General features: G+C 76.4%; 122 protein-coding genes, 1 tRNA gene, 3 pseudogenes and 1 riboswitch (2 of these 127 running past the window's edge). Of the genes and pseudogenes, 62 read left to right on the top strand and 64 right to left on the bottom strand.

Features of this window, described 5'->3' with window-relative positions; translation table 11 throughout:
* Positions 1-335: the beginning of a phosphatase PAP2 family protein gene (locus BM414_RS02175; RefSeq protein WP_175551376.1), read on the bottom strand. Its footprint begins 730 nt before the window's first position; the window shows 335 of its 1,065 coding nt (coding positions 1-335); the start codon lies at positions 333-335; the stop codon falls past the left edge of the window.
* A 135-nt stretch (positions 336-470) separates the two neighbouring features.
* Between BM414_RS02175 and BM414_RS02170 the strand changes: the two genes are divergently transcribed.
* Both BM414_RS02170 and BM414_RS02165 read left to right on the top strand, forming a co-directional pair.
* Positions 471-1,985: a hypothetical protein gene (locus BM414_RS02170; protein WP_093577764.1), complete on the top strand. Its 1,515-nt coding sequence runs from the start codon at positions 471-473 to the stop codon at positions 1,983-1,985.
* Entirely contained in the window at positions 1,982-2,572 is a 591-nt protein-coding gene (locus BM414_RS02165; RefSeq protein WP_093577763.1) for a CDP-alcohol phosphatidyltransferase family protein, read from the top strand. The genes BM414_RS02170 and BM414_RS02165 overlap by 4 nt, the downstream gene beginning before the upstream one ends.
* A gap of 36 nt (positions 2,573-2,608) precedes the next feature.
* Here the strand turns inward: BM414_RS02165 and BM414_RS02160 are convergent, their stop codons facing one another.
* Positions 2,609-4,135 carry a hypothetical protein gene (locus BM414_RS02160; RefSeq protein ID WP_093577762.1) on the bottom strand — a complete coding sequence of 509 codons (1,527 nt, stop codon included), beginning with the start codon at positions 4,133-4,135 and terminating at the stop codon, positions 2,609-2,611.
* A gap of 104 nt (positions 4,136-4,239) precedes the next feature.
* Here BM414_RS02160 and BM414_RS02155 point away from each other — a divergent pair, with 104 nt between their 5' ends.
* The 3 genes from BM414_RS02155 to dprE2 are packed head-to-tail and all read left to right on the top strand — an operon-like array spanning position 4,240 to position 6,739.
* Positions 4,240-4,611, top strand: coding sequence for a DUF2784 domain-containing protein (locus tag BM414_RS02155; RefSeq protein ID WP_139245693.1), 372 nt, complete (start codon positions 4,240-4,242; stop codon positions 4,609-4,611).
* A gap of 35 nt (positions 4,612-4,646) precedes the next feature.
* Positions 4,647-5,987, top strand: coding sequence for a decaprenylphosphoryl-beta-D-ribose oxidase (gene dprE1, locus BM414_RS02150; protein ID WP_093577760.1), 1,341 nt, complete (start codon positions 4,647-4,649; stop codon positions 5,985-5,987).
* Entirely contained in the window at positions 5,987-6,739 is a 753-nt protein-coding gene (dprE2, locus tag BM414_RS02145; RefSeq protein ID WP_245784407.1) for a decaprenylphospho-beta-D-erythro-pentofuranosid-2-ulose 2-reductase, read from the top strand. Before dprE1 ends, dprE2 begins: the two co-directional genes overlap by 1 nt.
* Positions 6,740-6,767: 28 nt before the next feature.
* On the opposite strand, the gene BM414_RS02140 is transcribed toward dprE2, so the two are convergent.
* From BM414_RS02140 to tmk, 8 genes are all read right to left on the bottom strand, one after another.
* A complete protein-coding gene (locus BM414_RS02140; RefSeq protein WP_093577758.1) occupies positions 6,768-7,634 on the bottom strand; it encodes a decaprenyl-phosphate phosphoribosyltransferase in 867 nt (288 codons plus the stop codon).
* Positions 7,631-8,134 (bottom strand): phosphatase PAP2 family protein, encoded by a 504-nt coding sequence (locus BM414_RS02135; RefSeq protein WP_093577757.1) that lies wholly within the window; start codon positions 8,132-8,134, stop codon positions 7,631-7,633. The genes BM414_RS02140 and BM414_RS02135 overlap by 4 nt, the downstream gene beginning before the upstream one ends.
* A 203-nt stretch (positions 8,135-8,337) precedes the next feature.
* Positions 8,338-9,501 (bottom strand): hypothetical protein, encoded by a 1,164-nt coding sequence (locus BM414_RS02130; protein ID WP_093577756.1) that lies wholly within the window; start codon positions 9,499-9,501, stop codon positions 8,338-8,340.
* A gap of 84 nt (positions 9,502-9,585) precedes the next feature.
* Positions 9,586-9,996, bottom strand: coding sequence for a VOC family protein (locus BM414_RS02125; RefSeq protein ID WP_139245692.1), 411 nt, complete (start codon positions 9,994-9,996; stop codon positions 9,586-9,588).
* 5 nt (positions 9,997-10,001) lie between these two features.
* Entirely contained in the window at positions 10,002-10,448 is a 447-nt protein-coding gene (locus BM414_RS02120; protein ID WP_245784406.1) for a helix-turn-helix transcriptional regulator, read from the bottom strand.
* A gap of 60 nt (positions 10,449-10,508) precedes the next feature.
* Positions 10,509-10,581, bottom strand: a tRNA-Thr gene (locus BM414_RS02115).
* A 57-nt stretch (positions 10,582-10,638) separates the two neighbouring features.
* Positions 10,639-11,820 carry a DNA polymerase III subunit delta' gene (locus BM414_RS02110; RefSeq protein ID WP_093577753.1) on the bottom strand — a complete coding sequence of 394 codons (1,182 nt, stop codon included), beginning with the start codon at positions 11,818-11,820 and terminating at the stop codon, positions 10,639-10,641.
* The gene (tmk, locus tag BM414_RS02105; RefSeq protein WP_245784405.1) at positions 11,817-12,455 is read right to left on the bottom strand and encodes a dTMP kinase; all 639 of its coding nucleotides are present in this window, start codon (positions 12,453-12,455) and stop codon (positions 11,817-11,819) included. Before tmk ends, BM414_RS02110 begins: the two co-directional genes overlap by 4 nt.
* A 108-nt stretch (positions 12,456-12,563) precedes the next feature.
* On the opposite strand from tmk, the gene BM414_RS02100 reads away from it, so the two are divergent.
* Genes BM414_RS02100 through BM414_RS02090 form a run of 3 tightly spaced genes read left to right on the top strand, consistent with a single transcriptional unit; the run spans position 12,564 to position 14,168 of the window.
* Positions 12,564-13,367, top strand: coding sequence for a trans-aconitate 2-methyltransferase (locus BM414_RS02100; protein ID WP_093577752.1), 804 nt, complete (start codon positions 12,564-12,566; stop codon positions 13,365-13,367).
* Positions 13,368-13,419: 52 nt separating this feature from the next.
* On the top strand, positions 13,420-13,851 hold the full coding sequence (locus BM414_RS02095) for a hypothetical protein (protein ID WP_093577751.1): 432 nt from the start codon (positions 13,420-13,422) through the stop codon (positions 13,849-13,851).
* Positions 13,848-14,168 carry a winged helix-turn-helix domain-containing protein gene (locus BM414_RS02090; RefSeq protein ID WP_245784404.1) on the top strand — a complete coding sequence of 107 codons (321 nt, stop codon included), beginning with the start codon at positions 13,848-13,850 and terminating at the stop codon, positions 14,166-14,168. The genes BM414_RS02095 and BM414_RS02090 overlap by 4 nt, the downstream gene beginning before the upstream one ends.
* On the opposite strand, the gene BM414_RS02085 is transcribed toward BM414_RS02090, so the two are convergent.
* From BM414_RS02085 to BM414_RS02065, 5 genes are all read right to left on the bottom strand, one after another.
* On the bottom strand, positions 14,155-14,916 hold the full coding sequence (locus tag BM414_RS02085) for a class I SAM-dependent methyltransferase (protein WP_217644476.1): 762 nt from the start codon (positions 14,914-14,916) through the stop codon (positions 14,155-14,157). The two genes, BM414_RS02090 and BM414_RS02085, sit on opposite strands and share 14 nt — an antisense overlap.
* Positions 14,917-14,923: 7 nt before the next feature.
* A complete protein-coding gene (gene topA / locus BM414_RS02080) occupies positions 14,924-17,860 on the bottom strand; it encodes a type I DNA topoisomerase (protein WP_093577750.1) in 2,937 nt (978 codons plus the stop codon).
* 199 nt (positions 17,861-18,059) lie between these two features.
* Complete coding sequence (locus BM414_RS02075; protein WP_093577749.1) at positions 18,060-19,625, bottom strand: alpha/beta hydrolase; 1,566 nt, start codon at positions 19,623-19,625, stop codon at positions 18,060-18,062.
* On the bottom strand, positions 19,622-19,945 hold the full coding sequence (locus BM414_RS02070) for a hypothetical protein (RefSeq protein WP_093577748.1): 324 nt from the start codon (positions 19,943-19,945) through the stop codon (positions 19,622-19,624). Before BM414_RS02070 ends, BM414_RS02075 begins: the two co-directional genes overlap by 4 nt.
* A 163-nt stretch (positions 19,946-20,108) precedes the next feature.
* Complete coding sequence (locus BM414_RS02065; protein WP_093577747.1) at positions 20,109-22,364, bottom strand: sodium-translocating pyrophosphatase; 2,256 nt, start codon at positions 22,362-22,364, stop codon at positions 20,109-20,111.
* Positions 22,365-22,564: 200 nt separating this feature from the next.
* Here BM414_RS02065 and BM414_RS02060 point away from each other — a divergent pair, with 200 nt between their 5' ends.
* Positions 22,565-25,243 (top strand): DEAD/DEAH box helicase, encoded by a 2,679-nt coding sequence (locus tag BM414_RS02060; protein ID WP_245784403.1) that lies wholly within the window; start codon positions 22,565-22,567, stop codon positions 25,241-25,243.
* 27 nt (positions 25,244-25,270) lie between these two features.
* Here BM414_RS02060 and BM414_RS31700 read toward each other — a convergent pair.
* The 3 genes and pseudogenes from BM414_RS31700 to BM414_RS30540 form a co-directional block, all read right to left on the bottom strand.
* A pseudogene (locus tag BM414_RS31700) lies at positions 25,271-25,621 on the bottom strand (Rv3654c family TadE-like protein); the annotation flags it as partial.
* On the bottom strand, positions 25,618-25,950 hold the full coding sequence (locus BM414_RS02050; protein ID WP_093577746.1) for a TadE family type IV pilus minor pilin: 333 nt from the start codon (positions 25,948-25,950) through the stop codon (positions 25,618-25,620). The gene BM414_RS02050 and the pseudogene BM414_RS31700, both read right to left, overlap by 4 nt.
* A gap of 44 nt (positions 25,951-25,994) precedes the next feature.
* The gene (locus BM414_RS30540) at positions 25,995-26,291 is read right to left on the bottom strand and encodes a DUF4244 domain-containing protein (protein WP_245784402.1); all 297 of its coding nucleotides are present in this window, start codon (positions 26,289-26,291) and stop codon (positions 25,995-25,997) included.
* 221 nt (positions 26,292-26,512) lie between these two features.
* Here BM414_RS30540 and BM414_RS02040 point away from each other — a divergent pair, with 221 nt between their 5' ends.
* The 9 genes from BM414_RS02040 (at position 26,513) to BM414_RS02010 (ending at position 34,274) form a co-directional block, all read left to right on the top strand.
* The gene (locus tag BM414_RS02040; protein WP_245784401.1) at positions 26,513-27,925 is read left to right on the top strand and encodes a glycosyltransferase family 2 protein; all 1,413 of its coding nucleotides are present in this window, start codon (positions 26,513-26,515) and stop codon (positions 27,923-27,925) included.
* The gene (locus BM414_RS31260) at positions 27,922-29,118 is read left to right on the top strand and encodes an exosortase/archaeosortase family protein (protein WP_175551375.1); all 1,197 of its coding nucleotides are present in this window, start codon (positions 27,922-27,924) and stop codon (positions 29,116-29,118) included. Before BM414_RS02040 ends, BM414_RS31260 begins: the two co-directional genes overlap by 4 nt.
* A complete protein-coding gene (locus BM414_RS02030) occupies positions 29,115-30,179 on the top strand; it encodes an ATP-grasp domain-containing protein (protein ID WP_093577743.1) in 1,065 nt (354 codons plus the stop codon). The genes BM414_RS31260 and BM414_RS02030 overlap by 4 nt, the downstream gene beginning before the upstream one ends.
* Positions 30,176-31,327 carry a non-hydrolyzing UDP-N-acetylglucosamine 2-epimerase gene (gene wecB / locus BM414_RS02025; RefSeq protein ID WP_093577742.1) on the top strand — a complete coding sequence of 384 codons (1,152 nt, stop codon included), beginning with the start codon at positions 30,176-30,178 and terminating at the stop codon, positions 31,325-31,327. Before BM414_RS02030 ends, wecB begins: the two co-directional genes overlap by 4 nt.
* Positions 31,324-32,061 carry an HAD family hydrolase gene (locus BM414_RS02020; protein WP_093577892.1) on the top strand — a complete coding sequence of 246 codons (738 nt, stop codon included), beginning with the start codon at positions 31,324-31,326 and terminating at the stop codon, positions 32,059-32,061. Before wecB ends, BM414_RS02020 begins: the two co-directional genes overlap by 4 nt.
* Before the next feature lie 113 nt (positions 32,062-32,174).
* Positions 32,175-32,375 carry a hypothetical protein gene (locus BM414_RS28215; RefSeq protein ID WP_139245691.1) on the top strand — a complete coding sequence of 67 codons (201 nt, stop codon included), beginning with the start codon at positions 32,175-32,177 and terminating at the stop codon, positions 32,373-32,375.
* 188 nt (positions 32,376-32,563) lie between these two features.
* On the top strand, positions 32,564-32,716 hold the full coding sequence (locus BM414_RS29015; protein ID WP_175551374.1) for a hypothetical protein: 153 nt from the start codon (positions 32,564-32,566) through the stop codon (positions 32,714-32,716).
* Between the two features lie 145 nt (positions 32,717-32,861).
* Positions 32,862-33,410 carry a hypothetical protein gene (locus tag BM414_RS02015; protein ID WP_139245690.1) on the top strand — a complete coding sequence of 183 codons (549 nt, stop codon included), beginning with the start codon at positions 32,862-32,864 and terminating at the stop codon, positions 33,408-33,410.
* A gap of 129 nt (positions 33,411-33,539) precedes the next feature.
* The gene (locus BM414_RS02010; protein WP_093577740.1) at positions 33,540-34,274 is read left to right on the top strand and encodes a PIG-L deacetylase family protein; all 735 of its coding nucleotides are present in this window, start codon (positions 33,540-33,542) and stop codon (positions 34,272-34,274) included.
* A 23-nt stretch (positions 34,275-34,297) separates the two neighbouring features.
* Here BM414_RS02010 and BM414_RS02005 read toward each other — a convergent pair whose 3' ends face one another.
* Genes BM414_RS02005 through ssd form a run of 5 tightly spaced genes read right to left on the bottom strand, consistent with a single transcriptional unit; the run spans position 34,298 to position 38,019 of the window.
* Positions 34,298-35,011: a type II secretion system F family protein gene (locus BM414_RS02005; RefSeq protein WP_245784400.1), complete on the bottom strand. Its 714-nt coding sequence runs from the start codon at positions 35,009-35,011 to the stop codon at positions 34,298-34,300.
* On the bottom strand, positions 35,008-35,805 hold the full coding sequence (locus BM414_RS02000; RefSeq protein WP_093577739.1) for a type II secretion system F family protein: 798 nt from the start codon (positions 35,803-35,805) through the stop codon (positions 35,008-35,010). Before BM414_RS02000 ends, BM414_RS02005 begins: the two co-directional genes overlap by 4 nt.
* Positions 35,802-36,941, bottom strand: coding sequence for a TadA family conjugal transfer-associated ATPase (locus tag BM414_RS01995; protein ID WP_093577738.1), 1,140 nt, complete (start codon positions 36,939-36,941; stop codon positions 35,802-35,804). The genes BM414_RS02000 and BM414_RS01995 overlap by 4 nt, the downstream gene beginning before the upstream one ends.
* Positions 36,938-37,177 carry a hypothetical protein gene (locus tag BM414_RS30530; protein WP_245784399.1) on the bottom strand — a complete coding sequence of 80 codons (240 nt, stop codon included), beginning with the start codon at positions 37,175-37,177 and terminating at the stop codon, positions 36,938-36,940. Before BM414_RS30530 ends, BM414_RS01995 begins: the two co-directional genes overlap by 4 nt.
* The gene (gene ssd, locus BM414_RS01990; protein WP_245784398.1) at positions 37,177-38,019 is read right to left on the bottom strand and encodes a septum site-determining protein Ssd; all 843 of its coding nucleotides are present in this window, start codon (positions 38,017-38,019) and stop codon (positions 37,177-37,179) included. Before ssd ends, BM414_RS30530 begins: the two co-directional genes overlap by 1 nt.
* Positions 38,020-38,145: 126 nt before the next feature.
* Here ssd and BM414_RS01985 point away from each other — a divergent pair, with 126 nt between their 5' ends.
* Positions 38,146-39,018 (top strand): HAD family hydrolase, encoded by an 873-nt coding sequence (locus tag BM414_RS01985; protein ID WP_093577737.1) that lies wholly within the window; start codon positions 38,146-38,148, stop codon positions 39,016-39,018.
* 53 nt (positions 39,019-39,071) lie between these two features.
* On the opposite strand, the gene BM414_RS01980 is transcribed toward BM414_RS01985, so the two are convergent.
* Positions 39,072-40,061: an aldo/keto reductase gene (locus BM414_RS01980; RefSeq protein ID WP_093577736.1), complete on the bottom strand. Its 990-nt coding sequence runs from the start codon at positions 40,059-40,061 to the stop codon at positions 39,072-39,074.
* 45 nt (positions 40,062-40,106) lie between these two features.
* A complete protein-coding gene (locus tag BM414_RS01975) occupies positions 40,107-40,904 on the bottom strand; it encodes a Fic family protein (protein WP_093577735.1) in 798 nt (265 codons plus the stop codon).
* A gap of 65 nt (positions 40,905-40,969) precedes the next feature.
* Here BM414_RS01975 and BM414_RS01970 point away from each other — a divergent pair, with 65 nt between their 5' ends.
* From BM414_RS01970 to BM414_RS01960, 3 genes are read left to right on the top strand one after another with little or no spacing between them, the layout of a single operon-like run.
* Positions 40,970-41,533: a histidine phosphatase family protein gene (locus tag BM414_RS01970; protein ID WP_093577734.1), complete on the top strand. Its 564-nt coding sequence runs from the start codon at positions 40,970-40,972 to the stop codon at positions 41,531-41,533.
* The gene (gene cobU / locus BM414_RS01965; RefSeq protein WP_093577733.1) at positions 41,530-42,051 is read left to right on the top strand and encodes a bifunctional adenosylcobinamide kinase/adenosylcobinamide-phosphate guanylyltransferase; all 522 of its coding nucleotides are present in this window, start codon (positions 41,530-41,532) and stop codon (positions 42,049-42,051) included. The genes BM414_RS01970 and cobU overlap by 4 nt, the downstream gene beginning before the upstream one ends.
* A complete protein-coding gene (locus tag BM414_RS01960; RefSeq protein ID WP_093577732.1) occupies positions 42,048-42,827 on the top strand; it encodes an adenosylcobinamide-GDP ribazoletransferase in 780 nt (259 codons plus the stop codon). The genes cobU and BM414_RS01960 overlap by 4 nt, the downstream gene beginning before the upstream one ends.
* 62 nt (positions 42,828-42,889) lie before the next feature.
* Here BM414_RS01960 and BM414_RS30525 read toward each other — a convergent pair whose 3' ends face one another.
* The 4 genes from BM414_RS30525 to BM414_RS29010 all read right to left on the bottom strand — a co-directional run bounded on the left by BM414_RS30525 (position 42,890) and on the right by BM414_RS29010 (position 47,768).
* Positions 42,890-43,048 (bottom strand): hypothetical protein, encoded by a 159-nt coding sequence (locus tag BM414_RS30525; RefSeq protein WP_245784397.1) that lies wholly within the window; start codon positions 43,046-43,048, stop codon positions 42,890-42,892.
* Between the two features lie 201 nt (positions 43,049-43,249).
* Positions 43,250-46,879, bottom strand: a complete 3,630-nt coding sequence (cobN, locus tag BM414_RS01950; RefSeq protein ID WP_093577730.1) for a cobaltochelatase subunit CobN — start codon at positions 46,877-46,879, stop codon at positions 43,250-43,252.
* Between the two features lie 64 nt (positions 46,880-46,943).
* Entirely contained in the window at positions 46,944-47,354 is a 411-nt protein-coding gene (locus BM414_RS01945; protein ID WP_217644475.1) for a YunG family protein, read from the bottom strand.
* Between the two features lie 48 nt (positions 47,355-47,402).
* A complete protein-coding gene (locus tag BM414_RS29010) occupies positions 47,403-47,768 on the bottom strand; it encodes a hypothetical protein (RefSeq protein ID WP_093577728.1) in 366 nt (121 codons plus the stop codon).
* Between the two features lie 357 nt (positions 47,769-48,125).
* Here BM414_RS29010 and BM414_RS30520 point away from each other — a divergent pair, with 357 nt between their 5' ends.
* A complete protein-coding gene (locus BM414_RS30520; RefSeq protein WP_139245689.1) occupies positions 48,126-48,365 on the top strand; it encodes a hypothetical protein in 240 nt (79 codons plus the stop codon).
* Entirely contained in the window at positions 48,362-48,730 is a 369-nt protein-coding gene (locus tag BM414_RS30515; RefSeq protein WP_139245688.1) for a nitroreductase/quinone reductase family protein, read from the top strand. The genes BM414_RS30520 and BM414_RS30515 overlap by 4 nt, the downstream gene beginning before the upstream one ends.
* Here the strand turns inward: BM414_RS30515 and BM414_RS01930 are convergent.
* Both BM414_RS01930 and BM414_RS01925 read right to left on the bottom strand, forming a co-directional pair.
* Positions 48,709-50,577 (bottom strand): ABC transporter ATP-binding protein, encoded by a 1,869-nt coding sequence (locus BM414_RS01930; protein ID WP_217644496.1) that lies wholly within the window; start codon positions 50,575-50,577, stop codon positions 48,709-48,711. The genes BM414_RS30515 and BM414_RS01930 overlap by 22 nt on opposite strands.
* 71 nt (positions 50,578-50,648) lie before the next feature.
* Positions 50,649-50,993 (bottom strand): tetratricopeptide repeat protein, encoded by a 345-nt coding sequence (locus BM414_RS01925; protein ID WP_245784396.1) that lies wholly within the window; start codon positions 50,991-50,993, stop codon positions 50,649-50,651.
* Positions 50,994-51,161: 168 nt separating this feature from the next.
* Between BM414_RS01925 and BM414_RS01920 the strand changes: the two genes are divergently transcribed.
* The 3 genes and pseudogenes from BM414_RS01920 to cobG all read left to right on the top strand — a co-directional run bounded on the left by BM414_RS01920 (position 51,162) and on the right by cobG (position 54,155).
* Positions 51,162-52,031, top strand: a complete 870-nt coding sequence (locus BM414_RS01920) for a DUF4383 domain-containing protein (protein ID WP_245784395.1) — start codon at positions 51,162-51,164, stop codon at positions 52,029-52,031.
* 24 nt (positions 52,032-52,055) lie between these two features.
* A pseudogene (locus BM414_RS01915) lies at positions 52,056-52,996 on the top strand (pyridoxal-phosphate dependent enzyme).
* A gap of 13 nt (positions 52,997-53,009) precedes the next feature.
* Complete coding sequence (gene cobG / locus BM414_RS01910; protein ID WP_093577725.1) at positions 53,010-54,155, top strand: precorrin-3B synthase; 1,146 nt, start codon at positions 53,010-53,012, stop codon at positions 54,153-54,155.
* A gap of 6 nt (positions 54,156-54,161) precedes the next feature.
* On the opposite strand, the gene BM414_RS01905 is transcribed toward cobG, so the two are convergent.
* Positions 54,162-55,340 carry a glucose-1-phosphate adenylyltransferase family protein gene (locus tag BM414_RS01905; RefSeq protein ID WP_093577724.1) on the bottom strand — a complete coding sequence of 393 codons (1,179 nt, stop codon included), beginning with the start codon at positions 55,338-55,340 and terminating at the stop codon, positions 54,162-54,164.
* A gap of 86 nt (positions 55,341-55,426) precedes the next feature.
* Between BM414_RS01905 and BM414_RS01900 the strand changes: the two genes are divergently transcribed.
* The 4 genes from BM414_RS01900 (at position 55,427) to BM414_RS01885 (ending at position 60,372) form a co-directional block, all read left to right on the top strand.
* Positions 55,427-56,047 (top strand): precorrin-8X methylmutase, encoded by a 621-nt coding sequence (locus tag BM414_RS01900; RefSeq protein ID WP_093577723.1) that lies wholly within the window; start codon positions 55,427-55,429, stop codon positions 56,045-56,047.
* Positions 56,044-57,540 (top strand): precorrin-2 C(20)-methyltransferase, encoded by a 1,497-nt coding sequence (locus tag BM414_RS01895; protein ID WP_093577722.1) that lies wholly within the window; start codon positions 56,044-56,046, stop codon positions 57,538-57,540. Before BM414_RS01900 ends, BM414_RS01895 begins: the two co-directional genes overlap by 4 nt.
* Positions 57,541-57,589: 49 nt before the next feature.
* The gene (locus BM414_RS01890) at positions 57,590-58,813 is read left to right on the top strand and encodes an MFS transporter (RefSeq protein ID WP_093577721.1); all 1,224 of its coding nucleotides are present in this window, start codon (positions 57,590-57,592) and stop codon (positions 58,811-58,813) included.
* Positions 58,814-59,157: 344 nt separating this feature from the next.
* A complete protein-coding gene (locus tag BM414_RS01885; protein WP_245784394.1) occupies positions 59,158-60,372 on the top strand; it encodes an HNH endonuclease signature motif containing protein in 1,215 nt (404 codons plus the stop codon).
* Between the two features lie 50 nt (positions 60,373-60,422).
* Here the strand turns inward: BM414_RS01885 and BM414_RS30510 are convergent, their stop codons facing one another.
* The 5 genes and pseudogenes from BM414_RS30510 to BM414_RS01865 form a co-directional block, all read right to left on the bottom strand.
* Positions 60,423-60,668: a hypothetical protein gene (locus BM414_RS30510; RefSeq protein WP_245784424.1), complete on the bottom strand. Its 246-nt coding sequence runs from the start codon at positions 60,666-60,668 to the stop codon at positions 60,423-60,425.
* A gap of 5 nt (positions 60,669-60,673) precedes the next feature.
* Positions 60,674-60,817 (bottom strand): annotated as a pseudogene (locus tag BM414_RS30505) (flavodoxin); the annotation flags it as partial.
* Between the two features lie 92 nt (positions 60,818-60,909).
* Positions 60,910-62,493 (bottom strand): YfjP family GTPase, encoded by a 1,584-nt coding sequence (locus BM414_RS01875; protein WP_093577720.1) that lies wholly within the window; start codon positions 62,491-62,493, stop codon positions 60,910-60,912.
* Positions 62,490-64,187 carry a P-loop NTPase family protein gene (locus BM414_RS01870; protein WP_093577719.1) on the bottom strand — a complete coding sequence of 566 codons (1,698 nt, stop codon included), beginning with the start codon at positions 64,185-64,187 and terminating at the stop codon, positions 62,490-62,492. The genes BM414_RS01875 and BM414_RS01870 overlap by 4 nt, the downstream gene beginning before the upstream one ends.
* A 29-nt stretch (positions 64,188-64,216) precedes the next feature.
* Positions 64,217-64,909: an HAD hydrolase-like protein gene (locus BM414_RS01865; protein WP_245784393.1), complete on the bottom strand. Its 693-nt coding sequence runs from the start codon at positions 64,907-64,909 to the stop codon at positions 64,217-64,219.
* Positions 64,910-65,022: 113 nt separating this feature from the next.
* Between BM414_RS01865 and BM414_RS01860 the strand changes: the two genes are divergently transcribed.
* Positions 65,023-65,667 (top strand): hypothetical protein, encoded by a 645-nt coding sequence (locus tag BM414_RS01860; protein WP_093577717.1) that lies wholly within the window; start codon positions 65,023-65,025, stop codon positions 65,665-65,667.
* A gap of 322 nt (positions 65,668-65,989) precedes the next feature.
* Here the strand turns inward: BM414_RS01860 and BM414_RS01855 are convergent, their stop codons facing one another.
* The 6 genes from BM414_RS01855 to BM414_RS01835 are packed head-to-tail and all read right to left on the bottom strand — an operon-like array spanning position 65,990 to position 70,017.
* Positions 65,990-67,096 carry an ABC transporter substrate-binding protein gene (locus BM414_RS01855; protein ID WP_217644474.1) on the bottom strand — a complete coding sequence of 369 codons (1,107 nt, stop codon included), beginning with the start codon at positions 67,094-67,096 and terminating at the stop codon, positions 65,990-65,992.
* An 8-nt stretch (positions 67,097-67,104) separates the two neighbouring features.
* The gene (locus tag BM414_RS31255; RefSeq protein WP_217644473.1) at positions 67,105-67,608 is read right to left on the bottom strand and encodes an ABC transporter substrate-binding protein; all 504 of its coding nucleotides are present in this window, start codon (positions 67,606-67,608) and stop codon (positions 67,105-67,107) included.
* A 27-nt stretch (positions 67,609-67,635) separates the two neighbouring features.
* The gene (locus BM414_RS01850) at positions 67,636-68,007 is read right to left on the bottom strand and encodes a VOC family protein (RefSeq protein WP_093577716.1); all 372 of its coding nucleotides are present in this window, start codon (positions 68,005-68,007) and stop codon (positions 67,636-67,638) included.
* 39 nt (positions 68,008-68,046) lie between these two features.
* Positions 68,047-68,688 carry a LysE family translocator gene (locus BM414_RS01845; protein WP_217644471.1) on the bottom strand — a complete coding sequence of 214 codons (642 nt, stop codon included), beginning with the start codon at positions 68,686-68,688 and terminating at the stop codon, positions 68,047-68,049.
* A 60-nt stretch (positions 68,689-68,748) separates the two neighbouring features.
* On the bottom strand, positions 68,749-69,231 hold the full coding sequence (locus tag BM414_RS01840; protein WP_245784422.1) for an FBP domain-containing protein: 483 nt from the start codon (positions 69,229-69,231) through the stop codon (positions 68,749-68,751).
* Positions 69,232-69,282: 51 nt separating this feature from the next.
* Entirely contained in the window at positions 69,283-70,017 is a 735-nt protein-coding gene (locus BM414_RS01835) for a cobalt-precorrin-6A reductase (RefSeq protein WP_175551373.1), read from the bottom strand.
* Positions 70,018-70,043: 26 nt separating this feature from the next.
* Here BM414_RS01835 and BM414_RS01830 point away from each other — a divergent pair, with 26 nt between their 5' ends.
* Complete coding sequence (locus BM414_RS01830) at positions 70,044-71,126, top strand: cobalt-precorrin-5B (C(1))-methyltransferase (RefSeq protein ID WP_093577714.1); 1,083 nt, start codon at positions 70,044-70,046, stop codon at positions 71,124-71,126.
* On the opposite strand, the gene cobM is transcribed toward BM414_RS01830, so the two are convergent.
* The 3 genes from cobM to def form a co-directional block, all read right to left on the bottom strand.
* Positions 71,123-71,866: a precorrin-4 C(11)-methyltransferase gene (gene cobM / locus BM414_RS01825; protein ID WP_093577713.1), complete on the bottom strand. Its 744-nt coding sequence runs from the start codon at positions 71,864-71,866 to the stop codon at positions 71,123-71,125. The two genes, BM414_RS01830 and cobM, sit on opposite strands and share 4 nt — an antisense overlap.
* A gap of 133 nt (positions 71,867-71,999) precedes the next feature.
* Positions 72,000-73,244, bottom strand: coding sequence for a precorrin-6y C5,15-methyltransferase (decarboxylating) subunit CbiE (cbiE, locus tag BM414_RS01820; protein WP_093577712.1), 1,245 nt, complete (start codon positions 73,242-73,244; stop codon positions 72,000-72,002).
* On the bottom strand, positions 73,241-73,798 hold the full coding sequence (gene def / locus BM414_RS01815; RefSeq protein ID WP_093577711.1) for a peptide deformylase: 558 nt from the start codon (positions 73,796-73,798) through the stop codon (positions 73,241-73,243). Before def ends, cbiE begins: the two co-directional genes overlap by 4 nt.
* A 73-nt stretch (positions 73,799-73,871) precedes the next feature.
* Here def and BM414_RS01810 point away from each other — a divergent pair, with 73 nt between their 5' ends.
* The 5 genes from BM414_RS01810 (at position 73,872) to BM414_RS01790 (ending at position 79,698) form a co-directional block, all read left to right on the top strand.
* A complete protein-coding gene (locus BM414_RS01810; protein ID WP_245784392.1) occupies positions 73,872-74,801 on the top strand; it encodes a cobalamin biosynthesis protein in 930 nt (309 codons plus the stop codon).
* Between the two features lie 262 nt (positions 74,802-75,063).
* A complete protein-coding gene (locus BM414_RS01805; RefSeq protein ID WP_093577886.1) occupies positions 75,064-76,509 on the top strand; it encodes an aminotransferase-like domain-containing protein in 1,446 nt (481 codons plus the stop codon).
* A gap of 170 nt (positions 76,510-76,679) precedes the next feature.
* On the top strand, positions 76,680-77,393 hold the full coding sequence (locus BM414_RS01800) for an ANTAR domain-containing response regulator (RefSeq protein ID WP_139245687.1): 714 nt from the start codon (positions 76,680-76,682) through the stop codon (positions 77,391-77,393).
* Between the two features lie 86 nt (positions 77,394-77,479).
* Positions 77,480-78,145, top strand: a complete 666-nt coding sequence (locus BM414_RS01795) for a lysophospholipid acyltransferase family protein (RefSeq protein ID WP_093577708.1) — start codon at positions 77,480-77,482, stop codon at positions 78,143-78,145.
* A gap of 47 nt (positions 78,146-78,192) precedes the next feature.
* Positions 78,193-79,698, top strand: coding sequence for a cobyric acid synthase (locus BM414_RS01790; protein ID WP_093577707.1), 1,506 nt, complete (start codon positions 78,193-78,195; stop codon positions 79,696-79,698).
* Here the strand turns inward: BM414_RS01790 and BM414_RS01785 are convergent.
* Positions 79,685-80,083: an acyl-CoA thioesterase gene (locus tag BM414_RS01785; protein WP_093577706.1), complete on the bottom strand. Its 399-nt coding sequence runs from the start codon at positions 80,081-80,083 to the stop codon at positions 79,685-79,687. The two genes, BM414_RS01790 and BM414_RS01785, sit on opposite strands and share 14 nt — an antisense overlap.
* Positions 80,084-80,118: 35 nt before the next feature.
* Here BM414_RS01785 and BM414_RS01780 point away from each other — a divergent pair, with 35 nt between their 5' ends.
* Together BM414_RS01780 and BM414_RS01775 are read left to right on the top strand one after the other, a co-directional pair.
* The gene (locus tag BM414_RS01780) at positions 80,119-80,724 is read left to right on the top strand and encodes an MSMEG_1061 family FMN-dependent PPOX-type flavoprotein (protein ID WP_093577885.1); all 606 of its coding nucleotides are present in this window, start codon (positions 80,119-80,121) and stop codon (positions 80,722-80,724) included.
* Positions 80,725-80,755: 31 nt separating this feature from the next.
* Positions 80,756-81,181 (top strand): VOC family protein, encoded by a 426-nt coding sequence (locus BM414_RS01775; protein WP_093577705.1) that lies wholly within the window; start codon positions 80,756-80,758, stop codon positions 81,179-81,181.
* A 23-nt stretch (positions 81,182-81,204) separates the two neighbouring features.
* On the opposite strand, the gene BM414_RS01770 is transcribed toward BM414_RS01775, so the two are convergent.
* Positions 81,205-81,399 (bottom strand): hypothetical protein, encoded by a 195-nt coding sequence (locus BM414_RS01770; RefSeq protein WP_093577704.1) that lies wholly within the window; start codon positions 81,397-81,399, stop codon positions 81,205-81,207.
* A gap of 158 nt (positions 81,400-81,557) precedes the next feature.
* On the opposite strand from BM414_RS01770, the gene BM414_RS01765 reads away from it, so the two are divergent.
* Positions 81,558-82,088 (top strand): type II toxin-antitoxin system PemK/MazF family toxin, encoded by a 531-nt coding sequence (locus BM414_RS01765; RefSeq protein WP_093577703.1) that lies wholly within the window; start codon positions 81,558-81,560, stop codon positions 82,086-82,088.
* Between the two features lie 4 nt (positions 82,089-82,092).
* Here the strand turns inward: BM414_RS01765 and BM414_RS01760 are convergent, their stop codons facing one another.
* The 6 genes from BM414_RS01760 to BM414_RS01735 form a co-directional block, all read right to left on the bottom strand.
* On the bottom strand, positions 82,093-82,530 hold the full coding sequence (locus tag BM414_RS01760) for a hypothetical protein (RefSeq protein WP_093577702.1): 438 nt from the start codon (positions 82,528-82,530) through the stop codon (positions 82,093-82,095).
* A 69-nt stretch (positions 82,531-82,599) separates the two neighbouring features.
* Positions 82,600-82,857, bottom strand: a complete 258-nt coding sequence (locus tag BM414_RS01755; protein ID WP_093577701.1) for a hypothetical protein — start codon at positions 82,855-82,857, stop codon at positions 82,600-82,602.
* Positions 82,858-82,942: 85 nt separating this feature from the next.
* Positions 82,943-84,004 carry an AbrB family transcriptional regulator gene (locus BM414_RS01750; protein ID WP_093577700.1) on the bottom strand — a complete coding sequence of 354 codons (1,062 nt, stop codon included), beginning with the start codon at positions 84,002-84,004 and terminating at the stop codon, positions 82,943-82,945.
* Positions 84,005-84,007: 3 nt separating this feature from the next.
* Positions 84,008-84,301, bottom strand: coding sequence for a transcriptional regulator (locus BM414_RS01745; RefSeq protein WP_093577699.1), 294 nt, complete (start codon positions 84,299-84,301; stop codon positions 84,008-84,010).
* Positions 84,298-84,756: a hypothetical protein gene (locus tag BM414_RS01740; RefSeq protein ID WP_093577698.1), complete on the bottom strand. Its 459-nt coding sequence runs from the start codon at positions 84,754-84,756 to the stop codon at positions 84,298-84,300. Before BM414_RS01740 ends, BM414_RS01745 begins: the two co-directional genes overlap by 4 nt.
* Positions 84,753-85,214 (bottom strand): hypothetical protein, encoded by a 462-nt coding sequence (locus tag BM414_RS01735; protein ID WP_093577697.1) that lies wholly within the window; start codon positions 85,212-85,214, stop codon positions 84,753-84,755. The genes BM414_RS01740 and BM414_RS01735 overlap by 4 nt, the downstream gene beginning before the upstream one ends.
* A gap of 106 nt (positions 85,215-85,320) precedes the next feature.
* Positions 85,321-85,389, top strand: a riboswitch (cobalamin riboswitch).
* Between the two features lie 58 nt (positions 85,390-85,447).
* Between BM414_RS01735 and BM414_RS01730 the strand changes: the two genes are divergently transcribed.
* From BM414_RS01730 to BM414_RS01665, 14 genes are all read left to right on the top strand, one after another.
* Positions 85,448-87,463, top strand: a complete 2,016-nt coding sequence (locus BM414_RS01730; protein WP_093577696.1) for a putative cobaltochelatase — start codon at positions 85,448-85,450, stop codon at positions 87,461-87,463.
* Between the two features lies 1 nt (position 87,464).
* Positions 87,465-88,079 carry a cob(I)yrinic acid a,c-diamide adenosyltransferase gene (cobO, locus tag BM414_RS01725; protein WP_093577695.1) on the top strand — a complete coding sequence of 205 codons (615 nt, stop codon included), beginning with the start codon at positions 87,465-87,467 and terminating at the stop codon, positions 88,077-88,079.
* Positions 88,080-88,095: 16 nt separating this feature from the next.
* A complete protein-coding gene (locus BM414_RS01720; protein WP_093577694.1) occupies positions 88,096-89,490 on the top strand; it encodes a cobyrinic acid a,c-diamide synthase CobB in 1,395 nt (464 codons plus the stop codon).
* Entirely contained in the window at positions 89,477-90,184 is a 708-nt protein-coding gene (locus BM414_RS01715; RefSeq protein ID WP_093577693.1) for an energy-coupling factor ABC transporter permease, read from the top strand. Before BM414_RS01720 ends, BM414_RS01715 begins: the two co-directional genes overlap by 14 nt.
* A complete protein-coding gene (locus tag BM414_RS01710; RefSeq protein ID WP_093577692.1) occupies positions 90,181-90,489 on the top strand; it encodes an energy-coupling factor ABC transporter substrate-binding protein in 309 nt (102 codons plus the stop codon). The genes BM414_RS01715 and BM414_RS01710 overlap by 4 nt, the downstream gene beginning before the upstream one ends.
* A complete protein-coding gene (gene cbiQ, locus BM414_RS01705; protein WP_093577691.1) occupies positions 90,486-91,220 on the top strand; it encodes a cobalt ECF transporter T component CbiQ in 735 nt (244 codons plus the stop codon). Before BM414_RS01710 ends, cbiQ begins: the two co-directional genes overlap by 4 nt.
* On the top strand, positions 91,217-92,068 hold the full coding sequence (locus BM414_RS01700) for an energy-coupling factor ABC transporter ATP-binding protein (RefSeq protein WP_093577690.1): 852 nt from the start codon (positions 91,217-91,219) through the stop codon (positions 92,066-92,068). The genes cbiQ and BM414_RS01700 overlap by 4 nt, the downstream gene beginning before the upstream one ends.
* The gene (locus BM414_RS01695; RefSeq protein ID WP_245784391.1) at positions 92,059-92,406 is read left to right on the top strand and encodes a cobalamin biosynthesis protein; all 348 of its coding nucleotides are present in this window, start codon (positions 92,059-92,061) and stop codon (positions 92,404-92,406) included. The genes BM414_RS01700 and BM414_RS01695 overlap by 10 nt, the downstream gene beginning before the upstream one ends.
* Positions 92,403-93,485, top strand: a complete 1,083-nt coding sequence (gene cobC, locus BM414_RS01690; RefSeq protein ID WP_093577689.1) for an Rv2231c family histidinol phosphate aminotransferase CobC — start codon at positions 92,403-92,405, stop codon at positions 93,483-93,485. The genes BM414_RS01695 and cobC overlap by 4 nt, the downstream gene beginning before the upstream one ends.
* Positions 93,413-94,744 carry a uroporphyrinogen-III C-methyltransferase gene (gene cobA, locus BM414_RS01685; protein WP_245784390.1) on the top strand — a complete coding sequence of 444 codons (1,332 nt, stop codon included), beginning with the start codon at positions 93,413-93,415 and terminating at the stop codon, positions 94,742-94,744. Before cobC ends, cobA begins: the two co-directional genes overlap by 73 nt.
* On the top strand, positions 94,741-95,448 hold the full coding sequence (locus BM414_RS01680; protein ID WP_217644469.1) for an SGNH/GDSL hydrolase family protein: 708 nt from the start codon (positions 94,741-94,743) through the stop codon (positions 95,446-95,448). Before cobA ends, BM414_RS01680 begins: the two co-directional genes overlap by 4 nt.
* A gap of 66 nt (positions 95,449-95,514) precedes the next feature.
* On the top strand, positions 95,515-96,450 hold the full coding sequence (locus BM414_RS01675) for an ABC transporter ATP-binding protein (protein ID WP_245784389.1): 936 nt from the start codon (positions 95,515-95,517) through the stop codon (positions 96,448-96,450).
* Entirely contained in the window at positions 96,447-97,304 is an 858-nt protein-coding gene (locus BM414_RS01670) for an ABC transporter permease (protein WP_093577688.1), read from the top strand. Before BM414_RS01675 ends, BM414_RS01670 begins: the two co-directional genes overlap by 4 nt.
* Entirely contained in the window at positions 97,301-97,576 is a 276-nt protein-coding gene (locus BM414_RS01665) for a helix-turn-helix transcriptional regulator (protein WP_093577880.1), read from the top strand. The genes BM414_RS01670 and BM414_RS01665 overlap by 4 nt, the downstream gene beginning before the upstream one ends.
* 13 nt (positions 97,577-97,589) lie before the next feature.
* On the opposite strand, the gene ygiD is transcribed toward BM414_RS01665, so the two are convergent.
* Entirely contained in the window at positions 97,590-98,441 is an 852-nt protein-coding gene (gene ygiD / locus BM414_RS01660; RefSeq protein ID WP_217644467.1) for a 4,5-DOPA-extradiol-dioxygenase, read from the bottom strand.
* Positions 98,442-98,525: 84 nt separating this feature from the next.
* Positions 98,526-98,993 carry a redox-sensitive transcriptional activator SoxR gene (gene soxR, locus BM414_RS01655; protein WP_093577687.1) on the bottom strand — a complete coding sequence of 156 codons (468 nt, stop codon included), beginning with the start codon at positions 98,991-98,993 and terminating at the stop codon, positions 98,526-98,528.
* 46 nt (positions 98,994-99,039) lie between these two features.
* On the opposite strand from soxR, the gene BM414_RS01650 reads away from it, so the two are divergent.
* Together BM414_RS01650 and BM414_RS01645 are read left to right on the top strand one after the other, a co-directional pair.
* Positions 99,040-99,735, top strand: coding sequence for an SDR family NAD(P)-dependent oxidoreductase (locus BM414_RS01650; RefSeq protein WP_093577686.1), 696 nt, complete (start codon positions 99,040-99,042; stop codon positions 99,733-99,735).
* On the top strand, positions 99,732-100,769 hold the full coding sequence (locus tag BM414_RS01645) for an S-adenosylmethionine:tRNA ribosyltransferase-isomerase (protein ID WP_093577685.1): 1,038 nt from the start codon (positions 99,732-99,734) through the stop codon (positions 100,767-100,769). The genes BM414_RS01650 and BM414_RS01645 overlap by 4 nt, the downstream gene beginning before the upstream one ends.
* Positions 100,770-100,798: 29 nt before the next feature.
* Here the strand turns inward: BM414_RS01645 and BM414_RS01640 are convergent, their stop codons facing one another.
* Positions 100,799-101,506: a (2Fe-2S)-binding protein gene (locus tag BM414_RS01640; protein ID WP_245784388.1), complete on the bottom strand. Its 708-nt coding sequence runs from the start codon at positions 101,504-101,506 to the stop codon at positions 100,799-100,801.
* Between the two features lie 124 nt (positions 101,507-101,630).
* On the opposite strand from BM414_RS01640, the gene acs reads away from it, so the two are divergent.
* The 3 genes from acs to BM414_RS01625 all read left to right on the top strand — a co-directional run bounded on the left by acs (position 101,631) and on the right by BM414_RS01625 (position 105,169).
* Positions 101,631-103,583, top strand: coding sequence for an acetate--CoA ligase (acs, locus tag BM414_RS01635; RefSeq protein WP_093577683.1), 1,953 nt, complete (start codon positions 101,631-101,633; stop codon positions 103,581-103,583).
* 141 nt (positions 103,584-103,724) lie between these two features.
* On the top strand, positions 103,725-104,228 hold the full coding sequence (locus BM414_RS01630; RefSeq protein ID WP_093577682.1) for a phage holin family protein: 504 nt from the start codon (positions 103,725-103,727) through the stop codon (positions 104,226-104,228).
* Entirely contained in the window at positions 104,225-105,169 is a 945-nt protein-coding gene (locus BM414_RS01625) for an alpha/beta fold hydrolase (RefSeq protein WP_093577681.1), read from the top strand. Before BM414_RS01630 ends, BM414_RS01625 begins: the two co-directional genes overlap by 4 nt.
* Positions 105,170-105,259: 90 nt before the next feature.
* Here BM414_RS01625 and BM414_RS01620 read toward each other — a convergent pair whose 3' ends face one another.
* From BM414_RS01620 to nth, 5 genes are read right to left on the bottom strand one after another with little or no spacing between them, the layout of a single operon-like run.
* Positions 105,260-106,441, bottom strand: coding sequence for a MarP family serine protease (locus BM414_RS01620; protein WP_093577680.1), 1,182 nt, complete (start codon positions 106,439-106,441; stop codon positions 105,260-105,262).
* 3 nt (positions 106,442-106,444) lie between these two features.
* Complete coding sequence (locus tag BM414_RS01615; protein WP_093577878.1) at positions 106,445-106,900, bottom strand: plastocyanin/azurin family copper-binding protein; 456 nt, start codon at positions 106,898-106,900, stop codon at positions 106,445-106,447.
* A 10-nt stretch (positions 106,901-106,910) separates the two neighbouring features.
* Positions 106,911-107,681: an NUDIX hydrolase gene (locus BM414_RS01610; RefSeq protein ID WP_245784386.1), complete on the bottom strand. Its 771-nt coding sequence runs from the start codon at positions 107,679-107,681 to the stop codon at positions 106,911-106,913.
* A complete protein-coding gene (locus tag BM414_RS01605) occupies positions 107,678-108,262 on the bottom strand; it encodes a TlpA family protein disulfide reductase (RefSeq protein WP_093577679.1) in 585 nt (194 codons plus the stop codon). The genes BM414_RS01610 and BM414_RS01605 overlap by 4 nt, the downstream gene beginning before the upstream one ends.
* Positions 108,259-109,041: an endonuclease III gene (nth, locus tag BM414_RS01600; protein WP_245784385.1), complete on the bottom strand. Its 783-nt coding sequence runs from the start codon at positions 109,039-109,041 to the stop codon at positions 108,259-108,261. Before nth ends, BM414_RS01605 begins: the two co-directional genes overlap by 4 nt.
* A 90-nt stretch (positions 109,042-109,131) precedes the next feature.
* Here nth and BM414_RS01595 point away from each other — a divergent pair, with 90 nt between their 5' ends.
* The gene (locus tag BM414_RS01595; protein ID WP_093577876.1) at positions 109,132-109,371 is read left to right on the top strand and encodes a hypothetical protein; all 240 of its coding nucleotides are present in this window, start codon (positions 109,132-109,134) and stop codon (positions 109,369-109,371) included.
* A gap of 163 nt (positions 109,372-109,534) precedes the next feature.
* The gene (locus BM414_RS01590; RefSeq protein WP_093577677.1) at positions 109,535-110,209 is read left to right on the top strand and encodes a Crp/Fnr family transcriptional regulator; all 675 of its coding nucleotides are present in this window, start codon (positions 109,535-109,537) and stop codon (positions 110,207-110,209) included.
* Between the two features lie 260 nt (positions 110,210-110,469).
* On the opposite strand, the gene BM414_RS01585 is transcribed toward BM414_RS01590, so the two are convergent.
* Positions 110,470-111,261, bottom strand: a complete 792-nt coding sequence (locus BM414_RS01585) for an NUDIX hydrolase (protein ID WP_093577676.1) — start codon at positions 111,259-111,261, stop codon at positions 110,470-110,472.
* Positions 111,258-111,348, bottom strand: the 3' portion of a protein-coding gene (locus BM414_RS01580) for a RidA family protein (RefSeq protein ID WP_093577675.1). 389 nt of this gene lie beyond the right edge of the window; the window shows 91 of its 480 coding nt (coding positions 390-480); the start codon falls outside the window, past its right edge; the stop codon is at positions 111,258-111,260. Before BM414_RS01580 ends, BM414_RS01585 begins: the two co-directional genes overlap by 4 nt.

Below are 111,348 nucleotides of genomic sequence, written 5' to 3'. Positions count from 1 at the left end.
AGGCCAGGCCGGAGGAGGGGCAGGTAGTTCTTGAGGTTCCGGTAGGCGACGTACGTGACGTAGAAGGCCGCGAGCCCGACCAGGACCGGACGGAGCCGGCGCCAGGGCCAGCGGTCGCGAGCGACGCCGAGGACCTCCTCCGGAACCGCCCTGGGTGAGCGGGCGCGCACCAGGGCGCGGGGCAGCACGTCGACCGCGAGCAGCAGCGCCGCGATCAACGGCAGCCGCACGTAGGTCGGGCCGAGGAACCCGTCCGGGTCGCGCAGCGGCAGACCCAGGACCACGGCGCAGACGACGGCCACGGCACCCGTGACGAGCGCGACGGCGACGGCCATGCCGTAGGCGTGGCGGTCGCGAGGTCCACGGGCGGCGGGTTGGTCCATACGCGACTATCTTCTCTGAATCGTCGGCCAGCACACGTCGTCGTCCGAATCGCCTTCTGCGTTCGAAGCCGCCCGAAACGGAGCGCTGTGGGGACGGTCAGTCTACCGGTCGAGGAGATCTCGTCACCTCGCCCACACCCCCGCCGCTGGTGGCCGGGCCCCGGCTGGGCCGTCGTCGGACTCTCCGCGGTCGTCCACCTGGCGCTGTGCTGGCTCTTCCGGGGCTTTCTGACCGACGACGCCTGGATCTCGGTCCGGTACGCGGAGAACCTCGCGGTCGGCGAGGGGTTCGTATGGAACCCGGGAGGCCCTCGCGTCGAGGGCTTCAGCAACCCGCTGCTCGTCGCCGTGGAGGCGCTGGCCTCGTGGGCCGGCTGGTCCGCTCCCGGGGCGGCCCGCCTCCTGGGCGTGGCGGGCGGCCTCGCCTGCGTGGTGCTCGTCTACGTCGCGGGCCGCCGCGTCGTGGGTGAGTCCGCGGCCCGGATCGCCTCGGTGCTGACCGCCTGCAGCGCGCCGTTCGCCCTGTGGGCCGTCGGCGGCCTGGAGACGCTGCTGGTGGCCTTCGCCGTCACCGCGGGCACGCTCGAGGTCGCCCGACGGGACGGCGGCAGGGTCCTGCGCGCCGCCGCGGCGTTCGCCGTGCTGCCGTGGCTGCGCCCGGAGGGCCTCGCCGTTGCGGCGGCCGTGGTGGCGCTCGGCGAGGTCCCGGGCCTCTTCCGGGCGGCGACGCGCCGGCGCGCGTGGCGACGTGCCCTGCTGCTCGGGGGCATCCCGCTCGGCTCGCAGATCGCGCTCGAGGCCGTCCGGCTCGGGATCTACGGGCACCTGCTCCCCAACTCGGTGCTCTACAAGTCCGGCGCCGGCGACGGGTTCACCGTGCTCGGCAAGTTCCTCGACCAGGCCCTGCTGCCGACGGTGCTGGCGGCGGTCGGTGCACTGATCCTGACCGGCAGGGCGCGACTCCTCGCGGTCCCGGCGCTCGTCTACGGGCTGGGGTCCATCGGCACGCTGGACAGCGCCAACGCCTACAGCCGGTTCTTCATGCCGGTCTGGCCCCTGGTCGCGCTGCTGACGGCGGTCGTCGTCGGGTACGGCGTCACGGCCCTCGCCCGGCGCCGCCGCACGGTGAGCGCCGCCGCACTGGTCGTCGTCGCCGCCCTCCTGGTGCTGGCGCTCCCTCCCGGCGACGTCCGGAGCGTGCACGCCATGCAGGAGCGGTACACCGACTGCAGGGTCGGCGCCCGGGAGTCGGCCGTCGACTGGCTGCTGGCGACGCCGCCGGACACGTCGTTCGCCATCTCCGACGCCGGCCTGGTGCCGGCCCGCGCCGGGGGGCGGCTCGTCATCGACGACTTCTTCCTCAACGAGCCGCTGATCCAGGAGACCGGCCGGATCCCGTTCCGCGAGCGGGCGGACCTCGTGCACGACCGCGACCCGGACGTCCTCGTGCTCGCGAGCCGGGACGACAGCCGGTTCGTCGGCTACTACCCGACCGAGCAGGCGATCCACGACCACCCGGACATGGCGGAGTACCGCCTCGCCCACGTGGCAGCCGGGCAGGGCGCCTCCTGCCGGTACCACCTCATGGTGTTCCAGCGATGACCAACGAGATGTGGACGCTGCCCAACGCCCTCACCGGACTGCGCCTGCTCGCCGTGCCGGTCCTCGGCTCGGTGCTGGTCGTCTCGGGAGACACCTCCAGGGGCCGGTGGATCGCCCTCGCCCTGTTCGTTGCTGCATCCCTCACCGACGTCGCGGACGGCTGGCTCGCACGGCGGCGGAACCAGTGCACCGACTTCGGCGCCCTCGTCGACCCGATCGCCGACAAGGCCCTGATCGCCACGACGCTGATCTGCATGTCCGCCCGCGACCTCGTCCCCTGGTGGGCGACCGTGCTGGTCCTCACCCGCGAGGCGGCTGTCACGGTCCTGCGACTTGCGGTCCTGCACCACGGTGTCATCCCAGCGAGCCGCGGCGGCAAGGCGAAGACGGCAGCGCAGACCTCGCTGATCGTGCTCGCGCTGGCGGCGCCCTGGTGGACGGAGGTCCTGGCGGCCGTGGTGATGGCGACCGTCGTCTGGACGGTGGTCACCGGCCTGGACTACGGCGTGAAGGCAGCGGCGCTGACCCGGGCCCGACCTCCTTCCCTGCAGCCGGCGGCGGTCCCCGGACGGCAGGTGCCCCGCTGACCGCCGTCCGGCCGCGGACGGAGGATCACGGGCTCGTCAGCAGGGCGGTGGTGGCGCCAGCTCCCGGGTGAGATCCGCACGCAGCCACACCCGGTAGCCGCAGATCTCGGCGACGACCCGGTAGCGCTGGTGCAGGAGGTCCCGCAGCCGCGACCCCTCGTCGATGCCCCAGGCGTTCAGCCCGTTGACCTGGACGACCCACGACGGCGCATCGGGCCCCGCCAGGGTGGCCCGCAGCCGGGTCTGTCCGGGGTCGAGCGTGCGCATCGCCGCGCTCCACAGGTGGGGGTACGACGACGGCATGTCCGCCGTCTCCAGGACGGAGGGCAGGCCGTACGCCACGAAGCCCGTGTCGCTCGCCGCCTTCGAGTCGGCCAGCCACTCGCCGGTCCGCTGGCTGGACCAGGCCGACGGGACGGTGGCGTGGACCACGCCCGAGACCAGGGTGCCGACGAGAGCGGCGGCTGCGACCAGCCTGCAGCAGGCCCGCATCCAAGCGCCGGGGCGGGAGACCGACGGAGCCAGCGCGCCGGCGGAGAGGACTGCCGCCGGCGCGAGTTGCAGCAGGTAGGGGGGCCAGTAGGCGCCACCCGACGCGATGCCCACGAGCCCGAACACGAGGAGCAGGGTGACGACCCTCGCGTCGACCGACCGCTGCCGCGGGCCGCGGCGCGCGGTGAGGAGCCAGGTGATCACGATCGGCAGGAGGCCAGTGACCGAGCCCAGGACGAGCAGCAACCCCGCCCTGCGGATCGAGTCGTCGGGACTGGTCGACCACAGGGCGTCGAACGCGACACCACGGGAACCGACGAGGTCGTGCCATGCGTCGGCCGGCTCGATCCGGGCGACCGTCAGCCACAGCCAGGACAGTGCACCCGGGAGCAGCGCGCCGAGGAGGCCCCCGCCTCCGACGAGGAGGGCGCGGCGGCGGTCGGCGCCCTGGCACCACCACCCCCACAGCACCAGGCCCGCGAGGAGGAGCAGGCCCTCCAGCAGGCTCTGCTTGACCAGCGGTGCGGCTGCGCCGGCCGCGCCGGCGGCGACGGCCCACCCGAACCGGCGCGTGGCGGAGTCGGCGTTCCATGCGGACAGAGCCAGCGCGAGCGCCGCCATCACGAACGCCGCCCCGAACAGCTCGCCGTCCGCCTGCTCCGCCGCCAGCGCCGGAGAGCACATGATCCCGGCGGCCACCACGGCGGCCCATCGCCCGCCGGCCGGGCCTGCCAGCAACGTGCCCGCGCGCCAGCCGGCGAGGACGAACAGCAGGACGAACGGGATCGCGAGGACGCGGATCGCCTGGTCCCACTCCGTGAGCGACGCGACCTCGAAGAGCAGCATCAGCAGCGGCGGCCGGTCGACGAAGTAGTCGCCGTACAGGAACTCCCCGCCGGTGTGCCACTGCCGCGCCACCAGCAGGTAGCCGCCCTCGTCGTTCCGCAGCGGCCTCAGCACGTACGTCGCGCGGACGAGCACCACCACCAGGCAGAGCGGGACGAGGAACCGCCGGGTCGAGGTCCGGGGGGAGGGGACGGGCTCGAGGTCCCGGGCCGCAGGCGAGGCCACGCCTCATTCAACCGCGGACGCCGTGCCGCGACGCCCCGCACCGCCCACCGCCCCGCCCGTCGCAGACCCGGTGCGGCAGGTCACCCGGGTCCTATGCTCCCCACGTGGCGAGCGGGCTGGCTGTGGTGGCCGCGGTGGTGGTCGCCACCGTGCACATGGGCTTCCTGACCTACATCGTGTTCGGCGGGTTCCTGGCGCTGCGCAGGCTGGCCTGGCTGTGGCCGAGCGTCGCGTCGACCCTCTACGCGGCCTACGTGACGCTGGCTGACTTCACGTGTCCCCTCACCACTCTGGAGAAGTGGCTGCTCGAGGTCGGCGGCAGGGTGCCGTACGAGGGCAGCTTCATCGCGCACTACCTGCACGACGTCCTCTACCCGGCGCATTACGAGACGGCGGCCTGGCTGACCTCGACGGGCATCGCCCTCGTGTCCTACGCCGTCGTGCTCACACGGTGGCGGCGTTCCCTGGTCGTCTGACGAGCGGATCGCGGCGGTCTCACTACGCTGGTCTGATGAGGGCGCTCGCCGGGTGGGGACGTACGGCGCCCTCGATGGCCGACGTCCGCATGGCGGGCGAGGACGAGCAGCTGGCCCGGGCGGTGGCCGCGGCCACGGGTCGTGGGGTCATCGCCCGCGGCCTCGGCCGTTCCTATGGCGACCCCGCTCAGAACGGCGGCGGCGTCGTGCTCGACATGACGTCGCGTGCCCGGATCCTGTCGGTGGACGTCCCCAGCGGACGCGTGCTGGTCGAGGCGGGTGCGTCTCTGGACCAGCTGATGCAGCAACTGCTCCCCATGGGCCTCATGGTCCCGGTGTCACCCGGCACGCGTCAGGTCACGGTGGGCGGAGCCGTCGCCGCCGACATCCACGGCAAGAACCACCACGTGGCGGGCAGCTTCTGCGACCACGTCGAGTCCCTGGATCTGCTGACCGCCGACGGCGAGGTCCGCCGGGTCTCACGCGAGTCGGATGCGCAGCTGTTCTGGGCGACGGCCGGCGGCATGGGACTGACCGGGGTCGTCCTGCGGGTGGTGCTGCGGATGTCCCCCGTGGACAGCGCCCACTACGTCGTCGACACCGAGCGGGCGCGCGACCTGGACGACCTCATGGCGCGCCTGGAGGCCGACGACCACCGGTACACCCACTCGGTCGCGTGGATCGACTGTCTCGCCGGCGGGAGGGCGCTGGGCCGGTCGGTGATCACCCGTGGCCGCTCGGCACGTGTGGAGGAGCTTCCGCGGCGCCTGCAGCAGGCGCCGCTGTCCTTCCGGCCGAACACCCGGCTGACGGTCCCCGACGTCTTCCCGCCGCGCGTGCTCAACGGCCTGACGGTGCGCGCCTTCAACGAGCTGTGGTTCCGCAAGGCGCCGCGCAGGGTCCGCCGGGACGTGCAGGGTCTGAGCCAGTTCTTCCACCCCCTCGACGCCCTGCGGGACTGGAACAGGGTCTACGGGCCGCGCGGCTTCGTGCAGTACCAGTTCGTGGTGCCGTTCGGCGAGGAGCAGGCGCTGAGAACCATCGTGCGGCGGCTGTCGGACGCCGGGACCGCCTCCTTCCTGGCCGTGCTCAAGCGCTTCGGCAGCGGCAACGAGGGGCTGCTGTCCTTTCCTGCGCCTGGCTGGACGCTCGCCCTCGACATCCCCTTGGCCGGCGGTCTCGGGGAGTTCCTGGACGACCTGGACCGCAGCGTCCTGGACGCCGGGGGCCGGCTCTACCTCGCGAAGGACTCGCGGGCCACGGCCCGGACGGTCCACGCCATGTACCCCGGCGCGGAGGAGTTCCGAGAGGTGCGTGACAGGGTGGACCCGAACCGCCACTTCCGCTCCGACCTGGCCAGGAGGCTCGACCTGTGATGGACGCCGTCGGGAACGTGCAGCGGGTCCTGCTGCTCGGTGGCACGTCCGACATCGGGCTCGCGGTCCTGCGCGAGCTGGCCGGCGGCCGCCCGGTCCGCGCCGTGCTCGCCGGCCGCCCGGGCGACCGCCTCGACGCCGCCGCGAGCGACCTGCGCGCCGCCGGCCACGACGTCACCGTGCTGCCGTTCGACGCCGAGGACGTCGCGTCCCACCCGCGCGTGATCGAGCAGGCCTTCGCCCACGGCGACGTCGACGTGGCCGTGGTCGCCTTCGGGGTGCTGGGGGACCAGGAGCAGGCGTGGCAGGAGCACCGGGCGGCGGTGCGGCTGGCTCAGGTGAACGTCACGGCGGCCGTCTCGGTCGGGGTCGAGCTGGCGCGGCACCTGTCCGCCCAGGGACGGGGATCGGTCATCGCCCTCAGCAGCGTCGCGGGTCAGCGTCCGCGGCGGTCCAACTTCGTCTACGGAGCGACGAAGTCCGGGATGGACGACTTCTTCACCGGCCTGCGAGAGGCCCTCCGGCCGGCAGGGGTCTCCGTGCTCGTCGTCCGCCCCGGGTTCGTCCGGACCAGGATGACCGAGGGGCTGCCGGCCGCCCCACTCGCCGTCGACGCGGACGCCGTCGCGCGGACAGTCGCCCGGGCCTGGCGCGCGGGCCGGGAGGTCGTGTACGCACCTGCCGCGCTGCGGCTGGTGATGGTCGTGCTGCGGCTGCTGCCGGCACCGCTGTTCCGGCGACTCCCCGTCTGACGAGGCTCGACCGGCGCGTGCGGTGGGCTCAGGTGTAGACGGCCGCCGCGAGTGTCGTGACCCAGATCCCGCCGAGCAGGAGCAGGATGCGGTCCCGGACCACCATCCGGTCGGGCGCCTCCGCGACACCGGCGTCGACGTCGACGGCGAAGCGCAGGACCGCCAGCACGAACGGGATCAGGGACACCACGGGCCACGTCGAGTCGGCGCCCTCCCCCACCTCGAACGCCCACAGTGAGTAGGTCACGACCACGGCGGTGCCCGACATCGTCCAGACGAAGCGCAGGTAGCTGGCGGTGTAGCGCTCGAGTACCTGGCGAACGGGCTCCCCGGTGCGCTCGCCGAGACGGATCTCGGCGTAGCGCTTGCCGGCCGCCATGAACAGCGACCCGAAGGCCGCGGTCATGAGGAACCACTGGGACAGCGGGATGCCCGTGGCGACCCCACCCGCCAACGCGCGGAGCAGGAAACCGCTGGCGACGCTCGCCAGTTCGAGCACCGGCTCGTGCTTGAGCCCCAGGCAGTAGGCGATCTGGATGGCCTCGTAGACGGCGATCACGAGGACCAGTTCGGGTCGCGCGGCCAGCGCCACGAGCAGGGCAGCGCCGAGCAGCAGCACCGCCAGGACGGTCGCCGTGTCCGGCGAGAGCTCACCGGACGCGATCGGCCGCCCCCGCTTGACCGGGTGCGCGCGGTCGGCGTCGACGTCGAGGACGTCGTTCAGGACGTAGATGCCCGACGCCGCGACGCAGAAGGCGGCGAAGGCGATCGCGGCCCCGGCCACCGCCGACCAGCTCAGCAGCTGCCCGGCGGGCAGCAGCGGGGCCAGGACGAGGACGTTCTTGGTCCACTGTTGCGGCCGCGTGACCCGTGCGACGGCGACGAGTGAGCTCACCGTGCACCCCGCCGGTGACCGATCGGTGCCAGCGCTGCCACGGCGCTGCCGAGCGCGATGCCCGACGCGACGTCCGAGGGGTAGTGCACGCCCAACCCGAGCCGGGACCACGCCATGGCCACCGGCAGGACGGCGGTCAGTCGCGTTCCCACCAAGCGCCCGTACAGGATCGCGGCGGTCGTGGTCGACGCAGCGTGGCTGGAGGGGAAGCTCCACCGGCTCGGCACCGCCACGTGGGCGCCCAGGGACGGGTGTGTGGGGCGGACGCGACGGACCACGCGCTTGAGGACCACGCTGCTGCCGTGCGACGCCAGGACGGCCACGACCGCCTGCACCCAGTGCTGCCGGCCTCGGACGTCCACTGCCGCACCGACCAGACCGGCGGCGATCCAGGCGGCGGCGTGCTCGCCTGCCCGGTCGAGGAGCGTCGCTGCCTGCAGGGTCCGGGGCCCGATCGTCCACCGCTGCACGGCGAGCACCATCCACGTCTCCCCGGACATGTGTCCGTGTTCCTCCTGGGGTCGTGCGGAGCGATGTGGCCGTGGAGCGATCGCAGTGCCCGTCACGTTCACCGTATGGCGGTACCACCGTCGGCGCCCGCCGACCGGTGGCCGGGACCGCACCCCCGTGGTCGCCACCGCCAGGTCGCAGCAGACGGGACCGGCGACTCCAGTCGGTGCAGGAGGGGCGTGCCGAGCTGACCTCAGGGCCGCAAGGGCGGTGCCCGGTCGACCCGCAGTGGACCCCAGGGGTGGACCCTGGGGTCCCGGAACGCAACACCGGCGACCGCCAACGCCACCGCAGCAGCGATCGCCGCCACGGACACCGGCTCGGGAGGTCCGGTCGGCTCGACGAGGACGACGGTGGAGACCAGGCCCGTGAGCGCCAGTCCCCACCAGCGGCGGAAGTCGACTCCCGCCGCGGACAGGGCAGTGGCGACCAGGGCGTGGGCGCTGGCCGCCAGACGGTACCGGCCGTCGGCACCGGCGCCGAGCAGTTTCCCGATGACGTCTGCGGTGACCGTGTAGAGCCCAGCCCACAGGCCGAGGGACAGCCCCACCGCCGTCGGCCGGAAGAGCCGGAAGAACGCCAGGTTCTCGACGAAGCCACGATCCACGGCGCTGAGCGAGTCCCCCATGGCGCCGGGCGGTTCCGCTCCCGCGCGGGCCGCCTCCGCCCGCGCGGCGGCCACGGCGTCCCGCGGCGCCGGCACGAGGAGGCTGGCACCGGCCACGAGCGCACCGGGCCCCAGGACGCCTCCGAGGATCCACCGTCGTGCCGTCTGGCTCGCCCCGTGCCTGTCGGCGAGACGGCGGACGGCGGCGATCGCCGTGGGCGTCAGCACGGCGAGCAGGAACTCCTCACTCGCCACCGCAGCGGTGACGGCTCCGGCTAGCAGGGCAGCGCCCATCGGCAGCGGCAGCGGCAGCCAGAGCGCCCGACCGGTTGACATCAGCGCCAGCACCAGCACGCCGACGGCGTCGTACCGACCGGCGTCACGCAGGAGGAGGCCGCACGTCAGCGGGGAGGAGAGCAGGAGTCCGGCCGCCACCGTGCGCGGCACCTCCCCCGGCGCGCGGAGGGCCGCCTCCACCGCCACGGGCACGACCGAGAGGGCTGATGCGCGCGCCAGGCCCATCGCCGTCCGCTCCACCTGGGAGTACGTGGGCGCTCCCCCTGCGACCCGTCTCAGAACCTCGCCCGGCAGTCCGCGGCGCACGAACCCGGAGCGGTAGTCCAGCCAGTAGCCAGATGCCTTGTACCCCGTCACCGGCCGGTCGAGGGCGTTCCGGACGGTCGGCCGGAGGAGTCCGGCGACGAGCCTCGTGCGGCGTCCGACCGTGCCACCGAGCCGGGCGACCGTCACCGGGCGCAGCGTACGGCGAGACGTCGGTGAGGGCCCGTCGGACCGTGGTGTCCGACAGAGGGTGACCGGTGCCGGCCGGACGGCTCAGTGCAGCTCCTGGATGCGGACCATGTTGCCGGCGGGGTCCCGGAAGGCGCAGTCACGCACCCCGTAGGGCTGCTGGGTCGGCTCCTGGACGACCTCGGCGTCGCCGGCCTGCAGCCGCTCGAAGACGCCGTCGAGGTCCTCGGTGGCGAGGACGACGGAGGCGTAGGTGCCCTTCGCCATCATCTCGGTGATGGTGCGGCGCTCGTCGTCGGTGATCCCCGGGTCGGCGCCCGGCGGGTGCAGGACGATGGCCGTCCCCGCTCCGCCGGGGGGCCCGACCGTGAGCCAGCGCATCCCGTCGTACCCGACGTCGTTGCGGAGCTCGAAGCCGAGGATGTCCCGGTAGAAGGCCAGGGCGGCGTCGGGGTCGTCCTGCGGGAGGAAGGTGTAGTGGATGGTGAGGTCCATGGCGATCACGCTAGGGACGGCTCGCCGGCCGGCGCTTCTCGATTCCTGACCGGTCGGGTGACCTGCTTGGCCACGCACGCCGGGATGCCCACCGTGGCCTCCGCCGCCAGTCGCCGGTAGGTGCTCGGCGGCATCCCGACCAGCTCGGTGAAGCGGGTGCTGAAGGTGCCCAGCGACGAGCAGCCGACCGCGAAGCACACCTCGGTGACGCTGAGGTCGCCCCGCCGCAGCAGCGCCATCGCCCGCTCGATGCGCCGGGTCATCAGGTAGCTGTAGGGCGACTCGCCGTAGGCCTGCCGGAACGCGCGGCTGAGGTAGCCGGCCGACACGTGCACGCCGCGGGCGAGCGCCTCGACGTCGAGCGGCTGGGCGTACTCCCGGTCGATCCGGTCGCGCACGCGACGCAGCCGCGCGAGGTCGCGGCGGCGCTGCTCGGCCGAGCTGCTGGGCACCCGCGGATCGTGCCACGGGCCGGCCACGTTCCCGGAGGACCGGGACGCGGGCGGGAGGAGAGCCGCCTGTCGGAATCGAACCGACGACCTTCTCATTACGAGTGAGATGCTCTACCGACTGAGCTAAGGCGGCGGGCGTGCGGGCAACAGCCTACGACACCGCCGTCCGCGGCCCGCGTGGACCCGGGGGTCAGGTCGCCGGCAACCGGAGCGCCACGGTGAGCGCCTCCACCGCGATCTGCGGCTTCACGTTCAGCTCCAGCGCGGTCCGGCAGGCCAGCACCGCGTCGATCCGGCGCAGCGCCCCCTCGGCACCGATCCGCCGGGCCAGCTCCTCGGCGTCGGCCCGCCGGTCGGGGTGCGACAGCACCGGGGCCTGCTCCCCCGCCGAGGCCAGCACCAGCGCGTCCCGGTAGAGCCCGGCGAGGTCGACCAGCGCCCGGTCCAGCGAGTCGCGGCCCAGCCGGGTGGCCCGGCTCTTCTGCCGCTTCTCCAGGTCCTTGAGGACGCCCGCGCCGCCCCGGCTGGCGGCGACGCCGGGCCCGCGCGCGCCGACGCCGAGGCTGGTCTTGACCGCCTCGGTCTCCGCGCCGTCGAGGACGGCGGTGGTCCGGTCGGACTCCTCCTTCGCCGAGCTGACCAGGTCGTCCGCCGCGTTCAGGCAGGCGGCCAGCGAGACCAGGGACAACGGGACGTCCAGCACGGCCTTGCGGGCCAGCCGGGCACCCTCGTCGCGGGCCAGGTGCCGCGCGCGCCCGACGTGCCCACCGGCCGCGGCCGCCGCCCACGCCGCCAGCGCCGGGTCGATCCCGTCGCGGCGCACCAGCACGTCGGCGACGGCGTCGACCGGCGGCGTCCGCAGGCCCACCACGCGGCAGCGCGAGCGGATGGTGACCGGCACGTCGTCGGGGTGCAGGCTCGGCGCGCAGAGCAGGAAGACCGTCCGCGGCGGCGGCTCCTCGATCATCTTCAGCACGGCGTTGGACGCCTGCTCGGTCATGCGGTCGGCGTCCTCGACCACCACGACCTGCCAGCGGCCCTGCGACGGCGCCCGGCCGGCCAGGCGCACGAGCTCGCGGGCCTCCACGACGCCGATCGACAACCCCTCGGGGACGACGGTCGCGACGTCGGCGTGGCTGCCGGCGAGCACGGTCCGGCACTGGTGACAGGTGCCGTCACCGCCGGCGGGGCACTGCAGGGCGGCGGCGAAGGCGCGCGCGGCCACCGAGCGGCCCGACCCGGGCGGCCCGGTGAACAGCCAGGCGTGGGTCATCGCCGCGGCGTCGGCGACGGCGGCCCGCAGCTCCGCGACGACCGCGGGCTGGCCGATGACCTGCGCCCAGACGCCGTGGGCGGCGACCGGCGCGCTCACGCGACCCGCCCGGGCAGGAGGGCGGCGACCCGCTCGCGGACGGCGTCGGCGAGGTCGTCGGAGGGGCGCTGCGCGTCGAGCACGAGGTAGCGCGCGGGCTCGGCGGCGGCGAGGGCGCGGAAGGTGGCGCGCACCCGCTCGTGGAACTCCAGCGACTCCGACTCCAGCCGGTCGGCGGCGGCGCGGCCACGGGCGCGGGCGAGGCCGGCCTCGGGCGGCAGGTCGAGCAGCACGGTCAGGTCGGGCAGCAGCCCGCCGGTGGCCCAGTGCGACAGCCGCCGGACCTCCTCGAGGGCGAGCGCGCGCCCGGCGCCCTGGTAGGCCAGCGAGCTGTCCACGAAGCGGTCGGTGACCACCACCTCGCCGGCGTCCAGCGCGGGCCGCACGACCGTGTCGACGTGGTGGGCGCGGTCGGCGGCGTAGAGCAGCGCCTCGGCGCGCGGTGAGAGGCCGGCGGTGGCCGGGTCGAGCAGCAGCGCGCGGATGCGGGCGCCGGGCGGGGTGCCGCCGGGCTCGTGCGTGACCCGCGCGGGCACCTCGACCAGTCCCAGCCAGTCGAACAGCCGGTGCACCTGGGTGGACTTGCCGGCTCCCTCCCCGCCCTCGAAGGCGACGAACAGGCCGCGGCCGGGCACGCGGGCGGAGGCGTCGATCGGGGGCTCCCGGGGGTGCTCGAGGAGGTGGTGAGGGCCGGTCCACGGTACCGGCGGGGGACGACGCCCCCGCGGTCCTACGGTCGGCGGGTGACCGCCGCTCCCGACCCCGCCGCATGGGACCCCGCCGCGTACCTCCGCCACGCCGGTGAGCGGGCGCGCCCCTTCGCCGACCTGGTGGCCCGCGTGGACGCCGCGGAGCCCCGCGAGGTAGTCGACCTGGGCTGCGGCACCGGGGAGACGACCGCCGCCCTCGCCCGGCGCTGGCCCGGCGCCCGGGTCACCGGCGTCGACTCCTCGCCGGAGATGCTGGCGGCCGCGGAGGCGCACGCCGTGCCCGGGCGGCTGGGGTTCGTCCGCGGTGACGTGCGCGACTGGCGGCCCGGCCGCCCGGTCGACGTCGTCGTCACCAACGCCGTCCTGCACTGGGTGCCCGGGCACGCGGACCTGCTGGCGCGGTGGGCCGGAGCGCTGGCGCCGGGCGGCTGGCTCGCCCTGCAGGTGCCCGGCAACCACGGCGCCCCGACCCACCGGCTGCTCGCCGGGCTGTGCACCTCGCCGCGCTGGGCAGGCCGGCTGTCGGCGGCCGCTCCCCCGCCGGACCCGGTGCTCGTCCCGGCCGGCTATCTCGACGTCCTCACGGCGGCGGGGCTGTCCGCCGACGTCTGGGAGACCACCTACCTGCACGTGCTGCACGGTCCCGACCCGGTGCTGTCCTGGGTGCGCAGCACGGTGCTGCGGCCGGTGCTGGCGCTGCTGGACGACGACGCGGCCGACTTCACCGCCGAGTACGCCGCGGCGCTGCGGGAGGCCTATCCGGCGCGGGCAGACGGGACCACCGTGCTGCCGTTCCGCCGGGTGTTCGCCGTCGGACAGCGGCCGGAAGCTAATTGACTACCTGGAAAGTACTTGCCACCCTGTCGTGCATCCGACCGAGGAGGCAGCCATGACCGCTCCCACCCCCGAGTACGCCGCCGCGCTGCTGGCCGAGGCCGACGCCGCCCGTGCGCGGGTCCGCGGCGGCGCCAGCCCGGCCGCGTCGGCGTTCCTCGTGACGCTGGGCTGCGCCAGCGCCGGCTTCTTCCTCGCCCAGCCACTGGCCGGCAGCGAGCGCGGCGTCGGCGCCGCGGCGACGGTGTTCACCTTCGCCGTCCTGGGTGCCGCGGCGGCCCTGCTCAGCGGCCGCGGCACGACGAGGGCGGGCTTCTCTCCCCGGTTCGCGCTCGCGATGGGCGTCTGGGGAGCGGTGCTCGCGATCGGGCTCGCGGTGGGGCTGACCGTGCCGGGGCTGGCCTACGACTGGTCGTGGTGGGCTCCGCTGGCGGTCGCCGTCGCGGCGCCCTGCCTGGTCGGGGCCTGGCGGGAGCGGCCGCGGTGAGTGCCGCCGAGCACCCGCGGCACGCCCTCGACGACGTCATCCACGCGCCGGTGCGCTTCTCGGTGATGGCGACCCTCGCCGCGGCCGAGGAGGCTGAGTTCGGCTTCGTCCGCGACGGCGTGCAGGTCAGCGACTCGGTGCTGTCGAAGACGGTGACCGCTCTGGAGCGGGCCGGCTACGTCGAGGTCCGCAAGGGCTACGTGGGCAAGCGGCCGCGGACCTGGCTGCGGCTGTCCGAACCCGGCCGGCGGGCCTTCGACGCGCACGTGGCGGCGCTGCGGGCCATCGCGGAGGGCCGGGCGCTCAGCGCGGGGTGAGCCGGTGGGCGTCGGTGCGGTAGGGCAGGTCCAGGACGTCGCGGCCGCGGGTGTGCGGATGGGCGGCCAGCAGGTCGCGGATGCCGCCGAGGAAGGCGGCACGGGCGTCGGCGGTCATCGTCGCCACGTAGCTGCGGGTGCCGATGCCGCCCACCACCTGCTCGGGCGTCATCCGCTGGACGATCTCCGACCGCGCCGTGGCGACGTCGGCGGGCAGCGCCGCGGCGATCCGCGCGACCACGCCCTGGTCGGCCTCGTGGCCCCGTGCCTCCGCGGCGAGGGCGGCACCCAGCGCGGCCACCCACGGGACGGTCTCGTCGCGGACGTTCCACACCAGCCCGACGACGCCGCCGGGCCGCAGCACGCGGCGCAGCTCCGCCGCGGCCGGCTCCGGGTCGAACCAGTGCGCGGCCTGGCCGGCGACGACGGCGTCGACGCTGCCGTCGGGCAGCGGGATGGCCTCCGCCCCGCCGACGTCGGTGGGGACACCGGGGTGCCGGGCGGACAGCTGGCCGAGCATCTCCGCCGACGGGTCGACGGCGATCACCTCGTGACCGGCGGCGACGAGGACGTCGGTGAGCAGGCCGGTGCCGGCGCCGAGGTCGAGCACGCGGCGCGGCCGGTCGCCGAGCAGGAACGCCACCACATCGGGCGGGTAGCCCGGCCGCAGCGCGGCGTAGTCGGCCGCGACCGACCCGAACGACGTGCGCCGCTGGTCCCAGTCGGCGGGATCGATCGTGCCGGTCACGGCCGCGTCAGCTCGCTGGGACGGCGTCGGCCGAGGCGGCCTTCTTCGCGGTGGTCCTCGGGGCCGTGGTCTTCGTGGCCGTCTTCGTGGCCGTCTTCGTGGCCGTCGTCTTCTTCGCCGCCGTCTTCTTCGCCGCCGTCTTCTTCGCCGCCGTCTTCTTCGCCGCGGTCGGCTTCTTCGCCGCCGGCGTCGTCTTCTTGGCCGCCTTCTTCTTGGTGGCCGCGGGCCGGCTGCGGCGGTCGGCCAGCAGCTCGGCGGCGCGGTCCAGCGAGATGGTCTCGACCTCGTCGCCCTTGCGCAGGCTGGCGTTGGTCTCGCCGTCGGTGACGTAGGGGCCGAAGCGGCCCTCGCGGACGGTGACCTGACCCTGGGTCACCGGATCGGGGCCGAGCTCCTTGAGCGGAGCCGCCGCAGCCCGGCGGCCGCGCTGCTTGGGCTGGGCGAAGATCGCCAGCGCCTCGTCGAGGGTGACGGTGAACAGCCGGTCCTCGCTCTCCAGCGAGCGCGAGTCGGTGCCCTTCTTGATGTAGGGCCCGTACCGGCCGTTGAGCGCCTGGATCTCCTCGCCGTCGGGGGCGGCGCCGACGGTGCGGGGCAGGGTGAGCAGCTGCAGCGCCTGCTCCAGGGTCACCGTCTCCGGCGACATGGACGAGAACAGGCTGGCCGTGCGGGGGCTCTCCTTGCTGCCCTCGGGCACGACGGTGGTGACGTAGGGGCCGTAGCGGCCGGCCTTCACCACGACCGGGTGGCCGGTCCCGGGGTCGGTGCCGAGCTCCCGGTCGCCCGAGGGGGCGGTGAGCAGCTCGGCGACCCGGTCGGCGGTCAGCTCGTCGGGCGCGAGGTCCTCGGGGATGCTCACGCGCGCGCCGTCGTCGCCGCCAGCCTGCAGGTAGGGGCCGTAGCGGCCGACCCGCACGACCACCGGCTCCCCGTTCGGCCCGGTCGCGCGCAGCGGGATGGAGTTGACGCCGCGGGCGTCGATCTCCTCGAGCTCGTGGCCGATGACCGACTTGAGCCCACCGGAGGCCGCGATGCCGCCGGCGTGCCGGCCCTCGCCGCCGAAGTAGAACTCCGTCAGCCAGTCGACCCGGCCCAGCTCGCCGCTGGCGATCTCGTCGAGCTCGCTCTCCAGCGAGGCGGTGAAGTCGTAGTCGACGAGCGCGGCGAAGTGCTGCTCGAGCAGGTTCACCACGGCGAACGCGACGAACGAGGGCACCAGCGCGGAGCCCTTCTTCCACACGTACCCGCGGTCCTGGATCGTCTGCATGATCGACGCGTAGGTCGACGGGCGGCCGATGCCGAGCTCCTCGAGCCGGGCGACCAGGCTCGGCTCGGTGTAGCGCGACGGCGGGCTCGTGGTGTGGCCCTTGGGCTCGAGCTCGCGGGTGTCGAGCTGCTGGCCGCGCTCGACCCGGGGCAGCCGCCGCTCGGCGTCGTCGCTGCCGTGGTCGTCGTCGGTCCCGGTGCTCTCGTCGCGGGACTCGACGTAGGCGCGCAGGAAGCCCGGGAAGGTGATGGTGCGGCCGCTGGCGGTGAACTCGACCCGCTCGTCGGTGGTGCTGCGGCCGGCCAGCCGGATGCTGACGGTCTGCCCGACGGCGTCGGCCATCTGCGAGGCCACGGTGCGCTGCCAGATCAGCTCGTAGAGGCGGAACTCGTCGCGGGCGAGCTGGCCGGCGAGCTGGCCGGGCGTCCGGAAGGAGTCACCGGCGGGGCGGATCGCCTCGTGCGCCTCCTGCGCGCCCTTGGCCTTCTTGCTGTAGCGCCGCGCCTCGGCGGGCACGTAGGCGTCGCCGTAGAGCTCGCGGGCCTGGGTGCGGGCGGCGTTGATCGCCTCGTTGGAGAGGTTCGTCGAGTCGGTCCGCATGTAGGTGATGTGGCCGTTCTCGTACAGCCGCTGGGCCACCCGCATGACCTGCGCCGAGGACCAGCCGAGCTTGCGACCGGCCTCCATCTGCAGCGTCGACGTGGTGAACGGCGCGTACGGACGGCGCCGGTAGGGCTTCTCGTCGACCCGGCTGACGCTGACCTGGCGGCCCTCGAGGCGGGCGGCCAGCCCGCGGGCACCGGCCTCGTCGAGGTGGACGACGTCGCCGGTGACCCGGCCGGTGGCGGGGTCGAAGTCGCGACCGGTGGCCACGCGGCTGTCGTCGACGCTGACCAGCCGGGCGCGCAGCGTCGTCGGCTCGCCCGCGTCGGCACCCGTGCGGCCGGGGACGGCGAAGACGCCGTCGAGGGACCAGTAGTCGGCGGCGGTGAACGCCATCCGCTCGCGCTCGCGCTCCACCACGATGCGGGTGGCCACCGACTGCACGCGGCCGGCCGAGAGCTTGGGCAGGACCTTCTTCCACAGGACCGGGCTGACCTCGTAGCCGTAGAGCCGGTCGAGGATGCGGCGGGTCTCCTGCGCGTCGACCAGCGCGGTGTCGAGCTCGCGGGGGTTGGCCACGGCGCGGGCGATGGCCTCCGGGGTGATCTCGTGGAAGACCATCCGGCGGACGGGGACCCGCGGCTTGAGCGTGTCGACCAGGTGCCAGGCGATGGCCTCGCCCTCGCGGTCCTCGTCCGTGGCGAGGTAGACCTCGCTGGCGTCCTTGACCAGCTGCTTGAGCCGGCTCACCTGCTGCCTGCGGTCGGGGCTGACCACGTACAACGGCTCGAAGGAGTTGTCGACGTCGACGCCGAGCCGGGCCCACGAGGCGCCCTTGTGCTCGGCCGGGACGTCGGCGGCGTTGCGCGGGAGGTCGCGGATGTGGCCGACGCTGGCCTCCACGACGTAGCCGTTGCCCAGGTAGCCGGCGATCTTCCCGGCCTTGGTGGGCGACTCCACGATGACCAGCGGACGACCACCCCCGGCAGCGGCCCCCCGGCGGCGAGCAGGCGTGCTCGTACCACCGGCGGTCTTGTCGGCGGGCTGGCCGTTCTTCGTGGTCTTCGTGGGCACGGTGCTCCTGTCGGTGGTGCTGGTCGCGGCAACGCGGTGCGCGGTCTCGTCGTCACGCGGTGCGCCCCCTCGGCGGGCCACGGTAGGCCACGACTGCGGAACGCGACCGGCTGGCGACCCCGCGCGGGCGCGCCGTCACCGCGTCCAACGGTGCAGCGGCGCGACTGTTCCCTCCCTCTCCGTGCAGGTCCCGGCCTGCTCAGCCCGGTTCCCGCGTCCCGGCCACCACCTCCCCGATGGCGGCCAGGGTCGGGTGGCGGGCGCTGTGGTACTCGGCGTGCTGGGTGTGCCACTCGGTCGGCAGGGCCGTCGAGCCGAAGGACTCCTCCCAAGTGCTGAAGCCGAACCACCCGAGCCAGGAGACGGGGTCGAAGGGCGACGTCGCGTCGTAGACCTCGTCGGCCTCCAGGTCGGCAGCCCGGTCCTCCTCGATCCCCGGGCTCCCGAGCAGCACGACGGCGTCGGTGTCCAGCCGACCCGGCAGGTCGCCGGCCTCGTCGACGACCACGGTGCCGTAGCTGTGCCCCACCACGGTCACCCGGGGGTCGGCGGGGCGTACGGGATCCGCCGCCCGGGACGCCGCCAGGCCCGCCAGGTCACCGGCCAGCGCCGCACCACCCTGCGCGGCCACGTCCCGGCCGGCCGCCCGCCACAGACCCGGTCCCGCCGGCGGCCGGTAGCCGAGCCAGGCGACGGTCGCGACCGTCGCGGCCGGCGCGGCCTCCCGGGCGGCCTCCGCGACCGCCCGCGCGTCGACCCCCAGGTCGTCGACGTCGTCGACGCCGTTGCCGACGCCGGGCACCAGCACCCCGACGTCCTCGGCGGTGTCGAGGTCGCCGTAGACGACGGCCACGAGGGAGTCGTCGGCGTCGAACGACCACAGCTGGACCGGGCGGCCGGCGGCCTCCTCGTGGCCCAGCTCCGCCGCCACGGCCACCGCCGTCCCGTACCCCGCCGAGGACGGGTCCTCCAGCGCACGCTCGAGCAGCAGCCGGTTGGCCCGGTCACGCGCCCAGGCGGGCAGGCCGTCCAGGCTGCCGACGAGCACCGGCTGCGACGAGGTCAGGTACGACCGGGCCGGCTCGGACAACCCGGCCCACCAGGCGGCGACGGACTCCGGCGACGTCCCCGTCACGGGCAGGCACGCGGGCTGCCAGACGCCGCCGAGGGCGACGGCGGCCGCGAGCCCGGCGTAGTCCGGGGGCGCCGCACCCCTGGTGACGCCGACGGAGCCCAGTGGCGTGGCCGAGTCGGCGGCGGCGGAGGCGGCGCGGGCGGCGGCACGGAGTGCGTCGGCCGCGAGCCCGGCGACCCGCTCGGCCGCGGCCGCCTGCGCGGCGATCGCCTCGTAGTGGTCGGCCAGCGCCTCGGGTGTCGCGCCGGCGGCCGGTGCCGCCGCCGCGGGGACCACGACGCCGCCGGCCTCGTCCACGGTCACCCCGAGGGCCGCCGCCTCGGCGAGCGCCTGCTCGGCCAGGTCCTGGGCGGTGCGGGCATCCCGGGCGGTGTCCTCCAACCGGTCCAGCGACGTGCCGAGGGCGCCGGTCACCGCCGTCACGACGCCCGACACCTCGCCCAGGGCGCGCGCCGCGGCCTGGGCGGCGTCGCCGGACCAGCACTCGGCGTCGTGCAGGACGCGCGCCACCGCCTCCATCCGCGCCCGCCACGGCGGCAGCCGCTCGGTGACCGCCTCGAGCGTGTAGACCGCGCCGTCGAACAGGGCGACGTCCCAGGCGGCGACCGCGGTCAGGCCCGGGGCGCTCACCGGGTGCCCATGGGCGGCGCCGTCCGGGCGGCCAGCAGCCGGTCGGAGAGGGCGGCGTCGGCCAGCCGGTAGGACAGCACCGCGCCGAGCAGGGCGACGGACGCCGCCTGCGCCCCCGCGACCAGGTCGGCGACGAGCACCGCCCACAGCTGCCCGGTGGCGCCGGCCTGCTCGGACACCTCGCCGGGCGCGGCCGTCGCCAGCGACACGGCGGTGGAGCCGCACAGGTCGGCGTCCCCGGACAGCTCGGTGGCCAGCGCAGCGAGCTCCTCGCCCAGCGCCTGGACGGCGTCGAGCTGGATGGCGATCGGTACGGACAACGGCCCTCCCGGCGTCGGCGCCGGACCACGGTGGTCCGGCGCCGCGGACGCTAGGGCGGGGCTGCGCCCGGACCCGTCCCGTCGTCCACAGCCGGCCGGCCGTCCACAACCACCGCCGCGGGCCCCCGCCCGGCCGGGCCGGGCGGAGGCTCGCGGGGTGGGCTCAGGTGGCGGAGGACGTGAGCGTGTCCGACGGCTCCTCGCTGGCGCCGCCGACGACGACCGAGCGGCGCTTGGACACGATCACTGCACCGATGACCACCAGCGCCGCGGCGCCCGCGATGAGCAGCCGCACCGTGGTGTTGGCGTCCTCGCCGACCGAGAGGCCGACGACCGCCGGCGCGATGAGCAGCGCGACCAGGTTCATCACCTTGAGCAGCGGGTTGATCGCGGGGCCGGCGGTGTCCTTGAACGGGTCGCCGACGGTGTCGCCGATGACGGTCGCCGCGTGCGCCTCGCTGCCCTTCCCGCCGTAGGCGCCGTCCTCCACCATCTTCTTCGCGTTGTCCCAGGCGCCGCCGGAGTTGGCGAGGAACACGGCCATGAGCGTGCCGGTGGCGATGGCGCCGACGAGGTAGGCCGCCAGCGGGCCGAAGCCGAGCCCGAAGCCGACGGCGACCGGCGCGAGGACCGCGAGCAGGCCGGGGGTGGCCAGCTCCCGCAGCGAGTCCTTGGTGCAGATGTCGACGACGGCGGAGTAGTCGGGCCGCTCGCTGTAGTCCATGATCCCGGGCCGCGTGCGGAACTGTTCGCGGACCTCGAACACGACCCGCCCTGCGGCGCGGGAGACGGCGCTGATGGCCAGGCCGGAGAAGAGGAAGACGACCGCGGCGCCGATGATCGCGCCGACGACGTTGTCCGGTTCGACCAGGCTGAACGACTGCGCCAGGTCGACGTCGCCGAGCGCGGTGCGGACCTGCTCGTTGTACGACCCGAACAGCGCCGTCGCGGCCAGGACGGCGGTCGCGATGGCGATGCCCTTGGTGATCGCCTTGGTCGTGTTGCCGACGGCGTCGAGGTCGGTGAGGACGCGGGCGCCCTCCTCGTCGATGTCACCGGACATCTCCGCGATGCCCTGCGCGTTGTCGCTGACCGGCCCGAAGGTGTCCATGGAGACGATGACGCCGGCGGTGGTGAGCAGCCCGCAGCCGGCGAGGGCGACCGCGTAGAGCGCGGCGCCGCCACCGACGAGGAAGGCGCCGTAGACCGCGCCGCCGATGAGCAGGGCGGCGTAGACCGCCGACTCCAGGCCCAGCGAGATGCCCGAGAGGACGACGGTCGCCGCCCCCGTGAGCGAGCTGCGGCCGATGTCGCGGACGGGCTTGCGCGAGGTCTCGGTGAAGTAGCCGGTGAGCTGCTGGATGGCGGCGGCCAGGACGATGCCGATGAGGACGGACACGAAGCCGAGGACCTGCGGGTTGACCACGGAGTCGGGGACGTCGGCCACGCCCGGCAGCACGGTGAAGGCCGCGACGACGACGAGCACGAGCGAGACCACCGCGGAGGTGAAGAAGCCGCGGTTGATCGGCGCCAGCCCGCTGGAGTCGTTCTTGCCGGGGTTGCTGGCGAGGATGCCGACGACGGAGGCGAGCACGCCGATGGCGGCCACGACGATCGGGAAGACCATGCCGTCCGCGCCGAAGAAGACCTGCCCCAGGATCAGCGCGGCGACCAGGGTGACGGCGTAGGACTCGAAGAGGTCCGCGGCCATCCCGGCGCAGTCGCCCACGTTGTCGCCCACGTTGTCGGCGATGGTGGCGGCGTTGCGCGGGTCGTCCTCGGGGATGCCGGCCTCGACCTTGCCGACGAGGTCGGCGCCGACGTCTGCGGCCTTGGTGAAGATGCCCCCGCCGACGCGCATGAACATGGCCAGCAGGGCGCCGCCGAAGGCGAAGCCCTCGAGGACGACCGGCGCGGTCTCGTCGAAGAGCAGCAGCGCCAGCGAGGCGCCGAACAGGCCCAGGCCGACGGTGATCATCCCGCAGACCCCGCCGGTCCGGTACGCGATGCGGAAGGCCGGCCGGTAGCCGCCGGACTGGGCTGCGGCCGCGACCCGGACGTTGCCGCGCGTGGCCAGCGTCATGCCGATGAAGCCGACGGCTGCGGAGAACAGCGCGCCGACGAGGAAGAAGACGGCCCGGGCCAGGCGCGTGCCCCAGCCGCCCTCGGACACCGGGAGGACCAGCAGGAGCAGGAAGACGATGACGGCGAAGACCGCGAGGGTGCGGAACTGCCGCCGCAGGTAGGCCCCGGCGCCCTCCTGCACCGCCTGGGCGATCTCGCGCATGCGGGGGGTGCCCTGGTCGGTGGCCAGGACGGCGCGCACGAGGGACCAGGCGAAGACGAGCGCGGCCAGCGAGACGACGAGGGCTGCCGTCACGAGGACGACGTCCCCGCCGGAGAGATCATTGTCCGGCATCAGTACCTCCGAGCGGTCGGATACCGCCGGGCGGCTCGCGTCCCCGGTCGGCGGAGAGCACGTCGGCGAGCGGACCGCCCGGGGACGCCGCGCCACTGTAAGCGAGATCACACCCCGCGTCTGCCCCTTCGGCCGAACCGCTCGGTGCAGGGCCGGCGACGGTCGGGCAGCGGGTTGCCCCCGGATGTGACAGTGGTGGGGTGACCACGCTCCACCCGGTCCGGCCGGCTGCTCCCCCATCCGGCCGCGAGGGGTCATCGGGGGGTGACGCGTCCCGGGAGGCGCGGGCGGGCGGCGCCCCGGCCGTCCACGGGTCGGCCGCCGCGCACGGGTCGGCCGCGGTGTCCCCGGGCAACGTGCCGCCCGGGGCGGAGCTCCTCGAGGACCTGCTGGCCGGCACCGCCGAGGAGGAGTCCCCGGTCACCCACGTGCACCGGCTGGCGGTGCGCCAGAGCCGGACGCTGCCCTGGCCGGAGTGGGTGGACCCGGCGCTGCGCGAGCGACTGGTCGAGCAGGGCGTGCGCGAGCCGTGGCGGCACCAGGTCGAGGCCGCCCAGCTCGCCCACGACGGCACCTCGGTCGTGGTGGCCACGGGCACCGCGTCGGGCAAGTCGCTGGCCTACCAGCTGTCGGCGCTCACCCGCCTCGTGGAGGACCCGCGCGCCTGCGTCCTCTACCTCGCCCCGACCAAGGCCCTGGCACGCGACCAGCTGGCCTCGGTGGCCGCCCTCGCCGATCCGTCGGTGCGGCCGGCGGCCTACGACGGCGACACCCCCGCCGAGGAGCGCGACTGGGTGCGCCGCCACTCGCGGTGGATCGTCACCAACCCGGACATGCTGCACCGCGGTGTGCTGCCGGCCCACCAGCGCTGGTCGTCGACCCTGCGCCGGCTGGCCTACGTCGTCATCGACGAGTGCCACGCCTATCGCGGGGTGTTCGGCTCCCACGTCGGGCACGTGCTGCGGCGGCTGCGCCGCATCTGCCGCCGCTACGGGGCCGACCCGGTGTTCGTCCTGGCCTCGGCGACCGTGGCCGAGCCGGCCGCGGCGGCGACCCGGCTGGTCGGGGCGCCGGTCGTCGCCGTCACCGACGACGGTTCGCCGCGCCCGGGTGCCACCTTCGCGCTGTGGGAACCCCCGCTGACGGAGCACACCGGCGAGCACGGTGCGCCGCTGCGCCGGTCAGCGGCCGCGGACACCGCCGGACTGCTGGCCGACCTGGTCGAGCGCGGCGCCCGCACGCTGGCGTTCGTCCGGTCGCGGCGCAGCGCGGAGACGGTGGCCGAGCAGGCCCGCCGGCTGCTGGCCGACCGCGGCCGCAGCGACCTCACCCGGCGGGTCGACTCCTACCGCGGCGGCTACCTGCCCGAGGAGCGCCGCGAGCTCGAGCGCGCGCTGTCCGCGGGTGACCTGCTCGGCGTGGCCACCACCAACGCCCTCGAGCTCGGCATCGACATCGCCGGCCTCGACGCCGTGGTGCTCGCCGGTTACCCGGGCACGCTGGCCTCCCTCTGGCAGCAGGCCGGCCGCGCCGGGCGCGCCCAGCGCGAGTCCCTCGTCGTCTTCGTGGCCCGGGACGACCCGCTGGACCACTACCTGGCCCACCACCCGCGCGCGGTGTTCGGCCGGCCGGTCGAGGCCACCGTCACCGACCCCGCCAACCCCTACGTCCTCGGCCCGCAGCTGTGCTCGGCGGCCGCCGAGCTCCCGCTGACCCCGGAGGACCTGCCCGACTTCGGCGGCCCGGTGGCCGAGGCCCGGCTCGAGGAGCTCGTCGCCGCCGGGGACCTGCGGCGGCGCCCGGCCGGCTGGTACTGGGCCGGCCGCGGGCGACCCGACGTTGACATCCGCGGCAGCGGCGGCGAGCCCGTGGCGATCATCGAGGGCGACACCGGCCGGCTGCTGGGCACCGTCGACGGCGGGGCGGCGCACTCGACCGTGCACGCCGGCGCGCTCTACGTGCACCGCGGCGAGACCTTCGTCGTCGACGAGTTCGACCCCGAGGACGCCTGCGCGGTCGTGCACGCCGAGAGCCCGGAGTGGACCACCGTGGCCCGCGACGTCACCGACCTGTCCATCGTGACCATCGAGCGGACCCGCCGGCTGGGGACGGTCACCGCACACACCGGCGTCGTCGACGTCACCAACCAGGTCGTGGCCTACCAGCGGCGGCGGGCCGGCACCGGCGAGGTGCTCGCGGAGTTCCCCCTGGACCTCCCGCCGCGCCAGCTGCGCACCCGCGCGGTCTGGCTGACCCTCGACGCCGACGCGGTGGCCCGCGCGGACGTCGACGACCTGGCGCTGCCCGGCTCGCTGCACGCGGCCGAGCACGCCTCGATCGGGATCCTGCCGCTGCTGGCCACCTGCGACCGCTGGGACCTCGGCGGGCTGTCGACCGCGCTGCACCCCGACACCGGCACCGCGACGGTGTTCGTCTACGACGGGCACCCGGGCGGCGCGGGCTTCTCCGAGCGCGGGTACGCGGCGCTGCGGCGGTGGGTGCGGGCCACCCGGGCCACCGTGTCCAGCTGCGAGTGCGAGAGCGGCTGCCCCTCCTGCGTGCAGTCGCCGAAGTGCGGCAACGGCAACGACCCGCTGGACAAGGCCGGCGCGGTGCGCGTGCTCGACGTCGTCCTCGACGAGCTGGCCACGGCCGAGGACGCGGCCGGGCACGGGGCCGGGGACACCGACGACGGTGGGGACGACGGCGAGGACGTCCCGACCCACGTCATGCCGACCGGTCCGGTCCGGGGCCTGCTGCGGCGGCCCGGCGTCGGCCGGCCGGCCGGCCCGGAGGAGGACGTCGGCGGGGACCCGCCCACCCCGGATGCTCCCGCCGACGCGGGCGGCGGGCACGTCGAGGACGACCTGGTCTTCTGAGGCTTCCGGCGGAACCGGCCCGGCGCGGGCGAGGGCCTCGGCCCGGCGGGTGCCCAGCGGACCGAGCGGGACGGTGACGGCCACCCGCACGTCGACGACCGCGCCCTCACCGACCGTGCAGTCGGTGAGGGTGGCGCCGTTGGCCGCCGCGACCTGCGCGGCGGCCGGGCACGCGGCGGGGTCGCCGGTGGCGGCCCGCGCCGCGGCGGCGAGGGCGGCGAGGTCGGCGGCGGACCCGGCGCGGTGGCGGGCGACGGCCGCCGCGCCGACCAGGACCGCCGCCAGCCCGACGACCGCGAGCACGCCGGCCAGGGCCACCGTCCAGACCGTCGCCGACCCGCGCTCGGCCGCCGCTCCCCGGAGCCCGCGCGTCCTCATCCCGGGACCGCTCCCGGCTCCAGACGCGCGACCGCACTCGCCCCGACCGCGACGGCCGGCCCGACGCCCAGGGGCGGCACCCGCGCGCTGACGGTGACCCGCACCTCCTCCCCCGCGACGGCGACCGCGGTCACCGCCCCCTCGGGAGCCGTCCGCGCCGCCAGCGCTCGGACCTGCGCCGCGTCCTCGCCGCGGGCCGCCGCGCGGGCGCCCTCCCGCGCAGCGTCCACGCAGCGCAGGTGGGCACCGACCACCACGACGGCGGAGACGACGGCCGCGAGCACCAGCAGCAGGACCGGCAGCACGACGGCGGTCTCGGCGGTGACCATCCCGGCCTCCCCCCGGTCGGCCGGCTCCCGGGCTCGCCGCGCGGTCAGGACAGGACCCCGAGCGCGGAGTCGACGAGATCGCCCAGCGCGGTGACGACCGAGCCGCCGGTCACCACCCGGTAGAGGACGGCGGCGAAGGCGCACGCCGCCACCGTCCCGACGGCGTACTCCGCGGTGCTCATGCCCGCCTCGGCGGTGGCGCGGACCCGCGCCCACCGGCCGCTCAGCCGGCCGGATCGCCCAGCGGACGGGGCGCCCGTGGTCGGGGCCTCGGCGGTCGGGTGTTCGGCGGTCGGGTGGTCGGCGGTCGGGTGGTCGGCGGTCACGGGGTCGGCGGTCACGGGGTCCTCCTCGGGTCGGACGGCCCCGGACGCGGGGCACGCCCCGACCCTCGCCGTCGCGAGCCGCCGGCCCGGCGTCCGCGGGTCGGCTGTGGACAGCGGGCGCCCTGTGGACGGCGGCGCGCCAGCTGTCGGCCCTTCCGCTTCAGCTGGGCGCCTCAGGTGCCGTATCAGCCATGTGGTGGCGCGGCCGCACCACCGGCACGTCGGGAGGAGGACCCGTGGCACATCCCGACCGCCCCGAGGGCCGGCCGCTCGTGCTCGTCGGCTACGCCGTCGCCTTCGCGGGCGCCGCCGTCCTGTTCGGCTTCGACCGCACGCTGGGTGTCGTCGCCGGTGCGCTCAACGTGGTGTTCGGCATCTACTTCTGCCGGCACCTCGCCTTCGCCGTCGCCGCCGCCCGCTGGGCCGAGCGCGACCTGGTGGCCGCCGACGTCGGGCTGGACAGCTACACACCGACGGTCGCCGTCCTCGTCGGATGCAAGGACGAGGAACTCGTCGTCGACGGGATGGTCGCGGCGCTGCTGGCGCTGGACTACCCGGCCGACCGGCTCACCCTCGTCGTCGTCGACGACGGCTCGGCCGACGCGACCGGCGCCAAGCTCGACGCCTGGGCCGTCCGCGACCCGCGGCTGCGTGTGCTGCACCGGCCACCGGGAGCCGGCGGGGGCAAGTCCGGCGCGCTCAACGAGGCGCTGGCCCTCGTCGAGTCCGAGATCGTGCTGGTCTTCGACGCCGACCACGAGCCCGAGCCGTCGGCGCTGCGCCGGCTGGTGCGGCACTTCCGCGACCCCGTCGTCGCCGCGGTCATGGGCCGCTGCGTCATCCGCAACGGCCAGGACTCCTCCATGGCCAGCACGGTCTTCGTCGACTACCTGTCCGGCTACCTCGTCAACGAGTACGGCCGGCAGGCGCTGTTCGAGCTGCCCGCCTACGGCGGCGCCAACTGCGCCGTCCGGGCCTCCACGCTGCGCGCGCTCGGCGGGTGGAACCCCGAGACGGTCACCGAGGACACCGACCTGACCCTGCGCATCCTGCTGATGGGCCAGTGGGTGCGCTACGACGTCTCGGCCATCGACTTCGAGGAGGCGGTGGTCAGCGCGCAGCGGTTCTGGAAGCAGCGCTACCGCTGGGCCCGCGGTCACCAGAAGTGCCTGCGCGACTACTGGCGTCCGCTCATGCGCTCGCCGCACCTCTCCCTGCTGGAGAAGGTGGAGACGACGCTGTTCCTCGGCGTCTACCACGTGCCGGTGCTCAGCGGACTGGGCCTGCTGCTCACCGTCCTGCGGGCGCTGGGCGTCGGCGACCTGCCGGTGATCGGGCTGCTACCGCTGTCGATGCTGTTGTTTATCGGCCCGCTCGCCGAGCTGTGCGTCGGCCTGCTGGTCGGCCGTGTGGAGCGTCGTTCGGCCTGGCGGCTGCTGGGCTTCCTGCCGGCCTTCGCCCTGTCGATCTGGATCACCTCGCGCGCCTACCTCGACGGGATGCTCGGCCGGCCCTACAGCTGGGTGAAGACCACGCGCTCGGGCGCCACCTCGACGGTCCTGGCCCCCGCCGTCCCCGCCCCCGCACCCGCCGCGACCGAGCCCGCCGCGCGGCCCCCCTCCTTCGCACTCCCCGGGGAGGACCGGTGACCACCGCACCCGCCGTCGGGCGGCGACGGCTCTCCCGCGGGACGACGCAGCGGCTGCTGCCGGTCGTGCTCGACCTCGCGCTGGTCGGGGTGATCTGCATCGTCGGCTTCGCCACGCTGTCCGGGCCGCTGCAGGTCCTCGATGCCCGTGGCGTCGCCCTTGTGCTCGGCTGGATCGACCCGGCGTGGTCCTCGGGCGTGCTGCCCGGCCACATCCTGTTGTTCCGCGGCGACGACGAGATCATCGACGCGGTCGTCACGGCGTCGTGCTCGTCGATCCTGTCCGTCCTGGGCCTGGTCGCCCTGACCGCGGTCATCCTGCGCGGGCGAAAGCTGCACGCGCTCGGCGGCCTGGCGGTCGCGATCGTCGCCGTCGTCGTGCTCAACCACGGCCGGCTGCTGCTGTCGGCCCTGGCCGGTCTGCACTGGGGTGAGGGCGCCCTGGTCCTCTTCCACGACTGGGTCGGCACCGTCTGGAACCTGGTCGCCACGCTCCTCGGCTTCCTGGTCATGGTGTGGATCACCCTCCCGGCCGCCGAGCGGGCCGAGCAGGACGTCGAGGGCCGGCACACCGCCCGCCGTCCCGACAGCTGGGCGCGGCCGGGGCTGGGCTACCGCACCGTGGCGGCCGAGGAGACCGGGCTCCGCCGCCGGCGGACGACGGTGACCGGGCTGCTGCACCGCCACGTCCTGCCCCGTCGGCTCTCCGCCTGGCTGGCCGCCCGCCGCGAGGCCGCCCGCGTCGACTACCGGCTGGGGCACGTGCCGGCCTACCGGCGGGTCGAGCGGGTCCGCGAGCTGGCCGCCGACGGCCTCGGCGCGCACAGCGCCTCGCTCGTCGCCGTGGCCACCTACGAGACCGACCCGGTCGTCCTCGACGCCCTCGCCGACGCCGTCGCCGCCCGCCAGTGGGAGCCGGTGACCGACCACCGGGTGACCGCCCTGCGGCTGTGGGCGCGCGGCTGGCTGCTGGCGCGGCCCACGGCCGGCACCTCCTCCCCGGTGCCCGACAGCGCCGCCGTCGACGACGGCGCCCCGGTCGCGGTGGCCCGGATCCCGGTGCCGCCGGCGACGCCGGCCGCCGGGACCACACCGCCCCCGCCGGACCGCCGCCCGCACGCCGCCGGGTCCCCGGGCCCGGCCAGCTTCGCCCGCCCGTCCACTCCCCCGCACCCCCCGGAGACGCCCCGGTGACCTCGACCCTGCCGAGCCGGACGACCTCGCCCGTCCCTCCGCTGCCCGACGAGCGGGACCGCCCCGGCCGGCCCGCAGTGCTCGTCACCGGCGCCGGTGGCCCGGCCGGCGTCGCCGTCGTCCGCCGGCTGACCGCGCTGGGTCACCGCGTCGTCGGGGTGGACGCCGACGCGACCGCGGCCGGCGCGGCGCTGGCCACCGTCGGCGCGGTCGTCCCGCGCGCCGACCACGTCCGCTTCGTCGACGCCCTCCTGGCGCTGGCCACCGCGCACGGCGCCGACGCCCTCATCGGCACCGTCGCCGAGGAGCTGCCCGCCCTCGCCGCGGGCGCCGACCGGCTCGCCGCGGCCGGTGTGGCCACCTGGCTGCCCGACCCGGCCGCCGTCGAGGTGTGCTGTGACAAGGCCGCCTTCGCCCGCGCCCTGCGCACCGCCGGTGTGCCGCACCCCGCGACCACCGACACCCCCGCCGGCCTCGTTACCGTCCCCGGCCCCTGGGTCGTCAAGCCCCGCGCCGGCCGGGGCAGCCGCGGCGTGCGCCTGCTGGACTCCCGCGCCGACGTCGTCGAGGCGATGCACGCCGACCCCGCGCTCATCACCCAGACCCGGCTGTCGGGCCGCGAGTTCACCGCTGACGCCCTCGTCGGCCGCGACGGCGAGCTGGTCACCGTCGTCCCGCGCTGGCGCGACGACACCCGCGCCGGCATCTCGGTGAAGGGCACCACCTTCGACTCGGCCGAGGTGACCACGGTCGTGGCCGCCGCGCTCGAGGCGGTGCAGCTCACCGGCCCGGCCAACGTGCAGGGGTTCGTGGCCGACGACGGCCGGGCGACCGTCGTCGAGGTCAACCCGCGTTTCTCCGGCGGGCTGCCGCTGACCCTGGCCGCGGGCGCCGACGTCGTCAGCGCGTACCTGACCGGCATCCGCGACCGGCGTGCCGTCCTCCCCCACCTGTGGTTCACCCCGGGGGTGCGGATGAGCCGCTACTTCGCCGAGACCTACACGGCCGACGACGGCAGTGCGGTGGCCGACCCCTGCGCCGCCACGGCGGTGCGGGCGTGAGCCGCGCGCGGCACGTCCTCGTCCCCTTCGGCACCCGGCCGGAGGTCGTGAAGCTCGCCCCGGTGGTCACGGCGCTGATCGCGGCGGGGCACCGGGTCGACGTCGTCGACACCGGCCAGCACACCGACCCGGACCTGTCCACACGCCTGCAGGAGACGCTCGGGCTGGCGCCCACGTGCCGGTTCAGCCTGCCCACCGACGACCCGGCCGCGCGGTACGGGGCGCTGCACGCCGACGCGGCGCGCGCCGTGGCGCGGTTCCGGCCCGACCTGGTGCTGGCCCTGGGCGACACGAACACCGTCCCCGCCTACGCGCTGGCCGCCCGCGGCGCCGGCGTGCCGTTCGCGCACCTGGAGGCCGGCCTGCGCAGCCTCAACCCGCGCAGCGTCGAGGAGGTCAACCGGCGGGTGGCCGCGGCGGTCGCCGCGCTGCACCTGGCGCCCACCCGGCGGGCCGCGGCGTTCCTCGTCGCCGAGGGCGTGCCCGCCGAGCGGGTGTTCGTCGTCGGCAACCCGGTGGTCGACACGCTCGTGGCCCGGGGCGTCCGGCCGGTGCCGGTGGCGCAGCGGCGCGGCGTGCTGGTGACCGCGCACCGCCCGACCAACGTCGACGACCCCGTGCGGCTCAAGCGGCTGGTCGGCGTCGTCCGGGCGCTGGCCGACGAGGTCGGGCCGGTCACCTTCCCGGTGCACCCGCGCACCGCGGCGCGGCTCGCGGCCACCGGCCTGGACGCCGAGCTCGAGCACCCGGCGATCACGCTGACCGGCCCGGTCGGCTACGACTCGCTGCTGGCCTCGCTCGCCTCGGCGCGGCTCGCGGTCACCGACTCCGGGGGGATCCAGGAGGAGGCGGCGTTCCTGGGCGTCCCCGTCGTCGTCCTGCGCGGCTCGACGCCCCGGTGGGAGGGCGTGGAGGCCGGCACGACGACCCTGGCCGGGCTCGCCGACGACTCCGCCGCCGACGCCGTCCTCGCCGCCGCCGCCCGGCACACCAGCGCGGAGGGGCAGGCCCGCGCGGCCGCCCTCCCCTGTCCCTACGGCGACGGCACGACCGGCCCGCAGGTGGCCGCGCTGCTCGCCGACGCGGCGACCGACGCGCTGCTGGCCATCACGGAGCCCGACTTCACCGACGGCCGGTTGCCGTGGTGACGGCGGCGCCGACCTGGGACGGCCTCCCGCCGCTGGCGGTGGTGGTCGACCTCGACGACACGCTGTACCCACAGGCGGCCTACCTGGCCGGCGCCGCGGCCGACGTGGGCGCGGCCGCCACGGAAGCGGGCCTGGACGGCCCAGCGGTGCACGCCGCGCTCGTCCGGGAGCTGGCGGCCGGCTCCGACCGCGGCGGCACGATCGACCGCGCGCTGCTGGCCGCGGGCGTGCCGGCCGGCGACCTGCCGATCCTGGTGCCGCCGCTGGTCGCCGCGTTCACCGCTCACGTGCCGGCGTCGCTCCCGACCTACCCGGGTGTCCCGGAGGCGTTGGCGGCGCTCGGCGCGGTCGTGCCGGTGGGCTGCCTGACCGACGGCAACCCGGTGATCCAGGACGCCAAGCTCGCCGCAACGGGCCTGCTCCCGCTGCTGTCCGAGGTGCTGGTCACCGACACGCTCGGCGGCCGGGCGTCCCGCAAGCCGGCTCCGGAGGGGCTGCGGGTGCTGGCCGCTCGGCTCGGTGTGCCTGCCGACCGGGTGCTGGTCATCGGTGACCGGCCGGGCAAGGACGTCGCGGTCGCGGCCGCGGTGGGCGCCCGGGCGATCCGCGTGCGGCGGGGCGAGTACTCCTCGGCCGTCGACGACCCGGCCGCCTGGGCGGTCACCGGGGACCTCCCCTCCGCCGCGGCCCTGGCGCTGGCCGTCCTGAGAGCCCCGGTGGCCGTCGCCGGCTGACCACCCGGCTCCCTCCGCGGGTGACCCCCGGTCCCTGTCGCCTGCACCCGCCGCCCGGCCCGTCCGATGGCCCCACGGTGGGGCCGGCGGAGGCCCCGGTCAGAGGGGTCCACATGGCAGGCGACGCGGGACGGCGGGGGCCGCGCGGGACACGTCTCGCGGTGGTGGCCACGGTCGCCCTCGCCGTGGTCCTCTGCACGCCCTGGCCGGCGAGCGCGCACTACGGCTGGGTGCGGCCGCTGGTCACCTGCGTGACGCCGGTCCAGGACGGCTACTGGACGGCGGCCTTCGGCTACACGAACACGACGTCGTAGGCGTTCTCGGTGGCCCGCGGGAGCAACAACGACATGACCCCGGACCGGTTCGACGGTCAGCAGGTCACGCGCTTCTCGTCGGGGACCCGGCAGGCCGCGTTCTCCGTGCGTGTCCCGTCCTCGGTGTCGGCCGTGCAGTGGCAGGTCCTCGGGATGTACGGGATCGCGCGCCGGGACAGCAGCCCGCGGTGCCCGCCTCGACGCCGCTGCCGGCCGACGGCAACGGCCTCGGCATGGTCATCGCGCTGGTCGCCTCGGGCGCGGTCGCGGGCGGGTCGGCGTGGGTCGCGCGGCGGCGCCGCGATCCCGCGCAGGTCACCGCCGCGGCGTCGGCGACCTGAGCCGCCCGCGCAGGACGTCGCGGGGCCGCCGCCGGGGCCCCTCCTCCGGGTGACGGCCCGCGCGCCCGCCTCCACCCGTCCCCCGGACCGGCCGATGGCCCTCCGGTGGGCGAGGTGCGCCCCACCGGACGAGAGGAGGCCTGGCATGGCAGGCAGCACGCGGCGGGCACGACCGTCGCTGAGGACGCGGCTGGCGGTGACCGCCGGGATCGGCGCCGCGGTGGTGCTCGCGACGCCGGGGCCGGCGATGGCCACCGGCGACCCGCTCACCCCGACGGTGACCTGCGTCCAGCAGGCCCCGAACGGCTCCTGGACGGCGGTCTTCGGCTACACGAACACGTCGTCGTCGGCCCTCACCGTGCGCCGGGGCGGCGACAACGACTTCGACCCCGACCGCTTCAACGGTCCCCAGATCGAGACCTTCCGGCCGGGGGCGTACCAGGGCGCCTTCTCGGTGAGCGTCCCGTCGGGGTACTCGAGCATCCAGTGGGAGCTCGGAGACCGGCGCGTCACCGCCTACCGCGACCGCAGCACCCCCTGCCCCGCCTCCACCGAGTTGCCGGCCGACGGCAACGGCCTGGGCATCGTGATCGCGCTGGCCGCCTCGGGGGCCGTCGCGGGGGGCTCCATGTGGCTCGCCCAGCGCCGAACGCAGCACCGCGCGGCGCTCGCTGCGGCCGCCACCGCGGACTGAAACGTCGTGCACGACCGGTCCTCCCCCCATCGAGGGGGGTGCCGGTCGCCGGGGTGGAGCGGGCGGCCGCGGCCGCCGATGGGAGGACGACAGGCGGGACCACCGCCCCGGACGGACGGGACAGCGGCCATGGACGGCGCAGGCACGCGGAGCACGGGACGCAGCGTCCTGGCCATCGGGGCGCACCCCGACGACATCGAGCTGGGCTGCGGGGGCGCCCTGCTGGCGCACGTGGCGGCCGGCGACACGGTGACGATGCTGGTGATGACCGGCGGCGAGAACGGCCCCGGCGACGACGCACAGGGCATCGGCCGGCGCGCCGAGCAGGAGCGGGCGGCGGGCGTCATCGGCGCCACGGTGGTGTGGGGCGGGCTGCGCGACTGCGAGGTCGTGGCCGACTCCGCCGCCATCCGCCGCGTCGAGCAGGTCCTGCAGGCCACGGCCGCCGACCTCGTGTACGTGCACGCTCCCGACGACAGCCACCAGGACCACCGCGCCGTCGCCGCGGCCACGCTGGGCGCGGCCCGCCGCCTGCCGCGGGTGCTGCACTACCAGAGCCCCTCGACGCTGACCTTCGCGCCGACCGTCTACGTCGACGTGACCGCCCACCTCAGCGGCAAGCTGGCCGCCCTGGCCGCGCACGCCTCGCAGGTGGAGCGCTCGGCGATGGTGGAGCCCGACGCGATCGTGGCCTCCGCCCGCCACTGGGGCGCGCAGGCGCGGATCGGTTACGCCGAGGCCTTCCAGCCCACGCGCATGGTGCTCGACCTCGCCCCCGCCGCCCGGTCCGTGCCCGCGTCGGTCCCGGCCGCGTGGTCCTTGGTGCCGGCGCACACCGCGTCGATGCCGGTCCGCGTCCGCTGACCCCTCCCGCCTGACACGGGTCGTCACCCGAAGACCTGGCCCGCGATGCCGATGACCATCGGCGCGATCCCGAGGCACACGAAGGCCGGCAGGAAGCACAGACCCAGCGGGGCCAGCACCCAGACGCCGGCCCGGCGCACCCCCGCCTCGGCGCGGCTGCGGGCCGCGGCCCGTGCCTCCGCCGCGAGGCCGCGCAGCAGCGGCACCGCCGCCGCTCCCGACTCCCCCGCCCGGACCAGGACCCGGCCCAGCCCGGCCAGCTCCGGCGGCGTGTCGTGCCAGGCCGTGCGGGGCGCCGCGCCCAGCCGCAGCCGGCCGGCGACGGCGGCCAGCGCGTCCCCCAGCGGCCCGGGCAGCGCGGTCGCGACGGCGGTCAGCGCGCCGCCCACGGTCAGCCCGGCGGCGAGGCAGACACCCAGCAGGTCACACGCCACCGGCAGCTCCGCGGCCAGGTGACCGGCGGCCGGCTCGTCGCGGGGGACCCGCCGCAGCCACCGGTCGGCGAGCACCGCCACCCCGGCTCCGAGCGCCACCCCGGTCTCGCCGCCGACGAGCAGCGCCGCGCCCAGGCCGGCGAGGACCGGCAGCACCGGGCGCCGGGCCGGCCCGGCCGCCCCGGCCCTGCGAAGCGTCCGCGGCATGCCCGCCGCGTGCAGCCGGGCGCTGCGGCGCCCGCCCGGGGACGGCCACGCCAGCAGCGCACCGGCGACCGCCAGCAGCGCTCCGGCCTGCGTCACCGCAGCGCCCGGCGGACCAGCCGCGCCGACCAGGCCAGCCCGGCGGCCTCCAGGGCCACCCCGGCCACGAGGAGCACCTGGCCGACGACGGTCGTGGTGAGCACCGCCCACGGACGGGCGCCGATGCCGCCGCCCATCGCCAGCGCCAGCAGCGGCAGCCCGGCCAGCAGCGCGGCGCTCGCCCGCGGGCCGGCGGTCGCCGAGCGCAGCTCGTCGCGCTGACGCCGGCGAGCGCGCAGGTCGTCCTCCACCGCGCCGGCGACGGCGGCGAGCGAGCACCCCGTGCGGTTGCTGAGCCGCACGGCCGCCGCGAGCCGCTCGTGCGCCCGGCCGAGCTCCGACGACGCCTCCGCCGGGACCGCCTCCGGGGCGCGCAGGGCACGAGCGAGTTCCCGCGCCGCTCCGGGATCGGGGACGACCGCCACGGCTGACGCGGTGGCCGCCTCCAGCGGCCGGCCGCTGCGGAGCTCGGCGGCCAGCGCGGCGAGGGCATCGGCGAGGACCTCGAGCGACTCCTCCTCCCGGTGACCCTCGCGCTGCCGGAGCACGGCACGGGCCGCTCCCGCTGCGACCGCCCCCGCGAGGACGGCCACCAGCAGCGGACCGGCCAGCGCGCCCGCGACCATCCCTGCTGCCCCGGCCAGGACCGGCCAGGCGGCCGGGGTGCCGGCCGCGGACCACGCTGCGGCCGCCCGCGGTCCGCCCGCGAGCCGCCGCAGTCGCTCCCGCCGCCGGGATGCCGCGCCGGGCCAGGCGAGCAGCGCGAGGGCGCCGGCCACCAGCGCCGCGGTCACGCCGGACCGCCGTCGAGCAGGCCGGCCAGCCGGTCCGCGCCCGGACACGGGCCTCCGTCGGCCCGCCAGCCGGCGTCCACGGCGACCAGGTCGCCGTCGCGGCGCACCACGCCGACCTCGGCCACCTGCCGGCCCTCCGGAGTGCGCCGGAGGTGGACGACGGCGGCGAGCGCGGCCGCGGCCTGGCTGTGCACGGCCCGCCGGTCCAGGCCCGCGGCCACGCCCAGCGCCTCCAGCCGCGCCGGTACCTCGGCCGGCCGGTTGGCGTGCAGGGTGCCGCAGCCGCCGTCGTGCCCGGTGTTCAGCGCGGCCAGCAGGTCGGTGACCTCCGCGCCGCGCACCTCCCCCACGACGAGCCGGTCGGGCCGCATCCGCAGCGCCTGGCGCACCAGGTCGCGCAGCGTCACCTGGCCGGCGCCCTCCACGTTGGGCGGCCGGGTGAGCAGCCGGACCACGTGCGGGTGCGCCGGGGTGAGCTCCGGCGCGTCCTCGCAGAGCACCATCCGCTCGCCCGGCGGCACCTCCCCGAGCAGCGCCGACAGCAGCGTCGTCTTGCCCGACCCGGTGCCGCCGGTGACCAGGAAGGCCAGCCGCCGGCGCACGACCGCCCGCAGCAGAGCCTCCGAGTCCCCAGGCAGCGTCCCGCGCGCGGCGAGGTCGGCCAGGTCCAGCGCGCACCGGCGCAGCACCCGCAGCGACAGGCAGGTGCCCCCGCCCGACACCGGGGGCAGCACCGCGTGCAGCCGCGTGCCGTCGGGCAGGCCGGCGTCGACCCACGGCGCGGCGTCGTCGAGCCGGTGGCCGGCGCTGGCGGCCAGCCGCACCGCCAGGCGGCGGACGGCGTCCTCGTCGGGGAAGCGCACGTCCGCGGGCTCCAGGCCGGTCCCCCGGTCCACCCACACCTCGCCGGGGCCGTTGACCAGCACGTCGGTGACGCCGGGCGCTCTCAGCAGCGGCTCGAGCGGCCCGGCGCCGGCCAGCTCGGACACCGCGTCGCGCACCGCCTCGAGGACGTCGGTCTCCCCGAGCAGGCCGGCCTCCTCCCGCACGAGGGCCGCGACCGCAGCCCGGCTCGGCGGCCCGGACTCCAGCGCCAGCCGGGCGCGCACCCGCTCGACCAGCGGCAGGCCGCTCACGCCGCGCGCTCCGGCCGGGCGAGTTCTCCGAGCAGAAGCCGGGTCACCGCGCCCAGCGGGCTGCGCGGCGCCACCGCGGGCGGCTCACCGCGCTCGCCGCGGGACGGGGCGCCGCGGTCGTGCCCCAGCTCGGCGAGCACCGTGGACCCGGTCACGGCGGCGACCTCCGCGGCCGACAGGCCGCCGGGCACGGTGCGCACCACCAGCCGGGCCGCCGACCAGGGACCCGCGGCCATCAGGGAGCGCGCGGCCGAGGCAGCCCGCAGCCGGCGGGCACGACCAGCAGGGCGAGGTCGGCCTCGGCGAGCACCGCCTCGGCCGCGGGGTCGGGCCCGGCGCCCCGCGGCAGGTCGACCACCACGGCCAGTCCGCACCCGCGCGCGGCCTCGACGACCACCGCGAGAGCCTCGGCGGCCACCGGCGCCGGCTCGTCGCGCGCGGCGGCCAGCACGTGCACGCCGGCGGCCTCGGGCAGGGCCGCGAGCAGCGCGTCCCCGGCCAGCCTCCCGCGCACACCGGCCAGCGCCGGCCAGCGCAGGCCCTTGGCGTCCTCGGCACCGAGCAGCAGGTCGAGCCCGCCGCCCCACGGGTCGGCGTCGAGGAGCAGGACGCCCTCGCCGCGGGCCGCGGTGGCGACGGCGAGGGCGGTGGCCAGCGTGCTCGCACCCGCTCCGCCGCAGGCGCCCCCGACGACGGCGAGCCAGCCGCGGTCCACCGGGGAGCGCACCGCCTCACCCGCGCGGGCGGCCAGCCACGCCTCGTCGTCGGGCAGGACGGCGACCCGCTCGGCACCCAGCTCGACCGCCGCGGCCCACGCCGGTGCCGGGACCGCTCCCGCCGCGACCACGACCACGCCCGGGCGCCGCGGCAGCGCGCGGACCGGCGCGGCGCCGAGGACGTCGGCGCCGAGGAGCACCAGCCCGGCCTCGCGGTGCGCGCGGCGCAGCGCCGGACCGCCGGTGGCGACCTCCGCCTCCGTGCCGGCGGCGGCCAGGACGCGCAGGACGTCGTCGAGCAGGTCCTCGTCGGCGCTGACGACCAGCGGGCGGGACGGCGGGGGGACGGGAGGCGGAAGCACGCGCCGAGCCCAGCGCACCGCCGAGGCACCCGGTCCGCGCGGCGGCGGCCTGTGGATGACCCGGAGGGGTGTGGACGGCGTGCGGGGACCCGTCACCCCCCCGCCGTGCCCTTACAGTCGTGAGCTGTGACCCGCGCCGCGGCGTTCTTCGACCTGGACAAGACGGTCATCGCCAAGTCCAGCACCCTGGCCTTCGGCCGCCCCTTCTTCGCGGGCGGGCTGATCAACCGCCGCGCCGTGCTCAAGGGCGCATACGCGCAGTTCGTCTTCTCCCTCGCCGGCGCCGACGCCACGCAGATGGAGCGGATGCGGGCGCAGATCACCGACATGGCGACCGGCTGGGACGTCGCGACGGTGCACGAGATCGTCTCCGAGGCGCTGCACGAGGTCGTCGACCCGCTGGTCTACGCCGAGGCCGCCGACCTCATCGAGTTCCACCGGGCGGCGGGGCGGGAGATCGTCATCGTCTCCAGCAGCGGCGCGGAGATGGTCGAGCCGATCGGCGAGATGCTCGGCGCCGACCGGGTGGTGGCCACCCGCATGGTGACCGCCGACGGCCACTACACCGGCGAGATCGCGTTCTACGCCTACGGGGAGAACAAGGCCGAGGCGATGCGGCAGGTCGCCGCCGAGAGCGGCTACGACCTGGCCGACTGCTACGCCTACAGCGACTCGGTCACCGACCTGCCGATGCTCTCGGCGGTCGGGCACCCGACGGCGGTCAACCCCGACCGGGCGCTGCGCAAGGCGGCCGCCGAGCGCGGCTGGCCGGTGCTGGAGTTCACCCGGCCGGTGTCGATGCGCTCGCGCTTCGCCGTGCCGCCGGCCCCGGTGGTCACCGGTGCCGCGATGGGCGTGGGCGCGGCGGTCGCCGGGCTGGCCTGGTACGCGCGGCGGCGGGCGCTGCGCGCGGTGGCCGCTGCGGCGTCCACGGCGGCTGCCACCACCGCACCGGTCGCGGTCACGGCCGCCGGCCGGTGGCGGCACCGGGGCGCCTGAGGCCCCGGCCGCACGCCGGCCGCTCGGACCCCCGCCACTCGGACGCCCGCCCCTCAGACCCCGAGCCGCTCCCGCACACCGTCGAGCCGTTCGCGCACGCCGTCGGCCAGCGTGCGGACGGCCGACACCGGCGTGAACGCCCGCGCCGCCGAGGTCAGCGCCTGCTGCTCGTCCGGCCGCAGGTCGATGTCGCCGGCAGCGGCGTTGGCCTCCATCTGCTCCACGGTGGAGGCGCCCGGGATGACCACCACCTGCGGCAGCGAGACCAGCCAGGCCAGCGCGATCGCCCCCGGCCGGACCCCGTGCGCGTCGGCGACCTCCCGCAGGACGTCGAGCAGCGGCTGGACCCGGCGCAGGTTCTCCGTGCCGAACAGCGGGTTGGCCGCGCGCACCCCGCCGGGCCGGTTGCCGACGTCGTAGCGGCCGCCGAGCAGTCCCTGCGCCAGCGGGCTGTAGGCGATGACGATCCGTCCCTCGCGCTCGGCGAAGGGCACGAGGTCCTCGAGCGCCCCGGGCCGGGCCAGCGAGAACTGCACCTGGTTGCTCAGCACCGGCCTGCCCAGTGCCGCGTCAGCCGCGCGCCAGCGGGCCAGCGAGTAGTTCGAGACGCCTGCGGCGCCGATGCGGTCTTCGTCGAGCAGCTGCCGCAGCCCCGGCATGATCACGCTGTCGGGGACGACCGGGTTGGGCTGGTGCACCTGGTAGAGCGGGATCCTCTGTAGCCCGAGCCGCTTGGCACTGCTCTCCAGCCGGGACCGGACCACCGGCGGGAACGGCGCGACCGGGAAGATCTTCGAGGCGACGACGACCTCGGTGCGCTCCTCGCCCAGTGCCTCGCCGAGGATCCGCTCGCTGCGCCCGAAGCCGTAGACCTCGGCGGTGTCGAACAGCGTGACGCCGAGGTCGCGGGCGCGGCGGACGATGTCGCGCGCGGCACCCTCGGCGTAGCCCTCGCCGTAGCCCCACTCGCGGGAGCCGAACTGCCAGGTGCCCAGCCCGATCCGGCTGACCCGGCCGAGCCCGTCGACGTCGAGGAAGCGCATCGCCCCACTCTCCCCCGCGCCCCCGCCGGGCGCAGGGCGGGCCGGTCAGCCGCGCAGGATGGCCTCGGCGATCGCCAGGCCCTCCCGGGCGCCGAGCTCGGTGGCGCGGCAGCAGTGCACCAGCCACGCCGCGACGCCGTCGGGACCGCCCGCGGCGTAGCCGGCCAGCCGTTCGCGGTAGGCGTCTGCGCCCAGCTCGGCGAAGCCGACCTCGGGCACCGAGACCGCCTTGGGGTCCAGCCCGCGGCCGATCGTCGTCAGCCGGCCGGCGGCCCGGGCGACGACGCCGTCGGCGGTGCCGAAGGGCGCCAGTGCCGCGAGCTCGCCGTGCACCAGGCCGGCCACGAGCACCGCCGGCACCGTGGAGGTGCCGGTCACCACCTGGAACAGGCCGTTCAGGCGAGGCCCGGCGTGCGGTCCGGGGCGGCCGAGCTCGCCCCGGTCGGCGACGTCGGCGGCGGCCAGCACGTGCAGCCGGGCCAGCACCTGCCCGGGCGCCTTCGCCCACGTGTCGACCATCGAGCCCAGCCCGACCGAGACCCGCAGCGACCCCTGCACGACCGGGTCGTCGACCGAGCCGGCCCGCAGGTCCGCCAGCGGGACGTCGACCCCGTCGAGCGCGGCGGAGGCGCGGGCGCCGCGCAGCGCCGACTCGCCGCTGACCTCGGCCGACCGGTTGCGCATGAGCCGGTGCGCCAGCAGCCGGTCGATGCCGGCGCGGGCGGCGTCGGCGGCGTCCCGGACGCCGGGCAGGTCGAGCAGCGGGGCCAGCGGGTCGGGGCCGGCGGCCGCGGCGGGACGGGCGGCGGGACGGGCGGCACCGGGACGGACGGGGATGCTCACGTCTGCGACGGTACGAGCACCGGCGCAGAGCCCTCCCCCCTCCTGTCCTACGCTCGGCGACCACCATGGCCCGCCCGCTCACCCTCCTCCTCGTCCGCCACGGCCAGAGCGAGTGGAACGCCGCCGGGCTCATGCAGGGCCAGACGGCGCACGTCCCGCTCACCGGCCTCGGGCACGAGCAGGCCGCCACCGCGGCCCGGGAGCTGGCCGCCCTCCGGCCGGGGGCGATGCTGTCGTCGGACCTGCTGCGCGCGGTGCAGACCGCCGAGCACTGCGCTGAGGCCACCGGGCTGCCGTTCACCACCACGCCGGCGCTGCGCGAGCAGGGCTACGGGGTGCTCGAGGGCCGGCCGTCACGGGAGCTGTGGGACGTCGTCGACTGGACCGACCCGCACTGGGCGGCCGAGGGCGGCGAGAGCCTGGCCGACCTGCACGCCCGGGTCGCGGCCTTCCTGACGCGGCTGCGCGAGGACCCGCCGGCCGACGTCGTCGCGCTGGTCACCCACGGCGACACCATCCGCGCCGCGCAGGCGGTGGTGGCCGGACTCGGTCCGGCGGACATGCCCGCGGTCACGCCGCACAACGGCACGGTCACCCGGCTGCAGCTCGGGGCGGCGGTCGCCCGGTGAGCAGGGTGCTGGTCCTGGGCGGCTCGCGGTCGGGCAAGTCGGCACACGCCGAGTCGCTGGTCGCCGCCCGGCCCGACGTCATCTACCTGGCCACCTCGGCCGCCGCACCGGACGACGCCGAGTGGTCCCGCCGGGTCGCCGCGCACCGCGCCCGCCGGCCGGCCGCCTGGACCACGCTCGAGACGACGGCCCCCAGCGAGCTGCTGCGCGGCGGGACCGTGCTGGTCGACAGCGTGACCACGTGGGTCGCCGCGCTCATGGACGAGACGGGCGTGTGGACCGACGAGCCCGGCTCCCCCGGCCGGCTGGCCGGCCGCATCGACGCGCTGGTCAACGCCTGGGCGATGACCCCGGCGCACGTGGTCGCGGTCAGCGACGAGGTGGGGCTCGGGGTGGTCCCCGAGACCCGGGCGGGGCGGCTGTTCCGCGACACCCTCGGCGAGGTCAACCAGCGGCTGGCCGGGACCGCCGACGAGGTCTGGTTCGTCGTGGCGGGCCTGCCCCAGCGCCTGCGGTGAGCGACCGGCGCGCGTGGTGGGCCGGCCCGCTGGAGTCGGTCGCGCTGCTGACCGTGGTCCGCGTGCCCGCGGCCGGGACGACGTCGACGCGCGGCGTGCTGCCGTGGGCGCCGCTGGTCGGGCTGGCGCTGGGCGGGGTGGCGGCCGGGGTCGGCGTCCTCGGGGCGCACCTGGTGTCCCCGCTGGCCGGCGCGGTTACGGCCCTCGCCCTCCTGGCGACGCTCACCCGGGCGCTGCACCTCGACGGGCTCGCCGACACCGCCGACGGCCTGGGTCCCCTGCGCGGCCGGGAGCGGGCGCTGCAGGTGATGCACCAGGGCGACGTCGGCCCGTTCGGGGTGGTGACGCTCGTCCTCACGCTGCTGCTGCAGGCGGCGGCGGGGGCGGCGCTGCTGGCCCGGGACGGCGGCTGGCTCGCGCTGTGGACGGCGGTGGTGGTGGCCCGGCTGGCGATGGCACGCGCCGGCCTGCCCGGGACGCCGACGGCGGAGGGCTCGTCGCTGGGGCGCGCGGTGGCCGGCACCGTGTCGCGGCCGTGGCTGGTCGGGTGGGTGCTGATCTGCGCGGCGCTGGCGGCAGCGGCGGCCTGGCTGCTGACCGGCCCGGCCGCGGCGGCGGTCCTGGTCGGGGCCCTGGCGGCGGGGCTGCTGGCCGGCGAGGCGGTGCGTGCTCGTGCGTCAGCACGCCTCGGGGGGGTCACCGGGGACGTGATGGGGGCGATGGGCGAGGCGGCGGCGACCGTCGTGCTGCTGGTCGCCGCCGCCTCGATGCCCTAGCGGCCTCTCTGCAGGGACCCGCCGCGAGCCTGTGAGCGGTGGGGGGCAGGGAGGTCCTTGCTTCAGCGGCGGCCGGTCAGCGAGCCGAGCAGCCGGCCCAGCCCGCCCGAGGCCGCCGTGGTCGGCGCGCCGCGGCCCATGCGCCGGGTCGGGGTGCCGGCCGACATGCGGGTCCGGCCCATGCCGGCGCTGCGGCCGGCGCTCGTGCCGCGGCTGCTCATGCCACGGCCACTCATGCCACGGCCGGTCGTCGCACGACCCGCCGCGCCGCGGCCTGTGGCGGCGCCCCGACGAGCCGTGGTCTCAGCAGTTCCGAGGAGTCGGTTCAGGATGCCCATGGAGGTGGGGTACCCATCCGGCCAGGTCCACGCGCCGGGGACCCGCCTGCTCGGCGCGTCGTCACCCAGCGCGCACGGAACTGATCAAGCAGGCGCGCCCGACTGCGCCGGGGTCTCGCCTCCCTCGAGGTCGCCCTCGGTGTCGAGGTAGGCCTGTCGCAGCTCGGCCAGCAGCGCGGGGTCCGGCTCGGCCCACATGCCACGGTCGACCGCCTCGAGCAGCCGCTCGGCGATGCCGTGCAGCGCCCACGGGTTGGACCGCTCCATGAACTCGCGGTTCTCCGGGTCGAGCACGTAGGTCTGGGTGAGCTTCTCGTACATCCAGTCGGCGACCACGCCGGTCGTGGCGTCGTAGCCGAACAGGTAGTCGACGGTCGCGGCCAGCTCGAAGGCGCCCTTGTAGCCGTGCCGGCGCATCGCCGAGAGCCACTTGGGGTTGACCACCCGCGCCCGGAAGACGCGCGAGGTCTCCTCGGTCAGCGACCGGGTGCGCACCTGCTCGGGACGGGTCGAGTCGCCGATGTAGGCCCGCGGCGCGGCCCCGGTCAGCGCGCGGACGGTCGCCACCATCCCCCCGTGGTACTGGAAGTAGTCGTCGGAGTCGGCGATGTCGTGCTCACGGGTGTCGACGTTCTTCGCCGCCACCGCGATCCGCCGGTAGGCCGTCTCCATGTCCGGCCGGGCCTGCACGCCGTCGAGGTCGCGGCCGTAGGCGTAGCCGCCCCAGACCGCGTAGACCTCGGCCAGGTCGGCGTCGCCGCGCCAGTTCCGCGAGTCGATCAGCGACAGCAGCCCCGCCCCGTAGGCACCGGGCTTGGAGCCGAACACGCGGGTGGTCGCCCGCCGCCGGTCGCCGTGCCCGGCCACGTCGGCGTCCACGTGGGCCCGGACGAAGTTCTGCGACGCCGGCTCGTCCAGTCCCGCCACGAGCGTCACGGCGTCGTCGAGCATGGTCACCACGTGCGGGAAGGCGTCCCGGAAGAACCCGGAGATGCGCACCGTGACGTCGATCCGCGGCCGGTCGAGCTCCTCCAGCGGCACCGGCTCCAGCGACGTCACCCGCCGCGAGGCGTCGTCCCACACCGGGCGGACGCCGAGCAGCGCGAGCACCTCGGCGACGTCGTCGCCGGAGGTCCGCATCGCCGAGGTCCCCCACACCGACAGGCCCACCGACGGCGGGTACTCCCCCGTGTCGGCCAGGTACCGCTCGACCAGCGACTCGGCCATCGCCTGCCCGGTCTCCCAGGCCAGCCGCGACGGGACCGCCCGCGGGTCCACCGAGTAGAAGTTGCGCCCGGTCGGCAGCACGTTGACCAGCCCGCGCAGCGGCGAGCCCGACGGCCCGGCCGGCACGTAGCCGCCGTCGAGGGCGTGCAGCGTGGCGTCGAGCTCGTCGGTGGTGCGCTCCAGTCGCGGCACCACCTCGTCGACGGCGAACCGCAGGACGGCGGCGACGCCCTCGTCCTCGCGGCCGAGGACCTCACGGACCACCGGCCCGACGGCGCCGATGGTCCAGCCCGCCTCCTCCATGCCGGCGACGAGGGCCTCGGCCTGCGTCTCGACGGCGTCGGTGGCCTTGAGGCCCGCGGTGCCGTCCTCGGTCAGGCCGAGCGCCTCGCGCAGGCCGGGCAGCGCCACCGCCCCGCCCCAGATCTGCCGCGCCCGCAGGATCGCCAGCACCAGGTCGACCCGGTCGGAGCCCGACGGGGGCGTCCCGAGCACGTGCAGGCCGTCGCGGATCTGCGAGTCCTTGATCTCACAGAGCCAGCCGTCGACGTGCAGGATCATCTCGTCGAAGTGGTCGTCCTCCGGCCGCTCGTGCAGCCCCAGGTCGTGGTCGAGCTTCGCGGCCTGCAGCAGCGTCCAGATCTGCGCGCGCACCGCGGGCAGCTTCGCCGGGTCCATCGCGGCCACGTTGGCGTGCTCGTCGAGCAGCTGCTCCAGGCGCGCGATGTCGCCGTAGGAGTCGGCGCGCGCCATCGGCGGCACCATGTGGTCGACCAGCGTGGCGTGCGCCCGGCGCTTGGCCTGCGAGCCCTCACCCGGGTCGTTGACCAGGAACGGGTAGACCAGCGGCAGGTCGCCGATCGCGGCGTCCGGGCCGCAGGAGGCCGACAGGCCCACCGTCTTGCCCGGCAGCCACTCGAGGTTGCCGTGCTTGCCCACGTGCACCACCGCGTGCGCGTCGAAGACCGAGCGCAGCCACCAGTAGGCGGCCAGGTAGTGGTGCGAGGGCGGCAGGTCGGGGTCGTGGTAGATCGCGATGGGGTTCTCCCCGAAGCCGCGCGGCGGCTGCACCATCACGACGACGTTGCCCGCGCGCAGCGCCGCGAAGACGATGTCGCCGCCGTCCACGAACAGCGAGCCCGGCGCCTCGCCCCAGTGCTCGGTCATCGCGTCGCGGAGGTCGGCGGGCAGCGTGTCGAAGAAGGCGCGGTACTCCGCGCCCGGGATGCGCACCGGGTTGCCCGACAGCTGCTCCTCGGTGAGCCAGTCGGCGTCCTGCCCGCCGGCGGCGATGAGCGCGTGGAACAGCGCGTCGCCGTCGAGGTCGGCCACGCCCGGCAGCGCGTCGGGGCCGTCGAACGGGCCGACGTCGTAGCCCTGCCCCTGCATCGCGGCCAGCAGCCGCACGACCGACGCCGGGGTGTCCAGGCCGACGGCGTTGCCGATCCGCGCGTGCTTGGTCGGGTAGGCCGACAGCATCACCACGATGCGGCGCTCGGCGGGCGGGGTGTGCCGCAGCCGCGCGTGGGCCACCGCGGTCCCGGCCACCCGCGCGGCCCGCTCGGGGTCGGCGACGTAGCTGGTCAGGCCGTCCTCGTCGGTCTCCTTGAAGGAGAACGGCACGCTGATCAGCCGTCCGTCGAACTCCGGGATCGCCACCTGGTTGCCGACGTCGAGCGGCGAGAGGCCGTCGTCGTCGGCCAGCCAGTCCGCGCGCGACCGCGTGAGGCACAGCCCCTGGACCACCGGCACGTCGAGCGCGGCGAGCTGGCCGACGTCCCAGGCGCCGTCGTCGCCCCCGGCCGACGCGGTGGCCGGCCGGGAGCCGCCGGCGGCGAGCACGGTGACGACGAGGGCGTCGGCGGTGCGCAGCACGTCGACGAGGTCGTCGGGGACGCTGCGCAGCGAGCTGACGAACACCGGCAGCGCCTGTCCGCCGGCGTCCTCGACCGCCGTGCACAGCGACTCCACGAAGGCGGTGTTCCCCGCCAGGTGGTGCGCCCGGTAGTAGAGGACGGCGATCCGCGGCGGGTGGCCGGGCGAGGACCCGGCGGTGCGCGCGGCCCGCTCCAGGACGCCCCAGTCCGGCGCCACCGTCGGCGGCTCGAAGCCCTCCCCGGTCAGCAGCACCGTGTCGGAGAGGAACCGGTGCAGCTGGACGAGGTTGTCCGGCCCGCCCTGTGCGAGGTAGCCGTGCGCCTCGGTGGCCACGCCCATCGGGACGGTGGACAGCTCCATCAGCTCGGCGTCGGGCACCTGCTCCCCGCCGAGGACGACGACCGGCGCCGGCCCGGCCAGCAGCGGCGCGAGCATCCCCTCGTACTGCCGCCGCACGCCGAGGATCCGGACGACGACCAGCTGCGCGCCGTCGGTCAGGGCCGCGATGCCGTCGTCGCCGAGCCGGACGGGGTTGCCCAGCCGCCAGTTGGCACCGCTGGCGCGGGCGGAGAGGAGGTCGGTGTCGCTGGTGGAGAGCAGGACGAACACGCGGGCAGACGCTACCCGCCGGGTCCCGGTCGTCCCGGCCGGTCGGCGCAGGCCCCGGAAGCCGTCACCGGGCGTTCGCGATCCAGGTCCCGGTCGTCCAGCCGAGCCGGGTGAGGACCGCCGCGCGCAGCCGGAGGTACTGGTCGGCCCCGTAGCGGGGCAGCCCCTCCGGGCGGACGACGACCCGCGGCTGCTGCACCACCTCGGTCGGCGCGAACTGCTCGCGCGTCAGGTCGACCTCGCGGCCGTCGGGCAGCCGGTTCCACCAGTGCACCCCCTGCCGCGAACCGTCGGGCCGCAGCACCTCGGCCAGCAGCAGGTCCCCGCCGAACAGGTCGTGGACGACCAGCGCGGTGGCACCGCACTGGCCGCGGGAGGGGTTGGCCGGCGACCAGTCGGCCAGGTCGCTGACGTCGCAGGTCTTGCGGCACCAGGAGGCGCGGACGGCGGCGGTCACCTCGTCGAGGGGGAGCACGTGCGGCAGCCTCCCAGGGAGGGCCGGCACGCGGCGCCCCGGCAGGACTCAGCGCAGGAGCAGCCGGTCGACGGCGCCGACGAGCCAGTCCGCGTAGCGCTCGACCGACCATCCGCAGTCGCGCAGCAGCCGCACCATCGTGTGCGGGGAGAAGACCGACCAGCAGACGTCGAGCGCGGTCTCGGGGTCGTCGCGCAGCCAGCGCCCGAAGGCGCCGACCAGCACGGCCATGTCCGCCCGCCTGCGGCCCTCGTACTCGGTGTAGGCGGCCCCGACCGCCGCCGCGTCGGCGAAGACCACCTGCATCGCGGCGTGGGCAGGCGAGACGCCGGCAGCCAGCCGGCGCTGGGCGGCGAGCTTGCCCGCCCGGTCCGGCGCGGCCAGGAGCTCCTCGAAGGCGCCCAGCTCGCGCACCGGCCGGTCGTCGTCGCTGCCGACCAGCGAGCGGTCGACGCAGGCCAGCAGCAGCGCCGCCTTGCTCCCTGCGCGAACACGGTGGGGACCGAGACGCCGGCAGCGGCCGCGGGCACCACTCGGGCGAGGACGCGGGGGTGTGGCCGCTGCTCGCCGAGCGCGGCGCCGATGCGGGCGTCCTCGACGCGCTGGAGGCCGAGCACGCCGGCATCGACCCGGCGCCGGCCGCCGTCACCGCGGGACTGGAGGCGCTGACCGCCGGCCGCGGCGACGAGGCGACCCGTGCCGGGCTCGCGGCCCGGACGGTGGCGCTGCGCGACGGGCTGGCCGCCCACCCCGCGCACGAGGAGAGACGGGATGGCGCTGGTGCAGCAGCACCTCACGCCGGAGGACTGGGACCGCCTCGACCGTGGGGTCTTCGCCAAGGAGTACGGCCCGCGCGACGTCCCGGGGGCGCTGGGCTGGACCGTGTCGGCGATCCCGCCGGAGGTCGTCGACCGGCTCCCGGTCCCCCACCCGGCACTGCTCGCCGTCGCCCGCCTCCTCGGCCGCCGCGCCGCCCGCGCCGACGCCCGCCTGTTCGGGACCGCCCGGTGACCGCGGCCCTGTCCCGAGCCGACCGGGCGGCCACGGTGCTGTTCCGCCGGGTCGCGGCGCTGCACACCGCGCTGCTGCGCCGCACCGGCGGCCGGGTGGGCAACCGCTTCCGCGGCGGCGACGTCGTCCTGGTGACCTGCCGCGGCTGGCGGTCCGGGCAGCCGCGCACCACGCCCCTGCTGCACGTCCGCGACGGTGCCGACCTGGTGGTGGCGGCGTCCGACGGCGGCATCGACGCCGACCGGCCCCGCCTGTGGGCGGCGCTGATGGCGCGCTGCGACGCCTACGACGGCTACCGGGCGAGGGTCTCGCGGCGCATCGCGGTGGTGCGGCTGTCCCCGGCTCAGGCCACCGCGACCGGCTGACCGAACTGGGTGCGGTACAGCTCGGCGTAGCGCCCGCCGAGGGCGAGCAGCTCCTCGTGCCGGCCGCGCTCGACGACCCGGCCGCCCTCCAGCACGAGGATGCAGTCGGCCGCGCGCACGGTCGACAGCCGGTGCGCGATGACGATCGCCGTCCGCCCCTCGAGCGCCTCGTCCAGGGCCTCCTGCACGGCGGCCTCCGACGTGGCGTCGAGGTGGGCGGTGGCCTCGTCGAGCAGCACGACACGGGGGCGGGCCAGCAGCAGCCGGGCGATGGTCAGCCGCTGCCGCTCGCCGCCGGAGAAGCGGTAGCCGCGCTCGCCGACCACGGTGTCCAGCCCGTCGGGCAGCGCGGCGACGAGGTCGGCCAGCCGGGCGCGGGTGAGCGCGTCCCACAGGTCGTCGTCGGTCGCCCCGGGGGCGGCCAGCAGCAGGTTGTCCCGCAGCGACTCGTGGAACAGGTGCCCGTCCTGGGTGACCACGCCGACGGTGCGCCGGATCGAGGCGGCGGTCAGGTCGCGCACGTCGACGCCGCCCAGCCGCACGGCCCCGGCGTCGGCGTCGTAGAGGCGCGGCACCAGCGAGGCGATCGTCGACTTCCCCGCGCCGGAGGACCCGACGAGGGCGACGACCTGGCCCGGCTGCACGGCGAAGGACACGTCGTGCAGGACGTCGACGCCGCCGCGGCCGTCGAGCCGGGCGACGTCCTCGAGGGAGGCGAGCGAGACGCGGTCGGCCGCGGGGTAGGCGAAGGTGACGCCGTCGAGCTCCACCGACACCGGGCCGTCGGGGACCTCGCGGGCGTCCGGGCGCTCCCGCACCAGCGGCACCAGATCGAGCACCTCGAAGACCCGCTCGAAGCTGACCACGGCCGAGGCGATGTCGACCCGTGCACTGGCCAGCGCGGTCAGCGGCGCGTACAGCCGGGTGAGCAGCAGGGCCAGCGCGACGACGGCGCCGGGCTCGAGCGAGCCGCCCAGCGCGTACGTGCCGCCCAGGCCGTAGACGAGCGCGAGCGCCAGCGCCGACACCAGCGTGAGCGCGCTGATGAAGGTCCACTGCACCATCGCCGTCCGCACGCCGACGTCCCGCACCGCCCGCGCCCGGGCGGCGAACCGGGCCGACTCGGCGTCGGGGCTGCCGTAGAGCTTGACCAGCGTGGCGCCGGGTGCGGAGAAGCGCTCCGTCGTCTGCCCGGTCATCGCGGCGTTGGACTCCGCGGCCACCCGCTGCAGGCCGGCCAACTGCCGGCCGATCCGGCGCGCCGGGAGCAGGAACACCGGCAGCAGGAGCAGGGCCAGGACGGTGACCTGCCAGGACAGCGTCAGCATCGCCGCCAGCGCGAGCAGCAGCGTCACCGTGTTGCTGACGATCCCCGACAGCGTGTCGCTGAAGGCGCGCTGGGCCCCGAGGACGTCGTTGTCGAGGCGGGACACCAGCGCGCCGGTGCGGGTCCGGGTGAAGAAGGCGACCGGCATCCGCTGCACGTGGTCGAAGACGGCGGTGCGCAGGTCGAGGATCAGCCCCTCCCCGAGCGTGGACGACAGCCACCGGCCGAGCAGGCCCAGCGCCGTCCCGGCGAGGGCGAGCCCGGCGATGAGGACGGCGAGGCCGACGACGGTCGAGGTGCTCCCGCCGGCGACGATCTCGTTCACCACCCGCCCCGCCAGCAGCGGGGTGGCCACCGCGAGCACCGCCTCGACGACGCCGACGGCCACGAAGGCGGCGATGCGGGCGCGGTGCGGCCGCGCGTACGTCATCACCCGCCGCAGCGTGGCGCGGGAGATCCCGCGCCGGTCGTCGCGGGCGTGCGTGGCCCGCGACAGCGCCGACCACGCGGTCATCTCCATGCTCACGCCGGCGACGCTAGGACCTCAAGCCGGCTCGAGGTCAAGCTCTCCCGCGCTTCCGGCAAGAACGGTCACCCGGCGCCGAGGGCGTCGGCCATCCGGTGGTGGGCGACGGCCTCGTCCCGGCGGCTCCGCCGCTCCAGCGTGCGCGCCAGCGCCCGGCGCGCCCACCCGTTGGCCGGCGCCAGCTCGACCAGCCGGCGCAGTGCGTCCTCGGCCTTCTGCAGCTGCGCCGAGCCGAAGTAGCTGCGCGCCAGGAGCTCCAGCGCCGCCTCGTTGCCCGGCTCGGCCGCCACGAGCGGCTCGAGGACGCGCGCGGCCTCGACCGGCTGCCCCATGGAGAAGAACAGGTCGGCGCGCAGGAAGTCGGAGTGCAGGTCGGACTCGAACGGCTGGGTCTCGAACGGCTGGATCACGCCCGCTGAACCGGGAAGGGGCCTCCGCTCTTCCCACCGAGGCCCACCGGGGAGATCACGACACGCCCGGCGGACATGCGGACGAGGAAAGTCCGGAACCAGATGCGTCTGGACACGACCGGATTGGGAACAACCGGTGTCAGCACCACTCGACGCTAGGAGCACGCCGTGGCCCTCTCCCTGCACCGGAAGCGGACGGCCGCCCGCATGCCGGCGACCCCCACCTCCACCGCCTCCGCACCCCCCGGGCCCCCACCCGCCGGTGCCGCACCGGTCGACACCGCACCAGCCGAGACCGCGTCCGTCGACACCGCACCGGTCGACACCGCACCAGCCGAGACCGCGCCTGCCGGCACCGAGGAGCAGGGGCCTTCTGACGCAGGGCGCTCCCCTGGCGGTGCCAACCGCGTCTACACCGTCCAGCGCATCGGCGCCTTCGTCGTCGCCGGGGTCATCGCCGTCTTCGGCGTCCTCGGCCTGCTCAACGGCCTCGCCTTCTTCTCCACCGCCGGCGAGCGCGTCCTCGGCCTGTCGTCCAACGGCCTGCTGTCGGTGATCTCGCTGGTCACCGCGGTGGTCCTGGTCGTCGCCGCGTTGCGCGGCCCGCGGGTCGCCTCGACGGTCATGATCGTCATCGGCGTGCTGTTCCTGGTGTCGGCGCTGGCCAACCTGGCCGTGCTCAACACCAGCTGGAACTTCCTGGCCTTCCGGCTGAGCAACGTCGCCTTCTCCGTCGTCGCCGGCCTGGTGCTGCTCATGCTCGGCGCCTACGGCCGGGTGAGCGGCAACCTGCCCGCCGACAGCCCCTACGCCCGTGACAACAGCGGCGACGTGCCGCCCGTCTCGGCCGACGAGTACCCCTCGACCCCGGCCGAGTTCGCCGTCGAGCGGGCCATGCGCGAGGCCGAGGTCGCCGTCGTCCAGCACATCGCGACCTTCGACCAGCGCCGCCGGGTGGCCGCGATGTCCCAGGTGACCAGCCGCAAGGAGCGCCGCGCGATCTGGACGTCCTTCGACCGCGCCCGCAGGGACGCCTGAGCCCGGGAGCGGGACGATCACCGGGTGACCGTCCCGCTCTCGCACTGGCCCACTCCACTGGACCGGGCGCCGCGGTTGTCCGCGGCGCTCGGTCTGCGTCCCGGGGACCTGTCGGTCAAGCGTGACGACCTCATCGACCTCGGCGGTGGCAACAAGGTCCGCAAACTCGAGCACCTCGTCGCCGAGGCGGTGCGCGACGGCGCCACGGTCCTCGTGACCCAGGGCGGCATGCAGAGCAACCACGCGCGGATGACCGCCGCGGCCGCCGCCCGGCTGGGCCTGCGCGCGGTCCTCGTCCTCGGCGGAACCCCGGCGCGGGACCGGCCCGGCAACCTGGTGCTGGAAGGCGCCCTCGGCGCGCGGGTGGTGGTCGTCGCCGACCCCGCCGACGTCGACGCCCGCGTGGCCGAGGTGGCCGGGGACCTGCGCGCGGCCGGCGAGGTCCCCGCGGTCCTGCCCCTCGGCGGCTCGTCGGTGACCGGCGCGCGCGGCTACCTGGCCTGCGCGGCTGAGCTGCAGCAGCAGGCGCCCGACGCCCGGCACGTCGTCGTCGCGGTCGGTTCCGGCGGCACGATGGCCGGGCTGGTCGCCGGGCTGGGTGCCGACCGGGTGCTCGGCGTGGACACCGGCGCGGTGCCCGATCCGGTGGAGCGGGTGACCGCGCTGGCCGCGGCGCTGGGGTGCCCCGAGGCACCGCTCGGCTGCGCCGGGACCAGGTCGGCAGCGGCTACGGGGCACCCACCGAGGCAGCCGGGACCGCGCTGCGGACGGCGGCCCGCACGGAGGGGCTGCTGCTCGACCCCGTGTACACGGCCAAGGCGCTGGCGGGACTGGCCGCCGCGGTGGCCGACGGCTCGATCCGGCCGGGCGAGCCGACCGTGTTCGTGCACACCGGCGGCCTGCCCGGGCTCTTCGGGCACCCGCTGGCCGCCGAGCTCGCCGCCGAGGTCCTGGAGTCGTCGTAGCCTCGCGGGCGCCATGACCACCGCCCGCCCCCGCGCCGACGCCTGTCCCGGCGCCCTCCAGACGCATTCCGCGGCCGACGGCGAACTCGCGCGCGTGCGGGTGCCCGGCGGCCTGCTGACCGCCGCCCAGCTGCGAGCGCTCGCCGCCGCGGCGCGCGACCTCGGCGACGGCGCGCTGGAGATGACCAGCCGGGGCAACCTGCAGCTGCGCGGCCTGGCGTCCGGCGCCGCCCGCGAGCTCGGCGACCGATTGGCCGCGGCCGGCCTGCTGCCCAGCGAGACGCACGAGCGGGTGCGCAACGTGCTGGCCAGCGCGCTCACCGGCCGCGCCGGCGGCCTGCTCGACGCCCGCCCGTGGACCACCGCGCTCGACGCCGGCCTGTGCGCCGACCCCGCCCTGGCCGCGCTGCCCGGCCGCTACCTGGCCACGCTCGACGACGGCCGCGGCGACGTGTCCGGCCTCGGCGGCGACGTCGGCCTGCTCGCGCTGTCGCCGTCGTCGGTGGCGCTGCTGCTCGCCGGCGAGGACAGCGGGCTGCGCGCCGCCTCCGCCGGCGCCGTCGACCTGCTGCTCGCCGCCACCCGTGCGTTCCTCGCCGAGCGCGACGCCCAGGGCGGCACCGCCTGGCGGCTGGCCGAGCTCGACGACGGCGTCGCCCGCGTGGCCGCCCGCCTCGACGGGCCCCGCTCCGCGCCGGTCGCCGTCCCCGCCGCCCCGGCGGCCGGGCCCGTGGGCGCCGAGACGCAGGCCGACGGGCGGACGGCGCTGACCGGCGTCGTCCCGCTGGGCCGGATCGCCGCCGGCCAGGCCGACCTGCTGGGCTCGCTCACCGGGGAGGTCCAGCTGACCCCGTGGCGCAGCGTCATGGTGCCCGACCTCGCCGAGGACCGCGTGGACGACGCCGCCGTCGACCTGCACCGGACCGGGATCGTGTTCGACGCCGCCAGCCCGTGGGTGCGGGTCACCGCGTGCGCGGGCCGGCCCGGCTGCGCGCGGTCGCTGGCCGACGTCCGCGCCGACGCCGCCGCGGCGGTCGCGTCAGGAGCGGTTCCCGAGGACTCCCGCGTGCACTGGGCCGGCTGCGAGCGCCGCTGCGGCCGGCCGCGTGGCGACGTGCTGGACGTCGTCGCCACGCCGGTCGGCTACCGCGTCGGCTGACCGCCCTCAGTCGTCCTCGGGGTCGGGGTGGCGGGCACCGGCGGGGATCCCGGTGCCCTCGGCGATCGCCACCGCCCGGCCGACCAGCGTGATGTCCCCGTCGCCGCCCACGGTGGCCCCGCGGCCGACGTCGACGCGGTCGTCGACCACCGAGCGGGTCACGGTCGCACCTGAGCGCACCCGCACGCCGGGCAGCAGCACCGAGTCCACGACGGTCGCCCCGGCCTCCACCACCACGCCGGGCGAGATCACCGAGCCGCGCACGTTGCCGGAGACCCGGGTGCCGCCGGAGAGCAGGCTGTTCTCGATCTGGCCGTCGTCGAGCACCCGGGCCGCGCTGTGCCGGCCGCCGCGGGTGTGGACCGGCCAGGCCGGGGCGTCGAGGTCGATCGGCGGCTCGTCGGACAGGAACTCCTGGTGCGCCTCCCAGTACGACTCCACCGTGCCGACGTCGCGCCAGTAGCCCTTGAGCGGGTACGCCCGGGCCAGCCCGTCGCTCGTCTGCGCCGGCAGCAGGTGACTGCCCAGGTCCTCGAGCCCCTCCTCGCCGATCTCCGACTGCAGCTGCTCGAGCCGGTCGAGCGTCGGCCCCGGGTCGAACACGAACACCTCGTTGGTGGCCGTGGTCGTCGCCGGCTCGTCGGGCTTGTAGGCGTAACCGGTGACCCGGTCGCCGTCGACCTCGACGATCCCGTAGCGAGAGGCGTCGTCGGCCTCGACCTCCGTGGTCACCATCGTCACCTCGGCGCCGGACTCCAGGTGGGCCTCGGCGACCTCCCGGTAGTCGAGCTGGTAGACGGCGTCGGAGCTGACGACGACGAGCGCGTCGGCCCCGAACCCGCGGATGAGGTCGGCCTGCCGCCACAGGGAGTTGGCGGTGCCGGTGTTCCACCCGCCGCGCTCGGTGCCCTGGAACGGCGGCAGGGTCATCAGCCCGCCGGTCGTGCGGTCGAGGTCCCACGGCCGGCCGTTGGCCAGGTGGTCGGCCAGCGATGTCGGGTGCTGCTGGATCGACACCCAGACGTCGGCGATCCCGGAGTGCTCGCAGTTGCTCAGCGGGAAGTCGATCAGCCGGTAGACGCCGGCGAAGGGGACGGCGGGCTTGGCGCGGTGCTCGGTCAGCAGCTGCAGGCGGCCGCCGGCGCCACCGGCGAGCACGAGGACGAGCAGACGGGGGAGGGCCATGGTGTCCCCGCTACCCGCCCTGACCCCGGCTACCCGGGCTGCCCGTCCCGCTGCCCGGCCGCCCGCGGGCCGTAGCCTCGCTGCCGATGTACGACTACGAGAAGGACGGCGCCGAGATCTACCGGCAGTCGTTCGCCACGATCCGCGCCGAGGCGGATCTCACCGGCCTGCCCGAGGACCTCGCGCGGGTGGTGGTCCGGATGATCCACGCCTGCGGTCAGGTGGACCTCGTCGCCGACGTCGCGGCGAGCCCCGACGTCGTCCGGCGCGCCCGCGAGGCCCTCGACGCCGGCGCCCCGGTCCTGTGCGACGCGCAGATGGTCGCCTCGGGCGTCACCCGGCGCCGGCTGCCGAAGGACAACGACGTCGTCTGCACGCTGACCGACCCGCGGGTCCCGGCGCTGGCCGCCGACCTCGGCACCACGCGCACCGCCGCCGCGCTGGAGTTGTGGCGCGACCGGCTCGACGGCGCCGTCGTGGCGATCGGCAACGCGCCCACCGCGCTGTTCCACCTGCTCGAGATGGTCGCCGCCGGCGCCCCGCGCCCGGCCGTCGTCCTCGGGATCCCGGTCGGCTTCATCGGTGCCGCGGAGTCCAAGGAGGCGCTGGCCGCCTCCGACCTCGACTTCCTCGTCGTGCGCGGCCGGCGCGGCGGCAGCGCGATGACCGCGGCGGCCGTCAACGCGATCGCGAGCGACGTCGAGTGAGCGGGCGCCTGTACGGCGTCGGGCTGGGGCCCGGCGACCCCGAGCTGGTCACCGTCAAGGCCGCACGGCTGATCGCCGCCGCCGACGTCGTCGCCTTCCACGCCGCGCAGCACGGCCGCTCGGTGGCCCGCGCGCTGGCCGCGCCGTACCTGCGCGAGGGACAGGTCGAGGAGCTGCTGGTCTACCCGGTCACCACCGAGACCACCGACCACCCCGGCGGCTACCAGGGCGCCATCGACGAGTTCTACGAGGCCGCTGCCGCCCGGCTGGCCGCGCACCTCGACGCTGGTCGCGACGTCGTCGTGCTGGCCGAGGGCGACCCGTTCTTCTACGGCTCCTACATGCACATGCACAAGCGGCTCGCGCACCGCTACCCGACCGAGGTGGTGCCCGGCGTGACCAGCGTCAGCGGCGCCGCGGCGGTCGTGGGGCGGCCGCTGGTGGAGCGCGACGAGGTGCTCACCGTGCTGCCCGGCACGCTGCCCGCCGACGAGCTGGCCGAGTGGCTGGCCACCACCGACTCCGCCGCGGTGATGAAGCTCGGGCGCACGTTCGCCCAGGTCCGCGAGGCATTCGACGCCGCCGGCGTCCTCGACCGCGCCCTCTACGTCGAGCGGGCCACCACCGACCGGCAGCGGGTCGCCCCGCTGGCCGACGTCGACCCGGCCACCGTCCCGTACTTCTCGCTGGCCCTGCTGCCCTCACCGCTCACCGGGCCGACCCCGGGTCCCGAGCAGCCGCGCGACGACGAGGCGCGCGCCGGCGAGGTGGTCGTCGTGGGCCTCGGCCCCGGTGCCCGCGGCTGGACCACCCCCGAGGTCGCCGACGCTCTCGCCCGCGCCGACGACCTGGTCGGCTACGGCCCCTACCTCGACCGCGTGCCGGCCAACCCGCGGCAGACCCGCCACGCCAGCGGTAACCGGGTGGAGGCCGAGCGGGCCGCGCACGCCCTGGAGCTGGCCCGGTCCGGACGGCGGGTCGCGGTGGTCTCCAGCGGCGACCCCGGCGTCTTCGCCATGGCCGCCGCGGTGCTGGAGGTGGCCGCTGCTCCCGAGCACGCCGGCGTCCGGGTGCGGGTGCTGCCCGGGCTGACCGCGGCGCAGGCGGTGGCCTCCCGCGTGGGCGCCCCGCTGGGACACGACTTCGCGGTCATCAGCCTCTCCGACGTGCTCAAGCCGCTCGACGTCGTCCTCGACCGGCTGCGGTCCGCGGCGGCCGCCGACCTGGTCCTCGCCCTCTACAACCCGCGGTCGAAGGCCCGCCCGCACCAGCTCGCCAAGGCCCTGGACGCGCTGCGCGAGGTGCGCGAGCCGGAGACGGTGGTCGTCGTCGGCCGCGACGTCGGCGGGCCGGAGGAGCAGGTCCGGGTGACCACGCTCGGCGACCTGGACCCGGAGACGGTGGACATGCGCTGCCTGCTGCTCGTCGGGTCCTCGCAGACGCGGGTCACGCCGTCCGGGCAGGTGTACACGCCGCGGCGTCATCCGTCCTGACACACCGTTGCGGGGAACAACCGGCTCGCGCGGCGCCTTGCCTCCTGGCGTGCCCCGACTCCCCCGTCCGCTCGCGTTCTGGTCGGTGGCCGGACTCCTCGTGCTGGTGCTGGCCGCCTCCGGCGTCCCGTCGCCGCTCTACCGCGTCTACCAGGAGCAGTTCGGGTTCGGCGCCGGCGTCCTGACGCTGGTGTTCGGCATCTACGCCCTCGCGCTGCTGGCCGCGCTGCTCGTGGTGGGCAGCCTGTCCGACCACGTCGGGCGTCGGCCGGTGCTCGCCGGGGCGCTGCTGCTGCAGGCGGTCGCGATGGTGGCCTTCCTCGTCGCCGACGGCGTCGGCTGGCTGCTGGCCGCCCGCGTGCTCCAGGGGCTGTCCACGGGTGCGCTCACCGGCTCGCTCGGTGCGGCGCTGCTCGACATGCAGCGCCGCGACCGCCCGCTCGGCGCGCTGCTCAACAGCGTCGCCCCCGGCCTCGGGCTCTCGCTCGGGGCGTTCGGGGCCGGCCTGGCCATCGAGACGGTCGTCAGCCCGACCCCGTGGGTGTTCGGCGTGCTCACCGTCGTGTTCGTGCTCGGTGCGGTGCTGGCCTGGGCGCTGCCGGAGACCTCGCCGCGGCTGCCGGGCGCGCTCGCCTCGCTGCGGCCCCGGGTCGCGGTGCCCCAGCCGCAGCGCCGGGCGTTCCTCGTCGCCACCCCGGCCCTGGTCGCGCTGTGGGCGATGGGCGGGCTGGTGCTCTCCCTCGGCCCGTCGCTGACCGCCGGGGTGTTCGGCGTCGAGGACCACCTGGTCGGGAGCCTGCTGATCCTGTGCATGCAGGGCTCGGCGGCCGTCGGGAGCGTGCTCGCCCGTGACCTCGCCCCGCGCCGGGCGATGGCCGGAGGCTGCCTCGTGTTCGCCACCGCCATCGTCGGCCTGCTGGTCGGGCTGGTCTCCGGGACGCTCTGGCTGTTCTTCGTCGCCGCGGGTGTGGCCGGCCTGGGCTTCGGCGCGGCCTTCCTCGGCTCCGTGGCCACCGTGACGGCGGGCGTCTCGCCGGGTCACCGCGGGGGCCTGCTGTCGAGCATCTTCGTCGTCGGCTACCTGGCCTTCAGCATCCCGGCGATCATCGCCGGCCTGGCCGTGAACACCCTGGGGCTGCGGGTGGTCGCGGAGGTCTACGGCGTGGTCGTCATCGCGCTGGCGTTGGTGGCTGCGGCGGGCCTGCGGCTGTCCCGCCCCCGCAGGCCCGCCGCCGTCGCGGCCGAGGAGCCCGCGGAGTCGCTCGCGGCCTGAGGGGTCCCGCCTCGTCCGTCTGACCTGCGGGAACTGTCGTACCCCGCCCGTAGGTTCAGGGTCGTGCAGGAGGTCGCGGAGTACGTGTCACCGATCGAGCGGGCGCTCGTCGGCGTGCTGCTCGAGCGGCCGGTGCGTGCTCAGCGGCTACCGGTGGCGCTGCTCTCGCGAGAGCAGACGGCCGCAGAACTGCAGCGTCTGCAGGCACGTAAGGCGATGGACGCCGCCTACGAGGCCGAGCTCATCCTCCAGCTGGCCGACCAGTCCCCGATGACGACGACCCGCCACCTGGCACACCGGGTGCGCGGGCGCGGTCGTGGAAGCCCGATCCCGAGCTGCCCGGGGTGTCGGAGTTCTTCCCCGCCGAGCTGGCGGTGGTGCTCAACTGCGGCCGCCTGTCGGCCAGTCAGCGGGCGCACCGCGCGTGGACGTATCGGACGCACCTGCCGGCGACGTGGGCCGCGATGCGCGGCGGGGAGCTGGACGAGTACCGGGCCATGACGCTGGTCGAGGTGCTGCAGCACACCGACCCGGCTGCTGCCCGAGCCGTGGAGTCCCGACTGCTCCCCGAGGCGGCCGACCTGACGGCGGGCCGGCTGAAGAAAAAGGCGCTGGAGCTGCTGATCGAGCTGGACGCCGAGACCGCCGACCGGCGACGGGAGCAGGCCGAGCGGCGCGCCGACGTCCGGGTCTATCCCTCACCGCAGGAGGGCATGGCCACCTTGGCCGCCGACCTGCCCGCCGGGACCGCCGCGGCCTGCCACGCCCTGGTCGACCAGCTCGCGCGGATGCTCAAGGCCGACGGTGACGAGCGCCCGATCGGGAAGATCCGTACCGCGGTGTTCGCCGACCTGCTGCAGCGGCCGTGGGACGACAGCCGCCCGCCGGTGACGGCGCATCTGCAGATCATCGCCTCATTGGCGGCACTCGCCGGGCAGTCCGACGAGCCGGGTGAGGACAACGGGCTGCCGATCACCGCCGGCCAACTGCGCGAGCTGCTCCGACAGCTGGACGGGCTCGGTGTGCGCGCTCCCGAGGGCGGGTCGGTGACGCTGGCGCTGACCGACGAGGACGGCGCGCTGCGGGCGACCAGCACGCTGGACCAGCTGCGCCGCCTGGCTCGCCGCGGCTGCCCCGACCACCCGAGTGGCGACTGCGGCTGTGCCGTTCTCGACCGTCCCGAGCCGGTCGACCGCTACGGCCCCTCGGCGGCGCAGGAGCGGTTCGTGCGCACCCGCGACCGCACCTGCCGGTTCCCCACCTGTGGGCAACGCGTCGGGTGGGCCGATGCCGACCACGTCGTCCCGCACGCCCACGGTGGCGTCACGGACTGCGCGAACCTGTGCTGCCTGTGTCGCAGCCACCACCGCCTCAAGACCTTCGCCCACGGCTGGCGTTTCACCATGAGTCCCGACGGCGTCCTCACCGTCACCACGCCCTCCGGGATCACGCGGACGACCCGCCCGCCGGGCCTGCGCCCGCCACCAGCACCCGCCCCACCGCCGGACGACACCAAGCCGCTCCCGACAGAACCGACGGACGATCCGCCGCCCTTCTGATCCAGCAGGTCAGGGAGCGGGCCCCCACCGGACGGGGAGCCCGCGACCGCCTACCGGCCCGGGTAGGGCTGCGCCTTGAGCGCGCGGGCCAGGTGCGCGGCGTTCTCGGCCAGCGTCTTCGTCGTGGACGCGACCGCCTCGGGGGTCTCGTCGAGGTCGTTGTAGTCGCGGCTGCCCATCGCCTCGTCGTTCCAGTAGGTGGCGCCCTGCGCCGGGATGGTGAACCCGATGTCGTCGAGGCCCGGAAGAGGTCGGCGCTGATCTTGTGCGCGCCGTCCTCGTTGCCGACCACGCACACCACCGCGACCTTGCCGGTGACCAGCGGCCGGCCGGAGTCGTCGGTCTCGGACAGCTCGCCGTACAGCCGCTCCAGCACCCGCTGGGCCACGCTGCTCATGTGGCCGACCCAGGTCGGCGTCGAGACGACGAGGACGTCGGCGGCCATGAGCTTCTCGCGGATGCCCGGCCACGCGTCGCCCTCGCCCATGTCCACCTCCACGCCCGGCTTGACGTCCCGACGGGGGTAGGTGCCATGTATCAGGATCGTGCGCGACCCACCGCGGCGCAGTACCGGTCGTGGTCGGCGCGCGCTTCGGACAGTGGCGCCAGGACCTCCTCGTCGGCGACCTCCGCGACCCGGGCGGTGAGCCGGCGCCGCGCGGTCCGCGCCCGACGTCTGGCCCCGGCCGCCACCAGCGGCCGGCACAGCAGCGCCAGCAGCAACCCGGCCAGCAAGCCGCCGACCAGCAGCAGCGTGGGCAGCGGGATCCCCTGCACCCGGGGCAGCGGGAGGACGTCGTCGAGCTGCAGCAGCCCCAGCCCCACGAGGGCGAGCAGCCACAGCGCGCCCACCAGAGCGGTCAGCACGAGCAGCCACTGCAGGCCGCCCACGGCGCGCTGCCAGATCGGCGTGCGGTCCGGGCCGAGGTCGGTGCCGGCGACGGCGCGGTCGAGCCGGTCGGGCAGCCGCTCCTCGGTGTCCTCCGACGTGCGGCGCAACTCGTCACGCCAGGCCGGCGGCAGTCCCCGGCCGGCCTCGTCGCGTGCCCGGCGCAGCGCTGCGTCCATCCCGGCCCGCTGCACCGCCCCGGCCTGCGGCAGCGAGGTGCGCGAGCGCTCGTCGCCCAGGTGCAGCCGGTCCAGCGGGTCGGCCCGCAGCTTCGACGTCCAGCGCACCACCGGCCAGCCGGTGTGCGTGTTGCCGTTGCGGCGGGCGGAGCGCTCGACGGCCGCGACGACGGCCGGCACCCCGGCGGCGTCGGCGAGCGCGCCGGCGAGGGACTCGCGCGCCGCCCGGTCCGGCCCGCGGTCCCGGCCGGCGTCGGTCGCGCAGTGCGCGGCCAGGGCCCCGGCGGCGGCGCGGGCGTCGGCGGTGAGCCGGTCGGTGGCGGCCTTCCGCGCCCCCACCCGGCGGGCCAGCTCGGCGCGCAGCTCCGGCAGGCCGAGTCCGGTGCGGGCCGCGGTGGGCAGCACCGGCGTGCCGGTCAGCCCCTCCTCGTCGAGCAGCCGGCGCAGGTCGGTCAGGCAGGCCACCGCGGCGGCCTCGTCGAGCCGGTCGACCTGGTTGAGCACCACGAGCAGCACGCCGGAGTGCCCCGCCAGCGGCGCCAGGTAGCGGGTGTGCACGGCGTCGTCGGCGTACTTCTGCGGATCGAGCACCCACACCAGGACGTCGACCAGCTGCACCAGCCGGTCGACCTCCAGCCGGTTCTCCAGCCGCACGCTGTCGTGGTCGGGCAGGTCGAGCAGCACCAGCCCGTCCAGCGCGGGGTCGCCGTCGGTCACCCGGTGCCGGCGCGGCACCTCGAGCCAGTCGAGCAGCCGGTCGGCGCCGTTCTCGCCCCAGATGGTCGCGTGCGCGACGCCGGTGGTCGGCCGGCGCACGCCCGGCGTGCTCACCTCGGCGCCGGACAGCGCGTTGAACAGCGTGGACTTGCCGCTGCCGGTGGCCCCCGCCAGCGCGACGACGGTCGCGTCGCCCAGCGCCTCGCGGGCACCGGCCTTGGCCAGCAGCGACCGCGCCGCCCCGACCTCGGGCACCTCCAGCCGGCCCTCGGCCACCCCGACCGCCTCGCGCAGCGCCGCCAGCCGGTCGGCCAGCGACAGCTCCCGCGCCCTCACGCCGACCTCCGCGCCGCGGCCAGCGCGGCCACGGCCGCGCGCAGCCGCCCGGCCGCGTCGGGTGCGTCCTCGGCCACGACCAGCAGCTCGTCGAAGCGGTCCTCCTCGGCGGCCAGCAGCCGGTCGGCGCGGGCATCGAGGTCGGCGCGCGCCCGCGCGGCCAGCGCGCGCACCGCGGCGTCGCCGAACACCGCCTCGAGCACCCGCTGCCCCACCGCCGTCGTCCCGCCGGCGATGGCGAGCTCGGCGCCCGACAGGCCCGCCGTCGAGGCGAAGACGGCGACCATCACCACCGCGCCGGCCCCGTTGACGCCCCAGGACAGCAGCCGTGCCTGCGAGCGCTTGCCCGCGCCCTCCTCGCGCACCAGTTCGAGCACGTAGCCCTGCCAGTCGCGCACCTCGTCGGCGGCCGCGGGCGCGAAGTCCGGCGACACCGTCCCGAGCTCCACCTCCCGGCCCGCGACCAGCGCCCCACCGCCGGGCAGCGAGCGCCACGCGGTCACCGTGCGGTCGGCGGCCCGCTCCGCCTCGGAGCGCAGCAGCGTCTCCACCCCCGACTCCAGCGCGCCGTGCAGCGAGTCCGCCGTCGACGGCCGGCCGCTCAGCGCCGCCCCCAGCCGGTCGCGCAGCCAGCCCACCCGGCTCTGCAGCGAGCGCATCCACTCACCCGTGCCGACGAAGTCCTGCCAGCGGGCCATCACCTCACCGCGCAGCAGGCTGCCGTTGCCGACGCCCTCGCCCACCGCCTGCCGCGCGCCGTCGTAGGCGGCGTCGGCGGCGTCGCGCAGGGCGATCGCGGTCGCCGCCTGCTCCTCCACGCCGGCCGCGACCGCGGCCACCCGCCCGTCGAGGCTCTCCAGCGCCCCGGCCAGCGTCTGCCGGACGACGGCGGCGCGCTGCTCCTGGTCGGCGGCCAGCCCGCGCAGCCAGTCGCGCAGCTGCGCGACCTGCGCCTCGGGCAGGAACCCGTCGTGCAGCGGCCGCTCCTCGACGACGAACAGCCGCGCCGACCCCAGCCCGCCGCGCTGCAGCATGGCGGCGAGGTCGGCGGCCACCTCGCTCACCGCCTCGGGCGGCGTCCGGTCCAGCACGACCGCCAGCGCCGTCCCCCGCTCCTGCGCCGTCCGCAGCAGGTCCCACGGGACGGCGTCAGCGTAGCGGGCCGCCGTCGTGACGAAGACCCACAGGTCCGCCGCCGAGAGCAGCTGCCCGGCGAGGTCGCGGTTGGCCTCGACCACCGAGTCGACGTCGGGGGCGTCGATGAGCGCCAGCCCCGGCGGCAGCGCCTCGGTCGGCACGAGCCGCAGGCCGCCGGCGACGTCCCCCTCCCCGGTGGTGCGGGGCATGCCGGGCAGCACGCGGTCGCCGGAGAACGCCGGGAGGTCGACCGGGGAGCAGACCAGCACGGGTGCGCGGGTGGTCGGCCGCAGCACGCCGGGCGCGGTCACCCGCGCGCCGAGCACGCTGTTGACCAGCGTGGACTTGCCCGCGCCGGTGGAGCCACCGACGACGGCGAGCAGCGGGGCGTCGAGGTCGCGCAGCCGCGGCAGCAGGTAGTCGTCGACCTGGTCCACCACCGCCCGGGCGGTGCGCGCGGTGGCGTCCCGTCCGGGGGTGGCCAGGCCGAGAGGGGCCGCGGCGACCGCATCGCGCAGCTCCTGGAGGGCATCGGTCAACAGCACGGGCGCGGTCACACCTGGTTCCTTGCCCGGACGGCGCCGCGCTACCCCTCCAGCGTCCGCAGCGCCGCGGGCACCTCCCCCGGCGTCGCGACGACGACGGCCGCGCCGGCCGCGGTGAGCTCGCCGGCACCGCCCGGGCCCCAGCCCGCGCCGACGCACGGCAGACCGTGCGCCGCGGCGCCGAGGACGTCGTGCTCCCGGTCGCCGACCAGCGCCACCGCGCGGGTGCCCGGGTGGGCGGCCAGCGCGGCGGCGACCACCTGGTCCTTGTGCCGGACGGCGCCGTCGAGGCCGGCGCCGTGGACGCTGGCGAAGGCGCGTAGCAGGCCCACGTGCCCCAGCACGCGGACGGCGAACACCTGCGGCTTGCTGGTGGCCACGGCGAGCACGGCGCCGCCGTCGCGGAGGGTCCGCAGCAGCTGCGGCACGCCGTCGTACACGGCCACGTCGAGCAGCGCCCCGGACGAGTAGTGGGCGCGGTAGGCGGCCACCGCGCGCCCGACGTCGTCGCCGGTCAGCCCGAACACGGTGGCGAAGCCGTCCTGCAGCGGCGGGCCGACCATGGCGCGCACCTGCGCCGGCGTCGGCTCCGGCAGCCCGAGCCCGGCCGCGGCGACCCGCACCGACGCCCAGATGCCCGGGGTCGAGTCGACCAGCGTGCCGTCGAGGTCGAACAGGACCAGCGGGGGGCCCGAGGTGCTCGCAGGAGTCCCACCCAGCTCACGAGCGCTCACCGCGCCACGAGCTGGGTCCTGCGGTGTTGAACGCATCACACCGACGCCCCGTACGTACCAGTGACCCGCAGAGCCGGGTCCGGCCGCTCGGCCGACATCGCAAGGAGTTCGTCATGCGACTCGCCTTCCGCACTGCAGCAATCGCCACCCTCAGCATCACCGCCATGGGCCTCGGCAGCCCGCTCGCCCTCGCGCACGGAGACGGAGGCGGCACCAGCGGTGGCGGAGGCAGCTACGGCGCCAGTCACGACCGCGGGAGCGGCCGCGACGGCGTCCGCGCCGCCTCCTACATCAACCGCGACACGGGAGCAGCGACAGAGAACCCCGACGTCGACCGAGGGTCCTCCTGCGCCAACCCCGACCACCGCGACCAGCAGCGGCTCAGCGACCCCGGCACCGCCAACCGCAACGTGCACAACGACGCCTGCTTCCTCGACGACCGCGGCCAGAAGGTCAACGGGCCGGCCTCCTTCCAGAGCTCCGGCGTCGGCTTCATCAGCGCCTGCCCCGACCCCGACGGCACAGGGCCCCAGTACTCCCGGCTCAGCGACACCAACGGCGACGGCCGCAACGACCTCTGCTTCCAGTCCAGCTACCAGATGACCGGCGCAGCCGGGGACCTGGAGTTCCACGCCCGGCTCAACAACACCACCATGCCGGGCGTCCAGCACGTCGTCTGGTGCGCCGACGCCGACGCCAACGGCTGCCGGGACGAGCGGGTGAAGGACGGCATCAGGATCCACTGGAACAACGGCTGAGGCGACAGCTCGCAGGGCGGCCACGTCCTGTGATCCCCGACAGGGTCGGCGGCCCACCGGCGCCCCTGTCGGGGTGGTACCCCAGAGCCGCCACCGAGCGCAGCCGTTCGTCGGAACGATCTCGGGTACACGACGGGTGCACGTCAGAGCCCGGACCAGTCCTGGAGGACACGCCGGGACCGACGAACGACACCCGACCCGACCTGCGCATCCGCTGCCTGCAGTCACTCGCTGACACGCCGTGTCCCATCGAGGTCGAACAGGACCGGACCGGGACGACTCGGCATCCGACCCCCTCGCTGCGGCATCGGACGTCAGCCTGTCACCCCGCCTCCCGGAGCGCGGCGGCGTCCACCCCGCCGAAGGCCTCGACGACGACGTCCTCGACGTCCGCGGAGTGGATCGTCTGGGTGACGTCGACGAACAGCGGGATGACCGGCATGTCCGCGAGCACGACGTCCTCGGCCATGGCGTAGGCGGCGAGCGCCTCCTCCTCGGTGGGGGCGGCATCGGCACGGGCGAGCAACGCGTCGAACGCCGGGTCGCTGTAGGAGCTGGCGTTCGCGCCCGCCGGGGGCAGCGCCAGCGTCGAGAACAGCGGCTCCAGGGCGCTGCGCGGGCTCGGGGTGTCCGGGGCCCAGCCGTGGCGGAACGGCCCGGTCATCCCCTGCTCGGCGATGAGCCCGAGGTACTCCGCGGGGGCCAGGGCCCCGTGCAGGACGTAGTCGACCCCCAGGTTGGCACGCAGCTGGTTGCGCACCGCCTCGACCCAGGCCTCGTTGCCCGAGCCGGCGTTGAACCACAGCTCGACCGGCCGGCTGCGGTCGAAGCCCGCCCGGTCGAGCAGTGCGTTCGCCCGGTCCACGTCCAGGACGCAGTAGCCACAGGCCCCGTCCCGGTGCCCCAGCAGACCCGGAGCGATCAGGGAGTCCGCCGGACGCCGGGTGCCCGCGAGGACCGTCTCGGTGATGGCCGCCCGGTCGATCGCCATCGACAGCCCCCGCCGGACGCGGGGGTCGGCCCAGCGTGCGTCGTACAGCGGCAGGGCGAGGTACGTGAGGCCCGCGGTCGGGGTGTCGACGACCCGGCCGGCGACGTCGCGCTCCGCCCGCGCGACCACGTCCGGCGAGGCGCCCGGGAGGACGTCGAGGTCCCCCGACAGGAGCTCGGTGTACGCGGTGTCCTCGTCGAGGTAGACGCGGTACTCGATCGCCTCCACCGCGGCCGGTCGCGGGCCGGCGTAGTCGTCGTAGCGGCGCAGCGTGATGCCCTGGCCGGGGACGTGGTCGGCCTCCGCCCGGAACGGGCCGTTCCCGACCGGCCGGCGACCGAAGGCCTCGGGGTCGGCGGAGTAGGCCTCCGGCAGGGGCAGCAGGACCCGCTGCCCCCGGGTGACCGGGAGCTGGGCGAAGGGCGCGGTCAGCGTCACGGTGAACGTCAGGTCGTCGAGACCCGCAACCCGCTCAGCTCCGTGGCGGCCGGCTCGCCGCCTCCGTCAGGGGGCTGGAGGTCCGTGTAGCCGGCGACGTCGGCGAGGGCGTAGGACCCGGTCATCCCGTTCGGCCCGTACGCGGTGGCGTTCCAGGCGTCGACGTAGGACGACGCGGTGACCGCCGAGCCGTCGTGGAAGGTCCAGCCCTCCCGCAGCCGGATCGTCCACGTCGAGTTGTCGGTGGACTCGACCGACTCGGCGACGCCGGTGTACCGGACCCGGCCGTCCGGGGCGTACTCGACCAGACCGGTCCACAGCGAGTCGAGCACCTGCAGACCTGCGTCGTCCATGGTGTCGCCGGGGACCAGTGGGGCCGCCGGCTCGCCGATCGCGATGCTCACCGCCTCCGGCCCCGTCCCGTCCGGCGGCGACCCGCCGCAGGCCGGGAGCAGCGCGAGGTCCACGACGGCGAGCGCCACCAGGACGGGCGAGCGGAGTCCGGGGTGCACGGGGAGCCGCTCAGGACCGCCCTGCGGTCACTGCTCCGACCAGACGCCGAGCTCGTTGCCCGACGGGTCGGCGAAGTGGAAGCGGCGCCCGCCGGGGAACGCGTACGGCTCCTCGACGACCTCCCCGCCCGCACGCCGCACCGCGGCCACGGAGGCGTCCAGGTCGGCCGAGAACAGCAGGACCAGCGGCCCGCCGGGACGCACCTCGTCGTCCCGTCGCAGGCCGCCCACCTCCCCGGCGTCGTCCCGCGGGTCGCGGATGCCGGAGTAGTCCGGCCCGTAGGAGGTGAACCGCCAGCCGAACGCCTCGCCGTAGAAGCGCTCGGCGGCGGCGAGGTCGGTCACGGTCAGCTCGACGTGGTCGAGGGCGTGGTGCCGGTGCGGGGAGTCCTCGGCCATGCGGGAGTCCTCCCGCCGCGGGAGCCGTCGCGGAACGGGTCACCGGCTGGTGACGGCGACCCGCAGGCCCAGCCCGACGAGGACCGTGCCGCTGACGCCCTCCAGCCACGCCCGCACCCGCGGACGGCGGAACCAGGTGCCGGCGCGCGCCACACCGGCCGCCAGCAACAGGTACAGCACCGTCTCCAGCGCCACCTGCACGAGCGCGAACACCGCGGTGGTGGCGAACAGCGGCCGGTCCGCGGGCACGAACTGGGGGTAGAAGGCGATCACGAACACCGCGGCCTTGGGGTTGGCCAGCTGCACGATGACGCCCTCGCCGAACCCGGCCCAGCCGCCCCGGCGGGATGACGGGAGCGCCGTCGTCCCGGACCGGCCGGCGGACCGCTCGCACCAGGCCGCGCGCAGCGCCTGGACGCCCAGCCAGCACAGGACCGCGGCACCGACCACCCGCAGCACGAGGAAGGCCACCTCGGAGGCGGCGACCAGACCGGCGAAGCCCGCCGCGGCCAGCAGCGCCCAGGCGTAGAGCCCGAGCTCCAGGCCCAGCACCGTCGGGACGGCGGCCCGGAACCCGCCGAGGGCGGCGCGGCGCAGGATCAGGGCCATCGCCGGCCCCGGGGACGCCGCGATCAGCACGACGGCGAGCAGGAACGCCGGCCACGAGGGGATCGCGTCCACGCCGCGCAGGGTGCCAGCGGGCGGTCCGGCGGTCGACCGCGTTCCCGGCCGGCGAGGGGGTCAGCGCAGCACGGCGTCCAGGAAGGTCTCCACCTGCCCGCGCAGCTCGGCGGCGCGCTCCTCGCCCACCTCGGCCGGGTCCCGCTCGCGCAGCCACGGCGGGATCTCGCTGCGCGCCCGGGCGGCGCAGCCCAGGTCGGCGCACACGTAGGTGCCCACGGTGTTGCCGTTGCGGCCGGCCTCCCCGGCCCGCCGGGCGGTGCACAGCGAGACGGCGTCGCCGGAGTGCGTCGACTGGCAGAGCAGGCACATCACCGTGCGGCGGGCCGACATCCTCGTGTCGGCGGCCCGCAGCGCCACGCCCACCGGCCGGCCCTCCCGCTGCACGACGAGGTAGCCGCGCAGGGGCGCCTTCGGGTCGCGCCAGCCGAGCACCTCGAGCTCGCCCCACGGCAGGTCGGCGAGGTCGCGCGGGAGGGTGGCGGAGTTCGCCTCGCCCTTCGAGCAGTTCACGAAGGAGCGCCGCACCTGCTGCTCGGTCATCGGTTCCACGAGGAGCCAGTGTCCGTTCCGGCACCGCTGCGTCTCAACGGGTTATCCCGGCCCCGTCACCCAGGTCACCGCCGCCTCCACCGTCGTCACCACCTCGACCCCGGCGGGCAGCGGCGGCCGGCGGACGAGCACCACCGGCAGCCCCAGCCGCCGGGCGGCGACCAGCTTGGCCTCGGTCATCGCGCCGCCGGAGTCCTTGGTGACGACGACGTCGACGCCGTGCTCCCGCATCAGCGCGGCCTCCTCGTCCACGGTGAACGGGCCGCGGGCGAGCAGCAGCACCGCGCCCGCGGGCAGCGGCCCGTCGGGCGGGTCGACCGCGCGCACCAGCACCCGCCCCGGCAGCGCGGCGAACGCGGCCACGCCCTGCCGGCCGGTGGTGAGGAAGACCGTGCCGGCGTCGTGCACCGCCCGCGCCGCGTCGTCCAGCGAGTCGACGTACGTCCACCGGTCCCCCGGCCCCGGCGTCCAGCCCGGCCGCTGCAGCCGCAGCAGCGGGGTGCCGTGCCGGGCGGCGGCGGCCGCCGCGGAGGCGGTGATCCGGGCGGCGAAGGGGTGGGTCGCGTCCACGACGGCGCGCGGCCGGTGCGTGGCCAGCCAGTCGGCCAGCCCGCCGGCGCCGCCGAACCCGCCGACGCGCACGTCGCCCTCCGGCAGCACGGGGTCGGCCACCCGCCCGGCGAGGCTGGAGAGGACGTCGACGCCGGCGGCCACCAGCGCCGCGGCCAGCCGGCGGGCCTCCCCCGTGCCGCCGAGCACGAGCACCTGACCGCTCATGCCGCGCCGCCGGGGATCATGGGCCGGTGAGCAGGGACGGCGCCTCCGGGCTGCGGCACGGCTGGACCACCGGCGCGTGCGCGACGGCGGCCACCACCGCGGCCTACACCGCGCTGCTCACCGGCGACTTCCCCGACCCGGTGACCATCGACCTGCCGGGCGGCCGGCACCCCTCCTTCGCGCTGTCCCGCGAGGGCCTCGACGAGGGCGGCGCCTGGGCGGGCGTGGTCAAGGACGCCGGCGACGACCCCGACGTCACCCACGGCGCGCTGGTCAGCGTGCGGGTGACGCACGGGGAGCCGGGCGGCGGCGTGGTCTTCCGGGCCGGCGAGGGCGTGGGCACGGTGACCAAGCCCGGGCTGCCGCTGGCGGTGGGCGAGCCGGCGATCAACCCGATGCCGCGGCAGTTCATGCGCGAGCACGTCGCGGCGGTGGCGCAGCGGCACGGCGGCAGCGGCGACGTCGTCGTCGAGGTGTCCATCGAGGACGGCGCGGAGCTCGCCCGGAGGACCTGGAACCCGCGGCTGGGGATCCTCGGCGGGCTGTCGGTGCTCGGCACGACCGGAGTCGTCGTCCCGTACTCCTGCTCGTCGTGGATCGACTCGATCCGCCGCGGCATCGACGTCGCCCGGGCCGCCGGGCACGAGCACGTGGCGGGGTGCACCGGCTCGACCAGCGAGCGGACGGTGCAGGAGCTCCACGGCCTGCCCGAGGACGCGCTGCTCGACATGGGCGACTTCGCCGGCGCGGTGCTCAAGTACCTGCGCCGCCACCCGGTGCCGCGGCTGACCGTGGCCGGCGGGATCGGCAAGCTGGCCAAGCTCGCCGACGGCCACCTCGACCTGCACTCGGGCCGGTCGCAGGTCTCCTTCGACTCGCTGGCCGCCCGGGTGGCCGCCGCCGGCGGCTCCCCCCGACTGGTGGAGGGCGTGCGCGGCGCCAACACGGCGCTGGACGCGCTGCGGCAGTGCCAGGCGGCCGGGCTGCCGCTGGGCGACCTGGTGGCCGCCGGCGCCCGCGAGACGGCGCTCGGCGTGCTCCTCGGCGCCCCGGTGGCGGTCGACGTCGTGGTGATCGACCGCGCGGGGACGATCGTCGGCCGCGCCTAACCGCGGCATCTCGTCGTCGAGTACAGGTGGCTGTCGGGGAACTGCTCCGCGGTCAGCACCGGGCCCACGACCACCACCGCCGTCCGCCGCACCCCCGCGGCCTCGACCTGGCCGGCGATGTCGGCGAGCGTGCCGCGCAGCACCAGCTCGTCGTCGCGGCTGGCCCGGGCGACGACGGCGACCGGGCCGTCGGGGCCGTAGTGCTCGGCCAGCTGCGGGGCGAGCTCGGCGATCCGCTGGACGGCCAGGTGCAGCACGAGGGTGGCGCCGGTGGCGGCGTAGGCGGCCAGCTCCTCCCCCGGCGGCATCGGCGTCGAGCGGGCCGACGTGCGGGTGAGGACGACGGTCTGCCCCACCCCGGGCACGGTCAGCTCCCGCTTGAGCGACGCGGCCGCCGCCGCGAAGGCGGGGACCCCCGGGACGACGTCGTAGGGCACGCCGGCGGCGTCGAGCCGGCGCATCTGCTCGGCCATCGCGCTGTACACGCTGGGGTCGCCGGAGTGCAGCCGGGCGACGTCGAGGCCGGCCTCGTGCGCGGCGACCAGCTCGGCGGTGATCCGGTCGAGGTCGAGGTCGGCGGTGTCGACCAGCCGGGCACCGGGCGGGGCGGTGTCGAGCAGCTCGCGGGGCACCAGCGCGCCGGCGTAGAGGCAGACCGGGGCGCTCGCGATGACCCGCGCCGCCCGGAGCGTGACGAGGTCCGCCGCTCCGGGCCCCGCCCCGATGAAGAAGACCGTCACGACGACACCGTCGTCCCACCGGACGACACCGCGGCCAGGTGCCGTCCCCGGCCCGCGCGGAGCCCACCCCGGCGTGCGCGGCGGGAGCGTCCGGCCGCACACCGCGCCCACCGACGCCCGGAGGGCGTGGCGCTCACCACCGGGTCACCGACCAGATCGTCACGGGCATCGCGGGCTTCCAGCCGGTGAACGAGCCGACCGGCTCGGCGCGCGAGACCTCGATCCGCACCAGCTCGCCGCCGACCTCGGCGTGCCACTGGACGAGCACCGCCTCGCTCTCCACGGTGACGGCGTTGGCGACCAGGCGGCCGCCCACGGGGAGGGCGTCCCAGCAGGACTCGACCAGCAGTGGCGTGGTCAGCCCGCCGCCGATGAACACCGCGTCGGGAGCCCCGAGCCGGGACAGCACGTCCGGCGCGTGCCCGTGCACCACGCGCAGGTACGGGACGCCGAGCCGCGCGGCGTTGCGGGCGATCCGCTCGGCGCGCTCGGCGGAGGCCTCCACCGCGACGGCGCGGCAGGTGGGGTGCGCCCGCATCCACTCGATGCCGATCGACCCGGCGCCGGCGCCGACGTCCCACAGCAGCTGCCCGGGGACGGCGGCCAGCCGCGCCAGCGTCACGGCGCGGACCTCTGACTTCGTCAGCTGACCGTCGGACTCGTAGGCGCCGTCGGGCAGGCCGGGCGTGGTGGGCAGCGGCATGGTGCCGCGGTCGGCCCGGCACTCGACGGCGGTGACCACGAGCGCGGGCGCCGGCTGCGACCAGGTGGCGGCGGTGCCGGTGCGCACCTCCTCATCGGGGCCGCCCAGCCCGCCGAGCACGGTGACCAGGCTCTGCCCGTAGCCGCGCCCGGCCAGCAGCGCGGCCACCTGCGCCGGCGTCCCGCCGTCGGACCCGAGTACCAGCAGCCGCCGGCCGGGCTGCACGTGCGGGTGCAGCAGCTCGATCGGCCGGCCCACCAGGGTGACCACCTCGGTGTCCTCGACCGCCCAGCCGAGCCGCGCGCAGGCCAGCGACACCGACGACGGCGCCGGCAGCACCCGCACCCGGTCCGCGCCGAGCAGCCGGGTCAGCGTGGTGCCGATGCCCGACAGCATCGGGTCGCCGCTGGCCAGCACCACCAGCGCGCGCCCGGCGTGCTCCTCGACCAGCCCGGGCAGCGCCTCGGTCAGCGGCGAGGGCCAGGGCACCCGCGCGGCGGGCACGTCCTCCGGCACCAGGTCCAGCTGCCGGGCGCTGCCCAGCAGCACCTCGGCGCGCTCGACCTCCGCCCGCGAGGTGGGTGCCAGCCCCTCCCAGCCGTCGGCGCCGATCCCGACGACGACGATCGGCGCGGCCGGGGCCTCCTCCACGACCTCCTCCACCGTCTCGCTCATGCCGGCAGCTCCCCCTGGGGCCCGGCGGCCTCGGCGAGCAGCCGCTCGCGCAGGTCCTCGGGCAGCCGGTCCACGTAGACGACGCCGTCGAGGTGGTCGACCTCGTGCTGCAGGCAGCGCGCCGCCATGCCGGTCGCCTCGATGGAGACCGGCTTCCCCTTGACGTCGACGCCGTCGACCCGGGCGCGGAAGGCGCGCGCGAGGTCGGCGTAGGGGCCGGGCACCGACAGGCAGCCCTCCTCGGTGACCTCCTCGGCCGGCTCGCCGTCGACGGGCGGCAGGACCGTCAGCCGCGGGTTGACCACGTACCCGACGACGTCCTCGCCCTCGGCGTCGGGACAGTCGATGACGAACACCCGCGCGTCGATGCCGATCTGGTTGGCCGCCAGGCCCACGCCGTCGGCCTCGCGCATCGAGGCGAACATGTCGAGCACCAGCCGCCGCAGCCGCTCGTCGAACTCGGCCACCGGAGCGCAGGCGCGGTGCAGGACCTGGTCGCTGCCGTAGGTGACGATCGGCCGGGCGACGCCGTCGTAACGGCCGGGCAGACGCATGGCCGCGATCCTAGGAAGCGCGCTGGGGAGGATGGTCGCCGTGCCCCACCGCCGACGACGCAGCCGACGGGACGTGCCCACCGCCCTCGGCCTGGCGCTCGGCGCGGGTGCCGACCTGCTGCTCGCCGACCCGCGCCGCCGCCACCCCGTCGCCGGGTTCGGCACGGTCGCCGCGGCGCTGGAGCGGCGGGCCTGGCGGGACTCGCGCCCGGCCGGGGCCGGCCACGCGGCGGTCCTCGTGGCGGGCGCGGCGGGCCTGGGAGCGGCGGCGGACCGCGCCACCCTCGACCGTCCGGCCGCGCGCACCCTCGCCGTCGCGGCCGCCACCTGGGCGGTGCTCGGCGGCACCTCGCTGGGCCGCGCGGCCACCGCGATGGCCGGGGCCCTCGACGCGGGCGACCTGCCTGCCGCCCGCGCCCTGCTCCCCACCCTCGCCGGGCGGGACCCGTCCACGCTCGGCGCCGGTGAGCTGGCCCGGGCCACGGTGGAGTCGGTCGCGGAGAACACCTCCGACGCCGCGGTCGCGCCGCTGGTGTGGGGCGCGCTCGCCGGGCTGCCGGGCCTGCTCGGCTACCGCGCCGTCAACACCCTCGACGCGATGGTCGGCCACCGGTCCCCGCGGTACGCCCGGTTCGGCTGGGCGGCCGCCCGCACCGACGACGTCGCCAACTGGCTGCCCGCCCGGCTCACCGCGGCGCTGACCGTGGCGTGCGCGCCGCTGGCCGGGGGCTCGGCGCGCGACGCGCTGCGGGTGTGGCGCCGCGACGGCGCCGCCCACCCCAGCCCGAACGCCGGCCGCTGCGAGGCCGCGGCGGCCGGCGCCCTGGGGCTGCGGCTGGGTGGGCGCAACGTCTACGGCAGCAGGGTGGAGGAGCGGCCGGTGCTCGGCGACGGCCGGGCGCCGGACAGCAGCGACGTCGCCCGCGCGGTGCGGCTCTCGCGCGCGGTGTGCCTGGCCGCCGCGGCCCTCGCGGTGGTGAGCAGGCTCGCCCGGCGGGGCTGAGGACGGGTCAGCGGCCCGCGCGCGTGCAGGACGCCGCGGGGCGAGGGCAGCACGGGGAACCCGGACGGGTCGACCCGCGGGTGGCTGGCCGGCGGGTCGGCCGGGCCGCGGCCACCGCGGACGGCGACCACGAGGGTGGTCACCGCGAGCCCGGCCATGGCCAGCAAGAGGAGCAGGACGAGGACGGCAGCAGGAGTCATGGCAGAGACAGTGGCACCATCCAGCCTGGACGAAAGCGGTCCAATCCGGCATGGTGGCCTGCATGCCATCGGCGTCTGATCAGTCCACTGCCGCCGAGCTGGCCGGACTGGTGGGGCCACTCGGGAACCTGCCCGGCCCGCGCTACGCCGCGCTGGCCCGCCGGGTCCGCGAGCTGGCCGCCCTGGGCCAGCTCCCGCCGGGCACCCGGCTGCCGGCCGAGCGCGACCTCGCCGCGGCCCTCGCGGTCAGCCGGGTGACCGTCGCGTCGGCCTACCGGCTGCTGCGCGAGGAGGGGCACGCCAGCACCCGGCACGGCGCCGGAACCGTCGTCGAGGCGCCCGCCGCCGACCCGGTGTGGACCACCCCCAGCACCGACCCGGCGATCCTCGAGCTGGCGCACGCCGCCCCCGAGGCCGCGCCGCAACTGGTGCCGGCCTACCGCGAGGCGCTGGACCGGCTGCCCGTGGTGGCCGCCGGCCACGGTTACGCGCCCGGCGGGCTGCCGGAGCTGCGGTCGGCGATCGCCGACCGCTACACCGCCCGCGGCCTGCCCACCGATCCCGAGCAGGTGGTCGTCACCGCGGGCACCGGCGACGCCACCGCGCTGGTGATCGAGACGCTGCTGCAGCCCGGCGACCGCGTGCTGGTCGAGCACCCCACCTACCCGGGGGCGCTGGCCCTGGTCACCGCGGCCGGCGGCCGGTGCGTCCCCGTGGCCGTGGACGCCGGGGATCCCGACGCCGTGGTCGGAGCGGCCTCCATCGCGGTCCGGCAGAGCAGCCCGCGGATCGCCTTCCTCATGCCCGACTTCTCCAACCCCAGCGGCGCCCGCCTGTCCGCGGCCGGGCGGCGCCGCCTCGCCGCGACGCTGTGGCAGCAGGGCGTGCTGACCGTCGTCGACGAGGTCGCCGCGGAGCTGTACCTCGACGACGGGCCGCTGCCGCCCTACGCCGCCGGGCTGCCCGACGCCGCGACGGTGACCGTCGGCGGGCTGTCGAAGGCGGTGTGGGGCGGGCTGCGGGTCGGCTGGCTGCGGACCGACGCCGCACTGGCCGCCTCCCTGGGCGCCGCGCTGGGCCGGCGCCAGCTCTCCGTCGGGCTGCTCGACCAGCTCGCCGCCGCCGTCCTCGTGCGGGACCTCGACGCCGTGCTCGAGGGCCGGCGGGCGCTGCTGCGCGAGCGGCGCGACGTGCTGCTCGCCGAGCTCGCCGCGCGGCTGCCGGGGTGGACCGCGCCGCGCCCGCGCGGTGGCCTGTCGGTGTGGTGCGCCCTGCCCCCGGGGAGCAGCTCGGCCGCGCTGGTCGCGGCCGCCGCACCGCTCGGGCTGGTGCTCGCCGAGGGCCGCGCGTTCGGCACCGGGACGGCCTTCGACGACCACCTCCGGGTGCCGTTCACGCTCCCCGCCGCCGACCTGCGCACCGCCGTCGCCGGCCTCGCCGCCGTCGACGCCGCCCTGCGCAGCGGGCCCCCCGTGCGCTCCCTCGCGCGGCCGGTGACGGTGGTCTGACCGGTCACCGGCGGCTCCGTCCCGACGGCTCGCGCGCACCGGGGACGGGGACTAGCGTCGGCTCCATCCCGAGCGGCCGGGGGCTCCCGGCACATCCGCAGATGGTCGAACAGCCGGCTGCGCGGCGCTCCCCCCGGGCCCCGCCCGGAGCGCGTCCACCGGAGCTCGTCATGACGTCCACCCAGTCGCGCGTCGTCCCCCGCCCCTCCTCCGCGGAGCGGGCCGCGGCCCTCCCGCCCCGTCCCCCTGCCCCGGCCCCCCAGCCCCAGCGGCGCACCCGGGTGGCCGGCCGGTGGCGTTACGACCGCCCGAGCGGCGAGTGGTGGTGGTCGCCGGAGATGTCCACGCTGTACGGCCTGGCCACCGACGGCCGCGGCCCCTGCACCGAGGTCCTCGTCGCCGCCCAGCACCCCGACGACCGGCCGCGCACGCTCGACGCCCTCTCGGCCGCCGTCACCGGGGGGCAGGGGTTCTGCCTGGAGGTCCGGCTGCAGTCCGGTGACGGCGAGCTGCCCGTCGTCCTCCTCGGTGAGCCGCAGCTCGACGACGAGGGCCGGGTCACCGCGGTCGAGGGCCTGCTCGTCGAGGCCCCGCGGCCGGCCGACGACCGGGTCCGCGCCCTGGAGACCGAGGTCGCGCAGCTGCGCACGGCGATGGCCGGCCGGGCACCGATCGAGCAGGCCAAGGGCGTGCTCATGCTGCTGACCGGGTGCGGCGAGCAGGTGGCCTTCGACCTGCTGGCGCACATCTCCAGCCACACCCACCGCAAGCTGCGCGAGGTCGCCCTCGACCTGGTCGCCTCCGCGGCGGGTCAGCGGCCGCTGCCGGCCGAGGTGCGCGCGATCCTGCGCGACGCCTGCCCGCCCGGGCACGGGGGGCACTGACCGGGGAGCAGGGTCCGCGGGGGAGGATGCCCGGGGCCGGACCGGCGGGCAGACGCCGGCCCCGGCTCCTGGGAGGGGGCGGACGCGTGATCTACCTGCTCGCGCGGTTGCTGCTGCGGCCGCTGTTCCGCATCGTGTTCCGGCCGCGGGTCAAGGGGCGCCAGAACGTCCCGGACACCGGGGCCTTCATCATCGCCAGCAACCACCTGTCGTTCATCGACAGCATGGCCATCCCGCTGTCGGCCCCGCGCCGGGTCCGCTACCTGGCCAAGGACGAGTACTTCACCGGCCGCGGCGTCGGCGGGTGGGCCACCCGGAACCTGTTCACGGCCCTGGGCGCCATGCCGGTGCAGCGGGAGGCCTCCCGGGCCGCGCAGGAGGCGCTCGACACGGCCCTCGGCGTGCTGCGCGCCGGCGAGGGCTTCGGCATCTACCCCGAGGGCACCCGCTCCCGCGACGGCCGGCTGGCGCGGGGCAAGACCGGTGTCGCCTGGCTGGCGCTCACCGCCGGCTGCCCGGTCGTGCCGGTCGGCGTCACCGGCACCGACCGCATCCAGCCGGTCGGCGCCCGCTGGCCGCGGCCGCACCGCTTCTCGGTCACCTTCGGCGAGCCGCTGACGTTCCCCGAGCACGCCGGGAAGGCCCGCAACGGCCCGGCCCGCCGCGAGGTCACCGACCGGATCATGGAGGCGATCGCGGAGCTCTCGGGACAGGAGAAGGCCGGCTGGGGAACCCCGCGATCCGTGGCGTGAGCGGTGGCACGGCATGAGCGGCGGCACGGCGTGAGCGGCGGCACGGCATGAGCGGCGCGCTCCTCGTCGCCGGGACGACGTCGGACGCCGGGAAGTCGGTGGTCACGGCGGGCATCTGCCGGTGGCTGGCCCGCCAGGGCGTGCGGGTCGCGCCGTTCAAGGCGCAGAACATGAGCAACAACTCGGTGGTGACCGCCGACGGCGCCGAGATCGGCCGTGCGCAGGTCATGCAGGCCGCCGCGGCCCGGGTCGAGCCCGAGGCGGCGATGAACCCGGTGCTGCTCAAGCCCGGCGGCGAGGACGCCAGCCAGGTCGTGGTGCTCGGCCGGCCGGTCGCCGACGTCACCGCCCTGTCCTACCGGCCGATGAAGGCGGCGCTGCTGGAGCAGGCGCTGGCGTGCCTGGCCGACCTGCGCAGCCGCTTCGACGTCGTCGTCTGCGAGGGGGCCGGCTCCCCCACCGAGATCAACCTGCGCGCCGACGACATCGCCAACATGGGGCTGGCCACCGCCGCGGGGCTGCCGGTGGTCGTCGTCGGCGACATCGACCGCGGCGGGGTGTTCCCGGCGCTGTACGGCACCGTCGCGCTCATGCCGCCGGGCGACCAGCGGCTGGTGGCGGGGTTCCTGGTGAACAAGTTCCGCGGCGACGTGCGGCTGCTGCGGCCCGGCCTCGAGCAGCTCACCACGCTCACCGGGCGGCCGACGCTCGGCGTGCTGCCGTGGCTGCCCGGCGCCGCGCTGGACGTCGAGGACTCCCTCGGCATCCCCACCGGCGTCTCCTCGGCCGGCCCGCCGCACGGCGAGGAGGTGCTGCGGGTGGCCGTGGCGCGGCTGCCCCGGCTGTCGAACTCCACCGACGTCGACGCGCTGGCCGCCGAGCCCGGCGTCCTCGTCCGGTTCGTCACCCGCCCCGAGGAGGCGGCCGACGCCGACCTTCTGGTGCTGCCCGGCACCCGGTCGACGGTCGCCGATCTCGCCTGGCTGCGCTCGACCGGGCTGGCGGGGGCGGTGGCCCGCCGCGCCGCCGAGGGCCGCCCGGTGCTCGGGATCTGCGGCGGGCACCAGATGCTCGCGCGCACCATCACCGACGACGTCGAGTCGCGGGCGGGGACCGTCGAGGGGCTGAGGCTGCTGCCGGCCGACGTCCGGTTCGCGCGGGAGAAGACGCTGGGGCGCCCCACCGGCACGGCGCTGGGGCACCCGGTCCACGCCTACGAGATCCACCACGGCGTGGTCACCTACGCCGACGGTGCCGACCCCTTCCTCGACGGCGGCCGGGCCGGGTCGGTGTGGGGCACCACCTGGCACGGGGCGCTGGAGAACGACGGCTTCCGCCGGGCCTTCCTCGCCGAGGTCGCCCGCGCCACCGGCCGCCGGTTCACCCCGGCACCGGACACCTCCTTCGCGGGGATCCGCGAGCAGCGCCTCGACGCCCTCGGCGACCTGGTGGCCGAGCACGCCGACACCGACGCGCTCTGGCGGCTGCTCGAGGACGGCCCGCCCGCGGACCTGCCGCTGCTGCCGCCGGGGGACGCGCTCAGCCCGCGCTGAGTGCGGCCTGCAGGCGCTCGCGGACGTCGTCGGGCCAGGGCGTGGACGTCCCGCCCGCGGTGCCGACGTAGGTGTTGCGGACGACGCAGCAGACCCGCTCGCCCACGCGGACGGTGAACCGCACGGTCACGCTGGTGCGCCCGAGCCGCTCGGCCGCGGCGTCGACGGTGACCGTGTCGCCCCAGCGGGCCGACGACGACCACTCCAGCGTGCTGGCCTTGACCACCGGCTCGACCCGCGCCGACAGCTCGTCCCACGGCAGGCCGAGGGACGCCCACCAGAGGGTCGAGGCCTCGTCGGCCCAGACGAGGTAGTGCGCGTTGAAGACGACGCCCTGCTGGTCGCACTCGACGAAGCGGACCGGGGAGCTCCAGGGAACGGCCACGGGGAGCGACGCTAGCCGGGGCTACCGTGCTGCCCATGCACGACGACGGCGCCGACCCGGTCCTCGCCTCCTACCGCCCGCCCTCGCAGCTGGTGGTGGACAAGGAGATCGACCACCTCGACGTCCACTGCCGGGCGTTCATCGGGCTCTCACCGTTCCTCACGCTGTCCACCGCCGACGCCGACGGCTGGCCGGAGATCTCCCCGCGCGGCGGGGACCCGGGCTTCGTGAAGGTGCTGGACGAGCACCGGCTGGTGCTGCCCGACCGTCAGGGCAACAACCGGCTCGACAGCCTGCGCAAGGTGGCGGTCAACCCGCGGGTCGCGCTGCTGTTCTTCGTGCCCGGCGTCGAGGAGACCCTCAAGGTGTTCGGCACCGCCGAGCTGCTCGCCGCCGACGCGCTGGACGTCGACCTCACCGAGTTCGGCCGGGCGCCGCGCTCGGTGCTGGTCGTCACCGTGCAGCGGGCCTACCTGCAGTGCGCAAAGGCGGTCATGCGCTCGGGCCTGTGGGACCCGGCCAGCCGCATCGACCGCGGCGCCCTGCCGCCCTTCGGCACGATGATCCGCGACCACTGCCGGCTGGAGTCGCCGCTGCCCGACGACGCCACCCTCCGCGCGGAACTCGCCCTGGAGCTGTAGGCCTGTCGGTGCGTCCTGCCAGGCTGCGCGCATGGCGACCGACTTCCAGGTGACCGTGGACTGCACCGAGCCGCACGTGCTCGCCGACTGGTGGGCCGAGGCGCTCGGCTGGCAGGTCGAGCCGCAGGACGAGGCGTTCATCCGGCGCACGGTCGAGGCCGGGCACGCGACCGAGGAGCAGACGACGACGCACCGCGGGCACCTGGTCTGGGCCGGCGGGGCGGCGATCACCTCGCCGGACCCGGACCGGCCGCGGGTGCTCTTCCAGTCCGTGCCGGAGGCCAAGACGATCAAGAACCGCGTGCACCTGGACCTGCGGGTGGGCGACGAGCGGCGCGAGGCCGAGGTGGCGCGGCTGACCGGCATGGGCGCCACCGAGCTGTGGCGCGCCTCCCAGGGCCCGTTCTCGTGGGTGACGATGGCCGACCCCGAGGGCAACGAGTTCTGCGTGGCGTGACGGCCGCGGTGCGGCCGCCGGCGCTAGGCGCGCAGGTCGCGGGCGAGGCGGCGGGAGACGACGGTCCGCTCGGCGATCCGGCGCGTGCGGCTGCGGCGGGGTCTGCGCTCGGTCCCGAGATAGCGGGCGTCCTCGACCAGCTGGAACGCGGCGAGGACGCTGGCACGCGGCTCGCGCACCAGCGGGATCATGGCGACGACGGGCTGGGCCGAGGTCATGGGAGCCCCCTCTCCCGGAACGCGGTAGCTGCGCGCCCCGTGACGCAATGGTGCCCGGGTTCGCGAGAACGGAACCAGAACTGGCCCGAATTGGTACCGATGTGACGAACGGGACGGATGTGACGGCGTGTCGTCCGCCGAATCCGTACCGTGCGCACATGAGCCGCCCGCACCGCCTCGTCGACGCCGTCCTCTCGGTGCTGCGCGCCGCCACCGCGCCGGCCGCCCGCCGTCCCACCGCGCGCCGTCCCACCGCGCGGCGTCCCGCTCCCCCGGCCGGACGGTCGTCGTCCGGCACCGACGTCGGCATCGACGTCGACTACCGCCCGCGCGCGGACGGGCGGCCCGACCCGGGGGAGGTCGTCTGGGCCTGGGTGCCCTACGACGAGGGCGACGGGCGGGGCAAGGACCGCCCCGTGCTCGTCATCGGCCGCCGGGGCGAGGACCTGGTGGGCCTGATGCTGACCAGCAAGGACCACGACCGCGACGCCGCCGACGAGGCGCGCCACGGCCGCACGTGGATGGACGTCGGCACCGGCGGGTGGGACGACCGGGGCCGGCCGAGCGAGGTGCGGCTCGACCGGCTGCTCCCGCTCGACCCGGAGCGGGTGCGGCGGGAGGGCGCGGCACTGGACCGGGCGCTGTTCGACCGGGTGCTCGCCGCCGCCCGGCGCACGCAGGGCTGGTGAGGGCTCAGGCGGGCACGGCGGCGGCCGCGCTCATCCGGCGCTTGGCCAGCGCGATGGGCAGCTGACCGACGAGGGCCGGGAGGACCCAGGCGAGCGGGTTGCCGGTCTGCGCGACGAGCAGGCCGGTGGTCAGCGCGATGTAGGAGCCGCCCAGCAGGTGCGGCTGCAGCGACGGCCAGTGCGGCCAGCCGCGCTCGCGGGCGAGCGCTCCGGCGCCGGCGAGGGCCGCGCTCAGGACGCCGAAGACGACCAGCCAGCCCAGACCCGGCGCGGTGAGCGCCAGCGCGCAGCCGGTGGCGGCCACCGCCGCGACCGCGGCCAGGTAGGCGGCCGCCGCCGCGGTCCCCCGCCGCCCGCGCAGCCGGGCGACCAGCCACAGCGGGCCGAGCAGCAGGCCGGCCGTCCCGGCCGTGACGTGCAGGAGGAGCACCGTCTCGCGCATGCGTCCACCGTGGCCGGGCGGCGCCTGGCCGCGGCAGTGCCGGCCGTCACCGGCCGGCGGTGACGGCTGTCAGTCCGCGGGGCCCCCGTCGGCCGGGGTGGCCGCGGACGGGCCGCCCGCCCGCGGGCGCAGGTGGTAGACGCCCGCGGCGCCGGGCAGCGGCTGCAGGTCGTAGCGGGAGACGACCTTGGGGCCGCCGTGCAGGTGCACGTGCGTGACCGTGGGCAGCGGGGCGCCGTGCCGGGCGGCGCGGACCTCCACGCGTCCGTCGAGGGGGCCACCGACGAACAGCAGGACGGCGTCCTGCTCGTCGCTGTCGGCGTCCACGGGCGCAGTCTCCACGTCCGACAGCTCCGTCTCCTCCCTCGGCGCACGGCTCACCCGGACGAGGGTAGGCGTGCCGTGCCACCGGTCAGGACGGCCGGCGGCGCAGCCTGCGGGCGATCAGCGGGGCGGCCAGCAGCATGACGAACAGCCGCAGCACCTGGACGGCGAGCACGAACGTCGCGTCGGCGCCGGTGCCGGTGGCCGTGGCGAGGACGGCGTAGAGGCCGCCGGGCGTCGTCGCGAGGTAGGCGTCGAGCTCGCTGACCCCGGTGGCCGCCGACAGGACCAGCCCCAGTCCCGCGCAGGCGACGACCAGCCCGACGATGACGGCCAGCGCCGGCAGCAGGGCGCGGCCGACCGTGCGCAGGCTCGCCACGGTGAACCGCAGGCCCACCTGCAGGCCGATGAGCAGGAACGCGGCCGCCTCGACCGGGCCGGGCACGGTGGCGCCGCCGGACAGCCCCCCGAGGTCCACCGCGGCGGCCACCAGCAGCGGCCCGAGCAGCGCCGGCACCGGCAGCCGGACCAGGCGGGCCAGCAGCACGCCGACGACGGCGCAGCCGGCGGTGAACAGCAGGCCGGCCGGCCGGCCCGGGTCGGCCTCCGCCGGGAAGGCGGTCCCGGCGGCGGGGTCGGCGCCGTAGACCGTCGTCGCCACGACCGGCATGGCGACGACGATGAGCACCACCCGCAGGTACTGCAGGACGGCGACCATGCGGTCGTCGGCGCCCAGGTCGCGGGCCATCGCGGTGATGCCCGAGGCACCGCCGGCGATCATCGCGAACGCCCCGGTCACCGGGCTGATCCCGGGCTGGCGGCGCAGCAGCAGCCCGGCGCCGACGGTGAGCAGCAGCGTGGCCAGCGTGACCAGCACGACCGGCAGCCAGTCCTCGCCGAGCGCGGCCAGCGTCCCGGGGTCGACCAGGGCGCCGATCGAGACACCGACGACGGCCTGGGAGGCGGCCGCCGCGGGCCGGGGGACGCCGAGTGGCCGGCGCCCGGTCAGCCCCCGCACCAGGCCGGCGAGCAGCCCGCCGAACAGGGCGGCCGACGGGACGCCGGCCCGGTCCAGCAGCCAGCCGGCCAGCGCGGCGCCGACGAGGACGAGGGCGCCGTCGGCGAGGTCGCGCGCGGAGGGCCGGGCCACCCTCTACAGGCCGGCGATGCGGCGGAGCTCGGCGACGTGGGCGTCGAACGCCCGCCGCCCCTCCCTGGTCAGCGACAGGCTGGTCCGCTGGCGCGCGGCCACGGTGGCCTTGCTGACCTTCACGTACCCGGCCTCCTCGAGCTGCCTGACGTGCTTGGACAGCACCGAGTCGCTCACACCGACCCGGTCGCGGACCGTGGCGAACTCCATCGTGTCGACGGCGGCGAGCAGCCCGCAGATCTGCAGCCGGGGCGGCGGGTGGATGACGGCGTCGAAGACCGGCGCGACCGCGGTCACAGCGTGCTCCCGCTGCACAGCTCGGCCGCCCACCGCCGGCCGAACACCCGGCTGAACACGCCGGCGGCGATCCCCAGCACCGCACCGGCCACGACCATCGCCCAGTGCTGGTCGTACGCCTCCGACAGCGCGAGCGCCGGCACCAGGACGACCAGGACGACCGCGCCCCACAGCGCGGTGGACCGGGGCGGTGTGTGGACCCAGACCCCGGTGATCCGGCGGTAGGCCGACACCAGGGCGCCGATCCCGGCGCCGAACACGACGAGGGCGGCGGAGGTCACCCACAGCGAGTCGAAGGCGTAGGACGCCAGGAAGCCGAACAGCAGCAGCCCCAGGGCGACGTCGTACCACCACGGCTGCACGACCCGGTCGGCCAGCGCCTCCCGGTCGGCCTGCAGCGCGGCCAATTGGGCGGCCGCCTCTCCCGCCCCCGGGTGCCGGTCGCCGGCGGTCACGGCCGGTCCCGGAGCTCGGCGACGTAGAGGTGGGTCCACCAGCGGCTGAGGAGGGCCACGCCCACGCCGATCACGATCCCGGCGACCACCATGGCCCCGCGCACCTCGAGGAGGTACTCGGCGACCGCGCCGGCGGCGAGGACGACGGCGTACAGCACCAGCCAGACCCGGACGGCCCGCTGCGTCGCCCCCGGCCGCAGCCCGCTCACCCACAGGCCGGTCATCCGCCGGTAGACCGACACCAGCCCGAGGCAGCCGAGCCCCAGGCCGGCGGCGGCCAGCAGGATCCAGCGGGGGTCGTGCGTCGCGTAGCTGCTGACGAAGCCCGCCGCGAGCAGGCCGAGCAGGGCGTCGTACCACCAGGGCTGGACGACGCGCTCGGCGAGCGCGCTGCGCTGGTCCCGCAGGACGGCGAGCTGCTCGGCCGCGGCCCGGGCCGTGGTCCCGTTACTTTCCATGCCGGAAAGTGTGGCCCGTCTCTTTCCGATCCGTCAAGTCACCGCCCCGGACTGACGGTCGCGGCCTCCGCGTGGTTGCATGGGCGCCGCCACAGCGACGGCAGTGGAGGAAGCCCGGTGCGACTCCGGCGCGGTCCCGCCACTGTGACCCGGCCCGCCGGGGAGTCAGGAACTCCCGCCGTCGCCTCCTGCCACCTCCGGGCGTGGACACCCGGGGAGAGGACACCTGCCGCATGACCTACCCCTTCGGCGCCGTCGTCGGGATGGACGACATGCGGCTGGCCCTGCTGCTCAACGCAGTCTCCCCCGCCATCGGCGGCGTGCTGGTGCGCGGTGAGAAGGGCACGGCCAAGTCGACGGCGGTGCGCGCGCTGGCCGCCGTGCTGCCACCGGTCGCCGTCGTCCCCGGGTGCCGGTTCGCCTGCGACCCGGCCGCGCCCGACCCGGCCTGCCCCGACGGGCCGCACGAGCCCGCCGCGCCCGCGCAGACCCGGTCCGCCCGGCTCGTGGAGCTGCCGGTGGGCGCCTCGGAGGACCGCGTCGTCGGCTCGCTGGACCTCGAGCGGGCGCTCACCGAAGGCGTGAAGGCCTTCGAGCCGGGCCTGCTGGCCGCCGCGCACCGGGGCGTCCTCTACGTCGACGAGGTCAACCTGCTGCACGACCACCTCGTCGACCTGCTGCTGGACGCCGCCGCGCTGGGCACCGCCTACGTCGAGCGCGAGGGCGTCTCGGTGCGGCACGCGGCGCGGTTCCTGCTGGTCGGGACGATGAACCCCGAGGAAGGGGAGCTGCGCCCGCAGCTGCTCGACCGGTTCGGGCTCACCGTGGAGGTCGCCGCGCCGCGCGACCCGGCCGTGCGCGCCGAGGTGGTGCGCCGGCGGTTCGCCCACGACGCCGACCCGGCCGGGTTCGGCACCGCGTGGGCGCCCGAGGAGGCGGCGCTGGCCGCGCGGATCGCCGACGCGCGCACCCGGCTGCCGCACGTCGTCCTCTCCGACGACGCGCTGCGCCAGGTCACCGCGGTCTGCGCCGCCTTCGACGTCGACGGCCTGCGCGCCGACCTGGTCACCGCCCGCACCGCCATGGCGCACGCCGCCTGGTGCGGCCGCGAGGAGGTCACCGAGGACGACGTCCGGGTGGCCGCCCGCCTGGCGCTCCCCCACCGCCGCCGGCGCAACCCGTTCGACGCGCCGGGCCTCGACGACGACACCCTCGACCAGGCGCTCGAGGACTCCCGTCCCGAGGACGGGCCCGACGACGACCCGGCCCCGCCCGACGGCCCCGGCGACGGCGGCACCCCGCCGGCTCCCCGGGGCGACGACGGCATAGGAAGCGATACGCACGGATCCGACCACGAGACAGGGGAAGAGGATCCAATGCCTGGCGACGGCGAGACCCCGGGCGCCCCGGCGCGGGAGAAGGCCGCCGTCGCGCCGTCGGACCCGTTCCGCGCCCGCCGGCTCGAGGTGCCCGGCATCGGCACCGGCGTGGCCGGCCGGCGGTCGAAGGCGCGCGCCGAGCGCGGTCGCGTGGTCGGCTCGGTCCGCCCGTCCGGGCCGGTGACCCGGCTGCACCTGGTCGACACCGTGCTGGCCGCGGCGCCGCACCAGGTGGCCCGCGGGCGCAGCGGCCCGGGCCTGCGGATCGCCCGCGAGGACCTGCGCCAGGCCACGCTCGAGGGCCGCGAGGGCAACCTCGTGCTCTTCGTCGTCGACGCCAGCGGCTCGATGGGCTCGCGGGCGCGGATGAGCGCGGTCAAGGGCGCGGTGCTGTCGCTGCTGCTCGACGCCTACCAGCGCCGCGACAAGGTCGGCCTGGTCACCTTCCGCGGCGGCGACGCCGAGCTGGCGCTGCCGCCCACCTGGTCGGTCGAGGCCGCCGCGGCCCGGCTGCGCGAGCTGCCCACCGGTGGCCGCACCCCGCTGGCCGCCGGCCTGCTGCGCGCCGCCGAGGTGCTCCGCGTCGAGCACGTCCGCGACCCCCGGCGGCGGCCGCTGCTCGTCGTCGTCACCGACGGGCGGGCCACCGGCGCGCGCGGCTCCGACGCCCTCGGTGCGGCGCACGCGGCGGCGCAGCGGCTGGCCGCGGCCGGTACCGCCGCCGTGGTCGTCGACTGCGAGTCCGGGCCCGTGCGCCTGGGCCTGGCCGGCGTCCTCGGCACGCACCTCGGCGCTCACACCCTCCGGCTGGAGGAACTGGCCGCCGAGTCGCTGGCCGCCACCGTCCGCAGCGTCCGAGAGGCGGCCTGAGGTGCCCCAGGGACAGGTCGCGGTCACCCCGCAGGACGGGCTGACGACGCGTCAGCGCCGCAACCGGCCGCTGCTCGTGGTGCACACCGGCGAGATGAAGGGCAAGTCCACCGCCGCGTTCGGCATGGCCATGCGGGCGTGGAACCAGGGCTGGTCGATCGCGGTCTACCAGTTCGTCAAGAGCGCGAAGTGGCGGGTCGGCGAGGAGAACGCGCTGACCGCCCTGGGCCGGCTGCACGCCGACACCGGCGAGGGCGGCCCCGTGGTCTGGCACAAGATGGGCTCGGGCTGGAGCTGGTCGCGCCGGCAGGGCAGCGAGGTCGACCACGCCGCCGACGCCGCCGAGGGCTGGGCGCAGATCAAGCGCGACCTCGCCGCCGAGGCGCACCGCTTCTACGTCCTCGACGAGTTCACCTATCCCCTCAAGTGGGGCTGGGTCGACGTCGACGACGTCGTCGCGACGCTGACGGACCGGCCGGGCACCCAGCACGTCGTGGTCACCGGCCGGGACGCACCGCAGGCACTGGTCGACGCCGCCGACCTCGTGGTGGAGATGACCAAGGTCAAACACCCGATGGACGCCGGTCAGAAGGGCCAGCGGGGGATCGAGTGGTGACCGGCGGGGTGGGCGGGTGAACAGCGCAGTCCCGCGCGTGGTCGTGGCCGCCCCGTCGAGCAACGCGGGCAAGACGTCGGTCACGACCGGGCTGGTCGCGGCGCTCACCGCCCGGGGCCTGGCGGTCTCCCCGCACAAGGTCGGCCCCGACTACATCGACCCCGGCTACGCGGGCCTGGCCGCCGGCCGGCCGGGCCGCAACCTCGACCCCTGGCTGTGCGGCGAGGAGCGCATCGCGCCGCTGTTCCTGCACGGCGCGCGCGGTGCCGACGTCGCCGTGGTCGAGGGGGTCATGGGCCTGTTCGACGGCGCCACGCACCCCGAGGTCGAGCCCGGCTTCTCCTCGACGGCGCACGTGGCGCGGCTGCTGCGCGCACCGGTGGTGCTGGTCGTCGACGCGTCGTCGCAGGCGCGCAGCGTCGCGGCGCTGGTGCACGGGTTCGCCACCTTCGACCCGTCGGTGCGCCTCGGCGGCGTGGTGCTCAACCGGGTCGGCAGCGACCGGCACGAGGCGATCCTGCGCGAGGCGCTGGGCGCGGCCGGGGTGCCGGTGCTCGGGGCGGTCCGGCGGCTGGCCGAGCTGGGCACGCCCTCGCGGCACCTCGGGTTGGTGCCCGCCGCCGAGCGCTCGGCCGAGGCGCTGGCCACCGTGCGCCGCCTGGGCGAGGTGGTCGCCGGCGGCGTCGACCTCGACGCCGTGCTGCGGCTGGCCCGCACCGCCCCCGACCTGCACGTCGCGCCGTGGGACCCGGCCGCCGAGGTGACCCCGGTCCCCGGGCGGCCGCGCATCGCCGTCGCCGGCGGGCCGGCGTTCACCTTCGGCTACGCGGAGAACGCCGAGCTGCTCGCGGCCGCCGGCGCCGAGGTGGTGACCGTCGACCCGCTGCGCGACGAGGCGCTGCCCGAGGGCACCGCGGGGCTGGTCGTCGGCGGCGGCTTCCCCGAGGTCTACGCCGACCAGCTCTCGGCCAACACGACGCTGCGGGCCGACGTCGCGGCGCTGGCCGCGCGCGGCGGACCGGTCGCCGCCGAGTGTGCCGGTCTGCTCTACCTCTCCCGCGAGCTCGACGGCTCGCCGATGTGCGGCGTCCTCGACGTCGCGACGGCGATGACGCCGCGGCTGACCCTCGGCTACCGCGCCGCGGTGGCGCCGGCCGACAGCGTGCTGGCCCCCGCGGGCACCCGCGTGCGCGGCCACGAGTTCCACCGCACGCACGCCCTCCCCGCCGCCGGCCCCACCCCGGCCTGGCAGTGGTCGGCGGGCGCCCCGGAGGGCTTCGTCGCGGGCTCCGTGCACGCCTCCTACCTGCACCTGCACTGGGCCGGCAGCCCCGCGCTCGCCGAACGCCTCGTCGCCGCCTGCGCCGCGCCCGTGCGCGCCGACCGATCGGAGTCGCATGCACATCGCTGAGGGCTTCCTCCCGGCACCGCACGCGATCGGCTGGACCGTCGCGGCCGCGCCGTTCGTCGTGCACGGCGCCCGGGCGGTCGTGAAGGAGGTGCGCGAGCACCCGGAGTCCACGCTGCTGCTCGGTGCCGCCGGGGCGTTCACCTTCGTGCTGAGCGCGATCAAGCTCCCCTCGGTCACCGGCAGCTCCAGCCACCCGACCGGCACCGGCGCCGGCGCGGTGCTGTTCCGGCCACCGGTGATGGCGCTGCTGGGCACGGTGGTCCTGCTGTTCCAGGCGCTGCTGCTGGCCCACGGCGGGCTGACCACGCTGGGCGCCAACGCCTTCGCCTTCGCCGTCGTCGGGCCGTGGGCCGGCTACGGCGCGTACCGGCTGGCCAGGGGCCTGGGCGCCGGGCTGCTGCCCGGCGTCTTCGTGGCCCTCGCGCTGGCCGACCTCGCCACCTACGTCACGACGTCGCTGCAGCTGGCGCTGGCCTTCCCCGACGCGGCCAGCGGCCTCGCCGGTGCGGCGGCGAAGTTCCTCGGCGTCTTCGCCCTCACCCAGGTCCCGCTGGCGGTCGCGGAGGGCCTGCTCGGCGTCCTGCTGTTCCGGGTGCTGACGGTCAACGCCCGGCCGGAGCTCGAGCGCCTCGGCGTGCTGCGCCCCGCCACTGCGGAGGAGACGGCGGAGGAGACGGCGGAGGAGGTCCGGTGACGCGCCGCCACCTCGTCACCGCGCTGCTCGTGCTCGCGGTCGTCGCGCTGTTCGCCCTGCCGCTGGTGCTCGACGGCGGCGCGTCCGAGTACGCCGGCACCGACAGCCTGGCCACCGAGACGATCGAGGAGTCCGGGTACACGCCCTGGTTCGAGTCGGTGTTCTCGCCGTCGTCGGGCGAGGTCGAGTCCGGGCTGTTCGCGCTGCAGGCGGCCCTCGGCGGCGGCGTGCTCGGCTACGTGCTGGGCCGGCTGCGCGGTCGCCGCGGCGCCCGGGAGACCGCCCCGCCCGCCGAGGCGCCGTGACCGGACTGGCGGTGGACGACGCCGCGTGGGCCAGCGCCTGGCGCACCCGCTCGCCGGTGGACAAGCTCGTCCTCTGCGCGGGCCTGGTCGTCTGCGCGCTCGTCCTGCCCGTCTGGCCCGGCGGCGTGCTCGTCGCGCTGGCGGCCGTCCTCCTGGCACTGGGCCCGGCCCGGGTGCCGGCCCGCACGTTCGGCCGCGCGGTGCGCTGGCCGCTGGCCTTCGTCGCCGTCGGCGCGGTCACCGCCGTCGTCTCGGTCGACGGCGGCGGCCTCGGGTGGGCGCCCGACGCCGCGGTCCGGGCCGGCGAGCTGGTCGGGCACTCGGTGGCCGGGGGCGCGGCGGTGCTGCTGCTCGCCACCACCACGCCGATGAGCGACCTGCTGCCGGCGATGCGGCGGCTGCGCGTGCCGGGCGCCGTCGTCGAGGTGGCGAGCGTGACCTACCGGCTGCTGTTCGTGCTGCTGGAGAGCCTGCACACCATCCGCGAGGCGCAGACCGCGCGCATGGGCCACTCGTCGCTGCGCCGCTCCTACCGGTCCTCGGGGGTGCTGGCCGCCGCGGTGCTCACCCGCTCCTGGGACCGCGCCCGGCGGATGCAGGAGGGCCTGGCCGGCCGCGGGATGGAGACCGGGCTGCGCGTGCTGCCCGAAGCACGCCCGTCCTCCCCCGCGTTCCTGGCCGCGACCGCGACCGGCCTGGCCGCGCTGGTCGTCCTCGGTGTGCTGGCATGAGCCACCGCACGATCACCGCCGAGGGGCTGGTCGTCGGTTACCAGCGCGGCCGCCGGGTGCTCGACGGCGCCTCGCTGACCATCCCCGCCGGCCGGCGGCTGGCCGTCCTCGGCGCCAACGGCTCGGGCAAGACGACGCTGCTGCGCTGCCTGTCCGGCGCGCTGCGCCCCGATTCCGGCGCGGTCGCCGTCGACGGCGCCCTGCTGCGGCACACCCGCGGCGGGCTGCGCGCGCACCGGCAGGAGGTGCAGCTCGTCCTGCAGGACCCCGACGACCAGCTGTTCAGCGCCTCGGTCACGCAGGACGTCTCCTTCGGCCCGCTCAACCTGGGCCTGCCGGAGGACGCGGTGCGCGAGCGGGTGGCCGAGGCGCTGCGGCTGCTCGCCGTCGACGGCCTGGCCGCGCGGCCGACCCACCAGCTCTCCTACGGCGAGCGCAAGCGGGTCGCCATCGCCGGCGCGGTCGCGATGCGTCCGTGCGTGCTGCTGCTCGACGAGCCCACCGCCGGCCTCGACCCCTCCGCCGTCGCCGAGGCGCTGGCCGCGCTCGACCGGCTGCAGGCCTCGGGCTCCACGGTGGTCATGAGCACCCACGACGTCGACCTCGCGCTGCGCTGGGCCGACGAGGTGGCCGTCGTCGTGGACCGGCGGGTCGTGCAGGGCCGTCCCGAGGACCTCCTCGCCGACGACGGCCTGCTCGCCCGCGCCCGCCTCGACCGGCCCTGGGCGCTGACCGTGGGCGTCCGGCTGCGCGACCTCGGCCTGCTGCCCGACGGCCCGCTCCCCCGCGATGCCGCCGCGCTGCTGGCCGCCCTCCCCGACCGGCCCGGCGTCACGCCGTGGAGGTGACCGTCGGCGTCGGCGCGGTGCCCGGGGTCTCGGCCGAGGAGGTGCTGGCCGCCGTCGACGCCGTCCTGCCCAGCGGCGCCCGGGTGACCGCGCTGGCCACCCTCGACGTCCGGGCGGCCGAGCCGGGGCTCACGGGGGCCGCGGCGGCGCGCGGCTGGCCGCTGACCGGCCACCCCGCCGCGGTGCTGGCCGCGGTCGCGGTGCCCTCGCCGTCGGCACGGGTGGCCGCGGCGGTGGGCACGCCGTCGGTGGCCGAGGCCGCCGCGCTGCTCGGCGGCGCGCGGCTGGTGGTGCCCAAGGCGGTGCACAGACGGGTGACCGTGGCGGTGGCCGCGTGACCGACCCCCTCCTCCACCACGGCGACGACGAGCTCGCGCCCGGCCTGGTCGACCTCGCCGTCAACGTCCGCACGGGCACGCCGCCGCCCTGGCTGCGCGAGGTGCTGCGGGCGGCCCTCGACGGCGTCGCCGCCTACCCCGACGCGCGCCCGGCCCGCGCCGCGGTGGCCGCCGCCCACGGCCGTGACCCCGCCGAGGTGCTGCTCACCGCCGGGGCGGCCGAGGCGTTCGTGCTGGCGGCCCGCGCGCTCGCGCCCCGCCGGGCGGTGGTCGTGCACCCGTCGTTCACCGAGCCGGAGGCGGCGCTGCGCGCGGCCGGCCACCCCGTGGAGCGGCTGCTGCTCGACCCGCCCGCGTACCGGCTGGACCCGACCGCCGTCCCCGCCGACGCCGACCTGGTGGTGCTGGGCAACCCGACCAACCCCACGTCGGTGCTGCACCCGCACCGGGACGTCGCCGCGCTGGCCCGCACCGGCCGCGTCCTGCTGGTCGACGAGGCCTTCGCCGACACCGTGCCCGGGGAGCCGGCGTCGCTGGCCGGCCGCACCGACCTGCCGGGGCTGCTGGTCGTGCGCAGCCTGACCAAGACCTGGGGGCTGGCCGGCCTGCGCGTGGGCTACGCGCTCGCCCCGGCGGACCTGGTGGCGGCGATGGCGGCCGCGCAGCCGCACTGGCCGCTGTCCACTCCGGCCCTGGCGGCGGCGGTGGCCTGCACGACCGAGGCCGCCCGCGCCGAGGCCGACGCGGCCGCACGCGAGCTCGCCGGGCACCGGGCCGCCCTGCTGGCCGCGCTGCCGCCCGGGGTGGCCGTCGTCGGGGAGCCGGCCTCCTCCTTCGTGCTGCTGCGGGTGGCCGGTGGCGCGCGGGTGCGCGCGGCGCTGCGCGACCGGGGGTGGGCGGTGCGCCGCGGGGACACCTTCCCGGGCCTGTCCCCCGACCACCTCCGGGTGGCCGTCCGCGACCCGGCGACCTCCCGTGCGTTCGCCGCGGACCTCGCTGCGATCCTGTGTCCCGAGATCCCTGGTCCGATCCCGACGACGACGTCGCTGCCGGCCGCCGTCCCAGAGGAGCACCGCTGAACGCGACCCCCGTCGACCCGTCGTCCGGCGTCGTCTACCCCGTCGGCCTGCGCCTGCTCGGCCGCCGCGTCGTCGTGGTGGGCGGCGGCCAGGTCGCCCACCGCCGGGTGGCCGGGCTGCTCGAGTCCCGCGCGCGGGTCACCGTGGTCAGCCCGGAGGTCACGCCCGCGCTGGAGGCGCTGGTGGCCCCCGGCTCGCTGACCTGGGTGCGCCGCGGCTACCGGTCCGGCGACCTCGACGGCGCCTGGTACGCCGTCGCCGCCACCGACGACCCCGCCGTCAACGCGGCCGTGGCCGAGGAGGCCGAGCGGCTGCGGGTCTTCTGCGCCCGCGCCGACGACCGGTCGGCCTCCAGCGTCTGGACGCCCGCCGTCGGCCGGCAGGGCGACCTGGTGGTCGGCGTGCACGGCGGCGGCGACCCGCAGCGGGCGGTGGGCGTGCGTGACGCCGTCGTCGCCGGGCTGTCCGACGGGAGCATCCGCGACCGCGCCTCCCGGGAGCCCTCGGGCGGGCGGGCCGGCAGCGTGGTCCTCGTCGGCGGCGGGCCGGGCGACCCCGGGCTGATCACCGTGCGCGGGCAGCAGGCGGTCGCCCAGGCCGACGTCGTGCTGGCCGACCACCTCGCACCGCAGTCGCTGCTGGCCTCGCTGCCGCCGGAGGTCGAGGTCATCGACGCCTCGAAGCTGCCGCGCGGCCGGTCGATGGCACAGGAGCAGATCAACGCGCTGCTGGTGCAGCACGCGCTGGCCGGGAAGCGGGTGGTGCGGCTCAAGGGCGGCGACCCGTTCGTCTTCGGCCGCGGCATGGAGGAGCTCGAGGCGTGCGTCGCGGCGGGCGTGCCGGTCGAGGTGGTGCCCGGCGTGACCAGCGCGATCGCCGTCCCCGCGCTGGCCGGCATCCCGGTCACCCACCGCGGGCTCACGCACGAGTTCGTCGTCGTCTCCGGGCACGTGCCGCCGGGGCACCCGCAGTCGCTGGTCGACTGGGCGGCGCTCGGGCGGCTGCGCGGCACGGTCGTGGTCCTCATGGGCGTGGACACCGCCGGGGCGATCGCCGCGGCGCTGGTCGAGCACGGGCGCGCGCCGGAGACGCCGGTCGCCGTCGTCGCCGACGGGTCGACCGCCACGCAGCGCGCGGTCCGCACCACGCTGGCCGGGCTGGCGCGCACGCTGAGCGACGAGGGCATCCGCCCGCCCGCGGTGTGGGTCGTCGGGGAGGTCGTCGGCCTGGCCGCGGAGGGGCAGACTCCCCGGTCGTGACGACCCGGCTGCCCGCCGCCCTGCTCGCGCCGGTCCTCCTCGTGCAGGGGGCCGGGGTGCGTCGCCGCACGCCGGTGCTGCCCGAGGCCGCGGGCCCGCGCAGCGGCGTCGTCCCCGGGGAGGTGCCGGCCCTGACCGTCGCGGTGCTCGGGGAGTCGCCGGCCGCCGGCGTCGGGGTGGCCACGCAGGAGGACGCGCTCGCCGCCCGGTTCGCCGAGGCGCTGGCCGGCGAGAGCGGCCGGGAGGTGCGCTGGCGGCTGTCGGCCCGCACCGGGACGACGGCCGCGCAGGCCCTCGGGCGCCTGGTCCCCGGGCTGGCCGGCCCGCCTGCCGACGTGGTCCTCGTGGTCCTCGGCGTCAACGACACGCTGCGGCTGCGCCGCCGCGCCGCCTGGCGCCGCGACGTCGCCGCGCTGCTCGGCGCGCTGGCCCCGCTCACCGCCCCGGGCGGCATCGCGGTGCTCGCCGGGCTGCCGGACATGGCCCGCTTCCCGACCCTGCCGCAGCCGCTGCGCGGGGTGCTCGGCCGGCACGCCCGGGCGCTCGACCGCGAGCTGGAGGCCCTGGTCCGCCCGGGCGTCCGGCACGCCCCGGCGCCGCCGCTGGACGGGCCGGGGCTGTTCGCCGAGGACGGCTTCCACCCCGGTGCCGCCGCCTGCCGGATCTGGGCCGGCGAGCTGGCGCGGGTGGCTCTCCGCCCGTGACAGCATTGCCACTGCCGATGTAGCAGTCCTACTATCCCGGCATCACTCCCGACCGCGGAGGCCTCGATGCCCCGTTCCGCTCCCCTCCCCGACGACCCGGTCATCGAGGTCCGCGGCCTGCGGATGACCTACGGCAGCACCGAGGTCCTCGCCGGTGTGGACCTCACCGTCGCGCCCGGCGAGGTGGTCTGCCTGCTCGGGCCCAACGGCGCCGGCAAGACCACGACCATCGAGGTCCTCGAGGGGTTCCGGCTCCGCTCGGGCGGGGACGTCCGCGTGCTGGGCGTCGACCCGGCCGAGGGCGGCGACGACTGGCGCGCCCGCGTGGGCGTCGTCCTGCAGTCCTGGCGGGACCACGCGCGCTGGACGCCCCGCCGGCTGCTGACCCAGCTGGGCGGCTACTACGAGCCCTACTCGACCCCGCAGCGGCCGCGGCCGTACCCGGTCGAGGACCTGCTGGAGACCGTCGGGCTCACCGACGCCGCGGACCGGAGGATCGTCACGCTGTCCGGCGGCATGCGGCGCCGGCTCGACGTCGCCGTCGGGATCATCGGCCGGCCCGACCTGCTCTTCCTCGACGAGCCGACCGCCGGGTTCGACCCGCAGGCCCGGCGCGACTTCCACGACCTGGTGCACCGGCTCTCCGACCTCGAGGGCACGAGCATCCTGCTGACCACGCACGACCTCGCCGAGGCCGAGCGGCTGGCCGACCGGATCCTCATCCTGGCCGGGGGCCGCATCGTCGCCGACGGCAGCGCGGACGAGCTCACCCGCCGGGTGGCCGGGTCCAGCGAGGTCCGGTGGAGCATCGGCGGGGAGCGCTTCGTGCACGCGACGGCGGATCCCACGCCCTTCGTCCGCCGGCTCTTCGAGCAGCACGGGGACGCCGTCGCCGACCTCGAGGTGCACCGCGCCAGCCTCGAGGACACCTACATCGCCATGGTCGGCCGGCAGGGTGCCGGCGCCGAGGCGCCGCGCCCGCTCGCGGGGTCGGTCCGGTGACCGCCGCGACGGCGCACGCGGTCCGGCTCGGCGTACGGCGGGGCTGGACGGAGTTCGTCCAGAGCCTGCGCAGCCCGCAGGACCAGGCCTTCTACGTGGTCACCGCCCTCGGGACGCTGGTCTTCCTCTGGGTCAACCGCGACGACCGGGTCGAGGGCACCTCGCTGCTGTTCCCGACCGTCGCACTGCCGAGCATCCTCGGCGCCCTGCTCGCCTTCGGCGTGGTGATCGGCCCGGCCTACGCCCTGGCCATGGAGCGGGAGGACGGCACGCTGCTGCGGCACAAGGCCCTGCCGCACGGGATGCAGGGGTACGTGACCGGCCAGCTGGTCTACCACTCGCTGGGCCTGGTGCCCTCGCTGGTGACCATCCTCCTGCCGGGCCTCCTGCTGTTCGACGGGCTGATGTCCGGCGGCGCGGCGGGCTGGGCGACGCTGGCGTGGGTCGTCGTCCTCGGGCTGGCCGCGACCCTGCCCTGGGGCATGGTGCTGGGGGCCGTGGTGCCGAGCACCCAGAAGGTCGGCACCTGGGGGATGCTGCCGATCCTGGTGCTCACGGGCATCTCGGGGATCTTCGCGCCGGTCCAGGCCCTGTGGGGCTGGCTGCAGGTGGTCGCGCAGGTGTTCCCGACCTACTGGATCGGGCTGGGCATGCGCTCGGCCTTCCTCCCGGACGGTGCGGCGGTCGCCGAGCTGGGCGGCTCCTGGCGCACCGGGACGACGGTCGCCGTCCTGGCCGCCTGGACCGTCGCCGGCCTGCTCGTCGCCCCCCGCGTGCTGCGGCGCATGTCCAGGCGGCAGTCCGGCTCGCAGGTCGAGGCCGCCCGGGAGGCCGCGCTGCAGTGGGTCCGGTGACCTCCGACCGGGACGCCGTCTACAACCGGATCGCGCTCCTGCGGGCCGAGCAGGGCGTGACCCGGCGGGAGCTCGCGGACGCGCTCGGCGTCCACTACCAGACGGTCGGCTACCTGGAGCGCGGCGAGTACAACCCCAGCCTGCACCTGGCGCTGCGCATCGCCGAGTTCTTCGGCCTGCCGGTGGAGGTCGTCTTCTCCACCCGGCCCTTCCCACGGATCAGCGACGCCGCCCGCCCGGCGCAGGCCGACCCGCCCGCCGCGGCCGGCTGAGCCGGTCCCTCCCTCAGATGTTGGCGCCGTCCGGTGGGGGTCCGTCGGGCAGCGGTGCGGCGAAGCCACCGCCCACGGCGTCCGGCGTCGGCATGCCCACCGTGTAGGACGTCATCGACAGCGACCCGTAGGCGTAGCCGTCGACGAGCACGTCCGCCGTCGTACCGGTGGCACCGGCCATGCCGGCGACGTAGAGCAGCGGCAGGAAGTGGTCGGGCGTGGGGACGGCGAGGTCGAAGTCCCGGTGGCCGTCGAGGCGCCCGACCGCACCCGGGTCGGTGAGCATGAGCTCCCGCGCGGCGGAGTCGAAGCGCTGGGCCCAGTCGAAGCCGGCGTCGGGCAGGGCGCGGCTGACCCCGCCGAGGTTGTGCACCACGTTGCCGCTGCCGATCACCAGGACGCCGTCCTCCCGCAGCGGGGCGAGCGCGGCACCCATCTGCAGGTGGTAGTCGAACCCCTTGAGCGCGTTGATCGACATCTGCACGACCGGGATGTCGGCCTCGGGGAAGGCGTGCAGGAGCACCGACCACGCGCCGTGGTCGATCCCCCAGCTGTCGAGGTCGGCACCCACCCAGGTCGGGGAGACGACGTCGGCCACCTGCTCGTGCAGGTCGGGCAGGCCCGGGGCGTCGTAGGAGACGTCGAAGAGCTCCCCCGGGAAGCCGAAGAAGTCGTGGATCGTGCGCGGGCGCGGCATCGCCGTCACCGCGGTGGCGTGCACGTACCAGTGCGCCGAGACGACGAGGATCGCCCGCGGCCGGGGCACCGCACGGCCGAAGGCGCGCCAGGCCTCGGTGTAGCGGTTGCGCTCGAGGGCGTTCATCGGGTTGCCGTGCCCGATGAAGGCAGCGGGCATGAGGGTCATCCGGCTCTCCTCCCTCACGGCGGCAGCGAGCTGATCGGTCCCGTCCGGATCATGCCCCGCGCGCGGGGGCTGGGCGAGGCGCACTCAGCCCGCGCGGCCGGCCGGCGGGAGGCGCCGCAGCTGCGGGGACAGCCGGCGGGCGCCGGGTCCCTCGGCGGCCGCGGCGTCGCCCGGGTTGGACAGCCTGCAGGCCGTCAGCGACAGGCAGCCGCAGCCGATGCACGAGGACAGCCCGTCGCGCAGCTGCTCCAGCGCGGCGATCTGCGCGTCGAGCCGGTCCCGCCACCCGGCCGACAGCCGGGCCCAGTCGCGGGCCGACGGAGTGCGCCCGTCGGGCAGCGTGGCCAGCGCCTCCCGGATCTCCGGCAGCGACAGGCCGACGTTCTGCGCCGCCCGCACGAAGGCCAGCCGGCGCAGCACCGAGCGCGGGAAGCGCCGCGCACCGCCGGACGTGCGACTGGCGGCGATGAGCCCCTCGGCCTCGTAGTGCCGCAGGGCAGACGGCGCCAGTCCCGACCGCGCGGCCACCTCCCCGATCGGCAGCAGATCCACCGCGCCCCCTTGACCTCAAGTCGACTAGAGGTCCCACGGTAACCCCATGACCTCCACCGCAGTGATCACCGGGGCCTCCCGCGGCCTCGGACTCGCCCTCGCCACCGAGCTGTCGCAGCGCGGCTGGCGGCTCGTCGTCGACGCCCGCGACGCCGGCCGGCTGGACTCCGCCGTCGCCGGGCTCCCCCGTCCCGACCTGGTCAGCGCGGTCCCGGGCGACGTCGCCGACCCGGCCCACCGCGCCGCCCTCGCCGCCCTCGCCGGCGACTCCCTCGACCTGCTCGTGAACAACGCCTCGGCCCTCGGCCCCACCCCGCTGCCGCGTCTGGCCGACCTCCCGCCGGCGGCGCTGGAGGACGTGCTGCAGACCAACGCCGTCGCCCCGCTCGCGCTGGTGCAGGCGCTCCTCCCCGCCCTCGAGCGCGCCCGCGGGACCGTGGTCTCGGTCAGCAGCGACGCCGCGGTCGAGCCCTACCCCGGCTGGGGCGGCTACGGGGCGAGCAAGGCCGCGCTCGACCAGCTGACGGCGGTGCTCGCCGTCGAGCACCCGGCACTGCGCGTGGTCGCCGTCGACCCCGGCGACATGGCCACGGACATGCACGCCGCCGCCGACCCCGATGCCGACCCGGCCGACCTGTCCGCACCCGGGGACGTCGCCCGGGCGCTGCTGCGGCTGCTCGACGGGGACCTGACCGGCGCGCGCGTGCGGGCCGCGGACCTGGCCGTGGGGGCCGCGCGATGACCGCCGTCGCCGTCTCGACGGGAGCCGTCCCGATGGGAGCCGAGGCCACCGAGCCGCCGGAGCGCCGCGGCCTGACCCGCGACGGCGTGCGGCTGATGGCCGTGCGCCCGGGCAGCCTCACCCACGCCCGGTTCACCGACCTGCCCGGCCTGCTGGAGCCCGGCGACCTCGTCGTCGTCAACACCTCGGCGACGCTCCCGGCCCGCCTGACCGCCCGGCGGGCCGACGGCACGGGCACGCCGGTGCACGTCTCGACGACGCTGGACGACGGCACCTGGGTGGTCGAGGTCCGCCGCCCCGGCGACGACGGCCCCGAGACCGGCCTCGAGCCCGGCGCCACGCTGACCCTGCCCGGCGGCGTGCGGCTGGTCCTGCGCGACGGCTTCCCGGACCCGGCCCGGCCGGGGAGGCTGTGGCGGGCGGCCGCCGACCCCGCCGTCGCCGTCCCCGCGTACCTGGCGCGGCACGGCGAGCCGGTCCGCTACCGCCACCTGCGCGGACCGCTCGTGCTCGACGACGTCCAGAACGTCTACGCCACCGAGCCGGGCAGCGCGGAGAACGCCAGCGCCGGCCGGCCGTTCACCGACCGGCTGCTGGTGCGCCTCCTGGCGCGCGGCGTCCCGGTGGTGCCGCTGGTCCTGCACGCGGGGGTGTCCAGTCCCGAGCTGCACGAGCCGCCGGCGCCGGAGCGCTACCGCGTCCCGGAGGTCACCGCCCGCCTGGTCACCGCCACTCGGGCGGCCGGGCAGCGGGTGGTCGCCATCGGCACGACGGTCACCCGGGCGCTGGAGACGGTCACCGGCGAGGACGGCGTCACCCGGCCCGGCGAGGGCTGGACCGACCTGGTGCTCGGCCCGGACCGGCCGGTGCGGGCGGTGACCGGGCTGGTCACCGGCCTGCACGAGCCCGAGGCCAGCCACCTGCTGCTGCTCGAGGCGGTCGCCGGCCGCGACCTGGTCGAGCGCGCGTACGCGGCCGCGGCCGGCGCCTACCTGTGGCACGAGTTCGGCGACTCGATGCTCTTCCTGCCCTAGACCGCCGGGTGGCAGACGGCCTCGGGGCGTCACCAGAGGCCGGCGGCGTCCTCCAGGAGGACCTGCCGGTGCCCCGGTGGCCGGCCCGGGCAGGCGGTGCACATGGCCTCCCCGGGCAGCCGGACCAGCAGGCAGCAGGAGACGCGGCGGACGAACCGGACGCCGCCGACGTCGGTGTACCGGGGCGCGGGCATCGGGTCGCCCACGGCCGCGGCCACCGGCGCGGCCAGCGCCGTGACCGTGCCGACGTCGCCCAGCGCCCGGCCGACGGCGAGCAGCCGGCCGGCCAGTGAGTCGGCGGCCACCGCCCACAGCGGCCGCTGCCGCACCCCGCCGGCCTCGGCCACCGCGGCGACCACCGAGCCGAGCGCCTCGCGCAGCTCCCCCGCGGGGTCCGGGCCCGCCGGTGCCCGGGACACCCCGGCCAGCACGGTGCCGCCGGCGATCTCGTAGAGGGTGGTGTCGGCCAGCCGGGCCGACAGCGGCCGGCCGGTGGCCAGGCCGGCGGCGACCGGCGTCAGCAGCACCGCCGAGGCCGAGTACCACCACACCGTCGCGAGCACCCGGCGGTCGGCGCTGCGGTAGCGGCGGCCCAGCGCGGCCACGCGGCCGGCCGTCCACGCCGGGTCGGCCAGCAGGGCGGCCGGGATCGGGCGGGCCGACGGCGGTGCGAGCAGGCCGAGGCCGGCGGCGCCGGGCACCCGCGCCGCCACGACCGCCTGGGGCCCGCCGTCCACCCGGCCAGTGTGCTGCACCCCCGTCGCGGGCGGCTGCCCCTCCGCCCCGCGCGGGCCCTACGGTGTGTGCTGGGACACGCCGCCTGCCGGCCGTGCGGCGGTCACGAGACGGAGGGAGCACCAGGTGAGCGAGTCGACCGGGTCGGAGGGCCGCCGGTTCCCGGCGCCGGAGCAGCTGGCCGCGTCCGCGAACGTGGGCCCGGACGTGTACGAGCAGGCCGAGGCCGACCGGCTGGCCTTCTGGGAGACGGCGGCGCGCCGGCTGGACTGGTCGCGGGAGTGGGACGAGGTCCTCGACTGGACGAACCCGCCCTTCGCGAAGTGGTTCGTCGGCGGGAAGCTCAACGTCGCCTACAACTGCCTGGACCGGCACGTCGAGGCCGGCCACGGCGACCAGGTCGCCTACCACTGGGAGGGCGAGCCCGGCGACACCCGCACGATCACCTACGCCCAGCTGACCGAGGAGGTCTGCAAGGCCGCCAACGCGCTCGTCGAGCTCGGCGTGAACGCCGGCGACCGCGTGGCGATCTACATGCCGATGATCCCCGAGACGGTCATCGCGATGCTGGCCTGCGCCCGCATCGGCGCCGTCCACATGGTGGTCTTCGGCGGCTTCTCCGCCGACGCCCTCGCCAGCCGGCTCGACGACTCCGGCGCCGTCCTCGTCATCACCTCCGACGGCGGCTACCGCCGCGGGGCGCCCAGTGCGCTCAAGCCGGCCGTGGACGACGCCGTCGGCCGCAGCCCCGGCGTGCGGAACGTGGTCGTCGTGCGGCGCACCGAGCAGGACGTCGAGTGGACCGAGGGCCGCGACCTGTGGTGGCACGACGTCGTGGACCGCCAGTCGCCGCAGCACACGCCCGAGGCCTTCGACGCCGAGCACCCGCTCTACATCATGTACACCTCGGGCACGACGGCGAAGCCCAAGGGCATCCTGCACACCTCCGGCGGCTACCTGACCCAGGTCGCGTACACGCACTGGGCGACCTTCGACCTCAAGCCCGACACCGACGTCTACTGGACCGCGGCCGACGTCGGCTGGGTCACCGGCCACAGCTACATCGTCTACGGGCCGCTGGCCAACCGGGCGACGTCGGTGATGTACGAGGGCACGCCGGAGACGCCGCACCGCGGCCGCTGGTTCGAGCTCATCGAGAAGTACCGCGTCTCGATCCTCTACACCGCACCCACGGTGATCCGGACGTTCATGAAGTGGGGCGAGGACATCCCCGCCGGCTTCGACCTCTCCAGCCTGCGGCTGCTCGGGTCGGTGGGTGAGCCGATCAACCCCGAGGCCTGGCTCTGGTACCACCGCAACATCGGCGGCGAGCGCTGCCCGATCGTGGACACCTGGTGGCAGACCGAGACCGGGGCGCACATGATCACCCCGCTGCCCGGCGTCACGAGCCTCGTCCCCGGCTCGGCCCAGCACCCCTTCCCCGGCATCTCGGCGAGGGTCGTCGACGACGAGGGCAACGAGCTGACCAACGACTCGACCGGGCTGCTGGTGCTCACCGAGCCGTGGCCGGCGATGCTGCGCACGATCTGGGGCGACGACGACCGCTACGTCGACACCTACTGGTCGCGGTTCGGCAAGAACGTCTACTTCGCCGGCGACGGCGCGAAGAAGGACGCCGACGGCAACATCTGGCTGCTGGGCCGCGTCGACGACGTCATGAACGTCTCGGGGCACCGCATCTCCACCACCGAGGTCGAGTCGTCGCTCGTCGGTCACCCGACCGTCGCCGAGGCGGCCGTCGTCGGGGCCAGCGACCCGACCACCGGGCAGGGCATCGTCGCCTTCGTGATCCTGCGCGGGAACGCGGAGGACTCCGGCGAGGAGCTGGTGCAGACGCTGCGCAACCACGTCGCCCGCGACATCGGCCCGATCGCCAAGCCGCGGCAGATCATGGTCGTGCAGGAGCTGCCCAAGACCCGCTCCGGGAAGATCATGCGGCGGCTGCTGCGCGACATCGCCGAGAACCGCGAGCTGGGCGACGTCACCACGCTGACCGACTCCTCGGTGATGAACCTGATCAAGGACAAGCTCCCCGCCGCGTCGTCCTCGGAGGACTAGACGGAGGCCTGAGACCGGTCGCGCGTCCCGGCTCCCCACGCTCGGCAGGGGGAAGCCGGGACGCGCGTCCGGCGATCATGGGGGACGATCCTCGGCAGGCCGTCCGCGGCCGTCCGACAGTCCGACCAGGGAGGAGCCCCCGTGGCCCACAGCGCGTCGTCCACCCAGCCCGCCGCGCGGCATGCCGCCAGCGCCGACCCCTCCGTGGGCTCACTGGTGCAGAGCGCCATGGCCGACGTCTCCACGCTGATCCGCGCGGAGATCGAGCTGGCCAAGACCGAGATCAGCCGCTCGGCCAAGAAGGCGGGCATGAGCGTCGCGCTGTTCGCCGTCGCGGGGGTGCTGCTGGCCTTCGCCGGCATCTACCTGTTCGTCACGCTCGCCGAGTTCTTCACCTGGCTGGGCCTGCCCCGCTGGGTGTCCTACCTCATCGTCACCGTCGGCCTGCTGCTCGTCGCCGCGATCGCGGGGTTCGTCGGCCTGCGGATGCTCAAGAAGATCGACAAGCCCGAGCGGACGATGGAGTCGCTGCGCGAGCTGCCCGACGTCATGCACCGTGAGGAGCCGGGCCAGCGGCGCCGCGCGCTGCCCACGGTGAGCAACGGGCGCGTCGAGCGGCGCTCCCCCGACAGCTACCTGGTCTGAGCGCCGGCACGACCGGGGGCGTCCCCGCCGGCGAGCGGCCCGACGCCACCAGCGTCCTGCTGCCCGGCCCCTGGCTCCACCGCGACGCCTCGGCCAACGGCGTCCGGCTGCACCTGGCCGAGGCCGGGGAGGGTCCACTGGTCCTGCTGCTGCACGGCTTCCCGCAGTTCTGGTGGACCTGGCGGGCGCAGTTGCCCGTCCTCGCCGCGGCCGGGTTCCGGGCGGTCGCGGCCGACCTGCGCGGCTACGGTGCCAGCGACAAGCCGCCGCGCGGCTACGACCTGCCGACGGCGGCCAGCGACGTCGCCGCGCTCGTCCGCGCCCTGGGCGAGCGCGACGCCGTCGTCGTCGGCCACGACTGGGGCGGGCTCGTCGCCTGGACGATGGCCGCGCTGCACCCGCGGGTCGTGCGCCGGCTGGTCGTCGTCTCGATGGCCCATCCCCGGCTGCTGCGCTCCGGCCTGCGCGACGCCGCCCAGCGGCGGGCCCTGCGCCACGTCCTGCGCTTCCAGCTGCCGCGGCTGCCCGAGTGGCGGCTGACCCGCACCGACGACGACCCGGTGGCCGAGTGGCTGCGCGACTGGGCCGGGCCGGACTGGACGCAGACCGCCGACTTCGCCGAGGCAGTGGGGCGCTACCGCTCGGCCGCGCGGATCCCCCAGGCGGCCTACGGGTCGATGGAGTACTTCCGCTGGGCCGGGCGCTCGCAGGTGCGGCCCGACGGGCTGCGCTACGCCCGCCGGATGGCCGCCCCGGTCACCGCGCCCACCCTGCAGCTGCACGGCGACGCCGACCCGCTGGTGCTGCCGCGGACCGCCCGGGGCTCGGGCCGCTACGTGGCCGGCGCCTACGAGTGGCGCGAGCTCCCCGGCATCGGCCACTTCCCGCCCGAGGAGGCAGCGGCCGAGGTCGGCACGGCCATCGCCGACTGGGCCCACTGAGCAGAGGCCCCCGCAGGGGTCCGGTGGACGATGGCCCCCGGGCAGGGTCCCGCCCCGAGCCTGCGAGCGGTGGGGGGCAGAGGCGTCCTTCTATTCACACGGGCCGGTGTCTACCTCGGCGGTCGCGGTGGACCCGGCGCGCGCGGCCGGGGCGACCTGGTGGGCGGTCAGCGCGTAGCCGGTGGCCGGGTCGTCGATCGCCGAGGCGAAGACCACCCCGAGGACCTGCCCGTCCGGGTCGAACAGCGGCCCGCCGGAGTTGCCCGCGCGCACCTCGCCGAAGAGCGCGTAGACGTCGCGCTGCACCGTGCGGGTGTTGCGGAAGTCCGGGCCGCTGATCGGGCCCTGGTCGCGCACGCGGGCCGGGCCGATGAACAGCGCCCCGCCGCCCGGGTAGCCCATGATGATCGCGCCGTCGCCGGTGTCGGAGACCTGCGGGGCGAAGGCCAGCGCCACCTGCGGCAGGTCGGGCACCGCCAGCACCGCGATGTCGACCTCCTCGTCGACGTAGACCGTCGTCGCCTCGTACTCCTCGCCCTCGGCCTCGACCACGGGGTCGTCCACCCCGGCGAGCACGTGCGCGTTGGTCATCACGCGGCCGGGCGCGTACACGAAGCCGGAGCCGTCGATCTGCCGGGAGCACGACGGAGCGACGCCGCTGATCTTGACCACGGAGCCCTGCACCTGGCCGACGACGGGGCTGGTGGCCAGCGTCTGGTCCGGCGCCTCCACCTCGCGGGCCTGGGTCGGCGTGAGCGGGTCGAGGACGTCGGGCAGCCCGCGGCGGTCGATCGCCTCGCGCAGGGAGTCGTAGACCGCGCGCACGCTGTCGGGGACGGCCCGGTCGACCGCCTGCACGAGCGCCGACTTCCGGACCTGCCCGGCCAGCCCCGGGAACGGGGCGCTGGCGAGCGGGGTGGCCACCATCCACGCCACGAGCAGCACCGCCACCGCCGACACCACCGCACCGGCGACCGAGTCGAGCACCTCGGCCGGCTCCCAGGTGACCCGGCGGCGCACCGCCCTCCCGATCGCACCGGCCAGCACCTGCCCGAGCAGCGCCCCCGCCAGGACGACGACCAGGGCGGCGAACACCCGGGTCACCGGCGACCCGTCGAGCCGGTCGGCGACCGGCCCGGACAGCTGCGCACCGAGGACGGCGCCGCCGAGGAAGCCGAGGAAGGAGGTCGCCGACACCACGAGGCCCTGGCGGAAGCCGGAGAAGGCGAAGACCAGGGCGAGGACGATGAGGGCGAGGTCGACCAGCGACATGGATCAGCCGCGCACCGTCATGACGCCGGTCTGGCCGAGCTGGACGTGGAAGCTGCACTCGAAGGGGTGGTCGCCGGGCGCGGTGACCTCGAACTCGATGGTCTCGGTGTCCCCGGCGGCCAGCAGCGGGATCTCCTCGGGGATCTCCTCGACGCCGGCGCCGGGCGTGAAGCGGAAGTTGTGGGTGGCCTGCGTGGCGGTGCTCTGCACGGTCAGCCGCACCCGGCCGGGGGCCACGGTGAAGGTCTCGGGCACGAACACGTAGTCGTCCGGCGTCTGGATGGTGACCTCCTGGACGCCGTCCTCCCCCGTCGTCACGGTGCCCAGCGACGCGTCGCTGCTGGAGGGCGCCGCGCCGTCGCCGGAGCCGCCGTCCGAGCCGCAGCCGGCCAGCACCCCGGCCGCCAGCACCGCACCGGCCAGCGCCGCCGGGAGGCGGCGCGTCCACGTCCCGCTCATCGCCATTCCCTCATCGGCGCGGAACCGTACGCGCCGCGGGGTCCCCGGGCCCGCCGTCGGCCACCGTCGGCGCGGCGGCGTCCTCCACGCCGCCCTCGCCGAGCGACCCGGGCGCGCTCTCGGGGCGGGCCCCTGCCGACTCCAGCGGACGCACGTCGCGGGGGTTCCACGGCCGCGCCAGGCCGGCGGCCTCGAGGACGGCGTCGAGCAGGCCCGCGGTGAAGCCCCACACGACCATCCCGGCGACGCCGAACGCCGGCCCGACGTAGCCGGCCGGGTGCCGCACGCGGAACCGGTTGGCCGGATCGGCGAGCTCGGCCAGCGGCACGCGGGCCACCCGGGCCACCTCCTGCGGATCACCGACGGTGACGTCGCGCGGGTCGGCCCACCAGGCCACCACCGGGACGACGAGGTTGTCCGAGGGCCCGAGGAACAGCTCGGGCAGCGTGGCCAGCACCCGGACGCCGTCGGGGTCGACGCCGGCCTCCTCCTGCGCCTCCCGCAGCGCGGTGCCCACCGGGTAGTCCTCACCGGGATCGGCGCCGCCGCCGGGGAAGGCCGGCTGCCCGGCGTGCGTGCGCAGCCGCGCGGACTTCTCGATCAGCAGGACGTCGGCGCCGCGCGGGCCCTCGCCGAAGAGGATCAGCACCGCCGACCGGCGCGCGGTGTCCGTGGCGGCCTGCATGCGGTGGCGCAGCGGCAGGTCGCCCGCTGCGGCCACCAGCCGCTGCAGGTAACCGGGCAGGCCGGTGGTGTCGACGCCGGGCAGCAGGCCGGTCACAGCTGCACCCCCAGGTGCTCGGCGACCAGACCGCGCAGCTCGTCGACGGACTCGACCGCCCCGGTCCGCACAAAGGCCACCGATCCGTCGGCGGCGAGGAACACCGTGTGCGGCAGACCGCGCAGACCCAGCGCCGCGGCGACGTCGCCCCGCCCGTCGAAGGCGCCGGGGAGCGTGACGCCGGCGTCCTCGGCGAAGGAGGCCGCCTGCGGGACGCCGTCCTGGCTGATGACCCCCAGCACCCGGACGCGGTCGCCGGCGAGGTCGGCGAGCTGCTGCACCAGCGGCAGCTCCTCACGGCACGGGCCGCACCAGCTGGCCCAGAGGTTCAGCACGGTGGGCGTCCCGGGCGCGCGGCCGAGGTCCAGCGTGCCGCCGGTGAAGCACTCGATCGGCGCGACGGCCGACAGGTCGCCGTCGGCCGCCGGCTCGTCGGGCTGCTCCGGGCAGGTCGCCAGGTCCGTCTGCGTGGAGGCGACGGTGGCCCGCCGGGGGGTGTCGGGCTCGTCGGCCTCTGCCGTACAGGCGGACAGCGCCAGGCCCAGGGCGAGCAGCAGCGCGGCCGTGCGCCGGGCGCTCACTCGGTGTCCGACGCCGCGGGCGTCTTGACCAGCTTCAGCGCCGCCTCGGGGTCGGTGGGGCCGATGCCGTAGGAGGGGCACCAGCGCGCCAGCCCGCACGCGCCACAGGCGGCCTTCTTGGCGTGGCACACGCGCCGGCCGTGGAAGATCACGCGGTGGCTGAACATCGTCCAGTCACGCTTCGGGACGAGCTCGGCGATCTCCGCCTCGACCTTGACCGGGTCCTCCTCGGCGGTCCAGCCGAAGCGGCGGACCAGCCGGCCGAAGTGGGTGTCGACGGTCAGCCCCGGCACGTCGAAGGCGTTGCCGAGGACGACGTTCGCCGTCTTGCGTCCCACGCCGGGCAGGGTGACCAGGTCCGCCATCCGCCCGGGGACCTCGCCGTCGAACCGCTCGACCAGCGCCTGCGCGAGCCCGAGGACCGAGTTGGCCTTGGCACGGAAGAAGCCGGTGGGCTTGAGGATCTCCTCGAGGTCACCGCGGTCGGCGCCGGCCAGCGCCACCGGGTCCGGGTACTTCGCGAACAGCGCCGGGGTGACCCTGTTGACCGTCTTGTCGGTCGTCTGCGCGGACAGGACGGTGGCCACCAGCAGCTCGAAGGCGTTGGTGAAGTCGAGCTCGCAGTGCGCGTCGGGGTGGATCACCGCGAGCTCGCGGGCCATCCGGCGGGCGCGGCGGGTGCGGGCCAGCGGCGTCTCGTCCGGGTCGAACGGCACGGCCGCCGGGCGGGAGGCAGGAGCACGGCGCGCTGCGGGGCGCGCGTAGGCCGGCGAGGACACGCGGTCGAGGGTATGCGTCACCGGCGACGACTCCGGGCCCGTGTCATCATCGCGACAGCCCTGCTCACAGCGACCGGACAGGAGGTGGACGTGGTCGCGCTCATCGTCATCCTCTTCCCACCGATGGTGATCGCCTTCCTCCTCGTGATGGAGCGGGTCGAGGAGCCGCTGCGTCGGCCGACGTCGCCGCGCGAGGTGGCCGAGTTCCTCTCGTCCGCGACCCCGGGCGAGGTCGACACGCTGGCCGCCTCGGGCATCCGCCGGGCGATGACCCGCTGGCGCCGCCGTCGCCGGTCCCGGGTCCGCCAGAGCTCCGAACCCCTCGTCTGAACCGGGCGGAACGCGTCCCCGACGGGGGCCCTCCTCACCCCGCGGGGTCACCCCGCGTGTCTCCGAACGGGTGACCGTGGGCACAGCCGCCTAGACTCCCCCTGGACGCGGGCGCGGTAGCCCCGCACGTCGAGCGCGAACGGTGGGGTGGAGAGGACACGTGGTGGACGAGGTGTTGGCCCAGTCGGGGCTCTTCCAGGGGCTCTCGGAGGAGGCCGTCGACCCGGTCGCCAGTCGTCTGGAGACGATGACCCTGCCCCGGGGCCGGGTCGTGTTCAACGAGGGCGAGCCGGGCGACAGCCTCTACATCGTGCTGAGCGGCAAGATCAAGTTGTCCCGCCGCTCCCCCGACGGCCGCGAGAACGTGCTCGCCGTCATGGGCCCCTCCGACCAGTTCGGTGAACTCTCAGTGTTCGACCCCGGCCCGCGCACGGCCACGGCCACCGCGGTCACCGACGTGAAGCTGGCCAAGATGCCGCAGTCGGTGCTCCGGCCGTGGATCGAGGCGCACCCCGAGGTCGGCGAGCGGCTGCTGCACGTGCTGGCCCGGCGGCTGCGGCGCACCAACGACTCGGTGGCCGACCTGATCTTCACCGACGTCCCCGGCCGCGTGGCCAAGGCGCTGCTGCAGATGGCCGACCGATTCGGCAGCCGGGAGTCCGACGGCCTGCGGGTCAAGCACGACCTCACGCAGGAGGAGCTGGCCCAGCTGGTCGGCGCCTCCCGGGAGACCGTCAACAAGGCCCTGGCCGACTTCGTGCACCGCGGCTGGATCCAGCTGCAGGGCAAGTCGGTCGTCGTCCTGGACGAGGACCGGCTCCGCCGCCGCGCGCGCTGAACCCCTGAACGCCAGAGGCCCGGAACCGGCTCGGTTCCGGGCCTCTCGCGTTCGACGCACCTGGCCGCAGGGTGTCGTGGCCGGTGGCGGGCCCGGAGGGTCCCCGCCGGACGCGACGGTGGGGCTCAGCGCAGCCGGGGGACGGCACCTGACCGCAGGGTGTCGTGGCCGGTGGCGGGCCCGGAGGGTCCCCGCCGGACGCGACGGTGGGGCTCAGCGCAGCCGGGGGACGGCACCTGACCGCAGGGTGACCCGGAGGGTCACGAGGGGAGCGGCACGACCAGACCGATGCGGGTGCCGTCGGGGAGCTCGGCGAAGCGTCCCTCGGGCGTGGTCTTCAGCTCCGGCATGATGGGGTGCAGCGGCTCCGGCGGGGAGCCGGCCAGCGCGGCCGCGACGTCGGGGAACGCCGACAGCTGGCTGAGGGTGTGGATGGTCGGCGGCAGCATCGGCCGGGTGCCCGCCCGCATCTGCGTCAGCGCGGCCTCCGGGGTCAGCCAGCTGGCCTCGTCGGCCTCACCGGACACGTCCCGGGCCTCCTGGCCGACCGGCAGTGCCGCGGCGAAGAACCGGGTGTCGTAGCGCCGGGTCTCCTGCGGCGGGGTGATCCAGTGCGCGAACGGCCGCAGCAGGTCCGCGCGCAGCGCCAGCCCGCGGGTGGCCAGCAGCTCGGCCAGCGACAGCTCGCGGGTCAGCAGCGCCTGGCGCTGCACCTCCCAGTCGTCCCCGGAGACGTCCGGGACGACGTCGGTGCCGTCGGGTGACCCGGCCAGCAGCACGCCGGCCTCCTCGAACGTCTCGCGGACGGCGGCGCACACCAGCTCGCGCGCCGTCCGCTCGTCGCAGCCGAGCGCCTGCGCCCACTCCCCGGGCGCCGGCCCGGCCCAGGCGACCTCGGTGTCGCCGTCGCGGGGGTCCACGCCGCCGCCCGGGTAGGCGGTCATCCCGCCGGCGAACGGCATCCCGCGCGTGCGGCGCAGCAGGTGGACCTCCAGGCCCTGCTCGCCGTCGCGGAGCACCAGGACCGTCGCCGCCGGGCGGATCTCGGTCATCCGCGCAGTTCGACCGTGAGCTCGATCTCGACCGGCGCGCCCAGCGGGAGCTCGGCGACGCCGACCGCGCTGCGGGCGTGGTGGCCG

The sequence above is a fragment of the Geodermatophilus amargosae genome (assembly GCF_900116515.1).
Lineage (GTDB): Bacteria > Actinomycetota > Actinomycetes > Mycobacteriales > Geodermatophilaceae > Geodermatophilus > Geodermatophilus amargosae.
Note: the sequence above shows the minus strand (reverse complement) of the source record. Positions and strands in the feature narration are given on the sequence as shown.

Bases quoted from the DNA above. Each gene is read 5' to 3' on its own strand.
- BM414_RS01770 (WP_093577704.1), bottom strand. From the start codon at position 81,399: ATGACCTCGGCCCAGCCCGTCGTCGCCATGATCCCGCTGGTGCGCGAG.
- BM414_RS01650 (WP_093577686.1), top strand. From the start codon at position 99,040: ATGACCTCCACCGCAGTGATCACCGGGGCCTCCCGCGGCCTCGGACTC.
- BM414_RS30525 (WP_245784397.1), bottom strand. From the start codon at position 43,048: ATGAGCAGCCGCGGCACGAGCGCCGGCCGCAGCGCCGGCATGGGCCGG.
- BM414_RS01905 (WP_093577724.1), bottom strand. From the start codon at position 55,340: ATGGCCCTCCCCCGTCTGCTCGTCCTCGTGCTCGCCGGTGGCGCCGGC.
- BM414_RS01840 (WP_245784422.1), bottom strand. From the start codon at position 69,231: ATGACCGAGCAGCAGGTGCGGCGCTCCTTCGTGAACTGCTCGAAGGGC.
- BM414_RS02015 (WP_139245690.1), top strand. From the start codon at position 32,862: ATGGCAGGCAGCACGCGGCGGGCACGACCGTCGCTGAGGACGCGGCTG.
- BM414_RS01585 (WP_093577676.1), bottom strand. From the start codon at position 111,261: ATGACCGAGATCCGCCCGGCGGCGACGGTCCTGGTGCTCCGCGACGGC.
- ygiD (WP_217644467.1), bottom strand. From the start codon at position 98,441: ATGACCCTCATGCCCGCTGCCTTCATCGGGCACGGCAACCCGATGAAC.
- cbiE (WP_093577712.1), bottom strand. From the start codon at position 73,244: ATGAGCGAGACGGTGGAGGAGGTCGTGGAGGAGGCCCCGGCCGCGCCG.
- BM414_RS01775 (WP_093577705.1), top strand. From the start codon at position 80,756: ATGGCGACCGACTTCCAGGTGACCGTGGACTGCACCGAGCCGCACGTG.
- BM414_RS02065 (WP_093577747.1), bottom strand. From the start codon at position 22,364: ATGCCGGACAATGATCTCTCCGGCGGGGACGTCGTCCTCGTGACGGCA.
- BM414_RS30520 (WP_139245689.1), top strand. From the start codon at position 48,126: ATGGCGCTGGTGCAGCAGCACCTCACGCCGGAGGACTGGGACCGCCTC.
- BM414_RS30530 (WP_245784399.1), bottom strand. From the start codon at position 37,177: ATGGCCGCGGGTCCCTGGTCGGCGGCCCGGCTGGTGGTGCGCACCGTG.
- BM414_RS28215 (WP_139245691.1), top strand. From the start codon at position 32,175: ATGGCAGGCGACGCGGGACGGCGGGGGCCGCGCGGGACACGTCTCGCG.
- BM414_RS01835 (WP_175551373.1), bottom strand. From the start codon at position 70,017: ATGAGCGGTCAGGTGCTCGTGCTCGGCGGCACGGGGGAGGCCCGCCGG.
- BM414_RS01805 (WP_093577886.1), top strand. From the start codon at position 75,064: ATGCCATCGGCGTCTGATCAGTCCACTGCCGCCGAGCTGGCCGGACTG.
- BM414_RS02125 (WP_139245692.1), bottom strand. From the start codon at position 9,996: ATGGACCTCACCATCCACTACACCTTCCTCCCGCAGGACGACCCCGAC.
- dprE2 (WP_245784407.1), top strand. From the start codon at position 5,987: ATGGACGCCGTCGGGAACGTGCAGCGGGTCCTGCTGCTCGGTGGCACG.
- BM414_RS01730 (WP_093577696.1), top strand. From the start codon at position 85,448: ATGACCTACCCCTTCGGCGCCGTCGTCGGGATGGACGACATGCGGCTG.
- BM414_RS01790 (WP_093577707.1), top strand. From the start codon at position 78,193: ATGAGCGGCGCGCTCCTCGTCGCCGGGACGACGTCGGACGCCGGGAAG.
- BM414_RS01715 (WP_093577693.1), top strand. From the start codon at position 89,477: ATGCACATCGCTGAGGGCTTCCTCCCGGCACCGCACGCGATCGGCTGG.
- BM414_RS01765 (WP_093577703.1), top strand. From the start codon at position 81,558: ATGAGCCGCCCGCACCGCCTCGTCGACGCCGTCCTCTCGGTGCTGCGC.
- BM414_RS01860 (WP_093577717.1), top strand. From the start codon at position 65,023: ATGCGACTCGCCTTCCGCACTGCAGCAATCGCCACCCTCAGCATCACC.
- BM414_RS01800 (WP_139245687.1), top strand. From the start codon at position 76,680: ATGACGTCCACCCAGTCGCGCGTCGTCCCCCGCCCCTCCTCCGCGGAG.
- dprE1 (WP_093577760.1), top strand. From the start codon at position 4,647: ATGAGGGCGCTCGCCGGGTGGGGACGTACGGCGCCCTCGATGGCCGAC.
- BM414_RS01900 (WP_093577723.1), top strand. From the start codon at position 55,427: ATGTACGACTACGAGAAGGACGGCGCCGAGATCTACCGGCAGTCGTTC.
- BM414_RS02010 (WP_093577740.1), top strand. From the start codon at position 33,540: ATGGACGGCGCAGGCACGCGGAGCACGGGACGCAGCGTCCTGGCCATC.
- BM414_RS01980 (WP_093577736.1), bottom strand. From the start codon at position 40,061: ATGCGCTTCCTCGACGTCGACGGGCTCGGCCGGGTCAGCCGGATCGGG.
- BM414_RS01760 (WP_093577702.1), bottom strand. From the start codon at position 82,530: ATGCGCGAGACGGTGCTCCTCCTGCACGTCACGGCCGGGACGGCCGGC.
- BM414_RS01930 (WP_217644496.1), bottom strand. From the start codon at position 50,577: ATGGAGATGACCGCGTGGTCGGCGCTGTCGCGGGCCACGCACGCCCGC.
- BM414_RS02095 (WP_093577751.1), top strand. From the start codon at position 13,420: ATGACCGCTCCCACCCCCGAGTACGCCGCCGCGCTGCTGGCCGAGGCC.
- BM414_RS01620 (WP_093577680.1), bottom strand. From the start codon at position 106,441: ATGTCGCTGGTCGACCTCGCCCTCATCGTCCTCGCCCTGGTCTTCGCC.
- BM414_RS01735 (WP_093577697.1), bottom strand. From the start codon at position 85,214: ATGGAAAGTAACGGGACCACGGCCCGGGCCGCGGCCGAGCAGCTCGCC.
- def (WP_093577711.1), bottom strand. From the start codon at position 73,798: ATGCGTCTGCCCGGCCGTTACGACGGCGTCGCCCGGCCGATCGTCACC.
- BM414_RS01675 (WP_245784389.1), top strand. From the start codon at position 95,515: ATGCCCCGTTCCGCTCCCCTCCCCGACGACCCGGTCATCGAGGTCCGC.
- BM414_RS01970 (WP_093577734.1), top strand. From the start codon at position 40,970: ATGGCCCGCCCGCTCACCCTCCTCCTCGTCCGCCACGGCCAGAGCGAG.
- cobG (WP_093577725.1), top strand. From the start codon at position 53,010: ATGACCACCGCCCGCCCCCGCGCCGACGCCTGTCCCGGCGCCCTCCAG.
- BM414_RS02165 (WP_093577763.1), top strand. From the start codon at position 1,982: ATGACCAACGAGATGTGGACGCTGCCCAACGCCCTCACCGGACTGCGC.
- BM414_RS02135 (WP_093577757.1), bottom strand. From the start codon at position 8,134: ATGTCCGGGGAGACGTGGATGGTGCTCGCCGTGCAGCGGTGGACGATC.
- BM414_RS01615 (WP_093577878.1), bottom strand. From the start codon at position 106,900: ATGAGCGGGACGTGGACGCGCCGCCTCCCGGCGGCGCTGGCCGGTGCG.
- BM414_RS01645 (WP_093577685.1), top strand. From the start codon at position 99,732: ATGACCGCCGTCGCCGTCTCGACGGGAGCCGTCCCGATGGGAGCCGAG.
- BM414_RS02050 (WP_093577746.1), bottom strand. From the start codon at position 25,950: ATGGTCACCGCCGAGACCGCCGTCGTGCTGCCGGTCCTGCTGCTGGTG.
- BM414_RS01780 (WP_093577885.1), top strand. From the start codon at position 80,119: ATGCACGACGACGGCGCCGACCCGGTCCTCGCCTCCTACCGCCCGCCC.
- BM414_RS01850 (WP_093577716.1), bottom strand. From the start codon at position 68,007: ATGGCCGAGGACTCCCCGCACCGGCACCACGCCCTCGACCACGTCGAG.
- BM414_RS01700 (WP_093577690.1), top strand. From the start codon at position 91,217: ATGAGCCACCGCACGATCACCGCCGAGGGGCTGGTCGTCGGTTACCAG.